Below are 115,343 nucleotides of genomic sequence, written 5' to 3'. Positions count from 1 at the left end.
GGCTCCTGAATTAATTCTCCACTCACTCTAAGCGTGGTATCCCCCACATCCAGATTATCACCAACTTTAATTTTCAACAGTTCAAGCAAACGAGGTGCTACCAGCACCGTGCCTTTTTCTGCTTTCAAACCCGGAGGATGGGTTTCCAGCTCACCATATAACGGATAGTGACTGTCAGCAGCTTTGACACTGGCAAGTTGAGGAATGTCCCCAGCATAGGTCATCGTGGAGAAAGAGAGCTGGCGGCTCAACTTTAACCCAAGGTTTTTCGCCTGTTGTAACCATCCTTCATCTACCGGATAAGAGGCTCGCAGAACTAAATCACCCGCCAGAAAATCCCGGCTCTGGTAATGAACACTTTGATCAATACGATCGCTGATCCTGCCTAATGCCAGCACACAAGCCACTGCCAGCGTCAGAGATAACCAGACAATCAATAAAGAAGGCGTGCGCCACTCGCGCCAAAACCAGAGCCAAATCATTTTTCTTCCCTCAATTTGCCATCAACCAAACGCAAACAACGTTGGCAGCGGGCCGCAAGCTGGCTGTCATGAGTGACCAGAATTAACGTTGTGGCATAATTACGATTGAGAGAAAACAGTAAATCAGCAATACGATCACCCGTTTGCCGATCCAGATTCCCTGTTGGCTCGTCAGCAAACAAAATTTTGGGTTGGCTGCTGAATGCCCGTGCCAACGCCACTCTCTGTTGCTCACCACCAGAAAGTTGTGCCGGCATATGTTTTAAACGCTTCCCCAATCCGAGTTGTTCAAGCAATTCAACCGCCCGTTTCTTGCTGCTACTTTCCGACTCACCACGTAATAGAGCCGGAAGCTGGACATTCTCCAATGCGTTTAACGTCGGAATTAACATAAATGACTGAAAGACAAAACCAACATTTTCAGCCCGCAGTTGTGCCCTTTGTTCTTCATTCATCCGGCTTAAATTATGCCCCAGCAGCCGAACCTCTCCGTCACTACCATCATCCAACCCGGCAATAATGCCAAGCAACGTGGATTTACCGGAACCCGATTCGCCCACCAGAGCAATCGTCTGTGCAGGCTCGACAACCAACCCGACTCCCTGCAATATAGTGATCCTATGTTCCCCCTGACCAACGTGCTTACTGAGATGCTGAACTTCAAGAATATTCCCCGTTACCATTTACTCTTCCTTTTACTGGTGGTGCTATTCAGCGCCAGAGCGACTGCCGCTGATACTCTTTTGATTCTAGGTGATAGCCTTAGCGCCGGTTACCATCTGCCAGTTGAACAGTCATGGCCTGTTTTGATGGACAAAAAGTGGCAGAAATCCGGCAATAAAATCACTGTTATCAACGGCAGCATCAGCGGTAATACCGCGGCTCAGGGCCTTGAAAGGCTGCCCGAATTACTTAAACAGCATAAACCCCGTTGGGTCCTGATAGAACTTGGCGCCAATGATGGATTACGCGGTTTTCCTCCACAACAAACAGAACAGGATCTGCAACAAATCATCACCTTAGTGAAACAAGCCAATATTCAGCCTTTATTGATGCAGATCCGTCTGCCACCAAACTATGGGCGACGTTATACCGAATCTTTTGCCGGGATTTACCCCAAACTGGCAGAACACAATCAAATTCCCCTGCTCCCGTTTTACATGGAACAAGTCGCTATTAAACCAGAATGGGTACAACAGGATGGATTACATCCCAATCTGGCTGCTCAACCGTTTATCGCCGACTGGATATCTGACATATTATTAGTACACCTTAATCATTCTTAAGTAGTAAACCATCAGTTTTTACAAATTGATGTATATAAGCAGGTAAAGTTATGCAAAAGTCAGTTCTTATCACCGGCTGTTCCAGTGGAATTGGTCTGGTGGCGGCCAAAACACTCCATCAACGGGGCTACAGAGTATTAGCCGCCTGCCGGAAGCCCGAGGATTTACAACATATGCGCGAATTGGGGCTGGAACCTATCGAACTGGATCTTGATGATAAAATCAGTGTCGAACGTGCCGCTGCCGAAGTGATCCGATTAACCAATGGTCGCCTTTACGGACTGTTTAATAATGGCGGCTTTGGTATTTATGGCCCGCTAAATACTATCAGCCGTGAACAACTGGAACGCCAATTCTCTACCAATTTGTTTGGTACACATCAACTTACCTGTTTATTACTTCCAGCAATGCAACTGCATGGTGAAGGCCGTATTATCCAAACCAGTTCAGTCATGGGGCTGATTTCAACCCCAGGCCGCGGTGCTTATTCTGCCAGTAAATATGCTTTAGAAGCATGGTCAGACGCATTAAGAATGGAATTGGCGGGAACAGGAATTAAATCCTGCTTGATTGTACCTGGCCCGATAAAAACACGTTTTGCAGAAAATGTGAATCAGACTCAACGCGATAAACCCGTGGTAAATTCTAGAATTGCCCGCCATTTCACCCTGACTCCCGAAGCCGTTGTGCGCAAACTGATTCATGCTTTAGAAAGTCCGAATCCTAGATTACGTTATCCGGTTACTTGGATAACCCATGCGGTAACCATTATGCGCCGAATTTTGCCGGGAAGATTAATGGATAAAATACTGAGTAAACAGAGTGGTACAACTTGAAAGTCAGGAAAATAACCTCATCTGTTTAATAAGACCCTACGACAACCGAATTTAAGAGACTAATTATATGCTATCAACCACAACTGGAATTAACGTTAACGAAAGTAATCTGCAACAAACTGTTGAACAGTCTATGACTGTACCTGTTTTATTTTATTTTTGGTCTGAACATAGCCCCCACTGTCAAGAATTGGGCGTAATTCTGGATAAACTGGCAGCAGAATATGCAGATCAATTTATATTGGCAAAAGTAGATTGCGATAAAGAACAAATGGTCGCTTCACAGTTTGGCTTACGGGCCATTCCTACTGTCTATATGCTGCAACAAGGCCGACCAGTAGATGGTTTTCAGGGGCCACAACCTGAAAATGCGATCAGAGAGATGCTTTCCCGCGTATTGCCCAAGCCGGAAGAGTTGAAAGCCGCCCAAGCCGAAGAACTTATCGCGGAAGGAAAACTCCAAGAAGCACTGCCACTGTTAAAAGAAGCCTGGCAATTAGCCCCTAAAAACAGTGAAATTGCATTAATGTTGACCAAAGTGCAAATTATGCTCAATAATATAGAAGAAGCTCAGGAAATTCTGAATCTTATCCCATTACAGGATCAAGACACGCATTATCATAGTTTACTGGCTCAAATTGAGTTACAAAAGCAAGCAGCAGATACACCAGAGATCCAGCAATTGCAACAGGAATTCTCCACTCAACCGGAAAATGCGGATCTGGCTGTTAAGCTGGCTCTGAAATTGCATGAAGTAAGCCGTAATGAAGAAGCTTTGGAACTATTATTGGGCTTCCTGAAAAAGGATCTTTCTGCCGCTAATGGTGCAGTACGGAAAACAATGATGGATATTATGTCTGCAATGGGAACCGGTAACACTCTGGCGTCGAAATACCGTCGCCAAGTTTATTCGCTGCTTTACTGATTTATTTGATTAAGGAATTGCTATGGACTTATTTGCTTTTGGTGCCGTCCCTATTCTGATATTCATTGCAGTGGTGGTTGTATTTACTTGCGTAAAAACAGTGCCACAGGGTTATCAATGGACGGTAGAACGCTTCGGCCGTTATACCCGGACTTTATTACCGGGCCTGCATATTATTATCCCTTTTATCGATCGCATTGGCCGTAAGATTAACATGATGGAACAAGTGCTGGATATTCCTTCACAGGAAGTTATTTCCCGCGATAACGCCAATGTGACTATTGATGCAGTCTGCTTTATTCAAGTTGTCGATCCTGTTCGGGCCGCCTATGAAGTCAGCAATCTTGAGCTCTCCATCATTAACCTGACTATGACGAACTTCCGTACCGTTTTGGGTTCAATGGAACTGGACGAAATGCTGTCGCAGCGTGATTCCATCAACAGCCGTCTATTGCATATTGTTGATGAAGCCACTAACCCGTGGGGCGTGAAAATTACCCGTATTGAAATCCGTGATGTGCGCCCACCGAAGGAATTAATTTCCGCCATGAACGCCCAGATGAAAGCAGAACGTACCAAACGTGCTGATATTCTGGAAGCGGAAGGTATCCGTCAGGCGGCGATTTTGAAAGCCGAAGGTGAAAAACAGTCTCAGATTCTGAAAGCCGAAGGGGAACGTCAGTCCGCGTTCCTTCAGGCAGAAGCGCGTGAGCGTGCCGCTGAAGCAGAAGCTCGCGCAACCAAAATGGTTTCTGACGCGATCTCTGACGGTAATATGCAAGCCATTAACTACTTTGTTGCCCAGAAATATACCGATGCACTGACCAGTATTGGCGCCTCCGGTAACAGCAAGGTGATTATGATGCCGCTGGAAGCCAGCAATCTTATGGGGGCTATTGGTGGTATTGCTGAACTGATTGGCGAGAGCAAAAAAGGTAAATAACCATGATTGCACAGATTGCGGCTCAAACAACCTGGCTTTGGTTCTCTTTCGGCGGTTTACTGTTAATCGCAGAGCTTCTGGGAACCGGCGGCTATCTGTTATGGACCGGTATAGCCGCTATCGTTGTTGCGTTTATCACCTGGTTACTACCTGGAATAGACTGGGAATTACAAGGTATTCTGTTTGCAACTCTGACGCTGCTCTCTGCAGTGCTATGGCGCTACTGGTTACGTAGCCGCCCGTCAAAAGGCAGCGATACGCTGAACCAGAAAGACCACCAGCTCATCGGTACCCGGGCTAAACTGATTGCGAATACCGAAAATGGTTACAGCCGGATCAGGCTTGCTGATGGAAGCTGGCGAGTTCATTGTAACAGTGAACTACCCGCCAATACCGAAGTAGAAGTCATCGCTGTTGATGGCATTACACTGAAAGTAAAACCCGTCGATTCTCAATGAGAACAGCAACCAGACAAATGATCTATGATGGGGCACGCCGCCCCATCATCTCCTGGGCACTCTTCCGCCAAAGCTAACAACTTACTTCTGATTTCCTGTAACTCTTTAATCGTCTTTTCTATCTGAGCCACTTTATGCAACGTTGCCGCTTTTACATCGGCACTGTGACGGTTGGGATTTCGAAATAACACTAAAAACTCACGACACTCCTCAAGCGTAAAACCGACCTGCTTCGCCTGACGCAACAGCGTTAACTCATCAATATGTTTCTGCTGATAATAACGGTAGCCATTATCACCTCTTTCCGGCGGTGTGATCAGATCCTTTTCTTCATAAAACCGAATAGCTTTACTGGTCAGGCCGGTTCTTTGGGCAATTTCACTGATGTTCATTTTTTCCCCTTGACCTTACCCTTGAGGGAAGGTTTAACCTTCGCAACAAGTCAGAAATTCACTTGAACTGTGTAGATATCATCATCAATTATCATACCGATGTGAAGAATAATTATATCACTATGTGTTAGGAGATTTTTTTATGTCACATACCACTATTTTAACATTACAGGGACTCTCCTGTATGCACTGTGTTAACCGTGTGAAAAAAGCACTGGAAAATCGTGCCGATGTAGAGCAAGCCGATATTACTATTGATTATGCCAAAGTAACCGGCGAAACCTCTCCTGAATCTTTAATAGAAACGATTAAAGAAGCGGGTTACCAAGCCGCCATTGCCAGCCAGCCTGATGTCGAACTGGAACTTTCTGGCCTGAGTTGTATGCATTGTGCAGGTACTGCACGTAAAGCACTGGAAGCCGTAGATGGCGTTATCGCCGCAAATGTGAATACTGAAACCGCTAAAGTTTATGGTAAAACCGATACCGATACGTTGATTGCCGCCATTGAGCAGGCGGGTTATCACGCAAAACTGGCTGCCGGTCGAAACTTCCCAAAATCTAAGCCGCTGACAATACCTGCTTCACCTGCTTCAAACAGACCGGAACCTTTGGCAGCGGCAACCTCTTCTATTCCGGTCGAAAAAACTGATGTATTTCTGGTCAGTGACAGAGATGACAGTATCCAGTTACTGCTGGATGGTATGACCTGTGCCAGCTGTGTGAACAAAGTTCAAAAAGCATTGCAAAGTGTCGATGGCGTGGAAAATGCCAGAGTGAACCTTGCTGAACGCAGCGCTTTGATTACCGGTAGCGCATCACCCGACATACTGATTCAGGCCGTGGAAAAAGCAGGATATGGTGCAGAGCTGATCCAGGACGAAACTGAACGTCGTGAGCGCCAGCAACAAGTTTCTGAAGCCAATATGCGCCGTTTCCGCTGGCAATCGGCATTAGCCTTGGTTGTCGGTATTCCAGCCATGGTATGGGGCATGATGGGCGACAATATGATGCTCACCCCGGCAAACCATAACATCTGGCTAACTATCGGGATTATCACGCTTGCCGTAATGATTTTTGCTGGTGGTCATTTCTATCGCAACGCGTGGCAAAGCCTGAAAAACGGTAGTGCCACAATGGACACCCTAGTGGCATTAGGAACAGGTGCCGCTTGGTTTTACTCCATCAGTGTCAATCTATGGCCGGATGTTTTTCCCCCACAAGCCCGTCACCTTTATTACGAAGCCAGTGCCATGATTATCGGTTTGATAAACCTGGGACATGCTCTGGAACAGCGTGCCCGCCAGCGCTCCTCAAAAGCACTGGAACGCCTGCTGGATCTGACACCACCCACCGCCCGTGTGGTGACAGAAAATGGTGAAAAAGAGATACCTTTGGCTGATGTTAAACCGGGAATGACATTGCGTTTGACGACGGGTGATCGTGTTCCGGTTGATGGCGAAATCATTCAGGGTGAAGTCTGGATAGATGAGGCGATGCTGACCGGTGAGTCAATCCCACAGCAAAAATCTAAAAGCGATAACGTTCACGCAGGTACAACTGTGCAGGATGGCTCTGTACTGTTTACTGCCGCCGCTGTCGGCAGCCAGACGACATTAGCGCGGATTATCAAATTGGTACGTCAGGCACAAAGCAGTAAACCCGAGATGGGTCAGTTAGCAGATAAAATTTCCTCAGTATTTGTTCCCGTTGTCGTGGCAATTGCCGTGATGGCAGGTGCCATTTGGTATTTTGTTGGTCCGGCACCACAAATTATGTATTCATTGGTCATTATTACCACGGTGCTGATCATTGCCTGTCCCTGTGCTCTTGGGCTGGCTACACCGATGTCAATTATCTCCGGAGTTGGCCGGGCAGCGGAATTTGGTGTTCTGGTACGGGATGCTGATGCCCTGCAACAAGCCAGCACACTGGACACCCTTGTTTTCGATAAGACCGGTACATTGACTGAAGGTGTGCCACAAATTATTGATATCCATACTTTTAACGGATACAGTGAACAAAATGTATTAATTTGGGCAGGCGCACTGGAAAGTGGTTCTAACCATCCATTAGCCAAAGCCATTCTTGCCAAAGCCGAAGGACTGGAATTACCACAAGTTGAACAATTCCGTACTCTGGCGGGATTGGGTGTCAGTGGTGAAGTGAATGATACAGCACTGTTGCTGGGTAATCAGGCATTGCTGGAACAAAATCAGATTGATACACAGGAATTAAAACTGCTGATTGCTCAACAGGCTGAGAAAGGTATCACGCCGGTTATTCTGGCGGCAGAAGGCAAAGCGGCGGCAGTGCTGTCAATTCGTGATCCATTGCGTGAAGACACCCTTAGCGCACTAAAACGATTACATCATCAGGGCTACCGTTTGGTGATGCTGACCGGTGATAACCCGATGACTGCCAATGCAATTGCCAAAGAAGCGGGGATTGGTCAGGTGATCGCAGGCGTATTACCGGATGGCAAGGCCACAGCTATTCAGAAGCTTCAAGCAGCAGGCCATAAGGTTGCTATGGTGGGGGATGGTATTAACGATGCGCCAGCACTGGCACAGGCTGATGTTGGGATAGCTATGGGCAGCGGTAGTGATATCGCCATTGAAACCGCAGCAATAACATTGATGCGTCACAGTCTGCATAGTGTGGCTGATGCGGTTGAACTGTCCAAAGGAACACTGCGCAATATGAAACAAAACCTGTTGGGCGCATTTATTTACAACACATTAGGAATTCCAATTGCCGCCGGTGTGCTCTATCCCTTTACCGGAACATTGTTGGATCCAGTGGTAGCAAGTGCAGCGATGGCGCTTTCTTCAATTACTGTGGTCAGTAATGCTAATCGATTACTGAGGTTTAAGCCTAAATTCTGAATCACCAGAGAAATGAGTCTGCTTTAATGATGTTAGTCAAGGAATGCCCCAATAACAGGGTCTTCGTGCTCAGCCCCTGCGGCTGGCAAGGTAAATGAAGGAGGGAGAGAAAATTTCCTTGTATGCTGATAACAGTAAAGGAATATTCAATGAAGATACAGCAGAAGTACAGCTATAGTATTAGCCTGAAATAGAGTTAGCCTAAAAAATAAATGCTGAACTGGGGTTCAAATGGGACGACTGATTAAACACCTTACCAATATGCTGGGGCTGAACTCATCACGCCGTTATCCTTATCCAGCTTGTGATATTACACTGACTGGAGGCCGATATCTGCATCTGGTAGGCAGTATTCATATGGGCACGGAAAATATGTTTCCGCTTCCAGAAATATTAATGGAGCAGCTTAATCAATCCGATACATTAATTGTAGAAGCAGATATTACTCAGGCAAGTTTCCCATTTCATGATGACGAGTTTCAATCGTATTCCCGTATTGAACAACGTCTATCTTCTGAAATGTATCAAGATTTTCAGCGCTGCTGCCATGAAATCCGGCAACAGGAAGAATGGCTTAATTTATTACCCTCATGGCAAATTGCTTTAATTTTACAGGCTGAACAAGCGCAAAATCTTGGATTATCCCCTCACTATGGTATCGATTATCAGTTGCTGAATGCAGCTAAAGCACAAGGGAAAGCCATTATTGAACTGGAAGGTGCTGATTCACAGATTAGTTTGCTCAATCAAATACCGAATAACGGCCTGCCACTATTGGAAGATACATTAGCCCATTGGTACACCAATGCCTGCGCTTTACAAACGATGATAAGTTGGTGGATGGATTATCCGCCTGAGCAACAAAAACATGCTTTACCAACAACTTTCAGTGAAGAAATATATCAACTGCTGATGACTGAACGTAATAAGCAATGGAATCAGCGCTTACGGGAATTACCTGCCGGACGGTATTTGATCGCTGTCGGAGCTTTGCACTTATATGGTGAGGGTAATTTGCCTCAGATGTTAATGGAAGGACAGAGCTAAAAAAAGGCCAATATTTCTATTGGCCAGTCAAAAGAGGAATAACCTGTTATTTTCATTATTCTTATTATTCGGAGTATTACCCATTTGTATACAGGCAACAGAGCCGAAAGTCAGAATATCAATTTCACAATTCTATTTCATCCGTTACCCTAGATTACAAAATTATCTTCTGTAATGAAATTATGACACCAGCGATCATTTTATTAGAAAAACAAAAAGTTAACTTTACTCTTCATCCCTATGAACATGATACCAATGAGCATAACTTTGGTGATGAAGCAGCTAAGAAGTTAGGATTGAATGCCAGACAAGTGTTTAAAACGTTGCTGGTCGCACTTAATGGTGATGCTAAAAATTTGGTCGTCGCCGTCACCCCCGTTTCAGGTCAACTGGATTTAAAGAAGGTCGCCAAAGTCTTTAAAGCCAAAAAGGCAGACATGGCTGATCCACATATAGCCCAGAAAGTCACTGGTTATCTGGTCGGCGGGATCAGCCCGTTAGGACAGAAAAAGCATTTACCAACGGTTATTGATAACCAGGCGCAACAATTCCCGGCTATGTTTATCTCTGGCGGTAAAAGAGGATTAGATATTGAACTGGCACCTGCTGATCTGTGTCGTTTGCTGAATGGTACTTTTGCCGATATAGCAAAAGCTTAATCTCAGCCAAAAAGGGCCGCCAGATTGGCAGCCCTTTCAATTCATCACCTTGTCAGGGATTATTGATAAACAATTTCACCTTTTGGCTCATAAGCAGCCGCTTTCAGTGGTGAGTGCTTCTCGATATAGCCTTTCAGAACTTCTGCATCAACAAAACCCGTGTTGACATAGGTTGGGTAATGATCAATACGTGGGTAGCCATCACCACCGATAGCGTTAAAGTCAAGCATCGCCATACGGTAAATTTTGTTTTTTTCCAATGGCTTACCACCAATTTTTACATCTTTAACACGCTTACCATCGGCAACCAGACTGACATTCACGAACTGAGCATAAGCGCCGGAGTCAACTTTCATATTCGCAATCGTCGCCAGATATTGTTCAACTTCGCTGCCTTTCATCTCAACGTAAACCAATGTGTTAGCAAATGGATGCACTTTCAACACATCTTTATAAGTGATGTCGCCTGATTCAATTGAATCACGAATACCACCACCACTCATAATCGCAAAATCAGCATCAGCGCGTTCCATCATGGCAGAAAGCACGACATGGGCCATATTAGTCTGAACAAAACGAACTTTACTGCGATCACCTTCCAATTTACCCTCAACAGAACCCACTGTCATGCCAAGCTGTTTATCACCTTTATCCTGATAAGGCGTCAGTAAGTTGATCATTTCCGGGTTTTGAGCAATTTCATGAGTGTAGTAAACACGTTCAGCAGAACCATCTTCCTTTTTTACTTTCTTCTTGAGATTAATGGGGATTAACTGATAGTGAGTCAGCTTTAATTCACCATTACGAAACTGGAAATCAGCGCGACCAACATATTTGCCCCACTCATGAGCCTGAACTATCCAGGTACCATTTTGACGATCAGGTGAACATGGTGTTCCTGGTACATAATCGATCTGTTTGTAGTTTTTCTTCTCCGCAGACATACAGACCGGATCTTGTGAGTGACCACCGACAATCATATCCAGATAACCAGCAGGCAAACTACGCGCCATTTCAACATCACCCGGTGCATTGGAGCCATAATTACCATTGTCATAGTGTCCCATATGCGTTGCCGCAATAATGACATCTGGTTTTTCATTTTTCTTCAGTTCCTCAACCACCATTTTGGCTTCTGTCGCGGGAACACGAAATTCAACATCTGGGAAATTAGTAGGGTTGCCGATTTTAGCCGTATCATCGGTGGTCAGTCCGATAACCGCAATCTTTACACCCTGCTTATCAAAAATGGTATAAGGCTTGAACAAACGCTTACCAGTGCTTGTCTTGTAAATATTAGCCGCAAGGAAGGGAAAATTTGCCCATTTTTCCTGTTGAAGCAACACTTGCAAAGGATTATCAAACTCATGGTTGCCCAATGCCATCGCATCATAGCCCACCAGGTTCATACCTTTAAAATCAGGCTCTGCATCTTGCAAATCGGACTCTGGTACACCGGTATTAATATCTCCGCCGGAGAGCAGTAACACACTACCGCCTTTTTTGGCGATTTCCTGACGGATTTCATCAACGACCGTTTTCTGAGCGGCTAAACCATATTCGCCGTAGTCGTTATGCCAAAAATGACCATGATGGTCATTCGTGTGCAAGATAGTAATGTCATAGGTTTTGTCTTTTTCCCATGCATTTGCGATTGCTGGAAGTAGTGTCATAGAAACAACCAAAGCGCAAGCTGAGGTCTTAAACGAAAATCTCATGGTATATCTCCATGTTTTTTTTAGTGAATTGCCATGCAAAAACAGCTTAAGAAGCTAACAAGGCGGGATTTATTGATAATTCTATGGGATAGGTCACTTATGCGATTATTAGAACATGCTTAGTTTCATCTTTTCGAACATCTTATCAAACTATTCTCTGAGATAGTAAAAAATCAACTATCAGCCTAATATATATTTAAGTGCAACAAATAACCAATGAACTCACTTCCAAATAAGATAGGTTGGCAGTTAATATGAGCGAACAGAGCAACACCACCATAGTTCCACCTCATGCAAGAAAAACCAGGAATACCGTTTTTACTATTCTTGGTGCGATCAGTATTTCACACTTGTTGAACGATATGATCCAATCGTTGATTCTGGCGATTTATCCTTTACTGCAATCAGAATTCAACCTGAGTTTTGTGCAAATTGGTATGATCACACTAACCTACCAGATTACTGCATCTTTATTACAACCACTGATAGGTCTTTATACCGATAAACATCCACAACCCTATTCACTGCCCATTGGGATGAGCTTTACCTTATCAGGTCTGTTACTGCTGGCCTATGCTGAAAGTTTCCCGATAATCTTATTAGCGTCTGCATTAGTTGGCACCGGCTCTTCGGTATTTCACCCTGAATCGTCACGCGTAGCACGCATGGCATCCGGTGGGCGCCACGGGCTGGCTCAATCTCTTTTTCAAGTCGGCGGTAATTTTGGCACTTCCCTCGGGCCTTTGCTAGCGGCTGCGTTTATCGCGCCTTATGGTAAAGGCAATGTCGGCTGGTTCTCTCTGGCTGCATTACTGGGAATTGTCGTGCTGTTGCAGGTCAGTAAATGGTATAAGACCCAAAATCATACCAAAAAAAATCAAGCCAAAACTGCCCCTGTTGTTAAAGTTTTATCAAGAAAAACAGTGATCAGTTCTCTGTCTATTCTGTTGATCTTAGTATTTTCCAAATATTTTTATCTCACCAGTATCAGCAGCTATTACACTTTTTACTTAATGCACAAATTTAGCATTTCTGTACAAAATGCCCAGCTTCATCTGTTCATCTTTTTATTCGCAGTTGCGGCAGGGACCATCATTGGCGGACCTATTGGTGATAAAATTGGCAGAAAGTACGTTATCTGGATATCAATCCTTGGCGTTGCACCTTTTACATTGATTCTGCCTTATGCTTCTCTGTACTGGACAAGCATACTGTCAGTGATTATTGGTGTGATTCTGGCATCTGCGTTTTCTGCAATCCTGGTATATGCTCAGGAGCTTATTCCGGGTAAAACCGGGATGGTATCCGGCCTGTTTTTCGGACTAGCTTTTGGTATGGGAGGTATCGGCGCCGCGGTACTAGGTTACATTGCGGACAGAACAAGTATTGAACTAGTTTATCAGATTTGTGCTTTTCTGCCGTTACTTGGAATATTTACCGCACTATTACCTAATATAGAAGATAAGAACTAAAAAAATCGCCAAACAGCCCCACATAAAAGTTATTTTTTATGTGGGAGTAACCTTTATATACCTTATAAATGTTCAAACAGATCAATACAAATCGATGTTACAGGTAGTTTAATCCTTTCAATCCATATTTTTTGATGTTTTATTCATTTTTTTAGCGAATTTACCTCGAATTACCTATAAGATACGGTTACACCTACCTCTTCACTATTCTATTTAATAGCCTCAGCAAGAAGGAGTCTTAATGGAGCATTCGACACCACTTATCACCACTCTCGTTGGCGGGTTCGTCCTCGCTTATCTGCTTGGTATGCTGGCACAACGTCTGAAAATCTCACCACTGGTTGGTTATCTTACCGCCGGTGTACTCGCTGGTCCTTTCACCCCCGGTTTTGTCGCTGACGCATCACTGGCACCGGAACTGGCAGAAATTGGTGTTATCTTATTAATGTTTGGTGTCGGGCTGCATTTTTCACTCAAAGATCTGCTGGCAGTAAAATCCATCGCTATCCCCGGTGCTATTGCGCAAATATTGGTAGCAACACTACTTGGTGTAGGGCTATCAGCAATACTGGGTTGGGAATTATTTAGCGGTATCGTCTTTGGTCTCTGCCTGTCAACTGCCAGTACTGTCGTTCTGTTACGAGCGCTGGAAGAGCGTCAACTGATCGATAGCCAACGAGGTCAAATAGCTATCGGCTGGCTGATTGTTGAAGATCTGGCGATGGTCCTGACACTGGTATTACTGCCTGCGGCTGCCGGTATTCTGGGTAATCACGAAGCCAATGCTGGGCAGTTATTTATGGAACTCGCCATTACCGTCGGAAAAGTTATCGCGTTTATTCTGCTGATGATTGTTGTTGGCCGCCGTCTAATTCCGTGGGTACTGGCAAAAACCGCCAGTACCGGCTCCAGAGAACTATTTACCCTTGCCGTACTGGTTATCGCGCTGGGTATCGCTTACGGTGCCGTTACGCTATTTGATGCCTCATTCGCTCTAGGTGCATTCTTCGCCGGTATGGTACTGAACGAATCAGAACTCAGCCACCGGGCTGCTCAGGATACATTGCCACTCCGAGATGCTTTCGCTGTTCTGTTCTTCGTATCCGTTGGTATGCTGTTTGATCCGATGGTACTGATTCAGCAACCGCTCGAGATACTGGCAACGCTGGCAATTATTATTATCGGTAAATCTGCCGCTGCAATGTTGCTGGTAAAGATGTTCGGTCATTCACGCCGTACTGCGCTGACGATTTCGGTCAGTCTGGCACAAATCGGTGAATTTGCCTTTATTCTGGCGGGTCTTGGTGTTGCACTTGGCCTGCTTGATGGGAATGCCCGTAACCTTGTTCTGGCTGGTGCGATTGTTTCTATCATGCTAAACCCAGTTCTGTTTAGCCTGCTGGATCGTTATCTGGAAAAAACAGAAACAATTGAAGAACAACTACTGGAAGAAACTCTGGAAGAAGAGACGCAAATTCCTGTCAATATCTGTGATCACACTATTGTTGTCGGCTACGGACGCACGGGTAGCTTACTATGCCAACGATTGCAGGAAAACGGGTTCCCTCTGGTTGTGATTGAAAATACCAGAGCCAAATTTGAGGAACTGGGTGAACAAGGTATCAGTGCAGTCATGGGTAACGCCGCCAGCAAAGATATAATGTCGCTGGCACGCCTGGACTGTGCTTGTTCCTTATTACTAACAATCCCTAATGGTTATGAGTCAGGTGAGATTGTCGCCAGCGCAAGAGAAATCCGCCCGGATATTAATATTATTGTCCGTGCTGACTATGATGACGAAGTTACCTATATCACGGAGCGGGGAGCCAGCCATGTCATTATTGGCGAACACGAAATTGCCAAAACAATGGCAAATGTGCTGATAAACGGTGAACAAAGTTATTCAGTTGAACCTCCCCCTGTATCACCCTTTTCTCCATCGCTTTGAGGAAATGCCGCTGATAATGGAATAATTTCCCATCCATAACCGAGCTGGGTCATGACTTTTATCATATGAGATATCCCATGACCCATTTTACTCAATTTTCATACAGAAAAAATCAAACACGAATTCGACAATCTCCAATACCTTTTTGAATAAATCTTCTTTTTTAAAAAGCTAATAGGAAAATAATATCAAATCTCAATATTATATCAGAGATATAAAATACCCTTGATTGAGGCGTAAAACATGGAGAATGAGAAAACGGATAGCACTAAAGAAGCAAAACGATAAAACAGATTAGGTTTTAAACGACCAGCTTCCTGTCCTTCCCGATATAGTATTTTTCCCACCCCAGTCCAAATCAGGGAAACAGGTAACAACGCACAAACAAAAGTCGTCATGGAAAAGATATAATCTACCCACAGAGTGAACGCAGTAAGAGGCAATACATATGTGGCAAATACAAAAGCCTTGGGATTAAGCAAAGTGGTAAATAACACAATGCTGAAACAGACTTTCACCCCATCTTTGCTTAATGAGAAATGCCAGACTTTAAAAGCCAGATAAGCGATGTATGTTGAAGCACAAAGCTTTAAAACTAATATCAGCCATATAAAAGTCTGAGGAATTATGGATAACAATAATCCCCATAAACTAATGGCTGTTAGATAACCCAACATCTCAGCCAATATCAACCTGAGTGTACTAATAAAACCATGTGAATATCCAGATAATACTAAAAGGGTATTTGTCGGTCCTGGCATCATTAAAACCATAGTCAACATACCGGCAATTTTCACATAATCATAATAACTACTCATAGTATCCTTAGATAATAATTTATCATTTAAAGTGTATATAGGAAATCCTTGATATAAGTTCTATTATATACTTCTTTTTTTTCAAATTAACAATATAAAATCATGGTCATTAAATGCTATTACTTTATCTTTCCAGCTATTAACCAATGCCAAAAAGATATTTCTCAATCCTGAAACAACCAATCCCATAATCGCCACAAGGTCAGTTATTATATAATCACAAAAACGCCTAATAATATCATTAGACAATAACACACAATTCAAATTATATATAAACACCTTAGCAAGAGTTATATCATATAATTCTTTTTTATAAAATTAGTCATATAAAAACATAGTCATTAGGTGCTTTATTTTACCTTAGCAGCTATTAACTTCATCCTTTGTTCAAATGCTAATAATCTCAATGTATATTCAGATACATCCCAATGGTTTCAATCCAATAACAAACAAGACTGAAAAAATCTTGTATCAACATTAATATAAAAGTCAAAAAATTACGGCAGAAAAGCAATATCGCCCTGAATAATCTTTATAAATTATTAACCATATCTAAAGCTGTACCATCGAAACTAGAGTAGAAAAACTCTAATCTATGTATTGATACTATGCACAAAATATGAAATGGCGAATCGAATGATGGAATATTGCAAAAACATCTTACCTCCAATCCACATATAACTAATATTAGGTATTTTACTGATATAGTTAAAAATAGTCATCACCAAAATCACTTTTTTATGAAAGATGATAGTCATATCGCTTTAATGATGAAAAATTCCAAATAAAAAATTAAATGTAAAAATGCAGCATAAAAAAATTAATTATACAAAATTATTAGATAAAAAGATTAATATCAATATATCCCATCATAGCGACAATGTTACAGCGTCTTTAAGTGACTAAACTTAATTGTTCCACTACTACTGCCATGTTAAGTAAATTCGCCCATTGAATTAATTTAATAGTTAATGCATTCTAATTAATAACAAAGAGTAATTACTTCTCTTAATATAATACATAGATAAGATTAAGCTGATACCAATCACTATAATCGCTTCGATCTTATTATATCTTGGAAACGGTGCTGAAATATAAAAATGAATTATTTAAATAGAAAACTTCCTACAATTAAACAATTACAATGCTTCCTCGCTGTTGCTCATGAATTAAACTTTCGTCGGGCTGCTGAACGGATGCTCATGACTCAACCCCCATTGACTCGGCAAATCCAGTGCTTAGAAGAAATGCTCGATTGTTCTTTATTTACCCGAAATACTCATCAAGTTTATTTGACTGAGGTGGGCGTTCAATTTGAAAAACAAGCTAGAGAACTTATAAACCAATTGAGTCATTTGGTCAGAGAAATAAATAGAGAAAGTTGTACAGTAAAAATTGGAATCACACGTACGCTAGATTCCAGCCTCATTCCTTCCATTTATCCTGCCTTTAAATTACTAGACGATACAAATGTAATATCCTCTCATCAATTGATCTCAAAACAATTACTGCAAATGCTAGGAAGTGGGAAGCTGGATATTGCCTTAGTAGGTGAAAAACCTCTTAGCCATTTACAAGAATTTAGTTTTTACTGGCTTTATCGTGAACCGTTAATGCTAGCTCTTCCCTCCTTCCATCCTGCAAGCCTTAACGAGAGAGTCTCACTAAAGGATGTAGCTGATTTACCTTTATATTGGTTTTCACGTAAAGCGAATCCTGGCTTCTACGGTAAATGCGAAGCCTATTTTCAAAAGTTGCCATTTCCTTTGAAGCGAATACCAAAACCTGATGACTCATTGATCATGTTGGCTAATATAGCCAGAGGGAAAGGAATGGCACTGATGCCACAGTCAATGTGTGTATCAATGCGCGAAGGCCTGTGCTATCGCAAGTTAGATAAGTCAGACAATGAGCAGCTGAACATTGATGTCTATTTGGTAATACGTAGTAATGAACATCGTGATAATGTGTTGCATATAACCCAAAAGTTGCTCGCTATTTCTCCAAAAAATTAATGTTCCAGACAATGTTTCGTTATATATGCGCGGATAAAGCAACAATATTAATATACCCGTTATCTTTCAAGTTGCCTCTTTGTTGGCTGCACTCGCTCAACCCGGTCACATAGTTCGCTATGCTCCCGGGGATTCGCTCCCTTGCCGTCGCGATGCATCTTGAAATCTATAGGGTATATAGGGAAATAAATCGTCTTTATGTATAAGTATTTCTTACGTTGTTATTTTTAATTTCGTACCATACCGCAATCAGTCAGGCTGTCATTAATTTTTTATGAACAAAATTGCAATGAGCAGCCTGTTTATTATTCTAAGTGATTCTTGTCAATGAAGTTTACATTACTTGAAAGGTTTGGTCTCATCTTGTCCTGAAAGTTTTGCTCTATTTAGAAACACTGTGTCTGCCAGAAAATCTGCAACTTTTCTTATCCTGAGGGAATGCGCTAAATCTGCTTGAATTACAAGCCATAAAGGCTGATCTATGCCCAAATTACTTGAAACACATATGAGACCCGCAGCGTTGGCTACAAAATGTGGAAGTACTGCCAATCCCAAGCCTGCTTTTACAGCAGAAATTTGAGCAGAAAGGGAAGTTGTGGCTACAGAAAGTGGACGGTCTTTGAGTATTTGTTCAACCCATTTGAATGTAAAGAGTTGAGATTGATCATCTGTCCACCCAATAAAGCTATCGTTTTCATATTCTCCTCTAAGCGCTCCTGATGAATTAGTTGCCAGGTAATCTTCACTTCCATAGAGGCCAAATCCTAAGATCCCTAATTGACGAATAGTGACATGCCCTCTCTCTGGTCTAATTATGCGAAGTGCCAAGTCAGCGTCGCGACGATGTAAATTGACAGTATGAATATCTGTAATAATCTCCAATGTTAGATCCGGATAATTTTTCTGTAAGCTTGGCAAGCTAGGAATTATTAAACTGTTTGCGAGAGTCTCCGTGGTAGCGATACGAACTTTTCCCGAAATTTCCATGCGTGTATCAGCCTCAAGCAACAATGTATTTGCTGCCATCTCCATACTTTTCGCTTTTTCCAGAAGTTCAGTCCCATCTTCTGTTAGTCGATAACCAGCTTGATGGCGGAGGAATAATGGCATCCCAAAAGTTGCTTCAAGTCGTTCAACTCTTCTGGATACAGTTGCAACTCCTATCTTAAGGCGATTTGCAGCCCTACTTATGGTACCGGTTCGAGCCACTGCCAAGAATATACGTATATCATCCCAAACAAGAGACTGCTCAATTCGGCTTCCATTTTTGGAAAGTTGAATTCCAATATTATCTACATCTTTCATATTTGATATATGCCACAATTATCTTGATAAAAGCAAACGAGTTTAATGCATGACGGTTTTTTTGGATATTCAATATACCAACGGTCATTTCTTCATATATTGAATGTCGAATCGTTCCATTCTTAGGCTGTCATTGTCGTTCAATAAATAATGGCAGTCAAAAGTACTTGTTGCTTACTCTGAGACCAGTATTGATGAGTTAATTGGAAATGAGTTAACCACCACATATCCAATCCCCATCCTGACTAAGTCTACTTGTTTAATATGATATGAGAGTCCATTATGATGAAGAAAAGAAAAATATTTATTACAGGTGCTGGTGGAGGTATTGGGTCTTCATTGGTTCAGGATCTCCTGCAAGCAGGTCATTTTGTAGCTGCTGGAGACATCACATCAATTAATATTCACGATAGTAACAGCGATTCAGCTCGTTTAATTCCCCTTCTGTTAGACATACGGGATGTCAATAGCTGCACCCAAGCTATTCAAACCGCAGTGGAGACATTTGGTTCAATAGACACACTGATTAATGTGGCAGGTATTTGCTACGGAGGCGATCCACTTACTGCGTCACCTGAAGAATGGGAAAACACATTTGATATTAACGTAAAAGGTATGTTTCAAATAACCCAGGCCGCTTTACCGTATCTACAAGGAAAAGAGCGCTCTGATATTGTGAATATATCTTCCGTATGGGGAGTAGACTACAATCCGAATCTACTCTCATATTCAGCATCAAAGTTTGCAGTAGAGGGCTATACAGGTGGATTACGCGCGTGGGGCCTTCCCAGAAATATACGCGTGACGTCGTTGCAAGTGGACAAAGTCGATACCAACTTTCGCCGCAATTTAGGTAGTGCGGGTGTTTTCCCTGATGAAAAATTGAGAAAAATGCTTACACCAAAAGATGTTTCAGAAGCTGTATGCTTTGTTCTCAGTACAAATTCGACTGCGCATATATCATATATGCGTCTTGATGCTCCATTATGGTATCAATTAGAAAAATAAGGTCATTGTTATGCGAGTTACACCACAGCTAGCCGTCATTCTGACTCTATTTGCAACCTTCTTTTGGGGCTCCAATTTTCAGGCAACAAAACTCGCTCTCAGCAGCTTACCTCCATGGACTGCATCTGTTGAACGTTTTGTCTTTGCTGTCTTAGCTATTTTTATCTTTATGGTCCTTAAAGGCGGCATTCACGGTAAAGTACTGAGACAAAACCTTCTTGCATTCATTAGTCTTGGAACAATTGGCGTCGCCGGCTTCAATGGGGCTTTGTTTGTTGGTCTGCAAAGCTCCAGCCCTGTCACTGCTGCATTAATAATGGCGACAACCCCAATTTCAGCCAATATTCTGGAAGCCATAATGAATCGTCGTTTTCCAGATCTTATCCGTGTATACGGGATGACGATTAGTCTATTTGGTGTAGCGTTAGTTATCACCAATGGTCAATTGTTTTCTGGCGGAACAATTTATACAGCATCTGGTGACTTAATCATTTTAGCAGGTAGCCTCGGTTGGGCAATTTACACGGTGGGAACCCGCACGTTTGTTACAGACGCTACTCCTCTCGAAACAACTAGTTGGACGATGCTTTTTGGTACTGTGATATTGGCTATTATTGCCATTTTTGTGGAATCACCGGTTCCTTCATTATTCTCAGGAAAACTTGAGAGTCATCTGGCGAGTGTCTACATGGGGATCGCCGGTTCCGTTTTTGCCTATCTTTTTTGGAATATAGGTATTGCTACTAGAGGACCAGGAAAAACAGCGATATTTTTCAATTTCGTTCCAATTTTTGCTCTTGGTATACAAGTAACGATGGGGGATATTCCAAGTTTAGCGCAAGTTATTGGAATAATTATCACCATTGCAGGGGTGCTTTTAGGACAGGGGGTGGTTACTTCGTGGTTTATATCTAAAGGATTGCCGGCAAAATAATAATCTACAATAATTAGTTGTTTGTTTTCTAGGGGGGCTTGGGAAAATGGAGATATAGTGTCCCCCGTTTTCTCAAAACCTGATGGGTAACTGCTGTAATTAAAATGGTAATTCGCTGAAATTTAATTAGTTACCGTTGCTTTTCAAACACGGTTTGATGAATCGTTATCTCCCTGATTACCTGATAATGACAGAGAATACTCAAGTTATGCCAAACCGAGATTTAGTTGAATCAATAAAAACTATCCCTGAGATTCTAGCCTTGCTTGATATCCTCCCTTTCCTAAAGCATAGGTATCTACACAAATTTCGCCAAAAATGGTACTGATATTCAGTATGCATTCAATTTTTCCATCGCCGGGCTCGACGCCCAGCTCAACCGTCGATATCAATCTTTGGTTAAACAACCTATGACTTCTGCCACTTCCGATCTGCCAATCGCTCCGGTGGCACAGTCACTGACGAATAATACCGGGTGTCACTCGACGCTGAATGAGAACCTGCTTCCCCAGGAAACGCATCTGGATGCGTTAACAGCCAGTATCAGCCAGATTGAAGCCCTGGAACTGAACAAAACATTGATTCATTTGATTGACCGGGAAGGCGATTCGGTGGACCATTTGCGTCAGCTCATGCAGCCAAGTTCGCCGCTCCCGGTCAGCCTGATAGTTATCTAGCTGATGGATAAGGAACTGACCCGGCTAACCGCAAGTGTATTGGGTCAGTTCGGCGATGTATAGATACCTTATGGCCTGAAAGGAAGGGGCTTCCCACGAAAAGCATGGTGAAAGAAGAGATTGATTTTAAGCACCTTGCTCATACTCATTATGAACAAGTGACCGCCAAAGCCACTCCTTCACCACCACCAATACACAGCGCAGCGATACCATTCTGCAAATGGTTCCGTCTCAAGTTATAGATTAACGTCACAAGAATGCGACATCCAGAAGCACCGATGGCATGTCCTAAAGCAATAGCACCACCATAAGGATTGATACGCTCAGATGGAACACCACACGAAGAAAGCACAGCCAAAGCCTGTGCAGCAAATGCCTCGTTTGACTCAAGTACATCAACATCTTCAGGCTTCCATTGCTGTTTTAATATACACTGGTGTATCGCTTCAATGGGAGCCACGCCCATAAGCTCAGGCTCAATACCTGTATTGGCAAAGCCGCTCAAAGTAGCCAATGGCTGTAAATTTAGACTTTCTGCTTTCTCGCGGCTACATAATAACACTGCCGCAGCACCATCATTCAGGGAAGATGCATTACCGGCTGTAACTGTCCCCTCTTTCTGAAAGACAGGCTTCAGAGAAGATAATTTTTCTATGCTAGTCTCCCGTGGCCCCTCATCTTGTACGAAACGGAGAATTTCTCCCTTTCTTCCTGCTATCTCAACAGCAACAATCTCGTCATTGAAATACCCCGCCTGTTGAGCATGAACAGCCCGGTGATGTGATAGAAGCGCATATTCATCCTGCTGAGCACGTGTTATATTAAATTGCTTTGCAACATTTTCTGCTGTCACTCCCATGTGAAAATGATGAAAAGCATCCCAAAGGCCATCATGTACCAAACTGTCTTTCAGTTCACTGTGGCCGAGACGAATCCCTTGTCGAGACATGGGTAGAATGTGAGGAGCCAGAGACATGTTCTCCTGCCCACCAGCAATAACTATCTCCGCTTCACCACTCTGGATCGCTTGCATACCCAAATGAACAGCTTTCAAACCTGAACCACAAACCTTATTAATGGTCATAGCTTGGGTAGTAACTGGTAACCCCGCTCGCAATGCAGCTTGCCGCGCTGGATTTTGTCCACAACCGGCCGTCAGCACTTGCCCCATAATGACCTGTTCAATATCTCGTGCAGCAACACCGCTTTCTGCTAGCAAGGCATGAATGACCGTACTGCCAAGAGAAGTTGCCGGTTGATTAGCTAGAGAACCTTGGAAACTGCCCGTTGCCGTACGTTTAGCAGCAACAACAACAACATCTCTCATGATTTCCCCCCTGTTTCACTCTTCAGTACATTTTTTTGAGCTATAGCTGCACGGAACGCAGTTAGCCCATTCATACAGGCGGGAACACCAGCGTACACTGCCATCTGGATTACAATCTCCAATAACTCTTTCTCAGTGACTCCTACATTAAGTGCAGCGCGCATATGCAGTTCTAATTGAGGCTGAGCATTACCTAAAGTAATCAAAGAAGCTACTGAGAGCATCTCACGCGTTTTAAGATCCAAACCTTCACGTCCCACAACTGCACCAAAGGCATAATCAGTAATCAAAAATGGTAAGTCTGCATCCAATTCTGCTAAACTTCCCATTACTCGATCTGCCAAACCTGGCTCTAATGATTCCATAATAGAGCGACCATGTTCGGTTAATGCTTCACCCATTTTCATTTTGTTTTCCTTACTAATATATTACTCTATGTGGTTTTAGTTGGGATAATTACTACCAAGAACAGTGGCAATGCAATTAACAATTCCAGCGGCACTGAAATATTAAACAGTGATACCAACCAATAGCGATATTGAATGACAAAAGAAACGTAGATATCCAACACAGGAAAAACATTTTCTCCCGTTAAACGCGCATTCACATCAGCAAGCCGACAACAATGCCAACCAAACTTTTAATTCAATATATAGCCATCATTGGTGAATTCACATAATATTCTTCAATAAATATGGGTACTTTCAGTAAGAATTTCCCAATCATTCCTTCGAGCATATGCGGCCAGATTTGTGTTATCACCAACGCAAACAGGATTTCCTGTAGCCTCTAACATCGATACATCAGAAAGGTCGTCGCCATAAGCAAAGCTATTTTCCAAATCAATATCTTGGCTGTATGAAAAGGAAGTTAACGCTTTTTTCTTTCCTTCTCCTATGGTTTGCGGTTCATCTATCTCTCCTGTTAGTTTTCCTTCTTTATTTAACAATAATTGCGTACAAAGAATAACGTCTACTCCCAAATACCGTCCCAATGGCTTTAATAAAGGCAACATGGATCCAGAGATAAATACTGTTAAATGACCATAAGTCTGATGCTTATAAAACGCATCTATTGCTGACGAAATATAAATCTCATCCTTTTCAAGAAATTTATTAAACCAATTCTCACCCTCTTGATACAACTCATCTATATAAACCCCACTGAGTTGCCGATAATACATACGATTTAATTCTTCTCTTTTTGCTCCCTGAGAAAGAGCAGTTATAAACCTCTCATTAAATTCATTATACTCATGCTGACGTTGGCGACAATGGCACCAAAATTGATAAAAATGAAACATACTTTTCATTTTTATCAAAGTTTCATCAACATCGAAAAAGGCCGCTATTCGCTTCACAGTTTCTACTCTCCCAATAAATTTTTTGACAGAATTTAGTTAAAGAAATCTGTTTAATTATATTCTTATAGTTATTTACCCTGATATTGTGATTATTTAAAAAGTAGTGAATTCACTGAAAGAAGCAGTAGGTAATTTTAGATGAGCATGGATATCTCCCCCTAAACCATATAAACCTATCGCGCCGCCAAAACTTTGCTGACAACTCATAAAAAGGACAACAATGTTGATAATCCGGTTACGCTCCTTTCCCTCTGAGGGAAACGGATTAGGTAATTCTGCCCAATATTCTGCGTTCCCCTCAGCATCAGTAACAAAAACGTTAGGTATTCCAAGCGGCCCTGGACGACTAGGTTTCTCTGATGCCAGATCTCGTTCACGCAGACTCATAACAGTATAAACACTGTGTGGTACCAGATGCTTAAAAGTAAAATCAAAGCGCGCACTGCGCTTGTCTTTACTCAGAGTTACCGTTAGAGTCCCCTTGGCCTTCATCCAATCCCCCAATGTGATAGGTTGCAGCTTACGTCGTCCGTCAGAAGCTCGGAAATCAGCAATATATCCTTCATGTAATGGCCTGCTTGGTCGCTGATCTCGGGCAGCTTCTGGTCGCTGCTCTGGAGCAAATGTCATAGGATAGTTATTCATCGGTAGCGGTAATGGCAATGTATATAAAGTGATTTTTGCCAGATGGTCCTTTGACTGTGCATCAAGATTCTGAACAATATGATATGGTTCAACCTGTCCATAAGGTGGCAACGGGCTGTTCTGATTCACAATTGCACAGCCCCAGCGAATACCATTATCAGAGGGAATCTGACCGACCACGACAAAATTCCCGTGAATATCCACCACCTCAGCAGGGGGATAAAGGGGCCCCTGCGTAGTGACGGCCAGATTATAAGTTTGGCCGTATTTTTCAGGCATACACATTCTCCTCAACAGCTTGTGTGCTTATGTATTGAGTCTGCAAAATAGCCTTAGTGATTTCGTTAGCCATTGCCGCTTCTTTTTTGCTGATCACTTTTTCTGGATAAACCGTGAAGGTAACAGCCATAGATGCACAAAGTGTTGTATGTTGTGAGATATGAATATTAGCTTTAAAACGGGAACGGCGATCGTTAATATCCTCTTCTACCAATTCATAATTAACTACTGCTGGTAAAGGGAATAAAAAGTTTGAAAATTTTATATTCATATCATTGATGACATAATAAGACTGTCCTACTTTATCTGACATATAAAATTCTTCTGTCACAGCTATAAAAGTCTGACGGCAAGCCTCAATTAAAATCATCCCTTGAATATGTTGTCCAGTTTGGTGGTCAGCCATTAACTCACAACGTTCATCAATTAATAGTGGTAAAGAAAATAAATTTTCATTCACTTTCTCTGCAACACCTATCACCGTATTATGTGTTATTTTTTTATGGGAGTATTCATTTTTCCTCGAAACGGTTAACTGTTGCAAAGTAGTTAGGTCTATTTCGTTATTATGGCACTGGTTTCTCTTCTGATTATCTAATACTTTTTCTGCAAAATCATATCTTATTCCCTGACCAACAACAAACTGCTTCTTTATATCAATAATATGAGCAGGGATTTGTGTAATAAGATCCAATTGGCTAATGGTAACGACATCTTTACCATTGGCAAATGCATTAAATTTGTCCCCTACAACGACTATTTTTTTACACTCTGCTGTATTTTTCATTTTCGCTACCAGATTTTAAAATATCAAGAAATAGAACGATAAATACGGGTATAAAGACCACCATTTCCACCTGTAATGTAGTTATCCCCAGCTTGCTGGATAATGTTCAGATAACGTTCATTGGTAAACACTTCTAAATAGCTTTCTTTATCTACATTAAATGCCGAAATAAACATAACACCAGGTTGACCACTAATCAGAGAGTGGTAGGCTTCAAAACTGGTAATTTTTTCTTTATTTTCCCGCACTACATTAAAGATTGTCTCTTCACGCCATTGACGGTATTGTTTATAATTTTCCGCCGGTACTTCTACATGGCGAAGTTGAATATATTCTGTAACAGGAAGATCATCTTCCGAGTCAATTGGCGCTTCAACAAATTTTACCAATTCACGGCGAATATCTCCGCTTAATATTGAAGAAAAACTCTTAAATGCCGATTCTAATTCGTTTTCACTTTCGCTTATTTCATCAATAGATGAAAAAGAACGAAGTTCTAATAATTCATTAATTCCCTGTTCATCTGAAATAAAATATTTTTTATTATTTTTATTTTTATTTTTATTTTTCAATGTATTGAACTTATGAGTGTCAGTTTGTTCTTTTAATGGAAAACGTGTAATAATTACGTATTTCGCAGACATTTTAAATTATCTCGTTGTTTATATTGGTAGTCGCATAATAAAGATTTTATTAAGTTATGGAATTGTTATTTTTGTGATATATTTATTATATTAAAAGTTTCATAATATAATCTCTGTTCCATTTAAGAACGGTCATTCCGGGAGTCAGTAGATACGGCCGCGATGTCTTGAATATTCTATCTGAGAAATATTTTCTAGCATTACCCGATCCTAAAGAAGTCAGTCTTTTCCTGTCATTCCATTACGTATGTTAGTGATCAATGTAATCTATTCCGTTTAGAAAGAAAGACGACTGTAAACTACAGCCGTATTAAATTACGCAATGATGAATATAATAAGTTGATATTATTTAATCATTACCGTTCCCAGTAAGACTCTTCCAAACTATCTTCTTTTTCTGGTAAACCACGGCTTAATCGTGGCGAATGCTGACTCAATACCTGATAACTAACTCTGTTTGCATATTTACAAACCTGAGCAAGTGATGAATATGTCAGGTAAGTACGAATATGCTTACTGGAATTAGGCACATTCATTCTGTGATGGTTGTTAGCGGTTATATCATGCAGTAAAGCAGATAAAGCACCATCACCTGCACCATTGGTATTCATAATTTTTTCTGGCCCGCCCATATAAGGCTCAATATGGGAGTAAATTTTCATTGGAGTTTGACAATCAGATTTACGCATAGCGCGACTGAATTCATAACGGTTAAATTCAGCAATAGCGCCTGGTAGAAGTGGGTGAGTTGTCTGGCGCTTGTAATCCTCTTCCGTATACCCCGCCATATATAATCCCGCAGGACCAGCAGTACACAAAACTAAATCGACCCAATCCAGAGCCATATCTGAAGCCAATAATGGATCACTGAAACCGGTAAGCTCATAAGCTTCATCTTCATTCATTGCCAGAACAGAAATATTCTCAATCAGAAAATCGCGCCACCATTGTGGATCATCAGCAATAACATATTTTGTCCCCAAAGTCAGAACGACAGGCACACTGTATTTTTTCGCATATTCGATGGCTTTCATTGTTGCTTCTGGCATTGGTTCTCCCGACTGACAACGAACCAAATAAGCAGTCAATACCAAGGATGAAGCTTCAGCGATAATCTGCTCAGGGATATTCTCCGGTTTTAGTTGATTCATTTGTCCAGGACTAATGGCAAAAGTCCGCTCACCATTTTCTGTCACCAACGTAAAACAGCGGCCAATTGCACCGTCCACACCTTGTAAATAATTTAGATCAGTTCGGCTGGAGGTGTTACATAAGTAGCGATAAGCATAGCTGCCAATCTGAATGTTGTTACACATTGTGCCCAATAAAATGGAACGATCATCAGCCAGCACGGAATAATTATGTAAAGTATTACCAATCGTACCACCGGCAAATTCGTGGCTGATAAGATTGTTATCCGTCAGTTCCCTATACAAGGTTTCAGCTACATCATCTTCAATAACTAATGAGTGTCCCTGGCTGAGGTGATAACGCCGGATAAAATCTTCATCTACTTTCGCCTCAATATCCACTAATGTCTGATCGATACCAACAATATAAGCTCGGTTATTCTCACCATCCATCATTTCTTTAATTGGCTGGAGTAAAGGATCACGCAGACTGACGGGAAAATAGTGTTTTGATTTACGTTTACCGGGGAATTTCATATTTGATTGATGCTATAACGCGAAAAGATGCAGCATGTTAGCACAATAAAAACTGACAGGCAGCAAGTGTCATTGCGACACCGGCTGCCAGAAAGATTAAGCCACTTGCTGACGATTACGCGCCACATGACGAATCAGAACAAACATTACCGCCAGGATCAAACCGATAAAGGCACTGCCTACCAGGATAAGCAGACGCTTAGGTGAATCTTTCGCCGTTGGTTCATAAGGAGCCTGCATATATTTGAATGGTTGGAAATTAACTTTATCTATTGTAAGTGATTTAAGTTCATTTATATAGAACATGCGGTTACGTAAATCAGCATCAATCAAGGATGGATCTTTGATCTCTTCTGTAATTTGCAGCTTGCGTTGTAATGCATCAGCGCCCAAAGCGATGGAATAATCTGGATCGTCTTTGATCATTGCTCCTTCACTGGAAATAGGTCTTTTAATTCCCGCTGAATTAGCAATAGATAATGAATATTTCAATCGCTCAATATTAACTTTCTGTATATTATGAACACGATTCAAATCAACTGCATACAAACCCTCAGAGTAGTCAAGCTTCTGTTTCACCATATCTCTCAATTCACTTTCCAACTTCTCATGGACAACAGATGACACATATCCAATATAGCCATTTAGCAAGTTATATGCATCCTCAGCGGTTCTGGCACTGAAAGTCAGTTTAGTTTCACCACTTTCATCCTCTTTTTCCACTTTTGAAGAAGATGAAATATTATTATTCACAATCTTTTCAATCAGTTTTCTTTTTGCAAGTGGTGAGTGATCATCTGATTCAGCTATCAGATTTTTAAAATATTCTGTATTAACCAGGTATTCTTCTCGTAAAACACGTGAATTAAAATTATTTAAAAAATTATCATACAGTGATGATGAAGTTACCGATGGTTGTAAGCTTAAAACCTCTAGCTTAGTCAGGATATTTTTAAGTGGCTGTATTTCTTCAAGTTGAGGTTGAATAACTGAAGCTGAACTGGTCCATTTTTGTGGCATAAGAGATGCTGCTGTAAAACCAATAACAGCAAAAATGATAGTAACAGCAATAATCAATAACTTTGATTGAAATAAAACAGAGAATAACTCAAACAAATCAATTTCATCGTCTTGTTTTGAATTGTAATAATTAAAATATTCTTCACTGGAGTTAGTGCTTTTAATCGGTTTAATGCTCATTATTTATGTCCAAATTCAAATATGACTGTTACTAACTATTTTACAAAACATCATCCCACTGAGCTCTTAGTTAATATCCAGAAAAGCCGGGTGCAACAGTTCGGATAGATGGGCTCCCGCACGGGAATATATCATTAAAGAGCCGTTTAATCCTAATGATAGATTAATTCTACACACTATTTGTTTTGCTTCTGACAAACCTGTTCACCAGCGCCTCCAACAGAAAAATATGATTACTATTGTCGTTAAGCGCAGGAATATATTCAAATTTCTTCCCGCCAGCATTAAGAAATATCTCTTTATTCTGCTGTTTTATCTCTTCCAACGTTTCCAGACAATCGGACGAAAAGCCAGGACAAAGTACCTGAATATGCTCTATTCCCTGATCAGGCAATGATTTCATAGTTTGATTAGTGAATGGCATCAACCAAGGTTCACGACCAAATCGCGACTGATAAGTCATTATCACCTGATTTGCCGGATAGTTAATTGTTTGCTTTAGCAATTGAGTTGTTAACTCACACTGTGCAGAATAAATATCACCCGTATCAACAAAACGCCGTGGAATACTATGGTAGGAAAATAGTAATCTATCCGGCTTGCCATGCTCACGAAAACTCTGCTCAATAGTCTCTTTCAATGCAGAAATATAGGCAGGATGGTTAGCATAGCTACGGATAAAGTGAATTCCAGGGATAGTGCGATATTTCTGCAATATTTTACTGACGCCATCAAACACAGCCGCAGATGTAGAACAGGAATACTGGGGATAAAGTGGCAAAACAATCAACTCTTCAACATTCTGTTTGAGCAGATTATTAATTGCCTGCTCAAGCGATGGAGAACCGTAACTCATTCCCAATTCAACAGGAATATCTGCCAGTTTTTCTGCCAGCAATTTTTGCTGACGACGGCTATATACTAACAGGGGAGAGCCTTCATCAGTCCAAATTTGCTGGTACAACTTTGCCACACGTGAAGAGCGGAAAGGCAAAATAACGCCATATAGTATTGGAATCCAGATAAACCTGGAAAAATCGACAACTCTTTTATCACTCAGAAACTCAGCTAAGTAACGTTTTATAGCCACAGTTGTCGGTCCATCAGGAGTACCAAGATTAACTAATAAAACGCCATACTTACCACTACTCATCATGCCGATTCCCTATTGCCTTCTCTGGTGAAAACCCTAACATAATAAAATACAGATGAAAATCATGTTTATCCATCAGAACAATAAATAAAAACCAACTGATTTACCTGAAACAGTAAAGAAATAAGATAAGATAAGGCAGCTTATAAGCCGCCTTTTAAACATCACTAAGGTTGGCTAATCCAGAATTTTGACTAATTCTTCGCTAACCTCAGATACCTTTCGTGTACCATCAATTCTGAAATATTGGGTATCACCTGTTTCAGCTTCCTTCTGGTAATAAGATACCAAAGGAGCAGTCTGTTGATGATATTCAACTAAACGTTTACGCACGATATCTTCATGATCGTCTTTACGAATAGTCAATTCTTCACCGGTAACATCATCCTTATTTTCCACTGCCGGTGGATTAAATTTGATGTGATAAACACGGCCAGATGGCGCATGTACACGGCGTCCAATGATACGTTCAACAATCAGTTCATCAGGAACATCAAATTCCAAGACATAATCAACATTAATACCGGCTTCTTTCATTGCATCAGCCTGAGGAATGGTACGAGGGAACCCATCCAACAAGAAACCATTGCGGCAGTCATCTTGTTTGATGCGCTCTTTTACCAAAGCAATAACCAGTTCATCAGTAACCAGCTTGCCATTGTCCATCAATTCTTTTGCTTTTAAGCCCAATTCTGTGCCAGCCTTAACTGCAGTACGCAACATATCGCCGGTAGAAATTTGAGGGATCCCATATTTCTCCATGATAAATTGCGCCTGAGTCCCTTTACCGGCGCCCGGAGCGCCCAGCAGAATAATACGCATTGCGTAAGTCCCCTTGCTAGTTAGTTTTTATATTTGTAAGAAAACGAGTCACCATACCATTTGGGACGGGGTTCGCTCAAGAAAACAGGGAAACGATTTCGTGATATTTTTTTGCAAAAAATAAACCACGCCCCATCTCACTACCGAAGGCGTGGTTTACAATCGTTACCAGAAAATAATTAAATCAAGCTTTTTCAGACAGTAATAACTGATTCATACGGCGAATAAACTGGTTTGGATCTTCCAATGTGCCACGTTCAGCAAATAATGCCTGATCGAGCAGTAGTTCAACCCAATCCGAGAATTGAGCTTCATCACTGATATCGGCAACCAGTTTTACCAATTGATGATCAGGATTCAGTTCAAAATTGTATTTAACGTCCGGCACCTGTTGACCCGCCGCCGCAAACAATTTCGCCATCTGAGTGCTCATTTCATCCGCATTTGTTGTCACAATTGCCGGGGTATCCGTCAGACGGTGAGTCAATTTAACCTCTTTTACCCGATCACCAAGTAACGTTTTCACACGCTCAACAAACGGCTCCAGCTGTTTATCAATTTCTTCCTGTTCAGCTTTGTCTTCATCTGCCAGTTTATCCAAAGATTCATCAGCTTTACTGACTGACTGGAATTTCTTACCATCAAAGTCAGTAAGGTATCCCATCATCCATTCATCAATGCGCTCTGACAGTAGCAGAACTTCAATACCTTTCTTACGGAACAGCTCCAGATGAGGGCTATTTTTCGCCGCAGCATAACTGTCCGAAGTGATGTAGTAGATCTTATCCTGACCTTCGGCCATTCTGCTGACGTACTCTTCCAAAGAAACTGTCTGTGCAGAGCTGTCATTATGAGTAGAAGCAAAACGCAACAATTTAGCGATAGCTTCTTTATTCGTATTATCCTCTGCCGGACCTTCTTTCATCACCAGACCAAACTGCTGCCAGAATTGCTGATATTTTTCTGCGTCATCTTTCGCCAACTTATCCAGCATCTGCAATGCACGTTTGGTCAACGCATTACGTAAATTACGGGTAATAGAATTATCTTGCAGAATTTCACGGGAAACGTTCAGTGGCAAGTCATTGGAATCAATCAGGCCACGAACAAAGCGCAAATAGTTTGGTATAAACTGTTCTGCATCATCCATGATAAACACGCGCTGGACATACAATTTCAGCCCATGCTTATGCTCACGGTTCCACATATCCCACGGAGCCTGAGAGGGAATATAGAGCATACTGGTATATTCCTGTTTACCTTCTACGCGGTTATGGCTCCAGATCAACGGATCAGTAAAATCATGAGAAATATGTTTGTAGAACTCTTTATATTCTTCATCTGTAATTTCAGATTTACCACGAGTCCACAAAGCCTGAGCTTTATTAATCTTTTCCCAAGTTACTGTATCTTCTTCACCCTCTTCTTCGCTCTTATTTTTAGTTTCAATTTCAACTGGCAGAGCAATATGGTCAGAGTATTTACTGATAACAGAACGCAAACGCCAGTCATTCAGAAAGTCATCTTCCCCTTCACGTAAATGGAGGGTGATCTCTGTACCACGAGTTTCTTTTTCAATATCAGCGACAGTATAATCGCCTTCACCAGCGGATTCCCAGAATACGCCCTGATCAATTGAAGCACCGGCAGCACGGGTACGTACCGTGACTTTATCAGACACAATAAAGGCAGAGTAAAAACCAACACCAAATTGACCAATTAACTGGCTGTCTTTAGCCTGATCTGAACCAATAGATTCCAGAAAAGCTTTTGTTCCTGATTTAGCAATAGTGCCAAGATTATCAATGACTTCATCACGGGTCATACCAATGCCATTATCACTGATCGTGATAGCTCTTTTTTCTTTATCAAAAGAGAGGCGAACGCGCAGTTCACCATCACCTTCATAAAGTTCTGGAGCAGATAATGCACGGAAACGTAATTTGTCAGCCGCATCAGAAGCATTTGAGATTAACTCACGAAGGAAAATCTCTTTATTGGAATAAAGTGAATGGATCATTAATTGCAGAAGTTGTTTTACTTCAGACTGAAATCCACGGGTTTCCTGACCTTTCATACTCATTTGTTACCTCAATCTAAATCCAGTTCAGACAGATAAAATCAGACGATAGTATGCAGATGGGGATAAATAAGCCGAGTTTCAAGTTTGATTATTCAAAAGAGTATCAAATAACGCGAATAAGTTAGATATTTAAATAGGTTATAACCATAGCGGAATGGATTGAGAGGCGAGCGCCACATAAATGCAGCGCCTCAACATCTTTACGATTTGATCTATACAGGGTATACAACCGTATTCTTTTCCAGCCAGATAAAACGGCAAGACATTGACAGAAAATCAATAAGTAATCTTCTGCCGCCCAGCAAGTGAATGCGACAAAGTTGTACCATCTACCATTTCAAGCTCACCACCAACCGGTACACCATGAGCAATGCGGCTTGCTGTTACACCATACTGAACGCATATTTCTGCGATATAATTGGCCGTTGCCTCTCCCTCCACTGTCGGATTAGTCGCCAGAATCACCTCTAAAATCTCTTCAGTGGAAAGGCGTTCTTCAAGACAATCCAAACCAATATCCATCGGACCAATACCATCCAATGGAGATAAATGCCCCATCAACACAAAGTAGCGCCCAGCAAACTGCCCAGTTTGTTCAATAGCATGAATGTCCGCAGGGCTTTCAACCACACAAATTTGACCATTTTGCTGACGACGTGGATTAGCACAGATCGTGCACTGTTCCTGCTCGGTAAAAGTCCGACAATATTTACAGTGTCCAATTTCCGACATCGCCTTTGTCAATGCCTGAGCCAAACGCATTCCACCACTGCGATCACGCTGTAACAGATGAAAAGCCATCCGCTGCGCAGATTTAGGGCCAACTCCTGGCAAACAGCGTAATGCTTCCATCAAGGATTCAAGGAGAGGACTGGTTTGCATCAGAATGGCATCTTAAAGCCTGGTGGCAGTTGCATTCCGCTGGAAACGCTTGCCATTTTCTCTTTCTGAGTTTCTTCAATGCGGCGGGCTGCGTCATTGAATGCAGCCGCAATCAGGTCTTCCAACATCTCTTTGTCATCTTCCATCAGGCTTGGATCAATCTCAACACGACGGCAATTATGAGCACCATTGATAGTCACTTTAACCAGACCTGCACCAGATTCACCCGTCACTTCCAGATTGGCGATCTCTTCCTGCATTTTCTGCATCTTGTCCTGCATTTGTTGGGCTTGTTTCATCAAATTGCCCAAACCACCTTTACCAAACATAGTTTTCTCTCTTCGCTATGGCTACATCGTACAACAGGTACAGATTGCAGCGCGGTTAGACCGGCCGGATACTCTCTTCATCCAGTTCAGCATCAAATACCTGCCGCAATGTCTGAATAGTCTTATCCGCAATAATTGATTGGCGAGCTTGTGCCAATTTTTCTTCATAAATGGCTTGTCGCCACTCCAGTGGAGTTTTCTCCTCCGGATTATCATCTTCAATAATGCTGAATTCAATCGTTACACCGTACAACTCGCTTAAAGCCTCCGCTAATGATTTTTGTGCAAAAGCGGAATTGAGATGGCTCTGGCTCGAACGCAGGTGTAAACAGATATTATTAACACTAATCTGCTCTTTAAACGCATTTAATGCTAATTGTTGCACCAGTTTAGGAATTTTAAGTTTATCAACTTCCGCTGCCCATGCATCTCTCTGCTTGGATTCTTTAGCTAATTTTTCTGCCAGCTCCGGCGTTTTCTCATGCTCCAGAGCCGTTCTTAATGCCTTTGGCGTAGCGACATGAATTTCTGGTTTTTCTTCAATATTTTTGGCTCGCCAACGGTAAGCCTCTTTTTTCTCAGGTTTTTCTTCCTGCGTTTTGGCTATTGATGACTGAGGTCGCGGCCCTGACACTGCAGCAATCCGCTCCAGTGCCGAGGTTGCCGGCCTCGCCTTAACAGACGTAGCCGGTTTAGGCTTTTTTGGTGGCATTTGCTCTTGTTGCCGGGATAATACACTCCTCGCTTTCAGCAGCTGAGCTGTCGGGCTTGATGCAAGTGCCTGGGGTATCTGAGGTTCCGGCGGAGAAACGCTGCCCACCGATACTGGATCAATATGGTCAGCGGATGGCATATTGCCCTGATGATTATGTTGCGGCTGTGCTGCAATTGATGGGATAGCCGCAGCAGGATGTCCATGCACAACCGGTGCAGCAACCTCTTCAATGACTGTTTTTGGATGAAATGCCAAAGCTCTGAGCAGCGTCATTTCAACACCCATCCTGCGTTCCGGTGCATACGGCAGGTCTCTACGACCAATCAGTAGAGTTTGATAATAAAGTTGTAAATCTTCCGGTGAAATTGCTTTTGCCAATATTCTCAAACGACCTTCAATGGAAGAAGAAGCGATTTCTGGTTGAGAAGCTAATAGCTGGATCATTGCAATACGATGCAGTAATGAAAGAATCTTTACCAACAAATTCTCCCAATCAGCACCCCGTGAAGCAGCTTGTTCCACCAATGCCATAACCTGCTGACCGTCAGACCGAATCAATGATTCTATAATTGATAAAGGCTGTTCATCATCCAACGTTCCCAGCATCAGGCTGACTATTTCAGTTGTTACCTGTCCTTGCCCCATCGCGATAGCCTGATCTGTCAGACTCAAAGCATCGCGCATACTGCCATCAGCAGCACGGGCCAGAAGCTGACGGGCGCGGTTGTCACTCTCCAGATGTTCAGCTTTAAGAATATGCTCGAGCTGATCGCTTATCTGATCAACACCCAGCGCTTTGAGATGGAACTGCAAACAACGGGAAAGAATAGTTACTGGCAATTTTTGCGGATCAGTGGTTGCCAGTAAAAATTTCACATGCTCAGGCGGCTCTTCCAGCGTTTTCAATAACGCATTGAAGCTATGGCGGGAAAGCATATGCACTTCATCAATCAGGTAGACTTTGAAACGCCCACGAGCTGGAGCATATTGCACGTTATCCAGCAATTCACGCGTATCTTCAACTTTAGTACGGGAAGCAGCATCAATCTCAATGAGATCGACAAATCTCCCTTGCTCAATTTCAAGGCAATTAGCACATTTGCCACAAGGCTTATCAGTAATACCTGTTTCACAATTTAACCCTTTGGCAAACAAACGGGCGATCGTCGTTTTCCCGACACCTCTGGTGCCGGAAAACAGGTAGGCATGATGGAGCCGGCCATGGGAAAGACCATTAGCCAGCGCAGTCAGGACATATTCCTGACCAATCACATCAGAAAATATTTGTGGGCGCCACTTACGGGCAAGTACCTGATAGCTCATTGATACCGGGAAAATTGAATATAATTGGGTACCATGCTAACACAGCCCCACTACAGACAGCGAGACCGATATGTCAGTAATACGAAAATAAGCAGATTAATGACCAGGGAATTCCAGTAAAGTGAAGCTGTTCACGCCTTGTTTTTGCAGGCGCTCACTCCCCCCCAAATCAGGCAAGCCAATAACAAAGGCAGCCTCAGAAACTTCACCATCTAAATGACGGATTAAGCGAACAGTTGCCTCAATAGTGCCACCGGTTGCCAGCAAGTCATCAACAACCAACACCTTATCACCTTCTTTGATGCTGTCCTTATGTATTTCCAGTGTATCGGTGCCATACTCTAAATCGTAAGTTTCACTCAATGTTTCACGAGGTAATTTGCCTGCTTTACGGACAGGGATAAAACCAACACCGAGACGCAACGCAACTGGAGCTCCAAATAGAAAACCGCGAGCCTCAGTACCCACAATTTTTGTGATTCCTTTGTCCTGATATCGTTCTACCAGAAGATTAATTGTTGCCTGGTAGGCAAGAGGGTTATCCAATAAGGTCGTGATATCACGAAAAAGGACCCCAAGTTTAGGATAATCAGGAACAGTTTCAATACTGTCTTTAATAAATTGCAGTTGCTGCGCGTTTGCGGTCATAATCGGTGCCAGTGAGTAGAACACGAGAGTGCTAAAATCTATGCAAACTGATAAAAAAAAGCAACCGATGAACATACATCAGCTTAATTTTTTGTCGTTCCAGGTTAATTCTGCTTCGCAAAACATAATCATTGTAGGGTATAAATGAGTACGCAACCGTTATTAAATTTGCTCGAAAAGCAGGTCAACATACTGGCGGAAGAGCTCACACCTCTGGCAGATATCCCATTTTCTACTGCCCGGTTTGATCAAACTTTATTTAACCGGCGCAGCAATAAACTCCGTGGTTATCTGCAAGAAGTCAGGCATAACATGGAACAACTCAAAGAGTGTGTCCAGGATAACCGAACGGAACAAGTCGCGTTTCTGACCGAGCGTTTGGTTGCTCAAATAGAAGCATTAAAGCGTGAATTGTCTACTCAGTCGCTGAGAAAAAAAGAGAGCAGATTCGAACATCAACAACAAGCTACTGACCTGTATCACAAACTGACTGAACATCAAGATTATGAACGCCGCCTGCTCGCAATGATCAATGATCGGGAGCTAAAATTGAATCAACAAACTACACTGAGTGATCAGCAAAAAATACAGAAAGAAATCGCAGCATTAGCCGGAAGGCTAGCACGTTGCCGCCAGTCTCTGACGCGAATTGAAAAATCAATCGAATATAAAGAGAACATGGATTAATGACTCAGATTCAGATGAGGAAATTTTATGTCAGTCGAACACGCACCACCTGAAGTTCAGCTTGCTGTTGATCTAATCTATCTATTGGAATGCAATGAAATCGTACCTGAAATTGCACTCGCTGCACTGGAAATAGTCAAACACGATTATCAAGCAAAGTTAGCAAAGCAGCCACAATCTACGAAGGAATATTGAGCGGTTTATTGCAAACATCTCGTAGATACTTTGTCGATACCATAAAAGATCTACATTAGTTATGTCTTAAAATTTGCTCTCACGCATTTGATCAGCCTTTGCCAAATTTCAAATGGCTTTATGTCGTCACTCATTCATTCCATTGCTGAATTTAAGAAACGTTGAAACATAATCGTCCGCAGCGATTCGAGTGCAAAGCTGTTCCCATTCACAACCTACACAGGCGGATCTTATGATCCTATGGTTAAAAGCCCATTGAGCCTGTTTTAAATAGGTTTCGTCAAGCCTCAGTGTATGACCCACTTCGACTGGTCGATCCATAAGAGCACCAATAGCCTCCAAAGCACGATTATCCCGAACGATGACACTCTTGCCCAAACAATGAGGACCCTCTTCTCCAAGCAAAGGAGCACAGATGTCATCCGGCCCTTCCACAATCAGGATATCTTCATTCTGAATCCGAGGAATAATCTTATTGTAATTTTCAATAAAGCTAGGGGAATATCCGTTGCCCGCGTAGGTAAGAATACACAGGAGGTGATGACCTCTCAGAGATATTGTCATTGTTACGTTCCTGAGTGTAGAGTTCAGTTAAGTGTTGCATTATTATACAAACAATGTTATACGATTGACACTGGCCTTCAATAGATCAATTTTTCTAATATAAAGAAAATAGACTAGGAATCGGCAATCATGTCGTCAAGATGGGCATCAAACGAGCTTGTCAAATTATCATCAGAAAGCTTGCAGGCAATCATAGATAACAAGATTCCGGCAGTAATAATAGATGATTTTGCAACTACAGAAGAATCAATACAGCTTTCTGCGGCAATACTGAGCATGAAGGCGAAGCAATATGAATTCGGCAAGCCGGGATTTTACTTAGGAAATCCACTCACTCATTATCGTGATCGCCCAAAAGAAGAATATTTTGCTCAAGTTAGCGCCGCTGAACAAGAGCGTGTTCAAGTTACCAATCAAGCTTTTGATTCAGTTGTTCGGTTCATACAACGTATCAATCACGATACCGATTTCAGCATCTCGATCGCGGAAGAACCAGAGTTTGGCCCCTATTTTGCCGGTATCGTCCGTATTATCTTCGGTGGCTCAGATCTACATGTGGACTATGCACCCACTTTTGCTAAAGGAAATTTAACCATCGGAGATGTATCCACTCAGCTCGCCTGGAACCTCTATGTTTCGTCTCCTTCACAAGGAGGGGAAACAGTAATCTATAATCAGCCATTCAAGAGTACTGTTGTTGATAAAACATATAAGCCATATGATAGTTCTCTATTAACTGATTGCGAATCTTTCACTTTCCGGCCTCAAGTTGGTTCTGTCGTCATTTTTAACACCAGTAATCCTCATATCGTCCTGCCAGCGAACGGCAATCGGATTGCAACCGGCTCCTTCATCGGTCTGTTAAATGAAAAAAATCTGATCTTATGGTCGTAATCCATTTCAATAAGATGTTTGGAATCTGAGCATGAAGACCGCCTTTTCTTACTCTACCGTTGTTCTATATGTCGTGACGATCATTACGGGGGGAACATCGTGGTATGCGGCAAAATTGCAATTAACGGATGTTTCACCTGTAATATCCCTGATTTACCGTTTTGGATGCGCGTCGGTATTACTGCTTCTGATTACTGCAATTTCACGGGAAAGGCTCACATATACCCGGCACGAACACCTCTCTTTCGCTGCGCTTGGAGTATTCGGGTTCGCTGTCGCATTCTTACTGATTTACAAGGCTGCGGCCTTAATCACCACCGGTTTAATCGCCCTTACCTACTCTTCGGTCATATTATTCAACTCTGTGAATGCAATTCTCTTCCTACGGCAATCAATTTCATGGACAGTTCTGGTCGGTGCTATGGTCGGTCTGACTGGGATAATTTTGGTCTTCGGCCCGGAATTTTTAAATAATGAATGGAATTGGGCGGGATGCGGTTACGCTATCGCAGCAACCCTCGCGTTCTCATTCGCCAACATTTCCGCAGTTCAGTTACAAAGAAAGAGGGTCACTGTTCTCCCAATGACAGGTATTTCTATGGGATATGGCACCATATTTTTGCTCGGCTATGCCTTTTTAACTAAACAAACGTTTAACTTTGATCTATCACCAGTCTATGTAACATCTCTATTCTATTTGATCCTGTTTCCTTCGGTGATTGGGTACACAACGTATTTCGCCGTCGTCGGTCGTTTAGGTGCAGAACGAGGGGCCTATACAATGCTTCTCGTTCCGCTTGTAGCTTTAGCGATCTCCAGCATCACAGAGGGCTATCGTCCAACCATTTGGGCCATAATCGGCACAATGATGACGCTTAGCGGCAATTATTGGGTAATCACAACCAAGTATCAACCCGCCGTAAAGACCGATACTTAAGAACGTGATTCAAGAGTTGGATAGGCCCGGCGAACAGTTTTCGCAATTAAGATAACCAGTACGATTTTGATAATATCTCCTGGAATAAATCCAATCGAACCTATGGCTGCTTGCCAGAAGCTGATATTAGCAAATGCCGCAACCCATGGAATACCCATCACGTAGACAATCACAATTCCACCAAAGACAAGAAATACAGCTTCTTTAAAGGTATTTAATTTTGCAAGATTCCACTCATACAAATAACCGATAACAAAAGCGGCAATCGGCCACGCCAAAACAAAACCGCCGCTTGGGCTGAAAAACACCCCCAATCCTCCCATACCTCCCGCCATTACCGGTAATCCAACTGCAACAAGAACACAAAAGAGCAATAATGCTAACCCCCCTCGTTTCGCTCCAGCAATAGCGCCAGCAAACATCGCTCCCATTGATTGGGCTGTTATCGGAACGCCTATAACGGGAAGAGCCAATGGTGGGAATAAACCCAGCGCTGCGGTTAGCGCGGCAAATAGTGCTATATAAACAATATCCTTCGTGGACACTTAATCCCCCTTTTTTCGATAAAGCCACAAACCAGGTTTTATTTGCTGCTCGATTTCTTTCTCACAAACCCTGGATCGTAAGACCGGGCTTCAATAGCAGCAGAAATATCATCTGCCATTTTGAGAGTTCGCACGATAACGGGTACAGCAATTGCTATGACACTCTTATCGAGACCTCTTGCTTTCTGCGCCTCCCGTACTTCTTCTGTAATTGACGCAAGAACAGGGATAAACCTCAAAGCAAGAGATAGAGCCAGGCTCACTTTTCCTGGATTGATTCTAAAATAATACAACCACCAAAGACCCTTTTCCAATGCGTCGATCATGTCGGAGGAACGAGTAGTAAGGGTGACAAGCGAGGCTAACAATAAAAGTGAGGCAAGACGAACGACTACAAGTACACCGGCAGTCCAGTGATGTAGAAACACCTGGACTATAAAAATAAGCGCGAAGATCCACATAGCAGGTCGTAGTTGCGCCCAGGCAGTTCTTAATGAGATTCTGGCTAATAAGTATAAAAGTACGATACCTGCCAACGCTGCAATAGAAAGATCGATACGCGGAACGATGAAGAGTAATGTCCCCAGAATGAGCAAAGAAATAATTTTGAATCCAGGACTAACTCGATGCACAAGTGATGAACCAGGATCATACCCAGACAGGCTCATGACATCATCCTTACATATTCAGGAATAGCAACAGAGGGAATTTCATCAACAACCACACGACCATCATCAAAAACGAGTACACGGTCAAACCCCGCCAAAAACTCAAGGTCATGAGAAACCACAATCACAGTTTGAGATAAATTATCGATTGCTTCAGCAACACGGCGCTTATTGCGTAAATCCAGTAAAGTCGTAGGCTCATCGAAAATTATATAAGCAGGCTCCATCACTAGAACACCAGAAATTGCCAGAAGTTGTTTCTGACCGCCACTTAAAAGATGAGCTGGATGCTGCCTAAACTGAAGTAAGCCATATCGTGAAAGTGCCTCCTGCGTTCTTTGTTGAATTGTCTCCTTGGTAAAACTGAGATTTTTCATTCCAAAGGCCAAATCTTCTTCAACAACTGGAAAAACGATCTGATTATCAGGATTCTGGAATACAAAACCAACCTTACGCCGGATCGCTTTACCCTCCGTTCTGGTGTTCAAACCATCCACCAAAACATCACCACACTTCGGTACCAGTAATCCATTAAGAAGACGCGCAAATGTGCTCTTGCCGCAACCGTTGCTACCTATGATGGCAATTCTTTTTTCCTTCAGCTGCAAATTTAAGTCTTTCAATACCACACGCTCGCCGTAAGCATGCGTTACATTTCGTATTTCCAGCATAGACGGTCATCCCTCAACAATTGTGGCCAGCTACATAACACGGTACCAACTTAGCACTCTATCTGACTGCAAAATCCGCAGGGCAAATTCAACCAACATATTGACTTCAACACCAAAAAATAGGCTCAACTTACTGATATTAAATAATTTAATCTACTTGCACCGAACTTAGATAATACATTTTTCTCAGATAGAATCTTCAGCATTTGCTTTAAGTTATAGTTTTTCTTTGATCACTATCCTACAAGACCAACAACAATATCCGATATTAGAAATACTTTCGGCTCAGTTCTTAAATTTATTCCTTGTATATAGTAGATAAACAAAAGAGCATAAGATAATGACTTTTGACCATTAGCCGCATTGTTAGCAATTACCAAAATAGAATTTACCTCTATTATTCTGGTTTCTCATTTTTCTGTAACTTTCATATGCTGACTATATTTAAGCATATCGATAAAACTATCCACTAACGGCTCAGCTTCTTTCTGAATATCAAAACTATCTGGCGCAAATAACCAATTCTCCAGCAAACCAGTTATCAACCCTCTCAGCATGATAGCAGCTTGGCGCAGATTAAGATTATAAGGAAGCTGACCTGATGCAATACAGCCGGAAAGTGACTCTTCAATACGAACATAGTCTGCAACACAAAGCTCCTGACGAACTTCCACCAAAGCAGACATTTCACCAACAAATTCACATTTGTGGAAAAAAATCTCCATTAATAGCCGGTTCTTCGGATCATCAACAACCGACGTCAGGATATGAATTATTAAAGTTCTTAAAATCAGGAGTGGATTATTAGGATATTTTCCTTGATACTCTTTTTCTAATTCGTCAATCTTAGAATCTGTTATTCTACAAGCTTCGGAGAACAGGTCTACTTTATTTTTAAAGTGCCAGTAGATTGCACCTCGGGTTACTCCAGCCGTTGTGGCAATATCTGTCAGTGAAGTAGCAGAGACACCGCGCTCAGAAAACTCTTTTATAGCTGCGTCTATAATCTGTTGCCGGGTCTCCTCAGCCTGTTGTTTAGTTTTTCGTGCCATATACTCTGTTTTTAACCTGAAGCTGATTTACATACATTCATGTATGTTTGTATTATAGCATGCTGCTATTAATGGAGTAGTGGTTTTACGGATTGAAAGGTCAACATCTAAAAATATTGAGGTTTACTTATGCGAATAAACAGGGGAGTTTTGCCTCTGGCTACAGTACTGGTACTCTCAGGCAGCTTAGCTCTTTCAGGATGTAACGACAAAGACTCTCAGCAAGTTGCTGAAAATCAACAGGCCCCTGAAGTCGGTATCGTGACGCTGAAAACTGAACCTCTGATGGTCACAACTGAACTGCCAGGCCGAACATCAGCCTTCCGTATTGCAGAAGTTCGTCCACAAGTCAGTGGTATAATTCTGAAGAGAAACTATAAAGAAGGAAGTGATGTAAAAGAAGGGACTTCTTTATACCAGATAGATCCAGCAACTTACCAGGCTGCCTATGACAGTGCTAAAGCTGATTTAGCTAAAGCTCAGGCTAATGCAGAGATAGCACGCCTGACAGTGAACCGCTATAAGCCACTGTTAGGTACAAACTATGTTAGTCAGCAGGAATTTGATAAGGCCAGCGCTGACTCTGCACAGGCAAATGCTGCAGTACAAGCGGCAAAAGCGGCTGTAGAGACTGCCCGTATTAATTTGGCATATACCAAAGTTACAGCGCCGATTAGTGGTCGTTCGGGCAAATCGACTATAACTGAGGGTGCTCTGGTTTCTGTTGGTCAACCAACAGCACTGACAACTGTTCAACAATTGGATCCAATTTATGTGGATGTCACTCAGTCAAGTGATGACTATCTGCGCCTTAAAAATGAAATCACCAGAGGCATTGTGCAGAAAGAAGGTAGTAGAGCTAAAGTTCACCTAGTTATGGAAGATGGTAAAAATTACAGTGAAACAGGCTATCTGGAATTCTCCGATATCACTGTAAATGAAACAACGGGTTCTATCACTATCCGTGCAATATTTCCTAACCCAAATGAAAAATTACTACCAGGTATGTTTGTTCACGCAAAACTGGAAGAAGGTATTCGTCGGGATGCAATATTGGTTCCTCAGCAAGGAATTACGCGCACACCTCGTGGCGAAGCTACTGTCATGGTGGTCGGTAAAGGCGAAAAAGTCGAACCACGCGTTATCACGGCAAGCCAAGCTATTGGTGACAAATGGCTGGTAACTTCCGGCCTGAAAGCAGGTGATCGGGTTATCGTTACTGGTTTACAAAAAATTCAACCTGGCATACCAGTTAAAGCAGAAGAAGTGGATTTAAATACAAAACCTGCTGCGAACCAAGCTGAGCCTGCAAAAAAGTCTTAATTAAGGAGTCGGTGATTCATGCCTAAGTTTTTTATAGATCGGCCAATCTTTGCATGGGTAATAGCAATTATTACCATGCTGGCTGGGCTGCTGGCAATTATGAAATTACCCGTGGCGCAGTACCCAACTATCGCACCACCGGCGATTTCTATCTCCGCAACTTATCCCGGTGCAGATGCTACTACTGTGCAAAACACAGTTACTCAGGTTATCGAACAGAATATGAATGGTATCGATAATCTGGTTTATATGTCCTCCAACAGTGACTCTGCTGGCAACATGAATATCACGCTAACCTTTGAAGCAGGTACTAATCCTGACATTGCACAGGTACAGGTACAGAACAAGCTGCAACTGGCTATGCCTCTGTTACCACAAGAAGTACAGCAGCAAGGGATAAATGTAGATAAGTCCACAAGTTCTTTCCTAATGGTTGCAGGGTTCATCTCTGAAGATGGGTCCATGTCACAGGAGGATATCGCTGACTATGTTGGCGCAAACGTCAAAGACCCGTTGAGCCGTGTCGCTGGTGTGGGTGATACAATGCTGTTTGGTAACCAATATGCAATGCGCATTTGGTTGAATCCTGACAAGCTCGTTGATTACAAAATGACGACCCTGGATGTAATCAATGCAATCAAAGCACAAAATAACCAGATAGCCGCCGGTCAGTTAGGGGGAACCCCTCCAGTTCCAGGTCAACGGCTGAATGCTTCTATTATTGCCCAAACACGTCTGACTTCACCGGAAGAGTTCAGCAATATTCTTCTGCGCGTTAATACTGATGGGTCTCAGATCCGTCTGAAAAATGTGGCAAAAGTGGAGTTAGGGGCAGAAAGTTACAATATCATTGCCCGCTTTAACGGTAAACCAGCTGCTGGTGTCGGTATCAAACTAGCAACAGGTGCTAACGCTCTGGACACGTCAAAAGCGGTAAAAGAAGCGCTAAAAAATATGGCGCCTTTCTTTCCACACGGGCTGAAAATCGTCTATCCATATGACACCACTCCATTCGTTAAAATCTCTATTAACGAAGTAGTCAAAACACTGGTTGAAGCAATTATGCTGGTGTTCGTGGTTATGTACCTATTCCTACAAAACTTCCGAGCAACACTTATTCCAACCATTGCGGTTCCAGTCGTACTGCTGGGAACATTTGCAATACTCGCCACATTTGGTTATTCAATAAATACACTAACTATGTTTGCCATGGTTCTCGCCATTGGCTTACTGGTAGATGATGCCATTGTTGTGGTGGAAAACGTTGAACGTGTTATGCAGGAAGAGGGTCTATCACCGAAAGAAGCAACCAGGAAATCAATGGGGCAAATTCAAAGCGCTCTGGTTGGTATTGCAATGGTGCTGTCTGCCGTATTTGTCCCAATGGCTTTCTTCGGTGGTTCAACTGGTGCGATTTATCGTCAATTCTCGATCACCATCGTATCTGCAATGGTATTGTCTGTACTGGTAGCATTAATCCTGACACCTGCTCTGTGCGCCACCATGTTGAAGCCCATTGCTAAAGGCAGCCACGGTAAACAAACCGGGATCTTTGGCTGGTTTAACCGCATGTTTGATAAAAGCACCCACCACTATACTGACAGTATCGGCCGTATTCTGCGCAATACAGGCCGCTATCTGGTGATTTATGTATTGCTGGTTGCTGGTATGGCGGTCATGTTCACTCGTCTGCCATCCTCCTTTCTTCCTGAAGAAGATCAAGGGGTACTACTGACAATGGTTCAATTACCTTCAGGTGCAACACAGGAACAGACACAAACAGTTCTGGATAAAATAAGTGACTACTTCAATACAGAAGAAAAAGATCTCGTGGTTTCTGTATTTACAGTAAGTGGCTTTGGTTTCAGTGGTCAGGGGCAAAACACCGGTCTGGCGTTTATAAGCCTGAAAGACTGGGGTGAACGCTCTGATACAGAGAGCAAAGTACCTGCCATTGTTGCCAGGGCAAGTGCTCACTTCCAGAAAATCAAAGAAGGTATGGTTTTTGCCTTTAACATCCCAGCAATTGTAGAGTTAGGTTCAGCAACTGGTTTTGATTTTGAATTAATTGATAAAGCAAACCTTGGGCATACTAAACTGACCGAAGCACGTAACCAATTGCTTGGCATGATACAACAACATCCAGATATGTTAGTGGGTGTTCGCCCTAATGGCCAGGAAGATACCCCGCAGTATCGGATTAGGATTGATCAGGAAAAGGCGGAAGCTTTAGGTGTTTCCATTTCTGATATCAACTCGACACTAAGCACGATGTTTGGTGGCAACTATGTGAACGACTTTATCGACCGTGGTCGTGTCAAAAAAGTTTATGTTCAATCAGAAGCACCTTATCGTATGCTGCCAAGTGATATCTACAAACTGTATGTCCGTAACAAACAAGGTGAAATGGTTCCATTATCTGCCTTCTCAGATATGTCTAAAGAACCATGGACCTATGGCTCACCACGTTTGGAACGTTATAATGGTTTGCCATCAATGGAAATTCTGGGCGAAGCAGCGCCAGGTAAAAGTACCGGTGATGCAATGGCTCTGATGGAAGAACTGGCATCCCAATTACCAAATGGAATTGGTTTCGACTGGACAGGCATGTCCTATCAGGAACGCCTATCAGGTAATCAGGCGCCTGCTCTGTATGCATTGTCATTGATAGTGGTCTTCCTCTGTCTGGCGGCACTGTATGAAAGCTGGTCAATTCCATTCTCAGTTATGCTGGTAGTACCACTAGGTATCGTTGGAGCCTTGTTAGCAACAACATTCCGAGGCTTGGATAACGATGTTTACTTTAAAGTTGGCTTACTGACTACCATCGGCTTATCGGCAAAGAACGCAATCCTAATCGTTGAGTTTGCTAAGGACCTGATGGAAAAAGAAGGAAAAGGGTTGATAGAAGCTACGCTGGATGCTGTCAGAATGCGTCTTCGCCCAATTCTAATGACATCACTGGCATTTATGCTGGGTGTTATCCCTCTAGTATTGAGTAATGGTGCAGGCTCCGGTTCTCAAAACGCAGTGGGTACCGGGGTATTGGGCGGAATGATTGCTGCAACCTCGCTGGCTATCTTTTTCGTACCTGTGTTCTTTGTCGTTATCAGACGACGTTTTAGTAAGAAAGCTGAGGAGATTGAATCCGCGTCAGAATCTCACTAATGCAACTAAACAATAATAGAAGGCCGTTTTAACGGCCTTCTTAAATATAATAGTTGCCTGTATCAGGCAAGATTCTGCTCACTAATCTACCCTCTGAACTCTTACATAAATTCGTTCAAATTTAATTAAAATTACCACTTATGAGTAGAAAATATCTTTAAAAATCCAAGCATTACTGACTTTAATAAAATTAACGAGAAAATTGTTGGACAAAAATTGCTTTATCTTTTTTTACACTAAATGACAAAAAACAATACCAGCGCATAGTGACTTATGTAATAATGATGCTATATTCATTGATTATTGTAGCCATCAGGCTATAATCTGCTGTTGCGGGTATCTGAGGATAATACTGTTTTATATAAGCCTACATATTAACTCACATATACTAGCCGATATTTATAGTTTATTACGTTAAGGTGTGAGTTTTTGTTTAAGAGGTGATTCTGATTTACTAAAAGCAAATCAGAGTTGCCTGTAAAAAAGATAAATAATCCCAAAGAACGATTATAGACACATAATAATAATCTCTCGAAAGAAATTTTCTATAATACGTGCATATGTTCAATGTTTGACTCAAATTAAGTAATGCCATACATATACGGGGAGATACATAGCATGGATGAATATTCACTAGGGTGACATGACATTGGTGAATTAAAATGCCGATGAAGGCAAGAAGCACCTCTAGTGACAGAGTACGTTGAGACTGGTTGTGTAAATAATTCTTACGTCTCAGAATAATTTAAAGATAAATGAATTGATTGAGTACATATCAATTTTAGTTTGGCACTTTAAAATAAAATATTCTGATGATTTCAGCCTTCTCACTTGAATTGATAAATTTTTTGATAATACATATACTTATACTTTGTTTGGAAGCGAATAAGATTAGCTTTTCTGAACTTACGGAATGGTAAAAAACTAATGAATGTTTAACCAGTATCCTGTTACACGATTTAAATTGCTCCCTGAGCAAAATTTGATTGAATATTTCACTAAATAATTTTTTATATATCTTAAATAAGAAAGGCGACTATGACTAAAACTGATTATTTGATGCGTTTAAGAAAATGCACCACGATTGATACATTGGAACGTGTGATTGAAAAGAACAAATATGAACTTTCAGGAGACGAACTTGAACTATTCTACTCTGCTGCGGATCACCGACTAGCTGAGCTGACCATGAATAAACTATATGATAGAATTCCACCTTCAGTGTGGAAATACGTTCGCTAAAATAGTTTTCATCAGGTAGAAAGTGATCCGGGCCGGTAAAGTGCTATCGGCTTAATCGGGTTGTGAATAAAATTGGTGAGGGCTCTGCCAGCGACATCCCGGCACACACATCCCCTGCTATGGCTGCTTCCTTCCGGACCTGACCAAGTTAACAAGTTAGCGTTGCGGGAGAACCAACAGAGCCCCCATTGACGTGTTGCTTTAATTTCAAAGCGACGCCATTATCATTCATACCTATCTAAATAGCAAGATAAGCAAACCCGAATGATGCTTTATTGCACATTACGAGTAAATACACAATAAAATGTATTATCTGACAGCTTTCAGAGTAATTTCGATATCTTTAGTCTGTCCATTATTAATCACTTCATATGCAGTATCTGTAACAAACATCAAACGATTATGCAGTGAAACAGAAGCACTGACGATAATACGTGCATGTGGCTTAATGTCGTTTGGCCGGTAAGGCAGAACAAAATGGAAAGGTGATTGCTTCCCACCTAAACGTTCTACCTTCTTAGACAAGGTAACTGAGGGTGCATCAGCCAAAGATATATCAGATAAAGTCACTGTCAGAACCGCATCCGCTGGCAACGCCAGACGCTGCAATATATTAATATTTCCTTCAACAAAAGAACGTTTTACTGGATTTTCGATCTCTTCTGCCTGAGTATCTACTACCTCAGGGCCTTTGCCATTACACCCAGCCAAAGCAACTGCCAGTAATACGCTCGCAGGGAGCTGCCATAATTTCATACACATTCCTCCACTATTAACTAATCTATATAAGTAATAAAATAAATTGAAATATCAAACCGTTAAATCTAAACCGTCTGGATTATAGATTAAAAATTTGAATATAAAACTTCAATTAATCTCATATTCTTTATTGCACTACTATCAGGGCTTAAAACATTTACAATTTAGTTATTTATTTATCATCTATTAATGGGACAATAATCATCTCTTGTACTCTCTGATAACCAAATAGAAAACAAAGGTATATTATGAGCAAGTCATTAAAGAATCTGATAAATTTGATGAATTTAGAAAAAATTGAGGAAGGTATTTACCGGGGGCAAAGTAAAGATTTGGGCTTTCCTCAGGTTTTCGGGGGACAAGTGATTGGTCAGGCACTTTATGCTGCCAAACAAACCGTTGTTGATGACCGGATGAGCAACTCTTTCCATAGCTATTTCTTACGCCCGGGTGACAGTAGTAAACCCATCGTCTATGATGTCGAGATCTTGCGCGACGGAGGAAGCTTCAGTGCCCGGCGAGTCAGTGCAATTCAGAATGGTAAGCCTATCTTTTATATGACCGCCTCATTCCAAAGTCATGAAGAAAGTTTTGAACACCAGAATATGATGCCGGATGTCCCCTATCCAGAAGAACTTATCCCTCAAGACGAAATTGCGAAAAAAATGTCGCATCTACTGCCGCAGAAGATGCGGAGTATTTTTCTCCACCCTTGCCCGTTGGAAATGAGACCAGTAAAATATTACAGCCCATTCAATTACCTACCTGAAGAACCTGTACGTTATGTTTGGTTCCGCAGTAATGGCGATATGCCTGATGATCCTTTTATGCATCAATATCTGCTCGGCTATGCCTCTGATTTTAATTTCTTACCAACAGCATTACAGCCACATGGTGTTGGGTTCCTTGAGAAAAATATTAAGATAGCAACTATTGACCACTCTATGTGGTTCCATCGTCCGTTTAAACTAGACGACTGGTTACTCTATGCTATAGATAGTCCATCAGCTTCTGGAGCCCGTGGTTTTGTTCGTGGACAGATTTATAATCATGAAGGTGTACTTGTTGCTTCCACTGTACAAGAAGGGCTAATCAGGAAACGGAACAGATAATAATAAAGGCAGCAAATAAAAAAACCAGCATCACACTTATGGTCTTATTGCTGCCTGTTTATATCACAAATTAATTATAAGCACTCTCTCCATGGGAATTAATATCCAGACCTTCTCTTTCAATTTCAACAGTAACCCGTAGCCCTACCAGCAGCTCTGCTATTTTAAAAGCAACAAAAGAAACAATTACTGACCAAACCACACAGATCAATATACTAAAAGCCTGAATACTAACTTGTTCCAACATGGTTATCCCCTCAGCATAACCAATTCCGCCCAATGATTTCGCCGTAAAAACTCCAGTCAGGAGGCAACCCACGATCCCACATACGCCATGTATACCAAATACATCACACACATCATCAACGCGTAACCACCGTTTTAAGGCCACCACTCCCCAAAGCCCGGCAAAACCCGCGATTAAGCCAATAATTAGTGCGCCACCAACACCAACCATTCCTGCTGCGGGTGTAATACCAACCAATCCGGCAATACAGCCTGAACATGCCCCTAAAAGAGAAGGTTTATTACGGAAAAGCCATTCTGCAAAAACCCATGACAGAATAGCGGCAGCAGTCGCCACCATTGTATTCAAAAATGCCAGAGCAGCGATCTCATTAGCCGCACCAGCAGAACCCGCATTAAAACCAAACCAGCCAATATAGAGCACAGCAGTACCGATGAAGACCATCGGCAGGTTATGCGGTTTAAATGCCTCTTTCCCAAAACCAGTGCGTTTTCCCAGTAAGTAAGCACCAACCAACCCAGCTACAGCAGCATTAATATGCACAACTGTACCACCAGCAAAATCCAACGCGCCATCCTGTGAAAGAACACCGCCGCCCCAAACCATATGTGCCATAGGCAAGTAAGAAAACGTCAACCACAGCACACTGAAAATTAACAAAGCCGGAAAGCGAATACGCTCCCCTAACGCACCAATAATCAAAGTGACTGTGATACCAGCGAAAGAACCTTGAAATGCCACATGGATTAACTGATAAAAATTGCCACTTAAGCTCGTAACTGCCAAATTCTTTAACATCATTTGACTAAAGCCACCAAAGAAACCATTCCCCGGTTCAAAAGCCAAGCTGTAGCCGTAAATCACCCACAATACACATACCAGAGCAAAACTCACCATAACCTGAGCCATCAGCGATAAAACGTTTTTGCTCCGTAACAATCCACCATAAAATAGAGCAATTCCCGGAATTGTCATAAACAGAACAAGCACTGTACAAATCATCATAAAAGCATTATCAGCTCTATCAGCAACGCCTTCTGCTGCCTGAGATAATGAGGGTAAAAAACTGGCCACAACACCGGTAGCCACAGAGAATTGTCTTTTCATATATATCGTCTCTATCAGTGAGTTACAGTGCCGCATCATTAATCTCCCCTGTTCTGATACGGATAGCCTGTTGTAATTCGATGACAAAAATTTTACCGTCGCCAACTTTTCCGGTGAAAGCTGATTGCTGAATCGCATGAATTACCTCCTCAACTAACTCATCTGCTACAGCAATATCTATCTTTACCTTAGGTAAAAAATTGACGCTATACTCAGCTCCACGATAAAGCTCCGCATGCCCTTTTTGACGACCAAATCCTTTTACCTCTGTTATAGTCAACCCTTGAACACCAAGACCAGAGAGAACCTCCCTAATATCCTCCAATTTGAATGGTTTTATAATTGTCGTAATGAGCTTCATATATCCCCCTGCCATCCGTCGATTGTGTTTGTAATAAGGGAATAGCAAGGGGTGTGCCAGAAATGAAAAACATATAGAAATCAAATAATAATAGAGTAAATAAAAATTACGGAGAAAAGAAGAGAAGAGAGCAACGAATGTACTCTCCCGTTAGCGCACCAAATTAGTGCAAATCCAGTTAAATCAACACCTCTTTCTCAGAGATTGCGCCACATTCATTTAATGTATCGCTTACTTGTTGTAACTGATACATCTGATAGTAACGCCCACGTCTTACCAATAATTGTTGATGGTGTCCCTGTTCAACAACTGCACCACGATGCAGCACCAGAATAGTATCAGCCTCTACAATAGTGGACAAACGGTGAGCAATCACTATCAATGTTGTTTGCTGACGAATCAATCGTAAAGCCTGTTGTACCGCCTGTTCCGTACCAGAATCAATATTTGCTGTCGCCTCATCAAGGATCAAAATTTGCGGTGCTTGCACTAACACTCTCGCCATAGCAAGCAATTGTTTTTGGCCAGCTGACAACGTATTGCCCTGCTCTCCCAAGATAGTATGAAGGCCATCAGGAAGCGTACGCACTAACTTAGCTAATTGCACAGTTTCCAGTACCTGCCAAACTTTCTCTTCTGAAATATTCCGGCCAAGCGTAACATTGCTAAGGAAAGAGTCAGCAAGAACGACAGGATCCTGCTGAACCATTGCCACACCGTTGCGTAATACCGAATGAGACAGAGATGATACCGGCCGGCCGTCAAGGTAAATCTCCCCTTTCTGCCACGAGTAATATCCCATCAGTAAATTTGCCAGCGTACTTTTTCCACTACCGGTATGACCAACCAAAGCAACAAAACCATAAGCCGAAACCTGTAAATTAATATCTTGTAAAACTATTTTGTCATCCCGGTAGGAAAAACTGACATTTTCTATATCAATTCGACCACTGGATAGTGGTTGATTATCCATACCATAACCTTGTTGAGGGCTATCCATTAATTCAAATATCCTCTCACCAGAAACTATAGCTTGTTGCAGGATTGATTGCTGAGAGGTCAGTTCAATTAGTGGTTCATTCAACCGCCCTAGGTAATTGATAAAAGCATACAATACTCCGACGCCAATCACCCCTGCTCCACTAAACCCAAACAACACAATAAAACCGCACAACACCATAGTAGACAGTAAACTTAATAATGGACGTAATAGAATCCCATCTAATCGCAGCGCCTGCATTCTCGCTTTAAAATGAGCACGATTTGTTGACAACATACGTTCACCAAAACGAGCCTGCTGCCGGAACTGCTGAACAACGCTCATTCCATTAATGACCTCATTAAAATTATCATTAATATCAGCTAAATAACTACGTACCCGCCGGACAATTGGCGTACTTAGATGCTGGTATATCGCCATGACAATCAACACGACAGGAAAAATAAGAATTGCAATCAGTGCCATACGCCATTCGAGTATAAACATGGCAATCATCATCGCACCAATCAATGCAATGCTGCGAAATACCGTAGGAACCACATTGACATAAAGATCTTTAATGACCTCAGTGTCGTTCGTTACACGGGAAATCAATTGCCCTACCGGTTGATTATCAAAAGCACTCAGAGGCTGGCGTAATGCTGCATTCATCACATCAGTACGAAGTTGCTGAACTACATCAACTGACACTTGATTGAACAATAAAGTCTGGAAATAGTGTAATGCGGCCGTAATCAGTTGCAGAGCAATAAAGGTTACAGACAGCCCAATAATCACTCCTGCTGGCATATTACCCGTAGCAACCATATTATCGATAAAGTAACTAATCAGAATCGGACCACTGACTTCCGCAATTGCAGCCCCCCACAGCATCAGTACCGCTACCCCCAACGGCTTACGATAATTTTTTCCATAAACCAGCAAACGTTTCAGAGACGGCCACAATCGGCAAACCTTAGTCATCTTTATTTTCCTCAGTAGTTTCCTCGTCATCCAATGCTTCTTCAAGCTGCTGATAATGATACATATCACGATACCATCCTGGCTGCTCCGCCAGTTGATGATGCCGCCCCTGATGTATAACAGAACCTTGCTGCATCACCAGAATATTATCAGCATCAGTTAATGCAGACAGACGGTGAGCACTGATAATAACCGTGCGTTGTTGTCTCCACTGGCTGAGGTTTTGTAAGATATTGTGTTCAGTTTGCCCATCAACCGCAGATAAAGCGTCATCCAGAATCAAAATCTCTGCATCTAAAAGCAACGCTCTTGCAATAGAGATGCGCTGCTTCTGCCCACCAGAAAGCATCACTCCACGCTCGCCCACTTCCGTCTGGTACCCTTCGGGTAAACGAAGAATATCTTCATGAACATTGGCAAGGCGGGCAACTTCTTCGATCTGTTCCGTTGTTGCATCAGGACATCCCAAAGCAATATTCCCGGCAACTGTATCTGAAAATAGAAAAGGAGTTTGATTAACAACGGCAAACCGTGCTCGCCATTCATCTAATCGGATATCTGCAATTTTAATCGACTGGAAAAGAATTTCCCCATCAGTCATATCAAACTGCCTCTGTATCAACGCAAGTAGTGTGCTCTTACCTGAACCGGTTGGGCCACATATCCCCAGTAGCTGTCCCGGTGATAACCGGAAGTTAATTTGACTCAGAATAGTTTTATTACTTTGCGGATAATGAAACGCTTTGATATTCACATCCAGAATACTACGCTCAGGAGATAAATGACGGTTACCATCCTCAATAACCGGAGGCTCCTGCAACAAGCTACGGATACGACTGTATGCAGCACTTCCCCGTTCAACGATATTAAACATCCATGCCAGCGCTAACATTGGCCAAATCATCAGGCCAAGGTACATCACAAAGCTAGTGAGCTCCCCAAGAGTCAAAGCACCATTTAGCACCATCCAGCTACCACCACCGATAGCCAGAAAGTTTGACATACCAATAGCAATAAAAATTGTCGGATCAAATCGTGCATCCACCCTGGCAACATACATATTCTTACGACCCGCTTCCACAGCAACCTGTTCAAACTGATTTGATTGCAAATCTTCAAGACCAAACGCCTTGATCATGCGAATACTGGTCAGACTTTCCTGAGCCTGGTTATTCAGAGCAGAAAAGGCACCTTGTGCAGATTTGAAGCGATGATGAAGTTGATCACCATATCGTTTAATGATAATTGCCATAATCGGCATAGGTAACAAAGACAATAAAGTTAACTGCCAACTAATTTGTACACTCATCATAATCAGTACTGCACAACCCATAACCAACGAGTCAACTAAAGTAAGCACCCCCTCACCCGCAGCAAATACCACACGGTCCACATCATTAGTAGCACGGGCTATCAAATCACCCGTACGGTGACGCAGATAAAACTCAGGAGTTTGTCCGCTAAGTTGCCAGTAAAAATTATTCCGTAATTTAACCGCTAATTGATATGACGCTCCAAACAACCATAAGCGCCATATATAACGCAGAATATAAACAATCAATGCAATGACCAACATAACACCAATCCACGCCATCAATTGGTGAGATGACATCGAACCAGCACGGATGCCGTCAACAATTACGCCCACCAGATATGGAGGAACCAATAGCAGAATAGAGATGATAATAAGCAGAGTCACTGCGCCAAGATAGCGACGCCACTCGCTGCGGAAGTACCAGCTTAATTGAGAAAACAATCTCACACGCGTATATCCCGAAATAGAAATAGACAGTATAAATATTGAACATCACTCAGAATGATGAAGTTAACTAATTGAATAATCACTCATTAATCTGGTATCGGTAATGCTGTAGTGTACTTGATTTTTTCCATTGCAAAGCTGGATGTAACATCAATCAATCCTGGAACACCATTAACCATGCGCTTGTAAAAGAGATCATAGCTTTTCATATCCACAACTTCTACATGCATCAGATAATCACATTCACCGGCCATACGGTAAAAAGCCAGAACTTCCGGCATTTGCTTTATAAATGCAACAAATTCCTCATACCAACTACTGTTATGCTGCTGAGTTCTGATCATGACAATCACTGTCAACCCTAGCCCTAACTTTTCACTATCAAGCAGAGCAACTTTACCAACGATATAGCCTTCGTCTTCAAGCCGTTTTAAACGTTTCCAACAAGGAGTGGAGGTAAGATTAACAGCTTCCGCCAATGCATTTAGAGACAGGCTACAATCTTTCTGTAGTAACTTAAGCAACTTGCGGTCTGTTTTATCTAACATAACCACCTCTTATAGAAAATTTTTCCATAAAAAACCATATATTGAAAAAAATAACAATCCATTTCTCCCAGTATAAAGTTAATCTACTCATCATCAATCATATTCTAATCAAGAGTTAATAATTTATGTCGCACAGTTGGACAACCAAGGCAATCAAAGAGATTCAGGCAGATTATCAACGCAGTGCTGATACTCATCTCATCCGCCTTAATTTACCAGCTTTTCCAGGTATCCATTTATATCTGAAAGATGAAAGTACCCACCCGACCGGTAGTCTAAAACACAGGCTTGCCCGTTCTTTATTCCTTTACGCACTTATTAATGGCTGGATCAAAGAAGGTACGCCAGTTATTGAATCCTCATCTGGCAGTACTGCTGTATCCGAAGCTTATTTTGCCCGTCTACTTGGATTACCTTTTATTGCAGTGATGCCCTCATACACTGCAAAACGTAAAATTCAAGAAATTGAATTCTACGGTGGTAAATGCCATTTTGTTGATCATTCAGCGCAAATTTATGACGAATCAGAACGACTAGCGAAAGAATTAAATGGTCATTATATGGATCAATTCACTTATGCTGAACGTGCCACGGACTGGCGGGGTAATAATAATATTGCTGAAAGTATTTTCCGCCAGATGCAAATGGAACCATTTCCTGAACCAGATTATATCGTTATGAGCGCTGGCACTGGCGGAACTTCCGCAACATTAGGACGTTATATCCGTTACCAGGGGTACAACACCAAACTGATTGTTGTTGATCCAGAAAACTCTGTATTTTATGACTGCTACCGTCAAAATTGTTGTGATATACGTGGCAATTACAGCAGCAAAATTGAGGGTATTGGCCGTCCCCGGGCAGAGCCTTCTTTTATTCCTACAGTTATCGATGACATGATACAAATACCGGATTGTGCCAGCATTGCAACTATTTATTGGCTGGAAAAATTACTGGGCAGAAAAGTTGGAGCATCTACGGGGGCCAACGTTTGGGGTGCACTCCTGCTTGCCCATCAAATGCATGAACGCGGAGAACAAGGAGCAATAGTCACCTTACTGTGTGACAGCGGTGAACGTTATCTCGACACTTATTACAACCCGGATTGGGTAAAAAATAATATCGGCGATATCTCACCTTACCTAAAGCAGCTACCCAATCTCCAGGGTTATAAGTAACATAGCTGTTTTATTCCAATGAGGATGTTACAATGAGACGAACTGTTGTTGTATTCAGTGGTGGGCAAGATTCCACTACATGTCTGATTCAAGCAATTAATCAATATGACGAAGTACATTGTGTCACTTTTGATTATGGTCAACGCCATCGTGCCGAAATTGATGTTGCACGTAATATTAGCCATTCTCTTGGTGCTGTTGCACATAAAGTAATTGATGTCACATTACTTAACGAACTAGCCCTCAGCAGTCTGACGCGTGATAACATCCCTGTTCCTAACTATAGTGAAAGTAAAAAAAGTACTCTCCCCAGCACATTTGTCCCTGGCCGCAATATTTTGTTCCTGACCTTGGCTGCTATATATGCTTACCAAGTTGAAGCTGAAACCGTTATCACTGGCGTATGCGAGACTGACTTCTCCGGCTACCCTGATTGCCGTGATGAATTTGTCAAGGCACTGAATAAAGCGGTAAGCCTTGGCATTGCCCGTGATATCCGCTTTGAAACTCCATTGATGTGGCTCAATAAAGCTGAAACTTGGGCATTGTCCGACTACTATCAGCATTTAGATTTCATCCGTAGCCAGACACTGACTTGTTATAACGGCATTCAAGGTAATGGCTGTGGTACATGTGCAGCTTGTCATCTCAGAGCTAGCGGACTGGAACAATATCTGAATGCGCCTGAGAAAATAATGACTGAAATGAAAGCAAAAACACATTTATCTTAATCCAAAGGACAATGAGAACATTCTCTCCTCATTGTCCCGTTTTTATCAAAGCTCCCATTATCTCACGTAATTCACCTTCAATAGACAATGCTTTTTGCGTTTTCCTATCAATCCACACAAATGTGGTTTTAGCATCTGTAATGAGTTGATTATCTCTCCTGCGTATTATTTCCTGAGAAAATACCCCACTTCTGTTTCTCAACTCTGTCAATCGGCAATCCACCTCCAATTCATCACCAAGAACAGCTGAACTACGATAATTAATATTCATGTTCACCACCGCAAACCCAACATTATTTTTTTGTATCCATTCCACTACAGAGTGCTTATATAGCCATTCCCATCGAGCACTTTCCATAAACTCCAAATAGCGGGCATTGTTTACATGTTGAAATAAATCGATATGATAACCATGAACTTTTATAATTGAACTCATAATATTGCCTTAATGTTAACGTCACTCATCTGACCAGATCAACAATAGCAAAACAAAAAATTTACACGAATTAAAGTGATTTATTTGCAACCCCGATCACAACATCCCCACACACAAAATGAATCATGAATGAGGATGCTGCATAACTACTAATAACTCAACTTACTTCTGTTTCGTTCGATAAAAACTGGCCCTATTCCCTGAACCTCCTGTAATTGTTCCACAGCAGTAAATGAGCCATGTTTTTCACGATACTCAACAATTCCCTGTGCTTTTTTTACTCCAATACCATTCAGTGCTTTTGCTAACTCTTCCGCGCTTGCAGTATTGATATTCACCTTTCCCTTTTCTTCTACTTTCAAAACATCTGGCTGTTGCAACTGCTTTTCTGATGAAGAATTACTTGTAGTATTGGCTGTTTTAGCGACTTTATCTTTTACTTGCTCAGCAGCAATTGCAAATTGCCCTCCACACGTATAAAGCAAGCCAGCAAGCAAAACAGATAAAATTCCAGATTTTTTCATACTCATTCCTCCGTGTTTTATTAGTGCAAAAAAGATTGCCACAGATAAATTTGAGCACAATAGACGAATATCAGATATGCGAAAGGCCGCGAAAGCGGCCTTTATGAGCAAGATAATTACAAAAATATTTGCGATATTCCCCGCAAATTTTTATTCAATATGACCTAACTTAATTTTGGCTTTTTCACGCAAGCTAATCAATAAAGACTCCAGCATCGCGTTACCCATCTCACTTTGGTAACCATCAGTCATGCTTTTAATTTGCTCATCGGATACAACACCTGGAGTCACTTTATCCAATTGAATCAAAACAATGTCATCCAAACTATTTTTCGCTAAACCATACTCTGCCTTATCTTTTTTGGGCTGTGGTAAAGCGAATACCGCATCAACCAATACATTATTTTGAGGTATACGCTGAATAACCTGAGATTCACCAAAATGAATGTCAGCATCCTTCAGAGCTTGTTCACCTTTACCTTCTTTTAAGACAGCAAGTAATTTCTGACTTTCAATTTGAAGCTGTTTTTCAGCTTTCTGACGCTTAACCAATTCGATAACCTGTTCTTTAACTTTCTCAAATGGCTGTACTGCTTCTGGTTTGTAATTATCTACACGCAGAACAAACGCACGATCACCGTCAACTGAGATCACATCAGAGTTAGTGCCTGTTGGCCCTTGCCCATCAACAAGATTACCTTCAAAAATTGCATGAATAACAGAACTAAAGTTAATCTCTGCCGGCACATTATTGCGATCAAACCAATTAGTTGTCACAACTTTAGTACCTGAAACTTCCTCAGCAGCCGCTAAAGATTCATTATCGCTAGTAGCAGCATCACTGACCTTCTGTTGCAGAGCATAAAAAGCATCTACCGCTTTTTCCTGCTTAACTATCTTCTCAATTTCAGAGCGAACCTCAGACAAAGGCTTAGTTATTTTAGGCTTAACATCATCTAAATGGAAAATAGCAAAACCATTAGGAACTTTAATCACAGAAGAAATTTGGTCTTTCTCTTTCAAGTTAGCTTTTTTCATCTCTTCTGGAAGAGAATCCGCTTCTATCCAACCAATATCACCATGATTTTTCGCTGAAAACTTATCTGTGGATTTTTTAATCGCCAATTTACCAAAATCGGCACCTTTATTCAGCTCATCAAGCACTGCTTTGGCTTCAGCTTCAGTTGCAAGCTGAATTAGACTGTACTTTTTCTGCTCTAATTGAGTATAACGCTTCAAGTTGTGCTCATAGTAAGTATCAATATCAGCGGATGTGGCTGAAACTTTATCCATTTCATCCACAGCATCCATTTTTATATAGCTGACTTTCACTTCTTCAGGAGCAATAAAGCTGTTCTGATTTCCAATGTAATAATCCCGTAAATCTTTATCTGTCACTTCTTGCTGCGCCTGTATTTTCTTCAGCTCCAGTGTAGCCAGACGGACTGTCCTCTTTTGCAAAAGCAATTCAGCATTGAGTTTTGCCTCACCAGGCAATGCTATTTCACTACCAGAAAAAGCCATAACTAATTGCTGATTAATTAAATTCTGGCGTGTTTGTTCAGCAAAAATATCCGGACTCAGATTGAAACGATTGAGCAGTTCCAGATATTTGTTGTTATCAAATTTACCATTTGTCTGAAAATAAGAGGTATTTCGGATAGAATCCTTAACTTGCTCATCACTGGCAGATAAACCCAATTCACGGGAATATTGATCAATCAACGCGTTATTAATCAGACGTTCCAAAGCCTGGCTACGAATCTGCTTCATACTTTGTTCGTCACTTGCCAACACAGAAAATTTATCTCCCAGTTGTTCTTGTAACGTGTTTCTCTCTTGCTGAAACGCCTGCTCCAATTGAGCACGACTGATAGTCTGGCCATTCACTTCGGCAGCATAACTACCAGTTCCACTTGTCAGGTAGCCCCCAACACCGGTCAGTACAAAAGACAGGATAATGAGAGCCAGCACGATTTTAAGCACAGGACTGTTTGCCGCCGTGCGTAGGTTGTCCATCATAAAGAGGCAAAACTCCGCTTTGGTGAAATAGAAAACGCCATATTACGCTAATTCAAGCGCTAAGAGAAAAAAAGCGCACCAGTCAATTGATGCGCTTCTATTTTAGCTTACCAAATCTGTCTCGTCAGTCTATGTTTACCAATATAACAGACGTTGACAAAAAATATTTGGTTTGTGTTACTCGTTAACCGCGTCTTTCAAACCTTTACCTGGACGGAAAGCAGGTACTTTAGCCGCAGCAATTTTGAGCTCTTTCCCTGTTTGAGGGTTACGACCAGTACGTGCAGAACGTTCACGAACAGCAAAAGTACCGAATCCCACCAGAACAACATCATCGCCATCTTTCAATGCACCCATTACAGAAGAAATGAATGCATCTACTACACGCCCTGCTGCTGCTTTAGAAATATTAGAGTCAGCAGCAATTTTGTCGATCAGTTGTGATTTATTCACTCTTATCATCCCCATATAGTATTTTACTATCGTATCAGAATCCTAACAGATAACCCGATAGCAGTGCCGTTATATCAATCCTTTCCGGTATTGGCAAGAAATCATAAAACAGCAAAATATCTATTAGACAATTCATCCAAGTTAACGATACAAAAAAAGCTGGTAAGTCTGAATTCACTTACCAACCTATATTTCATCCATAACTCTTGAGATCGTTCACTATTCTTACTATTATTTAATTGACACTAATTCTGCGCCAAACGCAGGATCCTGCAATGTAATAACTAAAACATCTTCAATACGCTTAACTGGATGGATCTGTAGATCCGCAATAATGTTATGAGGAATTTCTTCCAGATCACGTTTATTCTCTTCCGGAATTAAGACTGTTTTGATACCGCCTCGATGCGCAGCCAATAGTTTCTCTTTCAAACCACCGATTGGCAGAACTAAACCACGCAGGGTAATTTCACCTGTCATAGCAACATCAGCCCGAACTGGATTACCAGTTAGACAGGAAACTAATGCTGTGCACATAGCAATACCTGCACTTGGGCCATCTTTTGGTGTCGCACCTTCCGGAACGTGGACATGAATATCCCGCTTTTCATAGAAATCAGAGTTGATACCCAGTTTATCAGCACGGGCACGAACAACGGTTAATGCAGCCTGAATGGATTCCTGCATAACCTCGCCCAATGAACCGGTATAGGTCAGCTTACCCTTCCCTGGAACACATGCGGTTTCAATGGTTAATAAATCACCGCCAACTTCAGTCCATGCAAGTCCTGTGACCTGACCAATACGGTTTTCCGTATCTGCACGACCATAATCCACACGTTGAACACCCAAATAATCCTTCAGATTATCTGAATTGATCTCAATATGTTTTAAGCTCTTATCCATGAGCAATGTTTTCACCGTTTTACGGCACAGTTTAGAAATTTCTCGTTCTAAGCTACGCACTCCGGCTTCACGGGTGTAATAACGGATAATGCCGATAATGGCACTGTCATCAATAGTTAATTCACTTTTTTTCAGCGCATTACGCTCAATCTGCTTAGGCAGCAAATGACGTTTAGCAATATTCAGTTTTTCATCTTCGGTGTAACCGGAAAGACGAATAATTTCCATACGATCCAGCAATGGCGCCGGAATATTCATAGAGTTGGATGTTGCAACAAACATGACATCTGACAAATCATAATCGACTTCCAGATAATGGTCGTTAAATGCCACGTTCTGTTCCGGGTCCAAAACTTCCAATAAGGCAGAAGCTGGATCACCACGCATATCAGATGACATCTTGTCGATTTCATCCAACAGGAACAATGGATTTTTCACCCCAACTTTGGACATTTTCTGAATCAATTTACCCGGCATAGAACCAATATAGGTACGGCGATGACCACGGATTTCCGCTTCATCACGAACTCCGCCCAATGCCATACGCACATATTTCCGCCCGGTTGCTCGCGCGATAGACTGGCCTAAAGAAGTTTTACCCACCCCTGGAGGCCCAACCAAACATAAAATCGGCCCTTTAATTTTACTGATTCGGCTTTGTACTGCCAGATACTCAAGGATACGCTCTTTCACGCGCTCCAAACCATAATGGTCAGTATCCAAAGTCTCCTGGGCTTTAACCAAATCTTTTTTAACTTTACTGCGGACAACCCACGGAACCTGTACCATCCAATCAATGTAGCTACGAACAACCGTCGCTTCCGCCGACATAGGAGACATCATTTTCAGCTTTTGTAATTCAGCTTCCGCTTTTTCATGGGCTTCTTTTGGCATTTTTGCCGCTTCAATTTTGCGCTTGAGAGTCTCATACTCATCAGGAGCATCATCCATTTCACCCAGCTCTTTCTGAATCGCTTTCATCTGTTCATTCAAGTAATACTCGCGCTGGCTTTTTTCCATTTGTTTCTTCACGCGATTACGGATGCGTTTTTCTACCTGTAACAGATCAATTTCTGATTCCATCATTGCCATTAAATATTCAAGGCGCTCAACAACATCAGACATTTCCAGAACAGTCTGTTTGTCACTAAGTTTCAATGGCATATGAGCAGCAATTGTATCAGCTAATTTAGCAACATCTTCAATATTGTGCAGTGAGGTCAGAACCTCCGGCGGGATTTTTTTATTGAGTTTAATGTAACCTTCAAACTGATTAATAGCCGTTCTGATCAGAACTTCCTGCTCACGCTCATCAACGATTGGTGAATCAAGATACTCAGCCTGAGCAGCAAAATGCTCGCCATTGTCAGTCAGAGTCGTAATACGAGCACGTTTCAACCCTTCAACAAGTACTTTCACTGTGCCATCAGGCAATTTTAACATCTGTAAAATAGAAGCTACTGTACCAACGGAGAAAAGGTCATTAACCCCTGGCTCATCAGTTGAAGCTTCTTTTTGCGCAACCAACATGATCTGTTTGTCATGATCCATTGCTGCTTCTAGGCAGTGAATAGACTTTTCACGCCCTACAAACAGAGGGATCACCATATGCGGGTAAACCACCACATCGCGCAAAGGCAATACAGGGATTTCTATGCGTTCGGAACGCTCAGGATTCATAGAGCTCTCTCTTCGTTTAGCTTTCGCCAGTTTTTAAGGAATCTCGTGAAACACGGTTCTCACGAGTTTCACTTCATAGAATATAAAATATATGGGGACAGGAATTTGACATTCAATGGTATGGCACTTTAATTAAAAACAAAATGAGGGCAACCCCCTCATTTTATTCAATAATATCTCGTTTTGTGAATTCCCTGCCCTAGCCTCAATTATTCACCAGAAACCTGAGCATCCGGCTTGCTGTAAATCAGTAATGGTTCAGATTGACCATTGATAACTGATTCATCTACAACAACTTTCCCAACATTTTCCATTGATGGCAGATCGTACATCGTGTTCAGCAATGCACCTTCAACAATAGAGCGCAGGCCACGGGCCCCTGTCTTACGAAGCACCGCTTTCTTAGCAATAGCGATCAGAGCTTCATTTCTGAACTCCAGATCGACACCCTCAAGGTTAAATAGAGCCTGATACTGCTTAGTCAGCGCATTTTTAGGCTCTTTTAGAATCTGAATCAACGCTTCTTCACTCAATTCAGTAAGCGTGGCGACAACAGGTAACCGCCCAATAAACTCAGGAATAAGACCAAATTTGATCAAATCTTCTGGTTCAGCCTGTGCAAACAATTCGCCTTCAGTTGCCTTTTCTGACTCACCTTTGACTTTCGCACCAAAGCCAATACCAGTACTGGTATTTAAACGCTGGCTAATCACTTTATCTAGACCGGCAAACGCCCCACCACAGATAAATAAGATTTTAGAGGTATCTACCTGTAAAAACTCCTGCTGTGGATGTTTACGCCCACCCTGAGGAGGAACCGCCGCAATTGTACCTTCGATCAATTTCAGCAGCGCTTGCTGTACACCTTCCCCTGAGACATCCCGGGTAATTGACGGGTTATCAGACTTACGTGAAATTTTGTCAATTTCATCAATGTAAACAATACCGCGCTGAGCTTTCTGCACATCGTAGTCACATTTTTGCAGTAACTTTTGAATAATGTTTTCTACATCTTCACCCACATATCCCGCTTCGGTCAGCGTAGTCGCATCTGCCATAGTAAAGGGAACATCAAGATAACGGGCTAATGTTTCAGCCAGCAGTGTCTTACCACTCCCTGTCGGCCCAATAAACAAAATATTACTTTTACCCAATTCAACACTGTTATTAGTATCACCATTACGTAACCGCTTGTAGTGATTATAAACAGCAACTGCTAACACTTTTTTCGCCGTTTCCTGGCCGATAACATAATCATCCAGATGCTGACGAATTTCATGAGGAGTTGGTAATGCACTACGCTCACGATGTGGTACAAGCTCTTTAATTTCTTCGCGAATAATGTCGTTACATAAATCCACACATTCATCGCAGATATACACTGACGGGCCAGCAATCAATTTCCGCACTTCATGCTGGCTTTTCCCGCAGAAAGAGCAATACAGCAGCTTTCCTGAACCGTCTTTGCGCTTATCTGTCATCAGTCACAACCTCACTTTAATCAACTGCCACCCCAGATTCATCTGGCAAAGCAGGAAACTCTGCTATTACCCCGAACGACATAGCCTTACCAAATAGTAAGACGAATATTTATATTATAGCTTCCGGGAATAATAAATTAATCGCGATGGGTGAAAATCTTATCAACCAACCCATACTCAACGGCTTCACTTGCTGACAAGAAACGATCACGTTCTGTATCTTTCTTGATTTCTTCAAGGGTTTTTCCTGTATGTTTTGCCATCAAATCATTCATGCGCGCTTTAACTTTAAGTATTTCCTGGGCATGAATCTCAATATCTGTAGCCTGCCCTTGGAAACCACCCAATGGTTGATGGATCATGACCCGAGAATTTGGCAGACAGATACGTTTTCCTTCAGCGCCGGCAGTCAGCAAGAATGCCCCCATTGAACATGCTTGTCCCATACAAATGGTGCTAACATCCGGTTTAATAAACTGCATCGTGTCATAAATGGACATGCCAGCAGTAATCACACCACCTGGTGAATTAATATATAAAAAAATATCTTTTTCCGGATTCTCTGCCTCAAGGAATAACATTTGGGCCACAATCAGATTTGCCATATGATCTTCAACCTGGCCGGTCAGAAAAATAATACGTTCTTTTAACAGGCGTGAATAGATATCGAACGAACGTTCTCCACGTGCAGTCTGTTCAATTACCATCGGCACCAAAGCCATATGAGGCACATATTGATCCCGCTTGTCGCTATATGACATTTCCGTCTCCTAATAGAATTCATGTTGGTGCCATTCATAACCGATTCTACTTGAGATAAGCGATGATGACCATGATTCAAAAGTTAATCAATCAAAGGAGGATTACCCCTGAAAAATTTTGCAATCATATACATAATGTAAAAAAGGATCTGGGGTTAAACCCACTTTTTTCAAGAAAATTTTGCCTTTTATTCATAAAAAAACCCGCAGATAAATCTGCGGGTTCAATTTCACAGAGATGATAAATTCGTTATCTCAAGCAAAGCCAACGCTTATGCCATTTGATTCTGATTCATTAATTCATTGAAAGTGGTTTCTTTTTCAGAAACTTTTGCTTTACCCAGAAGAACCTCAACAGCTTGTTCTTCCAGAGCAATATTACGAACATTACTCATCAATTCCTGGTTCTTACCATAGAATTCGATCACTTCCTGAGGATCTTCATAAGCTGAAGCCATCTCCTCAATCAGTCCTTTAACACGCTCTTCATCAGCTTTCAGTTCATTGCTACTGATAACTTCGCCTAATAACAGGCCAACAATAACACGACGTTTAGCTTGTTCTTCAAACAGTTCACGAGGCAATTCCAACGCTTGCTTTTCATTGCCACCAAAACGCTGGGCAGATTGACGGCGCAGAACATCAATTTCGCCATCAACAACAGCGGCCGGAACTTCAATTTCGTTGGCTTTAATTAAACCATCAATAACCTGAGATTTAATACGGTTACGAACTGCATTTTTCAGTTCACGTTCCATATTTTTACGTACTTCTGCACGCAGGCCATCAACTGTGCCATCAGCAATACCGAAACGTTTGATGAATTCTTCAGTCAACTCCGGCAATTCACGCTGTTCCACTTTTTTCAAAGTGATTTCAAACTTAGCAGCTTTACCTTTCAGATTTTCAGCATGATAATCTTCTGGGAAGTTCACATCAATAGTGAATGCTTCGCCAGCCTTATGGCCAACAATGCCCTCTTCGAAGCCTGGGATCATACGACCTTGGCCCATAGCCAGAACAAAGTCAGAAGCTTTACCGCCTTCAAACTCTTCACCATCAATAAAACCGTTGAAGTCAACAGTAACACGATCTTCTGCGCTTACAGCTTCTTCGGTTTCTTTCCAGTCAGCCTGCTGCTTACGCAATGTTTCCAGCATTGCATCAACATCTTCGTCTTTTACTTCAACAACGGGTTTTTCAACTTCAATAGCTTCCAGATCTTTCAACTCAACTTCTGGATAAACTTCAAACTCTACAGAATAAGTGAAATCTTCGCCGTCTTTGAACTGCTCTGGCGCATAGCTTGGCGCACCCGCAGGATTGATTTTTTGTTCGATGATTGCATTAATAAAGTTACGTTGCATCAGATCACCCAGAACATCCTGAATAACAGAAGCACCATAACGTTGTTTAATGATGTTCATAGGCACTTTGCCTTTACGGAAACCATCGACACGAACTTTTTTTGCTACATTGACCAACTCACTACTAACTGCCTTTTCAACATCGGCAGCAGGAACGGTGATTGTCACACGACGCCCAAGGCCTTGAGTGGTTTCAACAGAAACTTGCATCTTTTTACCTCAAAAAAATCATAGTGCTCGGTCAACTCCAGAGACCGTACAACCGGCAGATGTTCTATGTGCCAATCGCAACACTCTCTAAGAACCGGGGCGGTCGCATTTAAAAACCGAGAATCCCTGATGTCAGAAGCATCCCGAAACCATTCTAAAAATTAGACGCGACATTATAGCGATGCAGACGGTGTGAGTCGAGAATTGCTAACAAAAGCCCGAGGTATTCATCAATTTCATGCAACAACGATTACTTAGCTATCAGAATTGAGTTCAAAATATGTCACATATAAAACGCAAAAACGGCCAAAGGCCGTTAATCGGGTTCATTCTATTTTAATATCGCAATTTAGAAGAATGTCCCAATTCAGCACTCAGGCCACATTACCACCCCGACAAATCGGTGAAGCTAAAACAGTATCCTGCAATTCATTCCACTCTTTTTCGGTATAGGTATGCAACGCCAAAGCATGAACACCTGCGGCTAATTCTGCCGATAATGTGCCGTAAACAGAACGATGACGATTCAGCATACGTTCACCAACAAATTTATTACTGATGATTACAACCTTAAAATGGCTTTCAGAACCTACGGGTACATTGTGACGATAACTTTCATCAATAACCTCAAGATATGATGGGTTAAATGCAGCCTGTAATTTCTCTTCTATATCCTGGTACACCATAATCATTCTCCTTAACTACACAGGAATCGTACTGCCAACCATATTAATGATTTTAGTCTATTCTTCATGAGTTATAGCACCAGCGTATTAAAATATCTTTTAATCAAACCCCACATCAAAAGGTTTTTATACACGTTTACCTCATCAGGGATATGCCATGATCGAAGGCAGTGCTATTATTGGCATAGTTTATGCCTATTGATAAGTATTACTGGACATCCTTATCACTGATGAGAAAATCAACATGTTGAAAAGAATATTATTCCCACTTATTGCCCTTTTTCTTCTTGCTGGTTGTGCAGCTCCCAGCAATACCCTGACCATCGAACCTAAAATTACGCTGCCAACAGCAGATCCAACTATGGGTGCTATTACCATCAGCATCAGTGGTGCCGATAATCGCCAATCTCAGATACTCGCTCAAGTTAACCGCAATGCAAAACTGGAAATACTGAAGCCGTCCCGTGATCTGCGTTTTCTACTCCAGGAAATCCTGGAAAAACAGATGGCTGCCCGTGGCTATATGATTGGCTCTCCAGCTAATGCTAATCTGCAAATTATTGTGAACAACCTGTATGCAGATGTTAAAGAAGGCAGCTTACGCCATAATATTTCAACAAAAACTGATATTTCCATCATCAGTGCAGCGCAAAACGGAAGTAAACAAGTTAAAAACTATCGCACCAGCTACAATGTCCAAGGTCCTCTCGGAGCAACCAATGAGAAAATTGCTGATGCGGTAAATACTGTACTATCTGAAGTCATCGCAGATATGGCTCAGGATCCTTCCGTCAGTAATTTCATCAAACAAAATGCCCGCTAATTAAGGATTAATTACTTACTCTGTCCGCGGAGGACAGAGTTTTGGGAGGCTCATGTATTATCGTTATCTCACTGTTTTTACGCAACATAACTCACGTATCCTGCTTTTACTTGGCTTTGTTTCTGGTTTACCTCTTGCACTGACCGCCGGCACCCTGCAAGCGTGGATGACCGTTGAAGATGTCGATCTTAAAACCATTGGCTTCTTTTCCCTTGCTGGCCAGGCATATGTTTTCAAATTTCTTTGGTCCCCTTTTATGGACCGTTTTGCCCCCTCTTTCCTTGGACGCCGCCGTGGATGGCTACTTATTACACAGTTATTACTGATAGCCAGTATTGCTGCAATGGGTTTTCTCCAACCATCTCAACATTTATGGTGGCTGGCCGCACTGGCCGTCGCCGTCGCTTTCTGTTCTGCGTCACAGGATATCGTCTTTGATGCTTATAAAACAGATTTACTCAGTAGCGAAGAACGGGGTGCAGGTGCTGCTGTTTCGGTACTTGGTTATCGATTAGCAATGTTAGTTTCAGGCGGGTTAGCATTATGGATTGCAGATCGCTATATAGGCTGGCAACACACATACTGGTTGATGGCTGGATTGATGCTGATCGGCGTCTATGCAACGTTAAGAGCCAAAGAACCTAAAGTTGAGGTCCCCCCACCCAAAACACTTCATCAGGCCGCAATAGAACCATTGGCTGATTTTTTCAGTCGTAATAATGCGTGGCTGATACTGCTATTAATTGTCATGTATAAAATAGGCGATGCCTTTGCTGCCAGTCTCAGCATCCCATTTCTTATCCGTGGTATTGGCTTTGATGCTGGTGAAGTCGGTATGATCAACAAAACACTAGGATTAGCTGCAACTATCGTCGGTGCATTATATGGTGGTTATTTGATGCAACGATGGAGTTTATTTCGCTCACTCATGATATTTGGCATTCTTCAAGCCATCTCTAATACTGGATACTGGCTGTTATCCATCACTGACAAAAATATTTACACTATGGGCAGTGCCATTTTCCTAGAAAATATCTGTGGTGGAATGGGAACCGCTGCATTTGTTGCCTTGCTTATGGCTTTATGTCACAAATCATTCTCCGCAACACAGTTTGCTTTATTATCTGCCTTATCGGCTGTTGGACGAGTATACGTCGGCCCGATTGCTGGTTGGTTCGTGGAATTACACGGCTGGCCAAACTTCTACCTTTTTTCTATAGCAGCCTCTTTTCCAGGTTTATTACTGCTATTTATCTGCCGCCAGACTCTGGCTTACACCCAACGAACCAATGATTTTATGCCACGTACTGAGTTCGGAAATTTATATCGCCTAGCACTTGGCTTACTATCATTAGCAAGTATCCTCCTCACACTTTGGTTATTTACCATAATCACCAATGCTCTCAACTGGACTAATGCACCTGCTCTGGCCGAACAATTACTCTTGTTGGGGACGCAGATCGGTATCGCTGGTATCATTTTGGGCAGCGTTCTGGATTATCTTGCATTAAGAAGGAACAAATTAGCTTAATATTAAATTAATTTATTAAAGGTTGACTACTGCCAGCCTTTTTATATTCGGCTAAAAACTAAGTGATAACGATCACATTTCAGATAGTCATTTATCTAAAAGTGCTATTTTTGCGTAATTATTGGATTGTTCAATATTCATATCCGCGTAAAATCAGGCTACCATTTTTAAGGCTTACCATATAGCTTTAAAACTAAAAACCTCTTTTCATGGATGCGTTAGAGAAATTTATGAGAAAAACCATTCTGGCTACTGCCTTATTTACTACTGTCTCAGTTCCAGCTTATGCTGAATATCAATGGGGCTTTGCTAATATCAGCATGAACTATCTTGACTGGACCAGCCACACCACACATAAATCAGGGCAAACCTCTCATAAAGACGACTTTGCCTATGTGGAACTGGAAGGCGGAACCGGGTTTGACTGGGGTGAATTATACGGGTTCTTTGATCTGGAAAATGCTTTCAACAGTAAGCATGCTCAACCAGGGGATAACCAAAGATACACCTTCAAAACAACCGGGCGCTTCTATCTGGCTGATACTGGTTTCAATCTCTACGGCCATGTTTACGGTACCTATTCCCTCCCAGGTAAAGCACATGGTGGAAATTTCCATGAGGTAAATACTCTGTATGGCATTGGCTACAACACTGACATTGCCGGTGTCTGGCTCAAGCCATTCGTTGCATTACATTATGTTGATCAAACTTTCTATTCGGGTAATAACGGCTATGTTGTCGGCTGGGTGGCTGGTTATGATTTTCAGCTCTGGCAGGAAAAATTCAGTATAACTAACTGGAATGAAATAGAATTTAACCGGAATGAACGCTATGGCAATGGCGGGCGGGACGGTGTTAACGGCGCAGTAGCACTGTGGTGGACACCTCACCCATCTTTCACAACCGGCGTTCAATATCGATATGCCGATCATAAATTAGGTGAAGGGTTCTGGCAGGATGGGATTGTCTACACCATCAAATATAATTTCTAATTATTGATGTTAACTGTGAGCTACTTCTGGAGTAACTCACAGTTAATTTAATTCTTAAATAAAATTACCGTCATAGAAATCTTTAAAGTAAATTTTTATATTTTTCCTTCCGCTGAAAAATATAAGGATATTTTAATATAAATTAATATTTCCATCACATTTCAATCACACCTCGTTAAGCTTAAATAACCTTTTCAAGCTAGCTCTTGCCACATTTTCCATTTACATGTGATCCCACTAACATAAAGGGTCAACAACCTATCAACTAACTATTACAAATGTTTACACTCCTGTAGCCTTACCGTAGAATGCCCACACTGATGAAACGACAATAGAGCTTTTGTTATTTGGAGTCGTTAGACTTATGAAATACAATAAAAGTATTGGGATATTGTCATTACTGGCAGCCACTCTTATGTTGAATGGTTGTGATATGGTATTGATGAATCCTAAAGGCGCTATCGGCGCTGAACAAAAAACGCTAATACTCACGGCTATTGGCCTGATGCTTATCATTGTTATTCCGGTAATCATCATGGCATTTACCTTTGCCGTGCGTTACCGCGAAGCCAACAAAAACGCTACCTATCGCCCTAACTGGGCACACTCAAACAAAATTGAGCTGGTAGTGTGGACTGTTCCTATCATTATCATTATCATTTTGGCAACTATTACTTGGAAAACAACCCACGAGCTTGATCCATATAAGCCACTGGTCAGCGACGAAAAACCAGTGACTATTGAAGTAATCTCTCTCGATTGGAAATGGCTGTTCGTCTATCCTGAGCAAGGTATCGCTACAGTTAACGAAATTGCTTTCCCTACTGGTGTTCCTGTTAACTTCAAAATCACCTCTGATTCTGTGATGAACTCATTCTTCATTCCACAGTTAGGTGGTCAAATATACGCAATGGCGGGTATGCAGACTAAACTTCACTTAATTGCCAATGAACCTGGCACTTATAAAGGTTTGTCCAGCAGTTACAGTGGGCATGGCTTCTCTGGCATGAAATTTACTGCCACAGCTACCGCAGATCGTGAAGGTTTTGAACAATGGGTTCAAAAAGTGAAAGCCTCTCCCAAAACCCTGGATACCATGCAAGCATTTGATGAGTTAGCCAAACAAAGCCAGAACCATCCGGTTGAATACTTCTCAAGCGTTAAGCCTAACCTGTATCAAGACATTATTGCCAAATTTATGGGCGACATGAATATGCATGGCGGCCACAGTGCAACGACAGGTCATAACATGAATATGAGCGAAATTGCTCATGCCGGAGTTGAGGAATAAAGTAATGTTGGGAAAATTAACACTTGATGCAATCCCATTACATGAGCCCATTATCATGGTCACTCTTGCCGGGATTCTCTTCGGAGGGCTCGCAGTTGTCGGAGCCCTGACCTATTTCCGTAAATGGAAATGGCTGTGGAGCGAGTGGTTAACCAGCGTTGACCACAAAAAAATCGGTATTATGTATATCGTCGTGGCACTGGTCATGATGCTTCGTGGCTTTGCCGATGCCATTATGATGCGTGGTCAGCAGGCTGTCGCCTCTGCTGGCGAAGCAGGATTCCTGCCGCCGCATCACTATGACCAGATCTTTACCGCTCACGGCGTCATCATGATTTTCTTCATGGCAACACCTTTCGTTGTCGGCTTGATGAACATAGTGGTTCCACTCCAGATCGGTGCCCGTGACGTTGCGTTTCCATTCCTGAACTCACTGAGTTTCTGGTTCTTCGTCGTTGGTGTCGCTCTGATTAACATCTCACTGGGTGTGGGTGAGTTCGCTCAGACTGGCTGGTTAGCCTACCCTCCACTGTCAGGTATAGAGTATAACCCTGGCGTTGGGGTCGATTACTGGATATGGAGTCTCCAGATATCCGGTATCGGTACGTTACTGACAGGCGTTAACTTCTTTGCCACGATCCTGCGTATGCGTGCCCCTGGCATGTCTATGATGAAAATGCCTGTATTCTCTTGGGCAGCACTGTGTACTAACGTACTGATCATCGCAGCATTCCCAATTCTGACTGTGACCATTGCCCTGCTGACTTTCGACCGCTATATGGGCACCCATTTCTTTACCAATGATATGGGTGGCAACATGATGATGTACATCAACCTGATATGGGCCTGGGGTCACCCTGAGGTTTATATTCTGGTACTGCCGGTCTTTGGTGTCTTCTCGGAAGTTACTGCGACGTTCTCGAAAAAACGACTGTTCGGCTATACCTCTCTGGTATGGGCAACCATTGCCATCACCGTGTTGTCGTTCATCGTATGGCTGCACCACTTCTTTACAATGGGCTCCGGCGCGAACGTTAACGCCTTTTTCGGTATAGCCACCATGATTATCTCGATTCCGACGGGGGTTAAGATCTTCAACTGGCTGTTCACAATGTATCAGGGCCGTATTGAGTATAAAACACCGATGTTGTGGACTGTTGGCTTTATCGTCACCTTCTCGATCGGTGGTATGACTGGGGTTCTGCTGGCGGTTCCGGGTGCAAACTTCGTTCTACATAACAGTCTGTTCCTGATCGCACACTTCCATAACGTTATCATCGGTGGTGTTGTCTTCGGTTGTTTCGCTGGTACTGCTTACTGGTTCCCGAAAGCATTTGGTTTCACACTAAATGAAAAATGGGGTGTCCGCGCATTCTGGTTTTGGCTCATTGGCTTCTTTATCGCCTTTATGCCAGTTTATGCACTCGGCTTTATGGGAATGACCCGTCGTATCAGCCAAGATATCAACCCTGAATTCCATACTCTGCTGGTTGTCTCCGCAATCGGTGTTGCACTGATTGCCGTTGGTATCCTGTGCCAGGTCATTCAATTCTACGTCAGTATCCGTGACCGTGACCAAAACCGTGACCTGACCGGCGATCCTTGGGGCGGACGTACTCTGGAGTGGGCAACATCTTCTCCACCACCATTTTATAACTTTGCTGAAGTTCCACATGTTCAAACCCGTGATGCATGGTGGGATATGAAAGAAAAAGGCACAGCTCATAAACGTCCTGCTAAATATGAAGAAATTCATATGCCTAAAAATGCCGGTGCAGGTGTGGTTATTGCTGGCTTCAGCTTGCTTTTTGGTTTCGCTATGATTTGGCATATCTGGTGGCTGGCTATCGCAGGCTTCGCTGGCATGATTATCACTTGGATCGCGAAAAGCTTTGATAACGATGTTGATTACTACGTACCCGTTGCTGAAGTTGAGCAAATTGAGAATCAACACCATGAACAAATTAGCAAGGCAGGTCTGAATCATGTCAACTGAAACTATGACTAACCATAATCATGCCCATGAGGATCATGGGCACCACGATGCGGGAGCCACTAAGGTATTCGGTTTCTGGATCTACTTGATGAGTGACTGTATTTTGTTCGCATGCCTGTTTGCGACTTATGCAGTGCTGGTTAACGGAACCGCAGGCGGCCCATCTGGTAAAGAAATTTTCGGCCTCTCTTTTGTACTGGTTGAAACTTTCCTGCTGCTATTCAGTAGTATCACTTATGGCTTTGCTATGCTGGGCATGAACAAAGGCAAAATCGGCCAGGTTAACACCTGGCTCGGTATGACTTTCCTGTTCGGCCTTGGCTTCGTGGCAATGGAACTGTATGAATTCCATCATCTGATTGCAGAAGGCTACGGCCCTGACCGCAGTGCGTTCCTGTCCGGATTCTTCGCACTGGTCGCCACTCACGGTATCCACGTTACCTGTGGTCTGGTCTGGATTATCATCATGATGATTCAGGTAACACGCCGCGGCTTAACTGATGTTAATAAAACCCGTCTAAACTGCCTGAGCTTGTTCTGGCACTTCCTTGATGTGGTGTGGATCTGTGTGTTCACCGTTGTTTATCTGTTAGGAGCTATGTAATGAGTCATTCAAATACAGCTCATACTGGAGCTAGCCACGGTAGCTTAAAGTCTTATCTTATCGGCTTTATTCTTTCCGTCATCCTGACAGTGATTCCGTTCTGGATGGTAATGGATGGTTCCGCCTCCCATGCCACTATCCTGACAACGGTGGTCACTCTGGCTGTTGTGCAGATTCTTGTTCATTTCATCTACTTCCTGCACATGAACACTTCATCAGAAGAGCGCTGGAACTTAGTAGCATTGCTGTTCACTATTTTGATTATCGGTATTGTTGTTGTTGGCTCACTGTGGATCATGTACAACCTCAACATTAATATGATGGTTGATTAAAGAGCTGCATATATGATTAAGCAATACCTGCAAGTAACTAAACCAGGAATTATTTTCGGCAATTTAATTTCTGTGATCGGTGGTTTTCTACTCGCCTCGAAAGGGGTGATTGATTACCCTTTGTTCATATCGACTCTGCTCGGCGTCTCATTAGTCGTGGCTTCTGGTTGTGTATTTAACAACTACATTGACCGTGACATCGATCGGATCATGGAAAGAACAAAAAACCGTGTCCTTGTAAAAGGGCTTATTGATCCGAAAATCAGCCTGATTTATGCATCAATACTGGGTATTGCTGGCATGGTGCTGCTCTATGTAGCAGCCAATGCCTTAGCAATGCAATTAGCGATTATCGGTTTTGTCGTATATGTAGGGGTTTACAGCCTTTACATGAAAAGGAAATCTGTCTATGGTACGTTGATCGGCAGTTTGTCCGGCGCTGCACCACCGGTTATCGGTTATTGTGCAGTGACTGGTCAGTTTGACACGGGCGCATTGATCCTGTTACTGATTTTCAGTTTGTGGCAAATGCCGCACTCCTATGCCATTGCTATTTTCCGTTTCAAAGATTACCAAGCAGCAAATATCCCTGTATTACCTGTGATTAAAGGCATATCTGTGGCGAAAAACCATATTATCCTTTATATCCTGGCATTTATGATTGCAACTCTCATGTTAGCAATCAGCGGTTACGCTGGTTACAAATATCTGGTTGTTGCAGCAGCAGTCAGCATCTGGTGGCTGGGAATGGCATTATCCGGTTATAAAACGGCTAATGACCGCGTTTGGGCCCGTAAGTTATTTGTCTTTTCCATTGTGGCAATCACTTCCCTGAGTGTCATGATGTCTGTTGACCCAAATGTGTCCTCAGAAACCTTTCTAACTTACGTCCGGTAATTCTCCCTGATGGCAGCGGCATGCGCCCTGCCATCAGTTTACTTTTCATATCCTTCACTCTCCCCTTACACTTCAATATTATTAATTCAATTAACTATTTACCACTTATCAGAAACCTATCTACAATGGCACATCTAAATATTTCGAGGTAACCATGAACGATAATAAAATGACGCCACTTGAGCTTCGGGCGACATGGGGCTTAGGCTCAGTTTTTTCTTTGCGTATGCTGGGCATGTTCATGGTTCTTCCTGTTTTAACAACCTACGGCCTTGATCTAAAAGGTTCTACCGAAGCACTTATTGGCATCGCTATTGGTATTTATGGTTTAACTCAGGCAATTTTCCAGATCCCCTTTGGCCTGCTTTCTGACAAAATTGGCCGTAAGCCCTTAATTGTTGGAGGACTACTACTCTTCGTTCTTGGCAGTATTACGGCTGCTCTCAGCGATTCTATCTGGGGCATAATCGTTGGGCGGGCACTCCAGGGCGCCGGGGCTATATCTGCTGCAATTATGGCTCTGCTTTCTGATTTGACCCGCGAACAAAACCGGACTAAAGCGATGGCATTTATTGGCATTAGCTTTGGAATCACTTTCGCCATAGCAATTGTACTTGGCCCAATTCTTACTCATACCATTGGCTTAAATGGCCTGTTTTGGGGCATTGCCGTTCTAGCCAGTTGTGGCATTCTGATAACATTACTTGCTGTTCCTTCCACAGATAAACATATTCTTAACCGTGAATCAGGCATTGTTCGCCACAGTTTCCGTAAAGTTTTAGCTGATAGCCAACTGCTAAAACTTAACTTTGGCATTCTCAGTTTGCACACTTTGCTAATGGCAAGCTTTGTTGCCCTGCCTCTGGTGATGCAACAAGCTGGGTTCCCAACCCAACAGCATTGGAAGGTTTATCTAATCACCATGCTGATTTCATTCTTCTCTGTTTTACCTTTTATTATCTACGCAGAAAAAAAGCGCCGTATGAAACAAGTACTTCTGTTGTGCATCACTCTGCTATTTATCGCTGAAACTATATTGTGGTCAGCGGGGCATCATTTGTGGACAATCTTTGTTGGCATACAAATTTTCTTTATTGCCTTCAATATAATGGAAGCTATCCTGCCATCACTTATCAGCAAAGAAGCACCTGCGGGTTATAAAGGTACAGCAATGGGGATTTACTCCACCAGCCAATTTTTAGGCGTAGCTTTGGGTGGTAGCCTTGGTGGTTGGTTATATGAATTAAAGGGAGCATCGCTGGTATTTATGGCAGGTATCGCTCTAACAATTATTTGGTTTATTATCAGCACGACAATGAAACAGCCCCCTTATGTCAGCAGTATCAGAATTTCGCTACCAGAAAATATAGTAAATAAGAGATTGCTGGAACAAAAAATTCTTGTTCAACCAGGTGTTCACGAAGTTGTTATTGTGCCGGAAGAGTATAGCGCTTACATAAAAGTAGACACTAAGCAAACGAGCAGAGCACAACTTGAGCAATTGATAGCATAATTTACAGCGGCTTGCGCTAACAAAACCCTCTCATTCCGGTTCAATATTGAAAGGAAATTGGGGATGGGATTCCCGCTCAAGAATATCCCATCCCACATTAGGCCAAATATGTTAATCCATTAATCGGAGCTGGTTAGCCAATACGGAAAAAATCAATCCCGGAAATTAGTAAACTGAAATGGCTGCCCTAATTCTGCTCCACGGACCAATGCCATAACACTCTGCAAATCATCACGAGCCTTACCGGTTACCCGCACCTGCTCACCCTGAATCTGAGCCTGCACTTTCAATTTACTATCCTTAATCAGCTTCACGATCTTTTTCGCTGTAGGGGTATCAATCCCCTGCTTTAGAGTCGCTTCAACGCTATAAGTTTTACCACTATGCTGCATATCATCAGGGATATTTAGTGTAGCTCCATCAATACCACGTTTAGCCAGTTTTTCACGTATAATATCAACCAACTGATTTACCTGAAAATCTGACTCACTGGCAATCTTGATAGATTCACTTTTTTCATTTAATTCAAAACTGGCGCTGACATTACGGAAATCCCAGCGTGTAGCAAGCTCACGCTGCGCGTTTTCCACCGCATTGCGAACTTCATGTATATCAATTTCTGAGACAATATCGAAAGATGGCATTATCCGTGACCTCCTGATAATCAATAAGTTGGCATGATAACCGCTTTCCATTATCAGCAAAAGCTCTATACTCAGATTAGTGGGATCTTGCTATTTCCATTCAATATTACAGCGTCTTGCAACGAGGGTATAAAGGTATATTATGAAAATAACCGTTCTTGGCTGTGGCGCTATAGGAAAACTGTGGCTGGCAGCATTATCACAACAAAAACACCAGGTTCAGGGTTGGCTAAGGATCCCCCAACCAGATCTACCTGTTCATATTGACGAAATTAATGGAGAAGTATTTAACCAGCGGATCCCAACTAATGACAATGACCATCTTGTCAACAGCGAATTACTGATTGTTTGCCTGAAAGCCTGGCAGGTATCTGATGCAGTTAATAATCTACTCCCCAAACTTTCATCTGATTGCCCAATCTTATTACTACACAATGGTATGGGTTCCCAGGAAGAATTGTTATCCACACCTAATCAAATACTCCTTGGCGTTACGACTCACGGCGCATATCAGAATGACCAACAGGTTTATCATACTGCTTCAGGGCTAACACACATTGGCTCAGCAACATCAAATGCCACTGAGCTCAGCTCTCTGGCGGATATTCTGCATCAGGCTTTACCGCAAGTTGCATGGCATAATGAAATTCTTTCTATTAGTTGGCTGAAACTGGCGGCTAATTGTGTCATAAATCCACTTACTGCGATTTATGAATGCCGGAATGGAGATTTACTTCGCTACCCAGAACAATTAAATGTTTTGTGTGAAGAAATCATTCAGGTTATGGAACGAGAAAACATACATACTTCCATCGGTAACCTAACTGCTTATATCTACGATGTTATTGAGCGCACAGCAAAAAACTACTCTTCGATGTTGCAGGATATCCGTGCAAAACGTCACACTGAAATTGACTATATCACTGGATATTTATTATGCCGGGCTCGTGCTTATGGCCTGTCTGCTCCTGAGAATACCCGTATATATAACCTGATAAAATGTAAGGAAGGTGATTATGAACCATTCAGCCCGCATCTGCCTGGTTCATGGTATTGACATCCTCCCCTTCCTAAAGGAAGGGGATCCCTGCTGCCAGACGGCGATGCCCCGCCGCAAGAATGTTCATGGCCGCATTTCTGTCGCGGTTGTGTGTTGCTCCGCACTCAACACATGTCCATTCTCTTATTCGCAAACCCGCTCTACCTTTCGGACTGCTGTCGGAGATAGCTCCGCAGCACGAGCAAGTCTGGGTGGAGTCGCTTTCGTCTACAACTTCAAACACCACTGACCGCGCAATCGCTTTATATTTCAGTTGGGTTTTGAGCATCGCCCAGCCCGCGTCTAACACGCTCTTTGCCATTCGGGTTTTGGCTAACCGGCTGCTGCTCACGTTGCCTACGAATATCGCCGCATGAGTGTTCACCAGTGCGGTTGTGTATTTATGGATTGCATCTTTGCGGCGGTTTTTTATTTTGGCATGAAGGGCTTTCACCCGGGATTTTTTGTTTGCCCGTTGCGCTTTGCCTAATGAGGGGCCCAGCTCGCGGTAGAACCGGCCTGCTGTCAGTGGGGCGCCTTCTGTTGGCATGGCGGTTTCTTTCAGGCCTAAATCGATACCAACCGCACCTGTTCCTTTTGTGGCTTCACATTCAACCTGAACGCAGATATTGAAATACCAGCGACCCCGGGCATCTTCGGCGAAACTGCCCGCCCGGAATTTGTAACCGGACAGTCCGTAGCTGTCCCATACGTTGAAGACGTGTCCGGCAAATTTTATCTGCCCGTTATGCCAGGTGGCAGCACGGGATTTAAACGGGATCCAACCTAACGAGCGCTTAGCGCCTCCACTGACTCGCCAGCGAAGTTTGGCCCGCTTAAATTGTTTTCTGGCCTTTCCGTGCCCTGCGATGACCTCCTGCACGGTGGCGCTGCCGATAATCCAGCCTTTCTCTTTCTGAATACCGGCCATCTACTTCTGGACATCGAACGCAGAAAGCCATTGCGGTTTTTGCGCACCAAAATTACCCACATTACTGTACGCTTTGCGGGTTATCTCGTTGGCAAGGCTAAACACCTGATTCACCTCATACGCCATCTGGCGGAGGAGCTTCACATGCTTGTCCTTAACCCGGACAGAGAGTGTTTTGGTCTGCATTATCATAATTTGTTATTGTATGTAGAAATTAATCATAAAATCAAGGTGTGGGCGGTGCTCCTCTTGAAATATATTGAGCAGCAAAACCGCCCTCATTGAGCGCCCTTGCGGGCGCTTCGCTCTGCCTCCCCTACCTGATAGGAAGGGGCTTCCCGCAAAAAGCATGGTGAAAAAGCAAACAAAAACGCCCTGCTTCAGATTCATCATTGAGGCTCCCCTGATGGGAGGCCTCTAAGTATCGTAATTAAGGCCGATAAACTTTCACATTATCAAACCCCTGCTCACACAAATAAAGTGCCTGCAAACGGCTCATCACTCCGCGTTCACAATAGAGCAGATAAGTTTTCTCTTTGGGTAAATCACCAAACTGACTGCTTAATTTATAGAACGGCAGTGATTTGATCTCCACGCCATCCATCTGTAATGGCCGATCATCTTGTTCATCAGGTGAGCGAATATCCAGTAATACATCAGTTGGCGCGAATTCAGTGACTGTTTCAACTTCGACGACCTGCTCACTGCTTTGTTCTGCGATCTGGCGGATATCAATATTCTGAGCTTCACTAATAACTTTTTCCAAAATATCAAAATCGAAATTAGCCTCTTCCGCTTCAATTTTGGCTTTAACCGCTTTTACAGTCGGACTTTTTGAAATAACGCCACAAAACTCAGGCATGGTACGGGCAAAATCTTCCGTGCCAATTTCGCGTGCCAATCTGATAATGTGCTCCTTATCATGAGAAATCAGCGGCCGCAGAATCAAAGTATCCGATGCATTATCAATCAAACGCAGATTGGTCAGCGTCTGGCTGGAAACCTGCCCCAACGCCTCACCGGTAACAATAGCCTGCACACCATAACGTTCTGCAACTTTAGATGCTGCTCTTACCATCATCCGTTTAAGCACCACACCCATTTGCCCGTCATCAACTTTTTCCAGAATTTCAGCAACGACAGGTTCAAAATCCACGGCAACAAAACGGACTTTATGGGAACTACCAAAGCGGTTCCAAAGATAATGAGCGACCTGCTTCACACCAATTTCATGAGCAGAACCACCAAGATTGAAGAAACAATAATGAACACGGCAGCCACGGCGCATCAACATATAGCTGGAAACACCAGAATCAAAACCACCGGAAATCAGAGACAGCACATCCTCCTGAGTCCCGATAGGAAAACCACCAATTCCTTCATAACGGGCTTTCACCAGAATCAATGTATCCTGCTCAATTTCCAGATTAACGGTAACATCAGGATGAGTCAGTTTTACTTTCGCAGATTCAATGTGCTGGTTTAAACCACCACCGACATAGCGTTCTACTTCATTAGAAGTAAACGCATGTTTACCACGACGTTTAACCCGTACACAAAATGTTTTGTTATGGAGCGATTTACCATAAGCCTCATAAGCTTGTTCAAAGATATGATGCATATCACGAAATTCACGCTCTTCTACTTGCAGAATATGGTGAATACCGGGGATACGTGTCAGCGCATCACAAATTTGAAAGCCAAGGTTTTCATCTTTAGTACGAACTTCGATATTATCCCAATGGCGAACTACTGCAATATTATCTCCCAAGGCTTTGAGCACATTGCGAATATTACTGGCGAGAATTTTAATAAAGCGCAAACGGACAGTTTGACTCTTAATCGTGATTTCTGGGAATAATTTAATAATAAACTTCATAGTGAGTTATAGTAGTCGTTAGGAGTTTTGATAAATAAAACTGACAATCATGTTCTGGTAGTCAAATCAGGCTGCGGAGTATAGCACTATCTCACGACATAGCGCGCAAAAAATACAAAACCAGTTAAGGATTTGTTTGCACCAACATAATAGGATAGTCTGCAACCCTCAGGCGAACTCTGTAAATAGTAAAAAGATTATGCCAAAGAAAAACACAACATCAGAAAGCCCAAGCAATACGCCAGAAACTGCGCCGACAATGACATTTGAAAGCTCATTAAAAGAATTGGAGCAGATTGTCATCCAGCTGGAATCCGGTGAACTGGCACTGGAAGAAGCCTTGAACGAGTTTGAGCGTGGTATTCAGTTAGCCCGTCAAGGGCAACAGACTTTGCAACAAGCAGAACAGCGGGTACAAATTCTTCTTAACGATGACGCCCAATCTCCGCTGAATAACTTCTCCCCGGATATTGAGTAAATTTATGTCTGAACAAAACTCAATTCAATTCAAAGAACAGCTTAAGACCTGCCAACAACGCGTCAATAACGTTCTAATAAGCACATTATCTTCATTGGTATTTGCAGACAACCCACTAGTTGAGGCAATGCAACATGGTGCTTTACTTGGCGGCAAACGTCTGCGTCCATTTTTAGTTTATACCGTGGGTGAAATGTTTGGATTATCTGCCAATAATCTGGATGCACCAGCCGCAGCAGTTGAATGTATTCATGCTTATTCATTAATTCATGACGACTTACCTGCGATGGATAACGATGATTTACGCCGTGGGCAACCAACTTGCCACATCAAATTTGGTGAAGCTCACGCTATTTTAGCGGGAGATGCATTACAGTCTCTGGCATTTGAAATCTTATCTAAAAAAGAAATGCCAGATGTGACAACGGCTGATCGCCTTGAAATGCTTTCTGAGCTGGCAACAGCCAGTGGTATCGCCGGTATGTGTGGCGGCCAGGCCTTGGACTTGACAGCGGAAGGCAAACACATTGATCTTCATACGCTGGAAAAAATTCATCGCCACAAAACAGGTGCCCTTATCCGTTGCGCTGTCAGAATAGGGGCATATGGTGCAGGCCAAAGTGGACATGATGCCTTACCTGAATTAGATCAGTATGCCCAGGCCATTGGCCTCGCTTTCCAGGTTCATGACGATATTCTTGATGTCATTGGTGATACCGAAATGATAGGGAAACGTCAAGGCAGTGACCAACAATTGAGAAAAAGTACCTACCCGGCATTACTGGGGTTAGAACAAGCACAGAAAAAAGCGCACGAGCTGTATCAAGAAGCGCTGGAAGCGCTGAATAAACTGGAAGAAAAATCCTATAACACAACAATGCTGCGCGCACTTGCCAGCTTTATTATTGAACGTAACAACTAATTGCTTATCCTAATAGGCGTTATCGTGGCATAAAATAGCCTAATGGGATGGGCTCTAAGGTCTGTTGGTAAATTTTATCCACCAACAGCTCTATTTAATAAACACTTCTTAACGAGCATCAAATGAGCATTGATATAGCCAAATATCCAACATTGGCATTAGTGGAAAACCCTGAAGAACTTCGTATGTTGCCAAAAGAGAGCCTGCCGAAGTTATGTGATGAACTTCGGCAATTCCTGCTAAACAGTGTCAGTCGCTCCAGTGGTCATTTTGCCTCCGGTCTTGGTACCGTTGAGCTGACTGTAGCATTGCATTATGTCTATAAAACGCCTTTCGATAAACTAGTATGGGATGTTGGTCATCAGGCTTATCCGCACAAGATCCTGACAGGGCGCCGGGATCGTATTGATACTATTCGTCAGAAAAATGGACTTCATCCTTTCCCCTGGCGGGATGAAAGTGAATACGACACCTTGTGCGTCGGGCACTCATCTACCTCCATCAGCGCTGGATTAGGTATGGCAATTGCCGCTCAGCGTGAAGGCAAAGACCACCGCACAGTCTGTGTTATTGGTGACGGCGCGATAACGGCGGGTATGGCCTTTGAAGCGATGAACCACGCGGGGGATATCGATCCCGATATGCTGGTCATTCTTAATGACAACGAAATGTCTATCTCAGAGAACGTCGGTGCGTTAAATAACCATCTGGCTCAGCTTCTTTCCGGGAAACTCTATACCACACTACGGGAAGGTGGAAAAAAAGTCTTTTCCAACCTGCCACCTATTAAAGAATTACTGAAAAAAACCGAAGAACATATCAAAGGGATGGTTATTCCCGGCACAATGTTTGAAGAACTTGGCTTTAACTACATAGGGCCGATTGACGGGCATGATGTGTTGACATTAACTCAGACACTGAAAAACATGCGTGAGCTGAAAGGGCCACAACTACTGCACATCATGACCAAAAAAGGCCGTGGTTATGCGCCAGCCGAAAAAGATCCAATCAGTTGGCATGCAGTGCCTAAATTTGATCCGGCTAGCGGTACATTACCCAAGAGCTCAGACAACCGCCCAACCTTCTCCAAAATCTTTGGAGACTGGCTATGTGAAGAAGCCGCTAATGATAAAAAACTGATGGCAATCACTCCGGCTATGCGTGAAGGCTCCGGTATGGTGCGATTCTCCCGCGAATATCCGGATCAATACTTTGATGTCGCTATCGCAGAGCAACATGCCGTGACTTTTGCTGCGGGTTTAGCAATTGGTGGTTACAAACCGATTGTCGCTATCTACTCAACATTCCTGCAACGTGCTTATGACCAGCTTATTCATGATGTCGCAATCCAGAATCTGCCTGTACTGTTTGCAATAGATCGTGGCGGTATCGTTGGCGCTGATGGTCAGACACATCAAGGAGCCTTCGATCTCTCATTCCTTCGTTGCATTCCCAACATGGTGATTATGGCACCAAGTGATGAGAACGAATGCCGCCAAATGCTGCATACAGGCTATCATTACCAGCAAGGCCCGGTCGCAGTACGCTATCCGCGAGGAACAGGAACAGGCGCAGAACGTCAACCATTTGAACAGCTGCCTATTGGTAAAGGTGTTATCCGCCGCCAGGGCAAGAAGGTAGCAATTCTCAACTTTGGCACTCTGTTACCCGATGCAATAACAGCAGCAGAATCACTGGACGCGACTGTCGTTGATATGCGTTTTGTTAAGCCACTGGATAAAGAGCTGGTTCTGCAAATGGCTGGTAGCCATGATTTACTGGTCACTTTAGAAGAAAACGCGGTTATGGGTGGTGCCGGCAGTGGTGTTAATGAACTGTTGATGCAAGAAGGCCGTCTTGTGCAAATTCTGAACATTGGCCTGCCTGACCAATTTGTGCCACAAGGCAGCCAGGAAGAAATCAGAGCTGATTTAGGGCTTGATGCCGCAGGCATTCAAAATAGTATCAATAAAAGGCTATTTTTCTGAGTATATAGGGATAATGGGACATTCTAAAGAGCCGCTGGTAGATGTGTTGCATAGCCATATTGAAGAACCCAATGTTGTCTTCGAAGATGGCTATGCGTTCTGGTGTGCATTGGACGACTACATCAATGCAAAGCCGATTAAATGCGGCGGTAGGTAGGACTAAGCAAGCCAACTTTACGGACGCATTAATAGTGAATAAGTCTCAGCGGTATGGGGCAAAAAACAAAAAGTCGGTTTCGCCGCTTTATACTTTTGATAAAGCCGCATGCTTGTCCTTAATGCGGCAAAACCATCGCCCTCCTAATAACGCCATCACAAGTTCAAGAGAAGCTATTACGGCCAAGACGAGGATAAACAAAGCCTTGCCCCCGCTAACTAATATCCATCCACCTATCACCGGAAATCCAAATATACCTACAAAATAGGCGGCAACGAACCAGGTGAGAGCCGCATGACGATTCTCAATAGCAGAGTCGTTTACTGCCCATGTTTGAATGACAGGATACACCAATCCATACCCTATCCCCGTTAACATGGCCGCCACAATCTGGAACACGGGGTGAACCGGTATACCCAGCAGAGCCAAAATGCCCATGATTAAGAATAACATCAGCGTAGTGACTAACGGGATACGGGGCATTGTCGATAAACCTCGGGCCAACAAAAGCCGCGACACAACCACGGTCGCTGCATGTACAGCGAAGAATGTACTTGCATTTGCACGAGTTCCTTCGACAAGTGAACTCTGGAACGACATCATGCCGGAGAATACGCAGCCTCCCAAACCTACCATCACAATGGGACGGATCGCACTACTTGCGGCGATCTTCGTTATTTTTTTCACCCAAGGTCTCAGTGATAACTCCCGTTGACCACGCGGCTCCCTGATCCCAAAAATCGCCAGAAGCAGTGAGGCGAAGGTACCAACGATGCCAACAAGGAGAAACGTTGTTTGGACGGGCACTCCTGCCTGTTCAACCGCTGCGGTGAGAAGGATAGGACCGCCGCAAATCCCAGCCATTTGAAACGCACTAAAGCGGGTAAACCAGTGACCCCTGTCAACATCGGTAACACGCTCCGACAATGCCATGGGCCCACTGATATAGAACATTCCCCAACCGAGTCCAATCAAGAACGCCGCGATACGCGGAATATAACTCAGTTCACCGCAGAAGCCGCCTAAAAGAAGATAACCACAAGACATCGTCAACGCCGCGAGGGCTGCAAGGCGCGATGCTTCCAGCTGCCCGGCAAACCATCCGACCAAAGGAACACCAATCAAAGTGCCGACCAAGGCTACGCCGAGGGTCGTCCCGGTGTCAATGTCACTCCCTCCTTGTGACCGAAAATACGCAGAAATAAGAAAGGTGGCGCCATATCCCCCCGCAGTGAACAGAGTTCCGAACAGGAGAAAAAACGCCGATATTGTTCGCATGAGTCAAACTCCATCTTAATTATTATCGGGTACAGAATGACTTTGGCACCATCAATCTCAGTTTATTCACCGCTTTTTACAGACGAATCGGCACTTGACTGCCCGCATTAGTTATTCTCGTAAAAAAACAATAAAATCAGCACATTACTAATGAAATCACATTATCACGGTGTCTACAAGATGAAATATCACTTGGTATTAGTGACGAAGTATTGAAGAACAGGCTTCACCCATGAAATGTTAGAAGGGCTAGAAAGCCTTCGTCATAATCCCGCTGAAAAATGGGAGAGCCCAATGGAACAATTTGGTGTAGAGGCAGACCCTATCCCTCTTTTGCTCGATATGCACCCAAATATTATACCCAGTCGATTTATAAAAACCGTAAATAGACTTAATAATCAAATGCACCGCACATCAGAAAGTCAAAATCTGATAAAACGCCAGTAACCAAACAATAGCGAAAGAAAATACAGCTGCGATAATATCATCTAACATGATACCTAATCCGCCATGAACATAACGATCAAACCAGCGAATAGGCCATGGTTTCCACATATCCAAAATACGAAACACAATAAATCCCATTAAAACCCACTGCCAGTTAACTACAGGAATTGCCATCAATGTGATCCACATACCGATAAATTCATCCCAGACAATACTACCGTGGTCATGAACTTTCATATCGTCAGAAGTACGCTGGCAAATCATTATTCCGAACAACATTCCTGCAATAATAACCAACCAGCAAATCCATTCTGGAAACTGCATCAATAATAACCAGAATGGAATAGCAGCAGCAGACCCCATTGTTCCCGGCACTACCGGCGATAGCCCACTACCAAACCCCGTCGCTAATAAATGCCAGGGATTACTCATCCGTAAACGGTGTTTTGCCTCATTCATGTGCTTCCTCGGTAATAAAGTGATCGAACCCTTTCAGATCCAATTTAATCTCTTTATTCTTGCTGTAATAACGAATCTCTTCTGATTCCGGCATAATCTGCCCGATACAGCTAAAACTGGCACCGGTATGAGCCAAAGCGATTTCCAGCGCGCCGCGATTCCTTTCCGGGACAGTAAAGCATAATTCATAGTCCTCCCCACCACTCAAAGCCCACATAAGCGCCTGTTGTGGTTCAACATATTGTTTCATTGCACCAGAGTAAGGGATTGCATCCAGATTTATTCTGGCTCCACATCGGCTGGCTTTCAATATGTGTCCCAGATCGGAAATCAAGCCATCAGACAAATCAATTGCTGACGTTGCCAGGTCACGCAATGCCTGCCCTAGCAAAATACGAGGTTGCGGCCGGAGATGACGTTGAATTAGCCAATCACGAGACACCGGATCAGAAATTTGCAAATGGTTTTGTAACAGAGCCAAACCTGCCGCACTGTCACCCAACGAACCACTCACATAAATCCAATCGCCATTTTTTGCGCCGGCACGCCGCAATGCTCTGCCTGCGGGAACCAGACCGTGAATCGTTAACGTCAGGCTCATCGGACCACGGGTGGTGTCACCACCGATAAGCTGCATGCCGTAATAACGTAATTGTTCAAAGAGGCTGTCACTGAAACCACTTAGCCAACGCTCATCTATTTCTGGTAATGTCAACGCAAGTGAAAGCCAAGCAGGATCAGCACCGACAGCGGCCAGATCACTTAGATTCACCACCAGAGATTTATAAGCCAAATCTTCAGGAGAAATATCAGGTAAGAAATGAACACCTGAAACCAGGGTATCCGTGCTGACAGCTAACTGCTGTTTATCGGCCAGCGTCATCAGCGCACAGTCATCACCAATACCCAGATTTACGTCACGCCGGTTAGTTACCTGGCGACCAAAATAACGCGCAATGAGGTCAAATTCGCCACATGCCATAATAAAATCCCAAAAAATTACTGACGATTATGAACATAAGGCCGGTATCCCGGCCTTACAAATCATCGTCTACGGTGGGAAAAACCCGGTAAGCAGTGAGAATTATCTTTTCTTGCGTACTGCTGGGCCAGATTTATCCAGTACCCCGTTCACGAATTTGTGACTATCCTCAGCACCGAAGACTTTCGCCAATTCGATAGCTTCGTTAATAGCCACTTTATAAGGGACATCATCACGATAACTTAGTTCAAACATAGCAACACGCAAAATGGCTTTTTCTACCTGACCTAACTCTTCAAGCTGACGGGAAAGATAAGGAGCCATCAAAGCATCCAGTTTAACCGCGTTCACAGCTACCCCTGACAGCAATTCACGAAAATAGGTTACGTCAACACCAGTGACGTCCTGCTCCGACAGAAACTGTAATTCAACGTCAGCAATGTCATTGCCAGATAATTGCCATGAGTATATAGCCTGAACAGCGCACTCACGAGCACGACGACGAGCAGCAGGTTTCACAAGATTCCCCTTAATTAAAACTAAAATCAGCCTTTAATGGCGTTAATTACATTGATCATTTCCAGTGCGGTTAATGCAGCTTCTGCGCCTTTATTGCCCGCCTTGGTTCCCGCGCGTTCAATCGCCTGTTCAATGCTTTCTGTAGTCAGAACACCAAATGCTACTGGGATTTTACTGGTCATTGCTACATTAGACAGACCGGAACTGCATTCACCAGCAACGTATTCAAAGTGAGCGGTACCACCACGGATAACAGTACCCAGCGCGACAACTGCGTCATATTTTTGGGTTTCGACCAATGTTTTTACCGTCAACGGTAATTCATATGCACCAGGAACCCAGACAACAGTGATATTTTCTGAGGCAACCTGACCGATACGCTCAAGCGCATCTACCGCACCTTCCAACAGATTGTCATTAATGAAGTTGTTAAAACGTGCAATGGCAATCGCCACACGAGCTTGTGGAGCTGCAACAATACCTTTGATTACGTTCATAGCCTTCCTTATATCTGTTCATATCCGCGGGGGGGCGGATTCTATCATATTCTTTCGTTAGCCGCGCCTGCCGATTTAGCAACAGAGCATAAAAAACAAGCGGGTTAACCCACACTCACACATTCAGTCAGTATACAGGCCGCAGACACAGACGAAGATCAGGCCCAACTTGCTGTACATCAAAAATGTTAAATTCCGGTGCATCCGCCAGATTTTTAAGTTCAGGAATGGTAAACAAGCCACAAGCAGTATCACCCAAGACTTTTGGCGCAACGTAAAGTATCAGCTCATCTACCAGCCCCAAAGTCAGTAATGCACCAGCCAACAGTGGACCGCATTCGGCCCAGACCGTATTAATCTGACGTTTACCCAATTGCATCATCAGTAACACTAAATCTACACCAGCATTATGAGCAGGCAGCAGTATCTGTTCCACATTTTCAGGCCAGTTATGTTCATCTGCTTTAGTACGAGCAAGCCAACAATGGCCGGGTTGTTGTATGACCTGATGCTGCGGGGTAACACGGTTCTGACTATCAACAATAACACGCACTGGTTGACGAAGAGTTTCTTTAGGATAAACCGCCTGAGTTTCTGCATCCAGTTCATTCCAGCGAACAGTCAGGCCAGGATCATCAGCCAGAATAGTACTGCTGGAACTCAGAATCGCACTGCACTGAGCACGGAATTTCTGCACATCATAACGAGCCTGAGATGAGGTAATCCATTTGCTTTCTCCAGAAGCCAACGCAGTTCGTCCGTCAAGAGAAGCCGCCATCTTCAACTGAATATACGGAAAACCTGTACGCATCCGCTTCAAAAACCCTTTGTTGAGGGATTCCGCCGCCTCCATCATCAGCCCATGTTCGACTTCAATACCCGCCTGTTGTAGCTTATAAAACCCTCTTCCCGCGACCTGCGGGTTAGGATCCTGCATAGCGGTAATCACACGGCTAACGCCGGCAGCAATCAAGACATCGGCACAAGGCGGTGTTTTACCGTGATGGCTGCATGGCTCAAGAGTGACATAAGCCGTTGCCCCTTTGGCTTTATCTCCGGCCATGCGCAAAGCATGGACTTCAGCATGTGGCTCACCAGAACGTAAATGAAAACCTTCCCCAACAATCTGCCCATCACTCACAATCACACAACCGACATTAGGATTAGGTGATGTGGTAAAACATCCCTGACGCGCCAATTCGAAAGCACGCGTCATATATTTTTCATCGTTATTCACTACTTATTAATCCTGTAATTTAGCAATCTCTTCGCCAAATTCACGAATATCCTCAAAGCTGCGATAGACGGAAGCAAAACGGATATAGGCGACTTTATCCAACTTCCTCAATTCATCCATTACCAGATTACCAACCATTTTAGATGGAATTTCCCGTTCACCGGTAGCACGTAACTGAGATTTAATACAGCTAATCGCGACTTCTACATCATCAGAACTAACCGGACGTTTCTCCAGAGCTTTTTGCATACCTCGGCGCAGTTTTTCTTCATCGAATGGCTCCCGGATATCATCACTTTTTATCACTCTCGGCATAACTAACTCAGCCATTTCAAAAGTGGTAAATCGTTCATGACACTCAAGACACTGGCGACGCCGGCGCACCTGCGAGCCATCCCCCACTAAACGGGAGTCAATCACTTTGGTATCAACAGCAGCACAAAATGGGCAATGCATATCTCTTCCTGATGGTTAGTCCGAACTCAGTTTACAGTTTACCTTAATCTAAACAAAAAACACCCTGCCAGCTGGATACTCACAGGGTGTTTGAACAGCATTAAGGCAGAATAATTAAGGCAATAAAGATGGCTGATCAGCCCCTTCTTTCTCAACCTTTTGCTGGATCATGTGTTCGCGCTTCATACCCAGTTTCAACGCCAATGCGGAAGCAACATAGATAGAAGATATCGTACCGATAGAAACACCGATTAACATCGCCAGCGAGAAGCCTTTCAGCATTGCACCACCGAAAATATACAGCATCAGCACAACCAGTAAGGTGGTCGCAGAAGTCATGATGGTACGGCTCAGTGTTTGCGTCAAAGAGACGTTCATAATTTCATACGACGTACCCCGGCGGATCTTACGGAAGTTTTCACGGATACGGTCAGAAACCACAATACTGTCATTCAATGAGTAACCGATAACGGACATCAGCGACGCCACAATTGTCAGGTCAATCTCGATATGAAACAACGACAGAACCCCGAGCGTGATGATGACGTCATGCGCAAGCGCAAGAACCGCCCCCAACGCCAGACGCCATTCAAAACGGAACCCAACATAAATCAAGATACAGATAAGCGCCGCCAATAGCGCCATCGCCCCATTTTGGGCAAGTTCAGCACCGACACTTGGCCCAACAATTTCAACACGATTTACACTCGCATCTTTATCAACGGAGTCATTGATGACTTTAATAACCTTCTTACTCAATTCCTCATTCGCAGCACCCATCAGCGGTGGCATACGCACCATCACGTCACGGCTGCTACCAAAATTTTGCAACAGAGGATCTTCAAAACCCGCTTTCGCCAGGCTATCACGCATCTTATCCAGATCAGCCGGTTTACTGAGTTTAATTTCAATTACCGTTCCACCAGTAAAATCCAATCCCCAGTTAAACCCACGGGTTGCCATCACAAAAACAGAAGCCACTAACAGCAGCAACGAAATTCCGAAAGCAACGTTGTCCCAGCGCATAAAGTCATGGACTTTACGACCGTAGTTCAATTGTTCAACAGTATAATCCTGTGCCACAACGAGCTCCTTAAATTGACAGCTTCTTAATACGCTTACCGCCATATAGCAGGTTCACGATAGCCCGGGTACCTACAATAGCGGTGAACATAGAAGTGGCGACACCAATTGACGTTGTTATCGCAAAGCCTTTAATTGACCCTGTACCAACAGCGTAAAGAATGATCGCAGTAATCAGCGTAGTCAGGTTGGCGTCGATAATACTGGAGAAAGCGCCTTTATAGCCTTCATGTATCGCTTGCTGTATGGTACGGCCATTACGCAGCTCTTCTTTGATACGTTCGTTGATCAGTACGTTAGCATCGACTGCCACCGCCAGCGTCAGAACAATACCCGCAATCCCCGGCATAGTGAGCGTAGCCCCCGGCAACAGAGACATAACACCGACAATCAGCACCAGGTTCGCCAGCAGCGCGCTACTCGCAATCAAACCGAATTTACGGTAGTAAATCACCATAAACAAAATTGATGCGATAAGCCCCCACAAACAGGCTTCCAAACCTTGCTCGATATTTTGCAAGCCAAGGGTTGGCCCAATGGTACGTTCTTCCACAATCTGAATCGGTGCGATCAGAGCACCGGCACGCAGCAGCAAGGATAACTGACGGGCTTCAGTTGCATTAGAAATACCGGTGATACGGAAATGACTCCCTAGACGAACCTGAATATTGGCGATGTTAATCACTTCTTCATTTTTGACTAACACAGCCCGACCATTAGCATCTTTCTTACCACTGTCTTTATATTCCACAAACAGCGTTGCCATTGGTTTACCAACGTTATCCTTTGTGAAATTAGACATCGCGGTGCCACCGGCACTGTCCAGTGAAATATTCACTTCCGGACTACCATACTCATCCGTACCAGAGGTTGAATCTGTAATATGATCCCCGGTCAGAATAACACGCTTATATAACACAACCGGGCTACCATCACGGGTATTTTTCACCTCAGAATCACCCGGGACACGACCTGATGTAGCCGCAGTAGAGTCAATACTGGTATTGACCAAACGAAATTCCAGGGTTGCTGTCGCGCCAAGAATTTCTTTAGCGCGGGCAGTATCCTGAATACCCGGTAACTCCACCACGATACGGTCAGCACCTTGACGCTGAACTAACGGTTCGGCCACCCCCAGTTGGTTAACGCGGTTACGCAGAATGGTAATATTTTGCTGTACCGCATAAGAACGGGCTTCACGTTGACGTTCATCACTCATCACCGCTTTCAGGGTATTATTAGCTCCAACACTGAACACTAAATCACGGTGACGATTGGTAAGATAGCTCTCCGCATCAGAACGGGCTTTTTCATCACGGAAGCGGAGCTCTACACCGTAATTATCAATTTTGCGGACAGTGGAATAAGGAATACCTTTTTCACGTAAATCAGTACGCAGGCCATCAATATTCTGCTCTTGCAGTTTGCCTAATGCGGTTTCCATATCCACTTCCATCAGGAAGTGCACACCACCACGCAGATCAAGACCCAGTTTCATTGGCTCTGCGCCAATCTTACCCAGCCAGGTTGGTGTTGCTGGCGCCAGATTCAATGCCACCACATACTGATCGCCTAATGCAGACATCAGGGCTTCACGGGCACGAAGCTGAATATCAGAATTATTGAAACGAGCAAGAATTACACCATTTTCCAGCGCAATAGATTTACTCGTGATTTGATCTTTCTCTAAAACATTACGGACTTGGTCCAGCGTTTGCTCACTGGCGGCAATGCCTCGCGCGCCAGTGATTTGTACAGCCGGATCCTCACCATAAAGGTTGGGAAGTGCATAAAGCAAACCGATGAGGATCGCAGCGATCAGCATCAGATACTTCCACAAAGGATAACGGTTTAGCACGGCAGTTCCCTTCGGGAAAATCAGAAATTACAGAGCCTTCATTGTACCTTTCGGTAAAACGGCAGCGACGAAATCACGTTTAATAGTCACCTCAGTGGTGTCATTCAGTGCTAAAACAACATAACCCGTATCAGCAACTTTAGTTACACGACCAATCAAACCACCATTGGTCAGAACCTCATCACCTTTGGAAATAGAATCCATCAGTTTTTTATGTTCTTTCGTACGTTTCTGTTGTGGACGCAGGATCATGAAGTAGAAGATCAGACCGAAAACAACCAGCATGATGATCAGAGAATATGGACTTCCCTGAGCCGCCGGTGCGCCAGCAGATGCCGTTGCTTCAGAAATAATACTCATTAAACTTTTCCCTCATTGTTATCAAAATCGATAGTAATCAAAAAAACAACCGCAATATGCTATACACACTGAGGTCAGTCAATCACCAATTAAGTCAAATATTTAATAGCGGAACGGGTTTACCAATCCGCTGATAAAAATCTTCAACAAATTGTTCAAGATTACCTTCTTCGATGGCTTTACGGATCCCAGCCATTAGACGCTGATAATACCGCAAATTATGGATAGTATTCAGCCTTGCACCGAGAATTTCGTTACAACGATCAAGATGATGCAAATACGCCCGACTATAATTTTGGCAAGTATAGCAGTCACATTGCTCATCCAACGGTGAAATATCTTCTTTATGTTTAGCATTACGGATCTTAATGACACCCTCGGTGACAAAAAGATGACCATTACGGGCATTACGGGTTGGCATTACACAATCGAACATATCAATGCCACGACGAACCCCCTCCACCAAATCTTCTGGCTTTCCCACCCCCATCAGATAACGCGGTTTGTCCTGCGGGATTTGCGGGCAGACATGTTCAAGAATACGGTGCATATCTTCTTTAGGCTCCCCAACCGCCAGACCGCCTACAGCGTACCCATCAAAACCAATCTCTACCAGACCTTTTACTGAGATATCACGTAAATCTTCGTAAATGCTCCCTTGAATAATACCAAACAAAGCATTTTTATTCTGTAATTCATCAAAACGCTGACGACTGCGAGCTGCCCAGCGCAAGGACATCTCCATCGAACGTTTCGCATAATCCCAATCAGCAGGATATGGCGTACATTCATCAAAAATCATCACAATATCAGAACCCAAGTCATACTGGATTTCCATTGATTTTTCCGGGCTAAGGAAAACAGGCGTACCGTTAATTGGGTTGCGGAAGTGTACACCTTCCTCTTTGATCTTACGCATCGCGCCAAGACTGAATACCTGAAAACCGCCTGAATCCGTCAAAATTGGGCCATGCCATTGCATAAATCCATGCAAGTCACCATGAAGTTTCATGATTTCCTGCCCTGGACGCAGCCACAAGTGGAAAGTATTACCAAGCAGAATTTGCGCCCCGGTTTCTTTCACTTCTTCCGGTGTCATGCCTTTTACTGTGCCGTAAGTCCCCACAGGCATAAATGCCGGCGTTTCCACAACGCCACGTTCAAAAACCAGACGGCCGCGCCGAGCTTTACCATCAGTAGTTTGTAATTCAAATTTCACTTAACCTCCAGGCACCAGATAAACAGTCTGATGCTGATTTCATACATTAATTACAATAAATTAAGAAACTTTTTCCTTGCAAGCCAAAGGATTACGGCGAATAAACATGGCATCACCGTAACTAAAGAAACGGTATTTTTCTGCCACCGCCTCTTTATAAGCGCTCATAGTATTTTTATAACCAGCAAATGCAGAAACCAGCATAATAAGTGTCGATTCCGGCAAATGGAAATTGGTAATCAGCGCATCAACAACCTGATATTCAAAACCCGGATAGATAAAAATCTGCGTATCATTAAAAAATGGCGCAATTAACCCATCCTGGCAAGCTCTTGCTGCGCTTTCCAACGAGCGGACTGACGTTGTTCCGACAGCGACAACCTTATTACCCCGGGCCTTACATGCCAGGACAGCATCAACCACATCCTGCGGCACTTCAGCATATTCAGCATGCATAATATGGTCTTCAATGGTTTCCACACGCACTGGCTGGAAAGTACCGGCCCCTACATGCAAGGTAACAAAAACCATTGCCACCCCTTTTTCACGCAGGGCTTCCAATAATGGCTCATCAAAATGGAGACCCGCCGTTGGCGCGGCTACTGCGCCTGGGCGTTCACTGTATACCGTTTGATACAGCTCGCGGTCCGCCTCTTCATCAGGACGATCAATATAAGGCGGCAAAGGCATATGGCCGACATCATCCAGAATGGACAGCACATCACGCGGATCATCAAAACGTATTTCGAACAGCGTGTCATGGCGGGCCAGCATCGTCGCTTTAACGTTCTCACAGTCACCTAGCAACAGCTCTGAGCCCACTTTTGGCGCTTTGGAAGCGCGCACATGTGCAAGTACTCGCTTATCATCCAACACCCGCTCAACCAGAACTTCCAGTTTACCGCCGGTGGCTTTCCGGCCAAAAATACGCGCGGGTATGACTCGGGTATTATTGAAAACCAACAAATCTCCGGCATTCAGCTTATCAAGAACATCCGTAAAAACACCATGCGTTAACGCCCCTGTTTCACCATCAAGGGAAAGCAGACGGCAACCACTGCGTTGCTCTTGAGGGTAATGAGCAATCATTTCGTCAGGAAGTTCAAAAGTAAAATCGGAAACTCGCATTGTATTTAATCATTCAGAAAAAACAGGCGGACTAGTCTAGTGCCGCAGCTCTAAGGGTGCAACAAATAAGCACATAACTTCGCTGATTTATATTATAATCGCCGGATGAATTTTCTCGCTCACCTTCATTTAGCTACTCTGGCTGAAAGCTCCCTGTTAGGGAACCTGATGGCGGATTTTGTTCGCGGTAATCCAGAGGGGCAATACAGCGCTGACGTAGTTGCAGGCATTCGCATGCATCGACGGGTTGATGTATTAACAGATACCCACCCGTTGGTTACTCAAGCTCGTCACCTGTTCAGTGACCAATATCGACGAGTTGCGCCAATTACATTAGATATTATTTGGGATCACTTCCTTTCCCGATATTGGGATAAACTGGTTCCCGCTTACTCATTACCGGCATTTATTCACCGTGCCCGCAATCAGATAGAACCCCACCTTTATAAAACTCCCGAAAAATTTCAGGAAATGAATGCGTTTTTATGGTCACAAAATTGGTTGATCCGCTATGCGGATCTTACATTTATCTCAAATGTATTAAATGGTATGGCCCGAAGACATCCCAGATTATCTGCTTTATCGGGATCATTTCAGGATATAGAACAACATTATTCTGACCTTGAAGCATTATTCTGGCAATTTTATCCCTACATGATGGAAAAAGCGGAAAATAAAGATTTTTATAACCTTTCCCAAATGAAACTGGAAACCTTACCCAATTAACGCAGGTAAAGCGTTACAGTAAAGAAAATAAAAATAAGGTATTGATAGGTAAAATCTATTGCAAAAATTAGTATTTTACCCTTTATTGATGTACGCTAATTCCTTATTCTACATCCAATTTTCACATAAACCCCAGTTAAAACTACAGGAGTAACTCATGGTTCTGGTAACTCGTCAAGCCCCTGACTTTACAGCAGCAGCTGTCCTTGGCAACGGCGAAATAGTTGGGAATTTCAACCTGAAAAAACACCTGAACGGTAAACCTGCCGTTATCTTCTTCTGGCCAATGGACTTCACTTTCGTATGCCCTTCTGAGCTGATCGCATTCGACCACCGCTACGAAGAGTTCAAAAAACGCGGCGTTGAAGTTGTCGGTGTTTCTTTCGACTCTGAATTTGTCCACAACGCATGGCGTAAAACTCCTATTGATAACGGTGGTATTGGCGAAGTTAAATATGCAATGGTTGCCGATACTAAACGTGAAATTCAAAGAGCATACGGCATTGAGCACCCAGATGCGGGTGTAGCTCTGCGCGGTTCTTTCTTGATCGATAAAAACGGCATTGTTCGTCACCAGGTTGTTAACGATCTGCCACTGGGTCGTAACATTGACGAAATGCTGCGTATGGTTGACGCACTGCAATTCCACGAAGAGCACGGCGATGTATGCCCTGCGCAGTGGGAAAAAGGCAAAGAAGGTATGGGCGCATCCCCAGACGGCGTAGCTAAATACCTGTCTCAGAACGCATCTAAACTGTAACCTGAAACGTTACCCATATTCAGACCAGTTGGTTTCTGCCAACTGGTTTTTTTATCGCTAAAATTCCTCGTTTTGCAACCTCACGCACAAAAAATAAACCTTACCAATAACTATCACCTCTTATAATTAAATTTACAATTGGTTAACATTAAAATTCGTGTAAATAAAACAAGCACTTCCACTTTATAAAAATCACCCCGCAAAACGACAGGAGTTCACAACATGTTAAAAACATGGAAAACACCACTGGCAATAATATCCTTACTCATCTCTTCTCATCTTTATGCCGCTTCAGAACCCGCCGTTGAAGCTAAGAATGGCATGGTTGTCTCGGCCCAACATCTTGCTTCACAAGTTGGTGTAGATATCCTCAAAATAGGTGGAAATGCTATTGATGCAGCTGTTGCTGTTGGCTATGCCCAGGCCGTTGTAAACCCATGCTGCGGCAATATCGGCGGCGGCGGCTTTATGACAATTCATCTGGCCGATGGCACAGATACTTTTATTAACTTCCGCGAAACTGCGCCAAATGGGGCAAGTGCCAATATGTATCTGGATAAAGAAGGCAACATTATTAAAGGCGCCAGTTTATATGGCTACCGAGCTGCCGGAGTGCCCGGAACCGTGATGGGACTGGACAGTGCCCTAAAAAAATATGGCAAATTGAGCCGTAAACAGGTCATGGCGCCAGCAATTAAACTGGCACGTGAAGGTTATATACTGACCCGTGCAGACACAGACATTCTGGACACATCAATCAAACGTTTCCGCAACGATCCAGAAGTAGCCCGCATTTTCCTGCGTAAAGATGGTTCCCCTTATCAACCGGGCGACAAGTTGATACAAGCCGATCTGGCAAATACACTGGAATTAATTGCCAAAAAAGGACAAGAAGCGTTCTATCATGGAGATATTCCTAAACGAGTCGCAGAAGCAGCTAAAAAATCAGGCGGCATTATTACCGAAGCCGATTTTGCCAATTATAAGATCTCAGAAACAACCCCCGTCACCTGTAGCTATCGCGGTTATAAATTTATCTCTTCACCGCCACCCAGTTCAGGAGGGGTAACAATGTGTGAAACCCTGAATATTCTGGAAGGCTACAACCTAAAAGAGATGGGGTTCAACTCTGCTGATTACATTCACACACTGACAGAAGCAATGCGTCATGCCTATATGGATAGAAATACTCACCTTGGCGATCCGGAATTTGTCAAAAACCCAATCGATCGTTTACTGAGTAAGAGCTATGCCGAATCTCTGCGTAAAAAAATAAAACCAGGGGAAGCAACATCATCAGAAAATGTTCAGCCGGGTATTGAACCACACGAGAAACCAGAAACCACACACTATTCTATTGTCGATAAAGAAGGTAATGCAGTTTCAACCACTTATACAATCAATGGGCTTTTTGGTGCTGTCGTTATCGCACCTGGAACCGGTTTCTTCCTTAATGATGAAATGGATGATTTCACAACAAAAATTGGGGAAAAGAATCTGTATGGACTCGTTCAAGGTGCGACTAACTCTATTGCCCCCGGTAAGCGTCCACTATCATCAATGAGCCCGACACTCGTCACTAAAGACAATAAGATATTCCTTGTTCTGGGCTCACCCGGTGGCTCCCGTATTATCTCTATCACTCTGCAAACGGCCTTAAACATCATTGATCACGGTATGCCTCCTCAGGAAGCAGTCAATAGCCCCCGTATTCATCACCAATGGTTACCAGATGAAGTTTATTATGAACAACGTGGTGTTTCTAAAGACTCACTGAATTTACTGGAAAAAATGGGATATAAGATGGTGGAACAAACACCGTGGGGAGCAGCCGAGTTAATTATGGTTGGTTTACCAAAAGCCGCTGGCGTTTCAAATGCAGGCCATTCGGGTAATGATGCTGCCGTATCTGGTCAAGTTCGTGAAAACTATTTCTACGGCGCCAATGATGTTCGACGCCCGGCAGGCGCTGCCATTGGTTACTAATAATAGATAGTTCAGGAAGCCAGCAATATATAAAAGAAGGCCAAAATAGCGGGATGGAATACCTTTCTCAGACACTCCATTCCGCGCTTTCTCTAACCATCTGGCAATGACGAACAGTCAAATAAACAGACCGCCATTACTAATGACTTTGACTTTCTCGTGTATTAGGACGTCCCCAAATTCGATCATAAGCACCAAACACAACCAGAACCAGCAGAGATGGTGCTAACCAAGCCAATCCTTGATCGGCCAATGGTAAACGAGTTGCCCAGTTTGGTAATAAATACACCAGAGTTTCTGATGACTTGATAGCATCTAAAATACCAAACAGCAGACTGATCAACATAGCCGAAGCCAAAATACGACTGAAATTATTCCACCAGCGCAGAGTAAAACTCAGAACAATCAAAACGATACAAGGTGGATAAATCGCAGTCAGCACCGGAATAGAAATATTGATCAAATGACTCAAACCAAGGTTAGACGTCAGCATGGAGAACAAACCAAGGATCAGAACCAATGAACTATAAGACAAAGGCAGATAACGGCTGAAAAACTCAGCACACGCACAAGTCAATCCAACCGCAGTTACCATACAGGCAATAAAAATCAACGCAGCAAGGAAAAGAGTGCCAACACCACCAAAAGTATGCTGAACATAGGCATGCAAAATTACAGCGCCATTTTCCGCATGAGGAATTAGTGATCCACTGCCAGAACCCAATTTGAACAGAGACAGATAAACCAGCACCAGACCAAGCCCGGCAATCATCCCAGCCCACATTGCATAACGGGTCAACAATGACGATGAAGCAACACCTCTTGAACGCGCCGCATTAACGATAACAATACCAAATACCATAGCGCCCAAGGTATCCATCGTCAGATAACCATTAACGAAACCACTGGAGAATGGGATTTGCTGATAAGCATCAATTGCAGGCATTGAGGTACCTGCGGGCCAAAGTAAAGCGGCAACACCCAGTATACCTAACGCCAGCATCTTAATAGGCGCCAGCACATGCCCAACAGTATCAAGTAAACGACCAGGGTACAGCGAGACAGCAATCACCAGGGCAAAATAAATCAGACTGTAAATAAAGAGCGGTAATTGACCTGAACCGGCAAGGGGAGCAATACCCACTTCAAAAGAAACCGTTGCCGTACGTGGAATTGCAAATAAAGGGCCAACAGCCAGATAACAAACCGCCGCAAGCAGCAAACCCGCAGCCTTACCAATAGGTGAACTCAGCTCTTCAATACCACCGCCTACTTTTGCCAACGCGATAATTGTAATTACTGGTAAACCAACCGCAGTGACTAGAAAGCCTAACGCAGCCACCCAAACATATTCACCCGATTGTAATCCCACCATAGGAGGAAAAATAATATTTCCCGCCCCGACAAACAGGGCAAAGGTCATAAACCCTAATGCCAAAATATCCTTAGATGATAAACGATGTGTCATAATGATTATTAATGTTTTATTACCATTTTAATGGCTTGAATAATATAAATACTACCAATAGTTAACCCCACATTGGCAATATCGAACCCTAATTTAACGATTTATTATCAAAATGATACTCACTGATATCTGTCCAATACAGAATTATTATGGTTATCATAGATAGAATCGCCAGCAACTGCCCACAAGTAAAACTTTTATAGTACCAGAAGGCAATAGATAAACCAAAATGCAGAGTTATATACTGCACTCTTTTTCAAAACTAGTGATTGCTGTTAGCTATCATTGAATACACACTATATGATTTGCGTTTTTTTTAACCTGTAAAGCTAATAATTAATTGCGAAGATTAATTATTACTTTTAATCAAACTATTCTTATCTCTTTTACTGGTTATTCTATCCGGTACAATCAATCTTGACGGTAAAGTAAAATTAAAAGTTGTTCCTTGTCCTATTTCACTGGCGATTTCAAGGTGGGAATGATGATGATGTAAGGCATGTTTAACAATAGCAAGGCCAAGGCCGCTTCCACCCGTTTGTCTGGAGCGTGCTTTATCTACCCGATAGAAACGTTCGGTCAAACGGGGTAAATGTTCTGCACTGATACCTGGTCCATTATCTTTCACGATAAACTCGGCACCGTGGGAGTTCTTTTTCCAACTGACATCAATCTGCGTGCCTTTCGGGGTATGATTAACCGCGTTATAAACCAGATTAGACATTGCACTACGAAGCTGCTCTTCATTGCCGAAAACTTTCAGTTGTTCACCAATATCAAAATTAATTTTATAACATTCATTACCAAGCGCAGCGGCTTCCTGACGCAATACCTTAAGCATCAGAGGCACATCAACTATTTCATTTATATCAATCTGAGGAGCAGCTTCGATTTTGGAAAGCTGCAACAATTGCTTCACCAGACTATCCATCCTCCGGGTTTGCTCCTGCATCGTATTCAGTGCCTTATTACTCAGCGAACCAGACACCTCCTGATCCTGCATAACTTCCAGATAACCCTGCAATACAGTTAAAGGGGTACGCATTTCATGGCTGACATTCGCAAAAAAGTCACGGCGGGCATTTTCCAGGGCCCGTTTCTGTGTCACATCCCTGGCAACCATTAATAGTTGATCCTCAGAGTACGGCATAACCCGAAACTCAACAGTAAAACCATTATTTAATTCTATTGATAACGGGCGTGCAAAATCCCTGGAGAGCATATACCGATTAAAATCAGGATAGCGAAGTAAATTAAAAATAGGTTGACCATTATCCTCAGGCCAACGGAACCCCAATAAATACTGGGCCAAACGGTTACACCAGAAAATATTACCCTCGGTTGTCATCATAACAATAGCATCTGGCAATAACTCAGCACCACTACGAAACCGTTTGATCAATAGCGCCAGTTCACGACGCCGTTTCCGGTTCCGTTGCTGCATCTGGTAAATGCCGTAGAAAATGGGCTCCCACCCGCCTCTTCCCGGCGGTGGCAACATACTGCGATCTAACCATAACCAATCCGAAAGTTTCAGCAAATTATAGCCATGCCATATCAGCGCCAAAAATACCGCAGCAAACAAACACCAGGATAAATGACCAACAAACATCGACAGAATTAATGCAGGCAAGCAAAAAAGAAACAGTTCTGAAACCAGTTTTTTCCAAGATAAACGTTCTAACACATCAGGTTCTCCGGTGCGCAAACTCAGTAACGGGTAGAAAAACGATAACCAGTACCACGAACGGTCTGCACCATTTTATCATGACCACCAATCTCTAATACTTTACGTAAACGGCGAATATGGACATCGACAGTTCTGTCTTCGACATAAACATTGGCTCCCCAAACATAATTGAGCAACTGTTCACGGCTGTAGACCCGCTCAGGATGAGTCATAAAGAAATGAAGTAATTTAAATTCGGTCGGTCCCATATCCAGAGCCAGATCCTGGCTGGTCACGCGATGAGAAGTGGCATCCAAAATCAAGCCATCCATTTCAATGATATCTTCCATCACCATAGGCGAAATACGCCGCAATACCGCTTTGACTCTGGCAACCAGTTCCTTAGGAGAAAAAGGCTTGGTTATATAGTCATCTGCCCCGACTTCGAGGCCACGAACCCGATCTTCCTCTTCACCACGTGCCGTCAGCATCATCACCGGAATATCACGGACATTATTATCCCGTTTCATTTGCTTGATTATCTGCAAACCGGAACCACCGGGGATCATCCAATCCAGTAACACCAAATCAGGATAGGGTTCAGATAAACATGCCAAGGCGGAATCATAATCCTCCGCCTCTACCGGCTGATAGCCATTTTTTTCCAGTACAAAACAGACCATCTCACGAATTGGAGCTTCATCTTCAACGACCAGAATACGTCTTGTCATGGTTAATCCTGTTAATATATTGAGAAAAACGCGACTGAGTTTGAAAAGCATTATGCGTCAGCTTTATGACAGATTTATGAAATCCTGCCTCGGTTATCCTTCACCTGCAAACTGTTTCGCAATAATTAATTTAAACAACTGTCATATTTCATTATGAATGCGAGGCAACTCGGAAATATATTCACGAAAGCGGATTTACAAGCGACATCCAGAATATAGCCATTATAATCAACATTCACTTTAACCCATTGCGGTGGCACTATGCGTATTATTCACACTTCGGACTGGCATCTTGGTCAATATTTTTTCACAAAAAGCCGGGCTGCTGAACATCAACATTTTCTGCGTTGGCTGATTAAACAGGTTGAAAATTACCAGGTCGATGCATTAATTGTTACCGGAGATGTATTTGATACCGGCTCGCCGCCCAGTTACGCCCGCGAGTTATATAATCGCTTTGTTGTTGAACTGCAACCTACTCGCTGTCAGTTAATTATCTTGGGTGGTAATCATGATTCCGTGGCAACGTTGAATGAATCAAAGGAACTGCTTTCCTGCCTGAATACCACCGTCATTGCGAATGCTGACGAAGATCCACAAAAACAAATAAAAGTGCTCAATACCAAAGAAGGCAATATCGGCGCCATCCTCTGTGCAATCCCTTTTCTGCGACCAAGAGATATTATGACCAGCCAGTCGGGCCAGTCAGGAGAACAAAAACAACTGGCATTACAGGAAGCGATTGCAGAACACTATGATCGACTCTATCAGCAAGCATGTAAATTACGTGATGAGTTGAATTTACCCTTACCTGTTATTGCCACCGGGCATCTAACCACCGTTGGCGCCTCTGCCACAGATTCAGTCCGGGATATTTATATTGGTACACTTGATGCCTTCCCAGCGCAAGCTTTCCCACCGGCGGACTATATTGCACTTGGGCATATTCACCGGCCGCAACTCGTCGCCAAATCTGAACATATTCGCTACAGCGGTTCCCCCATACCACTCAGTTTTGATGAAGTCGGGCAGGAGAAAAGTGTCTGTTTAGTGGAATTTACCCAAGACAAATTGGAATCCATTAAACTTTTACCCATTCCTCAATATCAGCCTATACAACTTATCAGGGGTAATCTGCAACAAATTGAACAACAGTTACAAACGTTTAATGACTATAAAGGTGAGCGACCCGTCTGGCTGGATATTGAAGTTGCCACACAAGATTACCTCCACGATATCCAAAAAAGAATTCAATCAATGGTTACAAAACTTCCTGTCGAAGTCATTCTGCTGCGGCGTAGTAAAACACAACGGCACAATATGCAGGTACAAGAAAACAGAGAAACCCTGACAGAACTCAGCGTTAATGAGGTTTTTACCCGGCGGCTTGAGCAATCAGAACTTGAAGATGAAGAACACAAAAAACGTCTGACCACCCTTTTCGAACAAACACTGAATAATCTCTATCAGGATAAAAACAAGGAGGAACAGGCATGAAAATTCTGAGTCTGCGGCTGAAAAACATTAATTCATTACAAGGTGAATGGAAAATTGATTTCACAACAGAACCGTTTGCCAGCAGTGGTCTGTTCGCAATAACCGGCCCTACCGGTGCGGGTAAAACCACATTATTGGATGCCATCTGCCTTGCTCTTTATCACGAAACACCGCGATTGACAGTTTCGGCATCACAAAATGAGCTGATGACCCGCCACACAGCAGAATCCCTGGCTGAGGTTGAGTTTGAAGTGAAAGGTGTCGCTTACCGCGCTTTCTGGAGCCAACGGCGAGCGCGCAACCAGCCGGACGGCAATCTGCAAGCCCCGAAAGTGGAACTCGCATTCAGCAGCAACGGCAAAATTCTGGCAGATAAGATCCAGGATAAGAAAGAGAAAATTATCGAAATTACCGGATTGGATTACGGTCGTTTCACCAAATCCATGCTGTTATCCCAAGGCGACTTCGCTGCTTTCCTCAATGCCCAACCCAATGAACGGGCTGATTTATTAGAAGAATTAACCGGTACTGAAATTTACGGTACTTTATCCCAGCAAATTTACCAGCAACATAAAGAAGCCCAGTCAGAACTGGGTATTCTGCAAGCCAAAAGCTTTGCTATTGATTTGCTAACGGAAGAGCAGCATCAACAATATCTCGAGCAACAGCAACAACTCGTTGATTCTGAATCACGACTGAATCAGCAGATAAAAACCCTGCAACATTCGGATCAATGGTTGATCCGTGAGGAAGAACTTCAACAAGTTGCTACTGAAAATCATGCTGCTTTGCAACAAGCAAAAAACACGTTTACCCATGCAGAGCCGCAACTGCAAAAACTGACCAACAGCGAACCAGCAGAAATACTTCGTCCATTATTGGATGAAAAGAACCGAACTCTACATGAGCATCAGAGAATCAGTAAGCAGTTGGAAGATATGCGCCAGCAATTTCAACAGCAGCAGCAAACACTCACACCGATACAACAAAAAGTGACTAATGCAGACTCTGCCAGAGAAGCACATCAACAACACCGGCAACAACAAGAAAAACTGATATCAGAACAGGTGATCCCATTGGATCAGCAGATTGATGGTCAGATTAAAGATCTTAATCTTACTCAGCAACAAATCAGCGAACAGAAAACAACGTTTGAAAACAATGAGCAGCAATATGACGCGGCAAACCAACACGCCCTATCATTAACCAGTCAAAGAAAACAACTGGAAAACTATTTCGAACAGCAGACTTACCATCAATATTTCGGTGAAAAAATTGCTTTCTGGCAACACCGATTCTCTTGGTGGCAAGAGCAACAACAACAGATTGATCACCAAAATCAGAAAATTGACAAGCTCAACGCCGAAATCACCCAACTTAATGATGACCTGAATAAACAAGAAGCAGGCCTAAAACAACAGATTGAACATAACCAACCGCTGAAACTGGCGTTTGAACAAGCAGAGCAACAATTTCTTAATCTGCAAAAACAATATTCGCCGGAAAGATTACAAAAACAATTAACTAAATATCAGGAACAACTGCCACTGCAACATAGACTGGAAATACTGTCGCCGCAGATCCTGCAATTACAAACCACGATTGCCAGTAATCGTGTTCGTTTACAACAACCGGAAAAATTATTAAAGGAACTTCCTGTTCAAATTGAAACTATTGATAAACAACTCTCAGACAAACAGCAACATTTAGCAGATCTTTCTCAACGCATTCAGTTAGAACAAAAAATCGCCAGCCTGGAAAAAGAACGCGCACAACTCAAAGAAGGTGTTCCTTGTCCACTTTGCGGTTCTGAACATCACCCTGCTATTCAGGCTTATCAAAAGATTGAATTGCCAAAATCAGAACAACGGCTAAAAGATTTGCGTCAAGAATTTGAAGAACTACAAGCTACCAGAATATCGTTATTTAATAAAAACGAGTTTCAACAGCAACAATACAACCATATTTCGCAAGAAATCACTGATGCTGAACCACAATTGAATTCATTAATTCAACAATGGCAGCAAACTTGCGAAACATTACAAACTGAAATTTCTCCTTCAGATAAACCGGCGCTTGAAGCATTTGTACAACAGAACCAATCGGCTTATCAGCTTTGTCTGGCCCAATTAGCCGAGTTCGAACTGGCAGAAAAAGAACATCAAAAAACAGAAAAAGCGCTAACAGTACATACAGAACAGATTAAAAAAATTGAGCAAGGCATTGAACTGAGTAAACAACAATACAATGCCCTGAAAAAACACCTGTCTGAACTGCAACCAGAGATACAGCAACAACAGAGTAAGCTGGCTGATATTATCGAAAAAATGACTTCTGAATTACAGGAATATGATTTATCACTGCCGATCCTGAATGATGCTGAAAACTGGCTGCAACAACGTAGAAATGAGTGGCAGGTATATCAAAACTGCCGTGAAAATTGGCAACAGATTCAAAAAGAACAAGCCATCGTTCAAAACCAGATTGAATCACTGAGTAAACAAAAAGAAGAATATGCATCCCGTTTAAACGTATTTAATCAAAAAGAACAACAACAGAAACAGCAACTCGCAGATACGCAACAGCAGCGCCAAAAACTATTTGGTGAACAGTTGGTCGCGAAAATTACTCAGGCATTACAGCAACAATCTCAGCAGTTGGAAGAAGAGTACAAACAGATACTGTCATCTCTGCAACAGGCACAATCCAGTATCAACCAGCTTACCGGCGCAATTCATGAGACAGAAAAAAACAGCAAACAAGCTGAACAACAAAAACAGCTGGCAGAACAGAATTTCAACTCTGCGTTAGCAAAAAGCATATTTGCCGATCAGAGTACCTTTGAAGCCGCCCTATTATCACCAGAGCAACGTAAAGCGTTGCAACAACTCAAAGAACAGCTCGAACAACAACAGATACAGGTCAAAGCCTTGTGTCAAAAAGCAGCAGAAGCCCTGCAACAACATCTGAAAAATCGCCCTGAGTTACTTACTCAATATACAAAACCACAACTGACTGAACAGTTGGAAAACATCACTGATGAGCTAAAAAGAAACACCTTACAACAAGGAGAATTGAGAAACCTGCTTGGTAATGACGCAGTACGTCGCCAACAGCAAAAATCCTTGCTGGAAGAAATCAGCCATTGCCAACAAAATTATGATGACTGGAGTTACCTGAATAATCTGATTGGTTCAGCCGATGGCGCTAAATTCCGCCGTTTTGCCCAAGGGTTAACATTGGATCATCTGGTTCATCTTGCCAATCAACGGCTGAGAAAACTTCACGGACGCTATTATTTACAACGCAAAAACAGCGATGGTCTTGAACTGCAAGTCGTTGATACCTGGCAAGCCGATGCCATTCGTGATACCAAAACGCTTTCCGGTGGTGAAAGTTTTCTGGTCAGCCTCGCTCTGGCTTTAGCTTTGTCTGACTTAGTCAGCAATAAAACCTGTATTGATTCACTGTTCCTGGATGAAGGCTTTGGCACACTTGATCCAGAAACTCTTGATATTGCACTCGACGCTCTGGACCATCTGAATGCTTCTGGGAAAACCATTGGTGTTATAAGCCACGTCGAAGCCATGAAAGAACGGATCCCGGTACAGATTAAGGTTAAAAAAATTAATGGACTTGGAATAAGTAAACTCTCACCTGAGTTTCGTTATAACAAACAATAGCGGAAAATAATAAAAAGCCATCACCAAAATGAGAGCGCTATGGCAGGATTCCACTTTGTTTACCCTGCCATGTTTAATTTATTTATCAGCGATTCTATATTCCGCTTATTTTACATTTACCTAACTTACCATAATCATTTAAAAGCATGAATACAGAAGTATTAAAGATTTTATATCAAAGCAGATTTAACTCAATAAATACAACTTTTCAGAAGAAAAGTTAATCGCATTTAATCGAAAACCATCAACCATTAATCTCGAGTTGAAAAGAAATCCACACGTAAAAGAATATTATCCGAACAGATAGGTATTAAAACGTTTTCTCGCCGGTTATTTTACGGAGAAAACCCTAAAAATAACGCAATTAAAAAAAGGGATAAAACGATTAATTTGGCAGGATTTAAGCACTGAAAAAGGAGTAATGATGATCCGAAAAAACAACAAGGGGTATTTTTATCTCATCAAGCCATTTACTTACTGATTTATGAAGAAAAAATAAATGTCGGTGACCAATGAAAATCGCTTTGGATTGCCAGTAAAACAGCATCAGTAAAGATAAAAAACGAGTATGATTAGCTTTCGTTAAAAGTAAAACACGATATTCGATGATGATTAAATTTAATAATAAGCCGGTGTTAAAATCGGTAAAAACTTTATATCGATAAAAACCATAAGTTAAAATAATGACTTTTAATAATAGTTTAAAACCTGCCCATCATAAAACTCAGAACTGGCTCGGCCGGATCCCACTTTGTTTACCCTGATATATTTAATTCATTTATCAACTATTCTATATTCCACTTATTTTACATTTACCTAACTTACCATAATCATTTAAAAGCGAGAATACAGAAATATTAAAGACTTTATATCAAGGCGGATTTAACTCAATAAATACAACTTTTTATCAGAAGAAAAGTTAATCGCATTTAATCGAAAATCATCGTTTACCGTGCCATGTTTAATCCATTTATCAGCGATTCTATATTTCGCTTATTTTACATTTACCTAACCGACCATAATTATTTAAAAAGCGCGAATACAGAGGTATTAGAGAGCGATATTCTGGTATATGAGTTGAAAAGGCGGCGAAGGAAATTTGGCTGGCCTGTATGCTTCCAGCTAGAGGCTTTTTGAGCGAAACACAAATATGCTGAAAGACTTTAGTGAGCTTGAATAAGCTATTGATGAAATTATTAAGAATAAAATCAGAAAAGAATATCAAAATATTATTTTACATAATTTAATAAGCATTTATCCCAATCATTCCTCCATTTCATTTAAAACATTTTTCAGATTTTAGATTTATTGCTATATGAATTTTTTCATTGAGTCACAGTAACATCATGAAATATAAAAAACCTCCAGAGGAAATATATTTAAAATAGTTCGCAGACATTAACGCCGCTTATACAAAAATAATTAACCTTGTAAGTTATAAAAACACTCCATTATTATTTTTCTGAACTATACTATAATCAGTACCAATTGAGACAAATCACCTTTACGATAATTTAATATATTTATTACATAGGAACGTTATTTAATTCAAGAGGAACACATGAGCCAAAAAAATGATTTTAAGGCTTTTTCTATTAGTGATAATGCTAATGTAGTGAGTCAAGAAAGATATGAAGAAAGTCAAAATATTCGGACTGGGTTTCCACAAAATGATATCTCCACCCATGTATTAAATAAGGTATTACGCCAATCATCAACAATAGCCTCTGTTGTAGCTAATTTTATTGCCACACAATCTGGCGATGATGTTCTGGATGATGGTGATATAGCTAAACTCACTGCCCAATTAAATCGAGCGTTAGAGCAAAAAATTACAACAGAAATTCCCAGTGCCTCATTAACACAAAAAGGCACTGTTCAACTTACCGATATTTTGGGTGATAGTGACACATTGGCAGTGACACAAAAGCTAGTTCATGAAATCTTTAATTCATTGCGTGAAAATATTGATGGCAAAGTACTCAATAGCCGTAAAATAAATGGCAAGGCGTTGACTGCGGATATTAATCTGAATGCAAGTGATGTGGGGGCATATACTCGGACAGAAGTATATACAAAAGCAGAGGTAGATAAACTGATTAAAACAACCAGTGAAGTTCCTGTTGGTGCTCCTATTCCCTGGTCATTGCCTCAACCACCTATAGGCTATTTCACTTGTAATGGTTCAGCTTTTAATAAATCACAGTACCCAAAGTTAGCGGAAGCTTATCCTGGCGGTAGATTACCCGATTTAAGAGGCGAGTTTATTCGTGGCTGGGATGATGGTAGAGGAGTGGATAAGGGTCGAATACTTCTGACAAACCAGAATGATGCACTACAAGATTTAAAAGGCTCATTTCAAGGCGATAATGAAATAGCTGTCACCAGCCAAGGCGTTTTTGGTAATGGAGGAGGAGGCTGGGTAATTGGAGGAGCCCATAATAATGCAGATGGCCTTAAAACCATATTTGATGCGTCCCGGGTAGCCAGGACAAGTCACGAAACAAGACCTCGCAATATTGCATTTAACTATATCGTAAAGGCGGAATAATAATGACACAAGAAGATATCTTAGATTCAGAAACTGCTATATTAGGTGAAGACGGTTTAGCGACTCAAGCCGGCTGGATAAAGGTTTATCATGCTAATACTTATTCGAGAGAATTCACTGGGACTGATTTCGAATATGTTGCAGAAGGTGTAGGTTTGTCAGCACATTCTTATCTTGACGCGCCAGACCTTCCAGATGCTGATAATATGGCAGTGCGCCGCAGTGAGGACGAAAGTTATTGGGAAATTATACCTGACCACCGCGGGAAAATAGCTTACAACACGCAAACAGGTGCACAACAAGAAGTGGCTGAAGTGGGTGAATTACCAGAAACATTAACATTCAAGCAACCGGCTACCGAGTTTGATAAGTGGGATGGTGAAAAATGGGTAACAGACGTTGAAGCGCAAAAGGCCAGTAAAATTAAGCAGGCAGAACAACAAAGTGCCGCTTTTCGCCAACAAGCCAATGAAGTTATGACTGTGCTGCAATATGCCGTTGAAACTGAAATGGCATCGGAAGCTGAAAAAGCGTTACTGCTGAGTTGGAAAAAGTATCTGGTATTATTAAGTCGGGTTGATATTTCATCGGCACCCGATATTAACTGGCCTGAAAAGCCGCAAAAATAATAGCAGCGACTGCTTCCCCATCCTGTCCTCGCACCAGGCGAGGACTTACAGCATTTTACGGTGACTGCTCCCCGCCGTAAAGAGGGTGTCGCAAAAGGTCGGCATTGAAAATAACCCCACAGAAATTTATTGCCTGTTATTGGGACTGGCAACCCATGACAGGCTAAAAATAGCCCATAATATCAG

Annotated in this window: 107 protein-coding genes and 1 other RNA gene (1 of these 108 running past the window's edge); 45 read left to right on the top strand and 63 right to left on the bottom strand. The window is 42.7% G+C overall.

The window, feature by feature from the left end; all coding sequences use genetic code 11:
* A protein-coding gene (gene ybbP, locus C5470_RS12380; protein WP_166289427.1) for a putative ABC transporter permease subunit YbbP crosses the window boundary here: on the bottom strand, positions 1–482 show its 5' portion. The gene continues 1,951 nt to the left of window position 1, outside the view; the window shows 482 of its 2,433 coding nt (coding positions 1–482); the start codon lies at positions 480–482; the stop codon falls past the left edge of the window.
* Positions 479–1,165, bottom strand: a complete 687-nt coding sequence (gene ybbA / locus C5470_RS12375) for a putative ABC transporter ATP-binding protein YbbA (RefSeq protein ID WP_166289424.1) — start codon at positions 1,163–1,165, stop codon at positions 479–481. Before ybbA ends, ybbP begins: the two co-directional genes overlap by 4 nt.
* On the opposite strand from ybbA, the gene tesA reads away from it, so the two are divergent.
* The 5 genes from tesA (at position 1,136) to C5470_RS12350 (ending at position 4,930) form a co-directional block, all read left to right on the top strand.
* A complete protein-coding gene (tesA, locus tag C5470_RS12370) occupies positions 1,136–1,768 on the top strand; it encodes a multifunctional acyl-CoA thioesterase I/protease I/lysophospholipase L1 (RefSeq protein WP_192903230.1) in 633 nt (210 codons plus the stop codon). The genes ybbA and tesA overlap by 30 nt on opposite strands.
* A gap of 50 nt (positions 1,769–1,818) precedes the next feature.
* Positions 1,819–2,604 carry an SDR family oxidoreductase gene (locus C5470_RS12365; RefSeq protein ID WP_166289421.1) on the top strand — a complete coding sequence of 262 codons (786 nt, stop codon included), beginning with the start codon at positions 1,819–1,821 and terminating at the stop codon, positions 2,602–2,604.
* 67 nt (positions 2,605–2,671) lie between these two features.
* Entirely contained in the window at positions 2,672–3,529 is an 858-nt protein-coding gene (locus C5470_RS12360) for a co-chaperone YbbN (RefSeq protein WP_166289418.1), read from the top strand.
* A gap of 22 nt (positions 3,530–3,551) precedes the next feature.
* The gene (locus tag C5470_RS12355) at positions 3,552–4,472 is read left to right on the top strand and encodes an SPFH domain-containing protein (RefSeq protein ID WP_036842526.1); all 921 of its coding nucleotides are present in this window, start codon (positions 3,552–3,554) and stop codon (positions 4,470–4,472) included.
* 2 nt (positions 4,473–4,474) lie between these two features.
* Complete coding sequence (locus C5470_RS12350) at positions 4,475–4,930, top strand: NfeD family protein (RefSeq protein ID WP_036842524.1); 456 nt, start codon at positions 4,475–4,477, stop codon at positions 4,928–4,930.
* On the opposite strand, the gene cueR is transcribed toward C5470_RS12350, so the two are convergent.
* Positions 4,924–5,322: a Cu(I)-responsive transcriptional regulator gene (gene cueR, locus C5470_RS12345; RefSeq protein WP_036842522.1), complete on the bottom strand. Its 399-nt coding sequence runs from the start codon at positions 5,320–5,322 to the stop codon at positions 4,924–4,926. The genes C5470_RS12350 and cueR overlap by 7 nt on opposite strands.
* A gap of 142 nt (positions 5,323–5,464) precedes the next feature.
* Here cueR and copA point away from each other — a divergent pair, with 142 nt between their 5' ends.
* The 3 genes from copA to ybaK all read left to right on the top strand — a co-directional run bounded on the left by copA (position 5,465) and on the right by ybaK (position 9,915).
* Positions 5,465–8,209 carry a copper-exporting P-type ATPase CopA gene (gene copA, locus C5470_RS12340; RefSeq protein ID WP_166289415.1) on the top strand — a complete coding sequence of 915 codons (2,745 nt, stop codon included), beginning with the start codon at positions 5,465–5,467 and terminating at the stop codon, positions 8,207–8,209.
* Positions 8,210–8,440: 231 nt separating this feature from the next.
* On the top strand, positions 8,441–9,256 hold the full coding sequence (locus tag C5470_RS12335) for a TraB/GumN family protein (protein WP_166289412.1): 816 nt from the start codon (positions 8,441–8,443) through the stop codon (positions 9,254–9,256).
* A 182-nt stretch (positions 9,257–9,438) separates the two neighbouring features.
* Positions 9,439–9,915 carry a Cys-tRNA(Pro)/Cys-tRNA(Cys) deacylase YbaK gene (gene ybaK / locus C5470_RS12330; protein WP_166289409.1) on the top strand — a complete coding sequence of 159 codons (477 nt, stop codon included), beginning with the start codon at positions 9,439–9,441 and terminating at the stop codon, positions 9,913–9,915.
* A 59-nt stretch (positions 9,916–9,974) separates the two neighbouring features.
* On the opposite strand, the gene ushA is transcribed toward ybaK, so the two are convergent.
* Complete coding sequence (gene ushA, locus C5470_RS12325) at positions 9,975–11,633, bottom strand: bifunctional UDP-sugar hydrolase/5'-nucleotidase UshA (protein ID WP_166289406.1); 1,659 nt, start codon at positions 11,631–11,633, stop codon at positions 9,975–9,977.
* Between the two features lie 254 nt (positions 11,634–11,887).
* Here ushA and C5470_RS12320 point away from each other — a divergent pair, with 254 nt between their 5' ends.
* Complete coding sequence (locus tag C5470_RS12320) at positions 11,888–13,105, top strand: MFS transporter (protein ID WP_152962513.1); 1,218 nt, start codon at positions 11,888–11,890, stop codon at positions 13,103–13,105.
* A gap of 241 nt (positions 13,106–13,346) precedes the next feature.
* Positions 13,347–15,053 (top strand): YbaL family putative K(+) efflux transporter, encoded by a 1,707-nt coding sequence (gene ybaL / locus C5470_RS12315; protein ID WP_166289403.1) that lies wholly within the window; start codon positions 13,347–13,349, stop codon positions 15,051–15,053.
* Between the two features lie 206 nt (positions 15,054–15,259).
* Here ybaL and C5470_RS12310 read toward each other — a convergent pair whose 3' ends face one another.
* Positions 15,260–15,871 (bottom strand): LysE family translocator, encoded by a 612-nt coding sequence (locus C5470_RS12310; protein ID WP_166289400.1) that lies wholly within the window; start codon positions 15,869–15,871, stop codon positions 15,260–15,262.
* Positions 15,872–16,971: 1,100 nt separating this feature from the next.
* Between C5470_RS12310 and C5470_RS12305 the strand changes: the two genes are divergently transcribed.
* The gene (locus C5470_RS12305; protein WP_166289397.1) at positions 16,972–17,886 is read left to right on the top strand and encodes a LysR family transcriptional regulator; all 915 of its coding nucleotides are present in this window, start codon (positions 16,972–16,974) and stop codon (positions 17,884–17,886) included.
* Positions 17,887–18,225: 339 nt separating this feature from the next.
* On the opposite strand, the gene C5470_RS12300 is transcribed toward C5470_RS12305, so the two are convergent.
* A complete protein-coding gene (locus tag C5470_RS12300) occupies positions 18,226–19,191 on the bottom strand; it encodes a LysR family transcriptional regulator (RefSeq protein WP_166289394.1) in 966 nt (321 codons plus the stop codon).
* Positions 19,192–19,473: 282 nt separating this feature from the next.
* Between C5470_RS12300 and C5470_RS12295 the strand changes: the two genes are divergently transcribed.
* The 3 genes from C5470_RS12295 to C5470_RS12285 all read left to right on the top strand — a co-directional run bounded on the left by C5470_RS12295 (position 19,474) and on the right by C5470_RS12285 (position 21,810).
* Positions 19,474–20,199, top strand: a complete 726-nt coding sequence (locus C5470_RS12295) for an SDR family oxidoreductase (RefSeq protein ID WP_207626969.1) — start codon at positions 19,474–19,476, stop codon at positions 20,197–20,199.
* 10 nt (positions 20,200–20,209) lie between these two features.
* On the top strand, positions 20,210–21,133 hold the full coding sequence (locus C5470_RS12290) for a DMT family transporter (protein ID WP_132355847.1): 924 nt from the start codon (positions 20,210–20,212) through the stop codon (positions 21,131–21,133).
* Between the two features lie 410 nt (positions 21,134–21,543).
* Positions 21,544–21,810 carry a hypothetical protein gene (locus C5470_RS12285; protein WP_166289391.1) on the top strand — a complete coding sequence of 89 codons (267 nt, stop codon included), beginning with the start codon at positions 21,544–21,546 and terminating at the stop codon, positions 21,808–21,810.
* 148 nt (positions 21,811–21,958) lie between these two features.
* Here C5470_RS12285 and C5470_RS12280 read toward each other — a convergent pair whose 3' ends face one another.
* From C5470_RS12280 to apt, 16 genes are all read right to left on the bottom strand, one after another.
* A complete protein-coding gene (locus C5470_RS12280; protein ID WP_166289388.1) occupies positions 21,959–23,137 on the bottom strand; it encodes an acetyl-CoA C-acetyltransferase in 1,179 nt (392 codons plus the stop codon).
* Positions 23,134–23,544: a carboxymuconolactone decarboxylase family protein gene (locus C5470_RS12275; RefSeq protein WP_166289385.1), complete on the bottom strand. Its 411-nt coding sequence runs from the start codon at positions 23,542–23,544 to the stop codon at positions 23,134–23,136. The genes C5470_RS12280 and C5470_RS12275 overlap by 4 nt, the downstream gene beginning before the upstream one ends.
* A gap of 26 nt (positions 23,545–23,570) precedes the next feature.
* Positions 23,571–23,744 carry a hypothetical protein gene (locus C5470_RS12270; protein WP_166289382.1) on the bottom strand — a complete coding sequence of 58 codons (174 nt, stop codon included), beginning with the start codon at positions 23,742–23,744 and terminating at the stop codon, positions 23,571–23,573.
* Positions 23,745–23,822: 78 nt separating this feature from the next.
* Positions 23,823–24,497, bottom strand: coding sequence for an HAD-IB family hydrolase (locus C5470_RS12265; protein WP_166289379.1), 675 nt, complete (start codon positions 24,495–24,497; stop codon positions 23,823–23,825).
* 96 nt (positions 24,498–24,593) lie between these two features.
* Positions 24,594–25,424, bottom strand: coding sequence for a hypothetical protein (locus tag C5470_RS12260; protein WP_166289376.1), 831 nt, complete (start codon positions 25,422–25,424; stop codon positions 24,594–24,596).
* Positions 25,417–26,211: an AfsA-related hotdog domain-containing protein gene (locus C5470_RS12255; protein ID WP_166289373.1), complete on the bottom strand. Its 795-nt coding sequence runs from the start codon at positions 26,209–26,211 to the stop codon at positions 25,417–25,419. Before C5470_RS12255 ends, C5470_RS12260 begins: the two co-directional genes overlap by 8 nt.
* A gap of 23 nt (positions 26,212–26,234) precedes the next feature.
* On the bottom strand, positions 26,235–26,855 hold the full coding sequence (locus tag C5470_RS12250) for a hypothetical protein (RefSeq protein WP_166289370.1): 621 nt from the start codon (positions 26,853–26,855) through the stop codon (positions 26,235–26,237).
* A gap of 356 nt (positions 26,856–27,211) precedes the next feature.
* Positions 27,212–28,522, bottom strand: coding sequence for an inosine/guanosine kinase (locus C5470_RS12245; protein ID WP_166289367.1), 1,311 nt, complete (start codon positions 28,520–28,522; stop codon positions 27,212–27,214).
* A 96-nt stretch (positions 28,523–28,618) separates the two neighbouring features.
* Positions 28,619–29,722: an LPS O-antigen length regulator Wzz(fepE) gene (wzz(fepE), locus tag C5470_RS12240; RefSeq protein WP_166289364.1), complete on the bottom strand. Its 1,104-nt coding sequence runs from the start codon at positions 29,720–29,722 to the stop codon at positions 28,619–28,621.
* 169 nt (positions 29,723–29,891) lie between these two features.
* Positions 29,892–30,875 (bottom strand): ferrochelatase, encoded by a 984-nt coding sequence (gene hemH / locus C5470_RS12235; RefSeq protein WP_166289483.1) that lies wholly within the window; start codon positions 30,873–30,875, stop codon positions 29,892–29,894.
* Positions 30,876–31,052: 177 nt separating this feature from the next.
* The gene (gene adk, locus C5470_RS12230) at positions 31,053–31,697 is read right to left on the bottom strand and encodes an adenylate kinase (RefSeq protein WP_166289361.1); all 645 of its coding nucleotides are present in this window, start codon (positions 31,695–31,697) and stop codon (positions 31,053–31,055) included.
* A gap of 184 nt (positions 31,698–31,881) precedes the next feature.
* Positions 31,882–33,774 carry a molecular chaperone HtpG gene (htpG, locus tag C5470_RS12225; RefSeq protein WP_207626979.1) on the bottom strand — a complete coding sequence of 631 codons (1,893 nt, stop codon included), beginning with the start codon at positions 33,772–33,774 and terminating at the stop codon, positions 31,882–31,884.
* Positions 33,775–34,056: 282 nt separating this feature from the next.
* Positions 34,057–34,662, bottom strand: coding sequence for a recombination mediator RecR (recR, locus tag C5470_RS12220; protein ID WP_152962518.1), 606 nt, complete (start codon positions 34,660–34,662; stop codon positions 34,057–34,059).
* Positions 34,662–34,991 (bottom strand): YbaB/EbfC family nucleoid-associated protein, encoded by a 330-nt coding sequence (locus C5470_RS12215; RefSeq protein WP_021323842.1) that lies wholly within the window; start codon positions 34,989–34,991, stop codon positions 34,662–34,664. Before C5470_RS12215 ends, recR begins: the two co-directional genes overlap by 1 nt.
* 55 nt (positions 34,992–35,046) lie before the next feature.
* Positions 35,047–37,029, bottom strand: a complete 1,983-nt coding sequence (gene dnaX, locus C5470_RS12210; protein ID WP_166289355.1) for a DNA polymerase III subunit gamma/tau — start codon at positions 37,027–37,029, stop codon at positions 35,047–35,049.
* Between the two features lie 96 nt (positions 37,030–37,125).
* Positions 37,126–37,677 (bottom strand): adenine phosphoribosyltransferase, encoded by a 552-nt coding sequence (gene apt / locus C5470_RS12205; RefSeq protein ID WP_166289351.1) that lies wholly within the window; start codon positions 37,675–37,677, stop codon positions 37,126–37,128.
* A 144-nt stretch (positions 37,678–37,821) separates the two neighbouring features.
* Here apt and priC point away from each other — a divergent pair, with 144 nt between their 5' ends.
* Positions 37,822–38,364: a primosomal replication protein PriC gene (gene priC, locus C5470_RS12200; protein WP_166289348.1), complete on the top strand. Its 543-nt coding sequence runs from the start codon at positions 37,822–37,824 to the stop codon at positions 38,362–38,364.
* 27 nt (positions 38,365–38,391) lie between these two features.
* Positions 38,392–38,559, top strand: a complete 168-nt coding sequence (gene rsmS, locus C5470_RS12195) for a pleiotropic regulatory protein RsmS (protein ID WP_166289345.1) — start codon at positions 38,392–38,394, stop codon at positions 38,557–38,559.
* Positions 38,560–38,685: 126 nt separating this feature from the next.
* Here rsmS and C5470_RS12190 read toward each other — a convergent pair whose 3' ends face one another.
* On the bottom strand, positions 38,686–39,123 hold the full coding sequence (locus C5470_RS12190) for a DUF1284 domain-containing protein (RefSeq protein WP_166289342.1): 438 nt from the start codon (positions 39,121–39,123) through the stop codon (positions 38,686–38,688).
* A gap of 129 nt (positions 39,124–39,252) precedes the next feature.
* On the opposite strand from C5470_RS12190, the gene C5470_RS12185 reads away from it, so the two are divergent.
* Positions 39,253–40,017 carry a 2OG-Fe(II)-dependent halogenase WelO5 family protein gene (locus C5470_RS12185; RefSeq protein ID WP_166289339.1) on the top strand — a complete coding sequence of 255 codons (765 nt, stop codon included), beginning with the start codon at positions 39,253–39,255 and terminating at the stop codon, positions 40,015–40,017.
* A gap of 31 nt (positions 40,018–40,048) precedes the next feature.
* Positions 40,049–40,954, top strand: coding sequence for a DMT family transporter (locus tag C5470_RS12180; protein WP_166289336.1), 906 nt, complete (start codon positions 40,049–40,051; stop codon positions 40,952–40,954).
* Here C5470_RS12180 and C5470_RS12175 read toward each other — a convergent pair.
* From C5470_RS12175 to acrR, 4 genes are all read right to left on the bottom strand, one after another.
* A complete protein-coding gene (locus C5470_RS12175; RefSeq protein WP_166289333.1) occupies positions 40,951–41,499 on the bottom strand; it encodes a biotin transporter BioY in 549 nt (182 codons plus the stop codon). The two genes, C5470_RS12180 and C5470_RS12175, sit on opposite strands and share 4 nt — an antisense overlap.
* A 38-nt stretch (positions 41,500–41,537) precedes the next feature.
* Entirely contained in the window at positions 41,538–42,167 is a 630-nt protein-coding gene (locus C5470_RS12170; RefSeq protein ID WP_166289330.1) for an energy-coupling factor transporter transmembrane component T family protein, read from the bottom strand.
* Complete coding sequence (locus C5470_RS12165) at positions 42,164–42,838, bottom strand: energy-coupling factor ABC transporter ATP-binding protein (protein ID WP_166289327.1); 675 nt, start codon at positions 42,836–42,838, stop codon at positions 42,164–42,166. Before C5470_RS12165 ends, C5470_RS12170 begins: the two co-directional genes overlap by 4 nt.
* A gap of 410 nt (positions 42,839–43,248) precedes the next feature.
* Entirely contained in the window at positions 43,249–43,890 is a 642-nt protein-coding gene (gene acrR, locus C5470_RS12160) for a multidrug efflux transporter transcriptional repressor AcrR (protein ID WP_166289324.1), read from the bottom strand.
* 129 nt (positions 43,891–44,019) lie between these two features.
* On the opposite strand from acrR, the gene C5470_RS12155 reads away from it, so the two are divergent.
* The 4 genes from C5470_RS12155 (at position 44,020) to C5470_RS12140 (ending at position 49,623) form a co-directional block, all read left to right on the top strand.
* On the top strand, positions 44,020–45,213 hold the full coding sequence (locus C5470_RS12155) for an efflux RND transporter periplasmic adaptor subunit (RefSeq protein WP_166289321.1): 1,194 nt from the start codon (positions 44,020–44,022) through the stop codon (positions 45,211–45,213).
* An 18-nt stretch (positions 45,214–45,231) separates the two neighbouring features.
* A complete protein-coding gene (locus C5470_RS12150; RefSeq protein ID WP_166289318.1) occupies positions 45,232–48,381 on the top strand; it encodes an efflux RND transporter permease subunit in 3,150 nt (1,049 codons plus the stop codon).
* A 760-nt stretch (positions 48,382–49,141) separates the two neighbouring features.
* Positions 49,142–49,216: a hypothetical protein gene (locus C5470_RS23665; protein WP_239002405.1), complete on the top strand. Its 75-nt coding sequence runs from the start codon at positions 49,142–49,144 to the stop codon at positions 49,214–49,216.
* Between the two features lie 203 nt (positions 49,217–49,419).
* On the top strand, positions 49,420–49,623 hold the full coding sequence (locus C5470_RS12140) for an HHA domain-containing protein (RefSeq protein ID WP_011147992.1): 204 nt from the start codon (positions 49,420–49,422) through the stop codon (positions 49,621–49,623).
* Positions 49,624–49,705: 82 nt separating this feature from the next.
* Here the strand turns inward: C5470_RS12140 and ffs are convergent.
* Positions 49,706–49,802: signal recognition particle sRNA small type (gene ffs, locus C5470_RS12135), an RNA gene on the bottom strand.
* Between the two features lie 130 nt (positions 49,803–49,932).
* Positions 49,933–50,379, bottom strand: a complete 447-nt coding sequence (locus C5470_RS12130; protein ID WP_166289315.1) for a YbaY family lipoprotein — start codon at positions 50,377–50,379, stop codon at positions 49,933–49,935.
* Positions 50,380–50,630: 251 nt separating this feature from the next.
* Between C5470_RS12130 and tesB the strand changes: the two genes are divergently transcribed.
* A complete protein-coding gene (tesB, locus tag C5470_RS12125; RefSeq protein WP_166289312.1) occupies positions 50,631–51,494 on the top strand; it encodes an acyl-CoA thioesterase II in 864 nt (287 codons plus the stop codon).
* A gap of 70 nt (positions 51,495–51,564) precedes the next feature.
* On the opposite strand, the gene amtB is transcribed toward tesB, so the two are convergent.
* The 5 genes from amtB to C5470_RS12100 all read right to left on the bottom strand — a co-directional run bounded on the left by amtB (position 51,565) and on the right by C5470_RS12100 (position 57,482).
* Positions 51,565–52,848, bottom strand: a complete 1,284-nt coding sequence (gene amtB, locus C5470_RS12120; protein WP_166289309.1) for an ammonium transporter AmtB — start codon at positions 52,846–52,848, stop codon at positions 51,565–51,567.
* A gap of 22 nt (positions 52,849–52,870) precedes the next feature.
* Positions 52,871–53,209 carry a P-II family nitrogen regulator gene (gene glnK / locus C5470_RS12115; RefSeq protein WP_021323857.1) on the bottom strand — a complete coding sequence of 113 codons (339 nt, stop codon included), beginning with the start codon at positions 53,207–53,209 and terminating at the stop codon, positions 52,871–52,873.
* 178 nt (positions 53,210–53,387) lie between these two features.
* Positions 53,388–55,172, bottom strand: coding sequence for a SmdB family multidrug efflux ABC transporter permease/ATP-binding protein (locus C5470_RS12110; RefSeq protein WP_166289306.1), 1,785 nt, complete (start codon positions 55,170–55,172; stop codon positions 53,388–53,390).
* Positions 55,165–56,934, bottom strand: coding sequence for a SmdA family multidrug ABC transporter permease/ATP-binding protein (locus tag C5470_RS12105; protein WP_166289303.1), 1,770 nt, complete (start codon positions 56,932–56,934; stop codon positions 55,165–55,167). The genes C5470_RS12110 and C5470_RS12105 overlap by 8 nt, the downstream gene beginning before the upstream one ends.
* Before the next feature lie 86 nt (positions 56,935–57,020).
* Positions 57,021–57,482: an Lrp/AsnC family transcriptional regulator gene (locus C5470_RS12100; RefSeq protein ID WP_166289300.1), complete on the bottom strand. Its 462-nt coding sequence runs from the start codon at positions 57,480–57,482 to the stop codon at positions 57,021–57,023.
* A 125-nt stretch (positions 57,483–57,607) separates the two neighbouring features.
* Here C5470_RS12100 and C5470_RS12095 point away from each other — a divergent pair, with 125 nt between their 5' ends.
* Complete coding sequence (locus C5470_RS12095; protein ID WP_166289297.1) at positions 57,608–58,660, top strand: PLP-dependent cysteine synthase family protein; 1,053 nt, start codon at positions 57,608–57,610, stop codon at positions 58,658–58,660.
* A 32-nt stretch (positions 58,661–58,692) separates the two neighbouring features.
* Entirely contained in the window at positions 58,693–59,391 is a 699-nt protein-coding gene (queC, locus tag C5470_RS12090; RefSeq protein WP_036842457.1) for a 7-cyano-7-deazaguanine synthase QueC, read from the top strand.
* A 28-nt stretch (positions 59,392–59,419) separates the two neighbouring features.
* Here queC and C5470_RS12085 read toward each other — a convergent pair whose 3' ends face one another.
* The 9 genes from C5470_RS12085 to bolA all read right to left on the bottom strand — a co-directional run bounded on the left by C5470_RS12085 (position 59,420) and on the right by bolA (position 69,917).
* Entirely contained in the window at positions 59,420–59,827 is a 408-nt protein-coding gene (locus C5470_RS12085) for an acyl-CoA thioesterase (protein WP_166289294.1), read from the bottom strand.
* Between the two features lie 149 nt (positions 59,828–59,976).
* Positions 59,977–60,351 carry a ComEA family DNA-binding protein gene (locus tag C5470_RS12080; RefSeq protein WP_166289291.1) on the bottom strand — a complete coding sequence of 125 codons (375 nt, stop codon included), beginning with the start codon at positions 60,349–60,351 and terminating at the stop codon, positions 59,977–59,979.
* 150 nt (positions 60,352–60,501) lie between these two features.
* Entirely contained in the window at positions 60,502–62,373 is a 1,872-nt protein-coding gene (gene ppiD, locus C5470_RS12075) for a peptidylprolyl isomerase (protein ID WP_166289289.1), read from the bottom strand.
* A gap of 177 nt (positions 62,374–62,550) precedes the next feature.
* Positions 62,551–62,826 (bottom strand): nucleoid-associated protein HU-beta, encoded by a 276-nt coding sequence (gene hupB, locus C5470_RS12070; protein WP_166289286.1) that lies wholly within the window; start codon positions 62,824–62,826, stop codon positions 62,551–62,553.
* Positions 62,827–63,057: 231 nt separating this feature from the next.
* Positions 63,058–65,412 (bottom strand): endopeptidase La, encoded by a 2,355-nt coding sequence (gene lon, locus C5470_RS12065; RefSeq protein WP_166289283.1) that lies wholly within the window; start codon positions 65,410–65,412, stop codon positions 63,058–63,060.
* 209 nt (positions 65,413–65,621) lie between these two features.
* On the bottom strand, positions 65,622–66,893 hold the full coding sequence (gene clpX, locus C5470_RS12060; protein WP_166289280.1) for an ATP-dependent protease ATP-binding subunit ClpX: 1,272 nt from the start codon (positions 66,891–66,893) through the stop codon (positions 65,622–65,624).
* 137 nt (positions 66,894–67,030) lie between these two features.
* Positions 67,031–67,654, bottom strand: a complete 624-nt coding sequence (gene clpP, locus C5470_RS12055) for an ATP-dependent Clp endopeptidase proteolytic subunit ClpP (protein ID WP_133816026.1) — start codon at positions 67,652–67,654, stop codon at positions 67,031–67,033.
* A 272-nt stretch (positions 67,655–67,926) separates the two neighbouring features.
* Positions 67,927–69,231 (bottom strand): trigger factor, encoded by a 1,305-nt coding sequence (gene tig / locus C5470_RS12050; protein WP_166289276.1) that lies wholly within the window; start codon positions 69,229–69,231, stop codon positions 67,927–67,929.
* 374 nt (positions 69,232–69,605) lie between these two features.
* Positions 69,606–69,917 carry a transcriptional regulator BolA gene (gene bolA / locus C5470_RS12045; RefSeq protein WP_166289273.1) on the bottom strand — a complete coding sequence of 104 codons (312 nt, stop codon included), beginning with the start codon at positions 69,915–69,917 and terminating at the stop codon, positions 69,606–69,608.
* A gap of 244 nt (positions 69,918–70,161) precedes the next feature.
* Here bolA and C5470_RS12040 point away from each other — a divergent pair, with 244 nt between their 5' ends.
* From C5470_RS12040 to C5470_RS12000, 9 genes are all read left to right on the top strand, one after another.
* Complete coding sequence (locus tag C5470_RS12040; protein ID WP_166289270.1) at positions 70,162–70,740, top strand: lipoprotein; 579 nt, start codon at positions 70,162–70,164, stop codon at positions 70,738–70,740.
* 52 nt (positions 70,741–70,792) lie between these two features.
* Positions 70,793–72,271 carry a muropeptide MFS transporter AmpG gene (gene ampG / locus C5470_RS12035; protein ID WP_166289267.1) on the top strand — a complete coding sequence of 493 codons (1,479 nt, stop codon included), beginning with the start codon at positions 70,793–70,795 and terminating at the stop codon, positions 72,269–72,271.
* A gap of 230 nt (positions 72,272–72,501) precedes the next feature.
* Positions 72,502–73,263, top strand: coding sequence for a nucleoside-specific channel-forming Tsx family protein (locus C5470_RS12030; protein WP_166289264.1), 762 nt, complete (start codon positions 72,502–72,504; stop codon positions 73,261–73,263).
* 364 nt (positions 73,264–73,627) lie between these two features.
* Positions 73,628–74,554: a cytochrome o ubiquinol oxidase subunit II gene (gene cyoA / locus C5470_RS12025; RefSeq protein WP_036842426.1), complete on the top strand. Its 927-nt coding sequence runs from the start codon at positions 73,628–73,630 to the stop codon at positions 74,552–74,554.
* A 4-nt stretch (positions 74,555–74,558) separates the two neighbouring features.
* Entirely contained in the window at positions 74,559–76,550 is a 1,992-nt protein-coding gene (gene cyoB / locus C5470_RS12020) for a cytochrome o ubiquinol oxidase subunit I (protein WP_166289261.1), read from the top strand.
* Complete coding sequence (locus tag C5470_RS12015; protein WP_166289258.1) at positions 76,540–77,154, top strand: cytochrome o ubiquinol oxidase subunit III; 615 nt, start codon at positions 76,540–76,542, stop codon at positions 77,152–77,154. The genes cyoB and C5470_RS12015 overlap by 11 nt, the downstream gene beginning before the upstream one ends.
* Positions 77,154–77,486, top strand: coding sequence for a cytochrome o ubiquinol oxidase subunit IV (locus C5470_RS12010; protein ID WP_166289255.1), 333 nt, complete (start codon positions 77,154–77,156; stop codon positions 77,484–77,486). The genes C5470_RS12015 and C5470_RS12010 overlap by 1 nt, the downstream gene beginning before the upstream one ends.
* A gap of 12 nt (positions 77,487–77,498) precedes the next feature.
* On the top strand, positions 77,499–78,383 hold the full coding sequence (gene cyoE, locus C5470_RS12005) for a heme o synthase (RefSeq protein ID WP_166289252.1): 885 nt from the start codon (positions 77,499–77,501) through the stop codon (positions 78,381–78,383).
* 154 nt (positions 78,384–78,537) lie between these two features.
* Positions 78,538–79,896, top strand: a complete 1,359-nt coding sequence (locus C5470_RS12000; protein WP_166289249.1) for an MFS transporter — start codon at positions 78,538–78,540, stop codon at positions 79,894–79,896.
* Between the two features lie 152 nt (positions 79,897–80,048).
* Here C5470_RS12000 and C5470_RS11995 read toward each other — a convergent pair whose 3' ends face one another.
* On the bottom strand, positions 80,049–80,540 hold the full coding sequence (locus tag C5470_RS11995; protein ID WP_166289246.1) for a YajQ family cyclic di-GMP-binding protein: 492 nt from the start codon (positions 80,538–80,540) through the stop codon (positions 80,049–80,051).
* Positions 80,541–80,682: 142 nt separating this feature from the next.
* Here C5470_RS11995 and panE point away from each other — a divergent pair, with 142 nt between their 5' ends.
* Positions 80,683–81,597 carry a 2-dehydropantoate 2-reductase gene (panE, locus tag C5470_RS11990; protein WP_166289243.1) on the top strand — a complete coding sequence of 305 codons (915 nt, stop codon included), beginning with the start codon at positions 80,683–80,685 and terminating at the stop codon, positions 81,595–81,597.
* A 13-nt stretch (positions 81,598–81,610) separates the two neighbouring features.
* Here the strand turns inward: panE and C5470_RS11985 are convergent, their stop codons facing one another.
* Genes C5470_RS11985 through thiI form a run of 4 tightly spaced genes read right to left on the bottom strand, consistent with a single transcriptional unit; the run spans position 81,611 to position 84,389 of the window.
* The gene (locus C5470_RS11985) at positions 81,611–82,510 is read right to left on the bottom strand and encodes an RNA-guided endonuclease InsQ/TnpB family protein (RefSeq protein WP_278249186.1); all 900 of its coding nucleotides are present in this window, start codon (positions 82,508–82,510) and stop codon (positions 81,611–81,613) included.
* The gene (locus tag C5470_RS23255; protein WP_278249185.1) at positions 82,511–82,654 is read right to left on the bottom strand and encodes a hypothetical protein; all 144 of its coding nucleotides are present in this window, start codon (positions 82,652–82,654) and stop codon (positions 82,511–82,513) included. It lies immediately after the preceding gene.
* A 54-nt stretch (positions 82,655–82,708) separates the two neighbouring features.
* The gene (locus C5470_RS11980) at positions 82,709–82,903 is read right to left on the bottom strand and encodes a hypothetical protein (RefSeq protein WP_166289240.1); all 195 of its coding nucleotides are present in this window, start codon (positions 82,901–82,903) and stop codon (positions 82,709–82,711) included.
* A gap of 37 nt (positions 82,904–82,940) precedes the next feature.
* On the bottom strand, positions 82,941–84,389 hold the full coding sequence (gene thiI / locus C5470_RS11975) for a tRNA uracil 4-sulfurtransferase ThiI (protein ID WP_166289237.1): 1,449 nt from the start codon (positions 84,387–84,389) through the stop codon (positions 82,941–82,943).
* Positions 84,390–84,588: 199 nt separating this feature from the next.
* Between thiI and xseB the strand changes: the two genes are divergently transcribed.
* The 3 genes from xseB (at position 84,589) to dxs (ending at position 87,777) form a co-directional block, all read left to right on the top strand.
* Entirely contained in the window at positions 84,589–84,867 is a 279-nt protein-coding gene (gene xseB, locus C5470_RS11970) for an exodeoxyribonuclease VII small subunit (protein ID WP_166289234.1), read from the top strand.
* A 4-nt stretch (positions 84,868–84,871) separates the two neighbouring features.
* On the top strand, positions 84,872–85,789 hold the full coding sequence (gene ispA, locus C5470_RS11965; RefSeq protein WP_166289231.1) for a (2E,6E)-farnesyl diphosphate synthase: 918 nt from the start codon (positions 84,872–84,874) through the stop codon (positions 85,787–85,789).
* Between the two features lie 122 nt (positions 85,790–85,911).
* Positions 85,912–87,777: a 1-deoxy-D-xylulose-5-phosphate synthase gene (gene dxs / locus C5470_RS11960; protein WP_166289228.1), complete on the top strand. Its 1,866-nt coding sequence runs from the start codon at positions 85,912–85,914 to the stop codon at positions 87,775–87,777.
* A 244-nt stretch (positions 87,778–88,021) separates the two neighbouring features.
* On the opposite strand, the gene C5470_RS11955 is transcribed toward dxs, so the two are convergent.
* The 12 genes from C5470_RS11955 to queA all read right to left on the bottom strand — a co-directional run bounded on the left by C5470_RS11955 (position 88,022) and on the right by queA (position 99,457).
* Positions 88,022–89,212, bottom strand: a complete 1,191-nt coding sequence (locus tag C5470_RS11955; RefSeq protein ID WP_166289225.1) for an MFS transporter — start codon at positions 89,210–89,212, stop codon at positions 88,022–88,024.
* A 414-nt stretch (positions 89,213–89,626) separates the two neighbouring features.
* Positions 89,627–90,118, bottom strand: coding sequence for a phosphatidylglycerophosphatase A (pgpA, locus tag C5470_RS11950; protein WP_166289222.1), 492 nt, complete (start codon positions 90,116–90,118; stop codon positions 89,627–89,629).
* Positions 90,111–91,100, bottom strand: a complete 990-nt coding sequence (gene thiL, locus C5470_RS11945) for a thiamine-phosphate kinase (protein ID WP_166289219.1) — start codon at positions 91,098–91,100, stop codon at positions 90,111–90,113. The genes pgpA and thiL overlap by 8 nt, the downstream gene beginning before the upstream one ends.
* A gap of 102 nt (positions 91,101–91,202) precedes the next feature.
* Complete coding sequence (gene nusB / locus C5470_RS11940) at positions 91,203–91,619, bottom strand: transcription antitermination factor NusB (RefSeq protein ID WP_021323465.1); 417 nt, start codon at positions 91,617–91,619, stop codon at positions 91,203–91,205.
* 26 nt (positions 91,620–91,645) lie between these two features.
* On the bottom strand, positions 91,646–92,116 hold the full coding sequence (gene ribH, locus C5470_RS11935; RefSeq protein WP_166289216.1) for a 6,7-dimethyl-8-ribityllumazine synthase: 471 nt from the start codon (positions 92,114–92,116) through the stop codon (positions 91,646–91,648).
* Positions 92,117–92,243: 127 nt separating this feature from the next.
* Positions 92,244–93,353, bottom strand: coding sequence for a bifunctional diaminohydroxyphosphoribosylaminopyrimidine deaminase/5-amino-6-(5-phosphoribosylamino)uracil reductase RibD (gene ribD / locus C5470_RS11930; RefSeq protein ID WP_166289213.1), 1,110 nt, complete (start codon positions 93,351–93,353; stop codon positions 92,244–92,246).
* Positions 93,354–93,359: 6 nt separating this feature from the next.
* Positions 93,360–93,809 carry a transcriptional regulator NrdR gene (nrdR, locus tag C5470_RS11925; RefSeq protein WP_166289210.1) on the bottom strand — a complete coding sequence of 150 codons (450 nt, stop codon included), beginning with the start codon at positions 93,807–93,809 and terminating at the stop codon, positions 93,360–93,362.
* Between the two features lie 114 nt (positions 93,810–93,923).
* Complete coding sequence (secF, locus tag C5470_RS11920) at positions 93,924–94,892, bottom strand: protein translocase subunit SecF (RefSeq protein ID WP_166289207.1); 969 nt, start codon at positions 94,890–94,892, stop codon at positions 93,924–93,926.
* Between the two features lie 10 nt (positions 94,893–94,902).
* On the bottom strand, positions 94,903–96,750 hold the full coding sequence (gene secD, locus C5470_RS11915; RefSeq protein WP_166289204.1) for a protein translocase subunit SecD: 1,848 nt from the start codon (positions 96,748–96,750) through the stop codon (positions 94,903–94,905).
* A 27-nt stretch (positions 96,751–96,777) separates the two neighbouring features.
* On the bottom strand, positions 96,778–97,110 hold the full coding sequence (gene yajC, locus C5470_RS11910) for a preprotein translocase subunit YajC (protein ID WP_046973801.1): 333 nt from the start codon (positions 97,108–97,110) through the stop codon (positions 96,778–96,780).
* A 94-nt stretch (positions 97,111–97,204) separates the two neighbouring features.
* Entirely contained in the window at positions 97,205–98,329 is a 1,125-nt protein-coding gene (gene tgt, locus C5470_RS11905; protein ID WP_166289201.1) for a tRNA guanosine(34) transglycosylase Tgt, read from the bottom strand.
* Between the two features lie 60 nt (positions 98,330–98,389).
* The gene (gene queA, locus C5470_RS11900; RefSeq protein ID WP_166289198.1) at positions 98,390–99,457 is read right to left on the bottom strand and encodes a tRNA preQ1(34) S-adenosylmethionine ribosyltransferase-isomerase QueA; all 1,068 of its coding nucleotides are present in this window, start codon (positions 99,455–99,457) and stop codon (positions 98,390–98,392) included.
* Positions 99,458–99,562: 105 nt separating this feature from the next.
* On the opposite strand from queA, the gene C5470_RS11895 reads away from it, so the two are divergent.
* The 3 genes from C5470_RS11895 (at position 99,563) to ggt (ending at position 102,929) form a co-directional block, all read left to right on the top strand.
* Positions 99,563–100,183, top strand: coding sequence for an acyl carrier protein phosphodiesterase (locus tag C5470_RS11895; RefSeq protein WP_166289195.1), 621 nt, complete (start codon positions 99,563–99,565; stop codon positions 100,181–100,183).
* 157 nt (positions 100,184–100,340) lie between these two features.
* Positions 100,341–100,943, top strand: a complete 603-nt coding sequence (locus C5470_RS11890) for a peroxiredoxin C (protein WP_166289192.1) — start codon at positions 100,341–100,343, stop codon at positions 100,941–100,943.
* A gap of 222 nt (positions 100,944–101,165) precedes the next feature.
* Positions 101,166–102,929 (top strand): gamma-glutamyltransferase, encoded by a 1,764-nt coding sequence (ggt, locus tag C5470_RS11885; protein ID WP_166289188.1) that lies wholly within the window; start codon positions 101,166–101,168, stop codon positions 102,927–102,929.
* A 139-nt stretch (positions 102,930–103,068) separates the two neighbouring features.
* Here the strand turns inward: ggt and brnQ are convergent, their stop codons facing one another.
* The 3 genes from brnQ to phoB all read right to left on the bottom strand — a co-directional run bounded on the left by brnQ (position 103,069) and on the right by phoB (position 106,797).
* Entirely contained in the window at positions 103,069–104,397 is a 1,329-nt protein-coding gene (gene brnQ, locus C5470_RS11880) for a branched-chain amino acid transport system II carrier protein (RefSeq protein WP_166289185.1), read from the bottom strand.
* Positions 104,398–104,746: 349 nt separating this feature from the next.
* Positions 104,747–106,084, bottom strand: coding sequence for a phosphate regulon sensor histidine kinase PhoR (gene phoR, locus C5470_RS11875; RefSeq protein ID WP_166289181.1), 1,338 nt, complete (start codon positions 106,082–106,084; stop codon positions 104,747–104,749).
* A 23-nt stretch (positions 106,085–106,107) separates the two neighbouring features.
* The gene (gene phoB, locus C5470_RS11870; RefSeq protein WP_166289178.1) at positions 106,108–106,797 is read right to left on the bottom strand and encodes a phosphate regulon transcriptional regulator PhoB; all 690 of its coding nucleotides are present in this window, start codon (positions 106,795–106,797) and stop codon (positions 106,108–106,110) included.
* Positions 106,798–107,058: 261 nt separating this feature from the next.
* On the opposite strand from phoB, the gene sbcD reads away from it, so the two are divergent.
* The 4 genes from sbcD (at position 107,059) to C5470_RS11850 (ending at position 115,157) form a co-directional block, all read left to right on the top strand.
* Complete coding sequence (gene sbcD, locus C5470_RS11865) at positions 107,059–108,294, top strand: exonuclease subunit SbcD (protein WP_166289175.1); 1,236 nt, start codon at positions 107,059–107,061, stop codon at positions 108,292–108,294.
* Positions 108,291–111,977, top strand: coding sequence for an AAA family ATPase (locus C5470_RS11860; RefSeq protein ID WP_166289172.1), 3,687 nt, complete (start codon positions 108,291–108,293; stop codon positions 111,975–111,977). Before sbcD ends, C5470_RS11860 begins: the two co-directional genes overlap by 4 nt.
* Before the next feature lie 1,561 nt (positions 111,978–113,538).
* A complete protein-coding gene (locus tag C5470_RS11855; RefSeq protein ID WP_166289169.1) occupies positions 113,539–114,528 on the top strand; it encodes a phage tail protein in 990 nt (329 codons plus the stop codon).
* Positions 114,529–114,530: 2 nt separating this feature from the next.
* A complete protein-coding gene (locus C5470_RS11850; protein ID WP_166289166.1) occupies positions 114,531–115,157 on the top strand; it encodes a tail fiber assembly protein in 627 nt (208 codons plus the stop codon).
* Positions 115,158–115,343: the final 186 nt, after the last annotated feature.

Origin of the sequence: Photorhabdus stackebrandtii, from assembly GCF_011189495.1 — a bacterium.
In the GTDB taxonomy this organism is placed as follows: domain Bacteria; phylum Pseudomonadota; class Gammaproteobacteria; order Enterobacterales; family Enterobacteriaceae; genus Photorhabdus; species Photorhabdus khanii.
This window is presented reverse-complemented; position numbering and strand designations above follow the sequence as displayed.

Coding starts and splice junctions, on each gene's coding strand:
- C5470_RS12165 (WP_166289327.1), bottom strand. CDS start 42,838: ATGCTGGAAATACGAAATGTAACGCATGCTTACGGCGAGCGTGTGGTA.
- C5470_RS12030 (WP_166289264.1), top strand. CDS start 72,502: ATGAGAAAAACCATTCTGGCTACTGCCTTATTTACTACTGTCTCAGTT.
- ybaK (WP_166289409.1), top strand. CDS start 9,439: ATGACACCAGCGATCATTTTATTAGAAAAACAAAAAGTTAACTTTACT.
- C5470_RS12300 (WP_166289394.1), bottom strand. CDS start 19,191: ATGAAAGATGTAGATAATATTGGAATTCAACTTTCCAAAAATGGAAGC.
- acrR (WP_166289324.1), bottom strand. CDS start 43,890: ATGGCACGAAAAACTAAACAACAGGCTGAGGAGACCCGGCAACAGATT.
- C5470_RS12215 (WP_021323842.1), bottom strand. CDS start 34,991: ATGTTTGGTAAAGGTGGTTTGGGCAATTTGATGAAACAAGCCCAACAA.
- C5470_RS12100 (WP_166289300.1), bottom strand. CDS start 57,482: ATGTTAGATAAAACAGACCGCAAGTTGCTTAAGTTACTACAGAAAGAT.
- C5470_RS12355 (WP_036842526.1), top strand. CDS start 3,552: ATGGACTTATTTGCTTTTGGTGCCGTCCCTATTCTGATATTCATTGCA.
- C5470_RS12080 (WP_166289291.1), bottom strand. CDS start 60,351: ATGAAAAAATCTGGAATTTTATCTGTTTTGCTTGCTGGCTTGCTTTAT.
- cyoB (WP_166289261.1), top strand. CDS start 74,559: ATGTTGGGAAAATTAACACTTGATGCAATCCCATTACATGAGCCCATT.
- C5470_RS11850 (WP_166289166.1), top strand. CDS start 114,531: ATGACACAAGAAGATATCTTAGATTCAGAAACTGCTATATTAGGTGAA.
- yajC (WP_046973801.1), bottom strand. CDS start 97,110: ATGAGTATTATTTCTGAAGCAACGGCATCTGCTGGCGCACCGGCGGCT.
- queA (WP_166289198.1), bottom strand. CDS start 99,457: ATGCGAGTTTCCGATTTTACTTTTGAACTTCCTGACGAAATGATTGCT.
- hemH (WP_166289483.1), bottom strand. CDS start 30,875: ATGAGTAGTGGTAAGTATGGCGTTTTATTAGTTAATCTTGGTACTCCT.
- panE (WP_166289243.1), top strand. CDS start 80,683: ATGAAAATAACCGTTCTTGGCTGTGGCGCTATAGGAAAACTGTGGCTG.
- C5470_RS12085 (WP_166289294.1), bottom strand. CDS start 59,827: ATGAGTTCAATTATAAAAGTTCATGGTTATCATATCGATTTATTTCAA.
- xseB (WP_166289234.1), top strand. CDS start 84,589: ATGCCAAAGAAAAACACAACATCAGAAAGCCCAAGCAATACGCCAGAA.
- C5470_RS12245 (WP_166289367.1), bottom strand. CDS start 28,522: ATGAAATTCCCCGGTAAACGTAAATCAAAACACTATTTTCCCGTCAGT.
- C5470_RS12250 (WP_166289370.1), bottom strand. CDS start 26,855: ATGTCTGCGAAATACGTAATTATTACACGTTTTCCATTAAAAGAACAA.
- C5470_RS12010 (WP_166289255.1), top strand. CDS start 77,154: ATGAGTCATTCAAATACAGCTCATACTGGAGCTAGCCACGGTAGCTTA.
- C5470_RS11890 (WP_166289192.1), top strand. CDS start 100,341: ATGGTTCTGGTAACTCGTCAAGCCCCTGACTTTACAGCAGCAGCTGTC.
- cyoE (WP_166289252.1), top strand. CDS start 77,499: ATGATTAAGCAATACCTGCAAGTAACTAAACCAGGAATTATTTTCGGC.
- C5470_RS12260 (WP_166289376.1), bottom strand. CDS start 25,424: ATGCCTGAAAAATACGGCCAAACTTATAATCTGGCCGTCACTACGCAG.
- C5470_RS12295 (WP_207626969.1), top strand. CDS start 19,474: ATGATGAAGAAAAGAAAAATATTTATTACAGGTGCTGGTGGAGGTATT.
- phoB (WP_166289178.1), bottom strand. CDS start 106,797: ATGACAAGACGTATTCTGGTCGTTGAAGATGAAGCTCCAATTCGTGAG.
- C5470_RS12305 (WP_166289397.1), top strand. CDS start 16,972: ATGAATTATTTAAATAGAAAACTTCCTACAATTAAACAATTACAATGC.
- bolA (WP_166289273.1), bottom strand. CDS start 69,917: ATGGTGTACCAGGATATAGAAGAGAAATTACAGGCTGCATTTAACCCA.
- tesB (WP_166289312.1), top strand. CDS start 50,631: ATGAGCAAGTCATTAAAGAATCTGATAAATTTGATGAATTTAGAAAAA.
- C5470_RS12360 (WP_166289418.1), top strand. CDS start 2,672: ATGCTATCAACCACAACTGGAATTAACGTTAACGAAAGTAATCTGCAA.
- C5470_RS12015 (WP_166289258.1), top strand. CDS start 76,540: ATGTCAACTGAAACTATGACTAACCATAATCATGCCCATGAGGATCAT.
- C5470_RS12140 (WP_011147992.1), top strand. CDS start 49,420: ATGACTAAAACTGATTATTTGATGCGTTTAAGAAAATGCACCACGATT.
- ispA (WP_166289231.1), top strand. CDS start 84,872: ATGTCTGAACAAAACTCAATTCAATTCAAAGAACAGCTTAAGACCTGC.
- C5470_RS11995 (WP_166289246.1), bottom strand. CDS start 80,540: ATGCCATCTTTCGATATTGTCTCAGAAATTGATATACATGAAGTTCGC.
- C5470_RS12275 (WP_166289385.1), bottom strand. CDS start 23,544: ATGAAAATGGGTGAAGCATTAACCGAACATGGTCGCTCTATTATGGAA.
- cyoA (WP_036842426.1), top strand. CDS start 73,628: ATGAAATACAATAAAAGTATTGGGATATTGTCATTACTGGCAGCCACT.
- C5470_RS12310 (WP_166289400.1), bottom strand. CDS start 15,871: ATGAGTAGTTATTATGATTATGTGAAAATTGCCGGTATGTTGACTATG.
- C5470_RS12335 (WP_166289412.1), top strand. CDS start 8,441: ATGGGACGACTGATTAAACACCTTACCAATATGCTGGGGCTGAACTCA.
- apt (WP_166289351.1), bottom strand. CDS start 37,677: ATGACCGCAAACGCGCAGCAACTGCAATTTATTAAAGACAGTATTGAA.
- brnQ (WP_166289185.1), bottom strand. CDS start 104,397: ATGACACATCGTTTATCATCTAAGGATATTTTGGCATTAGGGTTTATG.
- ybbA (WP_166289424.1), bottom strand. CDS start 1,165: ATGGTAACGGGGAATATTCTTGAAGTTCAGCATCTCAGTAAGCACGTT.
- sbcD (WP_166289175.1), top strand. CDS start 107,059: ATGCGTATTATTCACACTTCGGACTGGCATCTTGGTCAATATTTTTTC.
- priC (WP_166289348.1), top strand. CDS start 37,822: ATGAGTACGCAACCGTTATTAAATTTGCTCGAAAAGCAGGTCAACATA.
- C5470_RS12040 (WP_166289270.1), top strand. CDS start 70,162: ATGTTGAAAAGAATATTATTCCCACTTATTGCCCTTTTTCTTCTTGCT.
- ampG (WP_166289267.1), top strand. CDS start 70,793: ATGTATTATCGTTATCTCACTGTTTTTACGCAACATAACTCACGTATC.
- queC (WP_036842457.1), top strand. CDS start 58,693: ATGAGACGAACTGTTGTTGTATTCAGTGGTGGGCAAGATTCCACTACA.
- C5470_RS11860 (WP_166289172.1), top strand. CDS start 108,291: ATGAAAATTCTGAGTCTGCGGCTGAAAAACATTAATTCATTACAAGGT.
- pgpA (WP_166289222.1), bottom strand. CDS start 90,118: ATGAATGAGGCAAAACACCGTTTACGGATGAGTAATCCCTGGCATTTA.
- lon (WP_166289283.1), bottom strand. CDS start 65,412: ATGAATCCTGAGCGTTCCGAACGCATAGAAATCCCTGTATTGCCTTTG.
- ggt (WP_166289188.1), top strand. CDS start 101,166: ATGTTAAAAACATGGAAAACACCACTGGCAATAATATCCTTACTCATC.
- adk (WP_166289361.1), bottom strand. CDS start 31,697: ATGCGTATTATTCTGCTGGGCGCTCCGGGCGCCGGTAAAGGGACTCAG.
- C5470_RS12320 (WP_152962513.1), top strand. CDS start 11,888: ATGAGCGAACAGAGCAACACCACCATAGTTCCACCTCATGCAAGAAAA.
- C5470_RS12190 (WP_166289342.1), bottom strand. CDS start 39,123: ATGACAATATCTCTGAGAGGTCATCACCTCCTGTGTATTCTTACCTAC.
- ushA (WP_166289406.1), bottom strand. CDS start 11,633: ATGAGATTTTCGTTTAAGACCTCAGCTTGCGCTTTGGTTGTTTCTATG.
- recR (WP_152962518.1), bottom strand. CDS start 34,662: ATGCAAACCAGTCCTCTCCTTGAATCCTTGATGGAAGCATTACGCTGT.
- C5470_RS12290 (WP_132355847.1), top strand. CDS start 20,210: ATGCGAGTTACACCACAGCTAGCCGTCATTCTGACTCTATTTGCAACC.
- copA (WP_166289415.1), top strand. CDS start 5,465: ATGTCACATACCACTATTTTAACATTACAGGGACTCTCCTGTATGCAC.
- C5470_RS12285 (WP_166289391.1), top strand. CDS start 21,544: ATGACTTCTGCCACTTCCGATCTGCCAATCGCTCCGGTGGCACAGTCA.
- ppiD (WP_166289289.1), bottom strand. CDS start 62,373: ATGATGGACAACCTACGCACGGCGGCAAACAGTCCTGTGCTTAAAATC.
- clpP (WP_133816026.1), bottom strand. CDS start 67,654: ATGTCATATAGCGACAAGCGGGATCAATATGTGCCTCATATGGCTTTG.
- dxs (WP_166289228.1), top strand. CDS start 85,912: ATGAGCATTGATATAGCCAAATATCCAACATTGGCATTAGTGGAAAAC.
- C5470_RS12180 (WP_166289336.1), top strand. CDS start 40,049: ATGAAGACCGCCTTTTCTTACTCTACCGTTGTTCTATATGTCGTGACG.
- C5470_RS11895 (WP_166289195.1), top strand. CDS start 99,563: ATGAATTTTCTCGCTCACCTTCATTTAGCTACTCTGGCTGAAAGCTCC.
- ribH (WP_166289216.1), bottom strand. CDS start 92,116: ATGAACGTAATCAAAGGTATTGTTGCAGCTCCACAAGCTCGTGTGGCG.
- tig (WP_166289276.1), bottom strand. CDS start 69,231: ATGCAAGTTTCTGTTGAAACCACTCAAGGCCTTGGGCGTCGTGTGACA.
- C5470_RS12280 (WP_166289388.1), bottom strand. CDS start 23,137: ATGAGAGATGTTGTTGTTGTTGCTGCTAAACGTACGGCAACGGGCAGT.
- htpG (WP_207626979.1), bottom strand. CDS start 33,774: ATGAAAGGTCAGGAAACCCGTGGATTTCAGTCTGAAGTAAAACAACTT.
- C5470_RS12185 (WP_166289339.1), top strand. CDS start 39,253: ATGTCGTCAAGATGGGCATCAAACGAGCTTGTCAAATTATCATCAGAA.
- C5470_RS12095 (WP_166289297.1), top strand. CDS start 57,608: ATGTCGCACAGTTGGACAACCAAGGCAATCAAAGAGATTCAGGCAGAT.
- C5470_RS12255 (WP_166289373.1), bottom strand. CDS start 26,211: ATGAAAAATACAGCAGAGTGTAAAAAAATAGTCGTTGTAGGGGACAAA.
- C5470_RS12130 (WP_166289315.1), bottom strand. CDS start 50,379: ATGAAATTATGGCAGCTCCCTGCGAGCGTATTACTGGCAGTTGCTTTG.
- glnK (WP_021323857.1), bottom strand. CDS start 53,209: ATGAAGCTCATTACGACAATTATAAAACCATTCAAATTGGAGGATATT.
- C5470_RS12155 (WP_166289321.1), top strand. CDS start 44,020: ATGCGAATAAACAGGGGAGTTTTGCCTCTGGCTACAGTACTGGTACTC.
- dnaX (WP_166289355.1), bottom strand. CDS start 37,029: ATGAGCTATCAGGTACTTGCCCGTAAGTGGCGCCCACAAATATTTTCT.
- thiI (WP_166289237.1), bottom strand. CDS start 84,389: ATGAAGTTTATTATTAAATTATTCCCAGAAATCACGATTAAGAGTCAA.
- C5470_RS11955 (WP_166289225.1), bottom strand. CDS start 89,212: ATGCGAACAATATCGGCGTTTTTTCTCCTGTTCGGAACTCTGTTCACT.
- cueR (WP_036842522.1), bottom strand. CDS start 5,322: ATGAACATCAGTGAAATTGCCCAAAGAACCGGCCTGACCAGTAAAGCT.
- rsmS (WP_166289345.1), top strand. CDS start 38,392: ATGTCAGTCGAACACGCACCACCTGAAGTTCAGCTTGCTGTTGATCTA.
- C5470_RS12150 (WP_166289318.1), top strand. CDS start 45,232: ATGCCTAAGTTTTTTATAGATCGGCCAATCTTTGCATGGGTAATAGCA.
- C5470_RS11980 (WP_166289240.1), bottom strand. CDS start 82,903: ATGATGAATCTGAAGCAGGGCGTTTTTGTTTGCTTTTTCACCATGCTT.
- C5470_RS12350 (WP_036842524.1), top strand. CDS start 4,475: ATGATTGCACAGATTGCGGCTCAAACAACCTGGCTTTGGTTCTCTTTC.
- C5470_RS12000 (WP_166289249.1), top strand. CDS start 78,538: ATGAACGATAATAAAATGACGCCACTTGAGCTTCGGGCGACATGGGGC.
- thiL (WP_166289219.1), bottom strand. CDS start 91,100: ATGGCATGTGGCGAATTTGACCTCATTGCGCGTTATTTTGGTCGCCAG.
- C5470_RS11855 (WP_166289169.1), top strand. CDS start 113,539: ATGAGCCAAAAAAATGATTTTAAGGCTTTTTCTATTAGTGATAATGCT.
- clpX (WP_166289280.1), bottom strand. CDS start 66,893: ATGACAGATAAGCGCAAAGACGGTTCAGGAAAGCTGCTGTATTGCTCT.
- C5470_RS12110 (WP_166289306.1), bottom strand. CDS start 55,172: ATGACTAAGGTTTGCCGATTGTGGCCGTCTCTGAAACGTTTGCTGGTT.
- C5470_RS11985 (WP_278249186.1), bottom strand. CDS start 82,510: ATGGCCGGTATTCAGAAAGAGAAAGGCTGGATTATCGGCAGCGCCACC.
- C5470_RS12365 (WP_166289421.1), top strand. CDS start 1,819: ATGCAAAAGTCAGTTCTTATCACCGGCTGTTCCAGTGGAATTGGTCTG.
- amtB (WP_166289309.1), bottom strand. CDS start 52,848: ATGAAAAGACAATTCTCTGTGGCTACCGGTGTTGTGGCCAGTTTTTTA.
- ybaL (WP_166289403.1), top strand. CDS start 13,347: ATGGAGCATTCGACACCACTTATCACCACTCTCGTTGGCGGGTTCGTC.
- C5470_RS12170 (WP_166289330.1), bottom strand. CDS start 42,167: ATGAGCCTGTCTGGGTATGATCCTGGTTCATCACTTGTGCATCGAGTT.
- nrdR (WP_166289210.1), bottom strand. CDS start 93,809: ATGCATTGCCCATTTTGTGCTGCTGTTGATACCAAAGTGATTGACTCC.